112 protein-coding genes, 1 tRNA gene and 1 pseudogene (1 of these 114 running past the window's edge) are annotated in these 115,343 nt (G+C 42.6%); 67 read left to right on the top strand and 47 right to left on the bottom strand.

What is annotated here, in order from left to right:
• The 3 genes from V7K27_RS33335 to V7K27_RS33325 all read left to right on the top strand — a co-directional run.
• Positions 1 to 717, top strand: partial view of a M16 family metallopeptidase gene (locus tag V7K27_RS33335; RefSeq protein ID WP_334952970.1) — the 3' portion only. Its footprint begins 585 nt before the window's first position; only the last 717 of its 1,302 coding nucleotides appear in the window; the start codon falls outside the window, past its left edge; it ends in the stop codon at positions 715 to 717.
• A 104-nt stretch (positions 718 to 821) separates the two neighbouring features.
• The gene (locus tag V7K27_RS33330; protein WP_334952969.1) at positions 822 to 971 is read left to right on the top strand and encodes a hypothetical protein; all 150 of its coding nucleotides are present in this window, start codon (positions 822 to 824) and stop codon (positions 969 to 971) included.
• The gene (locus tag V7K27_RS33325) at positions 943 to 1,806 is read left to right on the top strand and encodes a fructosamine kinase family protein (RefSeq protein ID WP_334952967.1); all 864 of its coding nucleotides are present in this window, start codon (positions 943 to 945) and stop codon (positions 1,804 to 1,806) included. The genes V7K27_RS33330 and V7K27_RS33325 overlap by 29 nt, the downstream gene beginning before the upstream one ends.
• Before the next feature lie 118 nt (positions 1,807 to 1,924).
• On the opposite strand, the gene V7K27_RS33320 is transcribed toward V7K27_RS33325, so the two are convergent.
• Positions 1,925 to 2,242: a TMEM14 family protein gene (locus V7K27_RS33320; RefSeq protein WP_334952966.1), complete on the bottom strand. Its 318-nt coding sequence runs from the start codon at positions 2,240 to 2,242 to the stop codon at positions 1,925 to 1,927.
• Positions 2,243 to 2,328: 86 nt separating this feature from the next.
• Between V7K27_RS33320 and V7K27_RS33315 the strand changes: the two genes are divergently transcribed.
• The 3 genes from V7K27_RS33315 to V7K27_RS33305 all read left to right on the top strand — a co-directional run bounded on the left by V7K27_RS33315 (position 2,329) and on the right by V7K27_RS33305 (position 6,687).
• Entirely contained in the window at positions 2,329 to 3,708 is a 1,380-nt protein-coding gene (locus V7K27_RS33315) for an ATP-binding protein (protein ID WP_334952964.1), read from the top strand.
• A gap of 56 nt (positions 3,709 to 3,764) precedes the next feature.
• Positions 3,765 to 5,102: a tellurite resistance TerB C-terminal domain-containing protein gene (locus tag V7K27_RS33310; RefSeq protein WP_334952963.1), complete on the top strand. Its 1,338-nt coding sequence runs from the start codon at positions 3,765 to 3,767 to the stop codon at positions 5,100 to 5,102.
• Between the two features lie 256 nt (positions 5,103 to 5,358).
• Positions 5,359 to 6,687: an ATP-binding protein gene (locus V7K27_RS33305; RefSeq protein ID WP_334952962.1), complete on the top strand. Its 1,329-nt coding sequence runs from the start codon at positions 5,359 to 5,361 to the stop codon at positions 6,685 to 6,687.
• A 1-nt stretch (position 6,688) separates the two neighbouring features.
• Here the strand turns inward: V7K27_RS33305 and V7K27_RS33300 are convergent, their stop codons facing one another.
• A complete protein-coding gene (locus V7K27_RS33300; RefSeq protein ID WP_334952961.1) occupies positions 6,689 to 8,119 on the bottom strand; it encodes a serine/threonine protein kinase in 1,431 nt (476 codons plus the stop codon).
• 365 nt (positions 8,120 to 8,484) lie between these two features.
• Between V7K27_RS33300 and V7K27_RS33295 the strand changes: the two genes are divergently transcribed.
• Both V7K27_RS33295 and V7K27_RS33290 read left to right on the top strand, forming a co-directional pair.
• Complete coding sequence (locus V7K27_RS33295; protein ID WP_334952960.1) at positions 8,485 to 8,904, top strand: XisH family protein; 420 nt, start codon at positions 8,485 to 8,487, stop codon at positions 8,902 to 8,904.
• Positions 8,892 to 9,227 (top strand): XisI protein, encoded by a 336-nt coding sequence (locus V7K27_RS33290; protein ID WP_334952959.1) that lies wholly within the window; start codon positions 8,892 to 8,894, stop codon positions 9,225 to 9,227. The genes V7K27_RS33295 and V7K27_RS33290 overlap by 13 nt, the downstream gene beginning before the upstream one ends.
• A 166-nt stretch (positions 9,228 to 9,393) precedes the next feature.
• Here V7K27_RS33290 and cdiI read toward each other — a convergent pair whose 3' ends face one another.
• The gene (gene cdiI / locus V7K27_RS33285; protein WP_334952958.1) at positions 9,394 to 9,735 is read right to left on the bottom strand and encodes a ribonuclease toxin immunity protein CdiI; all 342 of its coding nucleotides are present in this window, start codon (positions 9,733 to 9,735) and stop codon (positions 9,394 to 9,396) included.
• An 897-nt stretch (positions 9,736 to 10,632) separates the two neighbouring features.
• Here cdiI and V7K27_RS33280 point away from each other — a divergent pair.
• The gene (locus V7K27_RS33280; protein WP_442947668.1) at positions 10,633 to 11,952 is read left to right on the top strand and encodes a sensor histidine kinase; all 1,320 of its coding nucleotides are present in this window, start codon (positions 10,633 to 10,635) and stop codon (positions 11,950 to 11,952) included.
• A gap of 307 nt (positions 11,953 to 12,259) precedes the next feature.
• On the opposite strand, the gene V7K27_RS33275 is transcribed toward V7K27_RS33280, so the two are convergent.
• The 6 genes from V7K27_RS33275 to V7K27_RS33250 all read right to left on the bottom strand — a co-directional run bounded on the left by V7K27_RS33275 (position 12,260) and on the right by V7K27_RS33250 (position 19,612).
• Entirely contained in the window at positions 12,260 to 13,864 is a 1,605-nt protein-coding gene (locus V7K27_RS33275; RefSeq protein WP_334952957.1) for an NAD(P)H-quinone oxidoreductase subunit N, read from the bottom strand.
• A 321-nt stretch (positions 13,865 to 14,185) separates the two neighbouring features.
• Positions 14,186 to 15,247 carry a WD40 repeat domain-containing protein gene (locus tag V7K27_RS33270; protein WP_334952956.1) on the bottom strand — a complete coding sequence of 354 codons (1,062 nt, stop codon included), beginning with the start codon at positions 15,245 to 15,247 and terminating at the stop codon, positions 14,186 to 14,188.
• Positions 15,248 to 15,346: 99 nt separating this feature from the next.
• The gene (locus V7K27_RS33265; RefSeq protein WP_334952954.1) at positions 15,347 to 16,318 is read right to left on the bottom strand and encodes a CobW family GTP-binding protein; all 972 of its coding nucleotides are present in this window, start codon (positions 16,316 to 16,318) and stop codon (positions 15,347 to 15,349) included.
• 390 nt (positions 16,319 to 16,708) lie between these two features.
• Positions 16,709 to 17,428, bottom strand: a complete 720-nt coding sequence (locus tag V7K27_RS33260) for a hypothetical protein (protein ID WP_334952953.1) — start codon at positions 17,426 to 17,428, stop codon at positions 16,709 to 16,711.
• Positions 17,429 to 17,888: 460 nt separating this feature from the next.
• Entirely contained in the window at positions 17,889 to 18,803 is a 915-nt protein-coding gene (locus tag V7K27_RS33255) for an alpha/beta fold hydrolase (RefSeq protein WP_334952951.1), read from the bottom strand.
• Positions 18,804 to 19,171: 368 nt separating this feature from the next.
• Positions 19,172 to 19,612 carry a SufE family protein gene (locus tag V7K27_RS33250; RefSeq protein WP_334952948.1) on the bottom strand — a complete coding sequence of 147 codons (441 nt, stop codon included), beginning with the start codon at positions 19,610 to 19,612 and terminating at the stop codon, positions 19,172 to 19,174.
• Positions 19,613 to 19,626: 14 nt separating this feature from the next.
• Here V7K27_RS33250 and V7K27_RS33245 point away from each other — a divergent pair, with 14 nt between their 5' ends.
• Entirely contained in the window at positions 19,627 to 19,782 is a 156-nt protein-coding gene (locus V7K27_RS33245; RefSeq protein ID WP_334952946.1) for a hypothetical protein, read from the top strand.
• 334 nt (positions 19,783 to 20,116) lie between these two features.
• Here the strand turns inward: V7K27_RS33245 and V7K27_RS33240 are convergent, their stop codons facing one another.
• The 3 genes from V7K27_RS33240 to prfC form a co-directional block, all read right to left on the bottom strand.
• Positions 20,117 to 20,626 carry an RNA recognition motif domain-containing protein gene (locus V7K27_RS33240; RefSeq protein ID WP_334952944.1) on the bottom strand — a complete coding sequence of 170 codons (510 nt, stop codon included), beginning with the start codon at positions 20,624 to 20,626 and terminating at the stop codon, positions 20,117 to 20,119.
• A gap of 732 nt (positions 20,627 to 21,358) precedes the next feature.
• On the bottom strand, positions 21,359 to 23,620 hold the full coding sequence (locus tag V7K27_RS33235) for a M48 family metalloprotease (protein WP_334952942.1): 2,262 nt from the start codon (positions 23,618 to 23,620) through the stop codon (positions 21,359 to 21,361).
• A gap of 252 nt (positions 23,621 to 23,872) precedes the next feature.
• Entirely contained in the window at positions 23,873 to 25,501 is a 1,629-nt protein-coding gene (prfC, locus tag V7K27_RS33230; protein ID WP_334952941.1) for a peptide chain release factor 3, read from the bottom strand.
• A gap of 123 nt (positions 25,502 to 25,624) precedes the next feature.
• On the opposite strand from prfC, the gene V7K27_RS33225 reads away from it, so the two are divergent.
• The 6 genes from V7K27_RS33225 (at position 25,625) to V7K27_RS33200 (ending at position 28,705) form a co-directional block, all read left to right on the top strand.
• Entirely contained in the window at positions 25,625 to 25,984 is a 360-nt protein-coding gene (locus tag V7K27_RS33225) for a DUF4870 domain-containing protein (RefSeq protein WP_334952940.1), read from the top strand.
• 517 nt (positions 25,985 to 26,501) lie between these two features.
• Complete coding sequence (gene hemB, locus V7K27_RS33220) at positions 26,502 to 27,482, top strand: porphobilinogen synthase (RefSeq protein WP_334952939.1); 981 nt, start codon at positions 26,502 to 26,504, stop codon at positions 27,480 to 27,482.
• 163 nt (positions 27,483 to 27,645) lie between these two features.
• Positions 27,646 to 27,900 (top strand): hypothetical protein, encoded by a 255-nt coding sequence (locus V7K27_RS33215; RefSeq protein ID WP_334952938.1) that lies wholly within the window; start codon positions 27,646 to 27,648, stop codon positions 27,898 to 27,900.
• On the top strand, positions 27,897 to 28,334 hold the full coding sequence (locus V7K27_RS33210) for a type II toxin-antitoxin system VapC family toxin (protein ID WP_334952937.1): 438 nt from the start codon (positions 27,897 to 27,899) through the stop codon (positions 28,332 to 28,334). Before V7K27_RS33215 ends, V7K27_RS33210 begins: the two co-directional genes overlap by 4 nt.
• A 111-nt stretch (positions 28,335 to 28,445) precedes the next feature.
• Positions 28,446 to 28,577, top strand: a complete 132-nt coding sequence (locus tag V7K27_RS33205) for a hypothetical protein (RefSeq protein ID WP_334952936.1) — start codon at positions 28,446 to 28,448, stop codon at positions 28,575 to 28,577.
• Positions 28,565 to 28,705, top strand: coding sequence for a hypothetical protein (locus V7K27_RS33200; RefSeq protein ID WP_334952935.1), 141 nt, complete (start codon positions 28,565 to 28,567; stop codon positions 28,703 to 28,705). The genes V7K27_RS33205 and V7K27_RS33200 overlap by 13 nt, the downstream gene beginning before the upstream one ends.
• Before the next feature lie 116 nt (positions 28,706 to 28,821).
• Here V7K27_RS33200 and V7K27_RS33195 read toward each other — a convergent pair whose 3' ends face one another.
• Positions 28,822 to 29,418, bottom strand: a complete 597-nt coding sequence (locus V7K27_RS33195; RefSeq protein WP_334953027.1) for a hypothetical protein — start codon at positions 29,416 to 29,418, stop codon at positions 28,822 to 28,824.
• A 627-nt stretch (positions 29,419 to 30,045) separates the two neighbouring features.
• Here V7K27_RS33195 and V7K27_RS33190 point away from each other — a divergent pair.
• Positions 30,046 to 30,285 (top strand): annotated as a pseudogene (locus tag V7K27_RS33190) (hypothetical protein); the annotation flags it as partial.
• 31 nt (positions 30,286 to 30,316) lie between these two features.
• Here V7K27_RS33190 and V7K27_RS36645 read toward each other — a convergent pair.
• Together V7K27_RS36645 and V7K27_RS33185 are read right to left on the bottom strand one after the other, a co-directional pair.
• The gene (locus V7K27_RS36645; protein ID WP_442947669.1) at positions 30,317 to 30,394 is read right to left on the bottom strand and encodes a DUF6887 family protein; all 78 of its coding nucleotides are present in this window, start codon (positions 30,392 to 30,394) and stop codon (positions 30,317 to 30,319) included.
• 60 nt (positions 30,395 to 30,454) lie between these two features.
• Positions 30,455 to 30,757: a DUF6888 family protein gene (locus V7K27_RS33185; RefSeq protein ID WP_334952933.1), complete on the bottom strand. Its 303-nt coding sequence runs from the start codon at positions 30,755 to 30,757 to the stop codon at positions 30,455 to 30,457.
• Positions 30,758 to 31,089: 332 nt separating this feature from the next.
• On the opposite strand from V7K27_RS33185, the gene V7K27_RS33180 reads away from it, so the two are divergent.
• The 5 genes from V7K27_RS33180 to V7K27_RS33160 all read left to right on the top strand — a co-directional run bounded on the left by V7K27_RS33180 (position 31,090) and on the right by V7K27_RS33160 (position 35,807).
• Positions 31,090 to 32,073, top strand: a complete 984-nt coding sequence (locus V7K27_RS33180) for an alpha-ketoacid dehydrogenase subunit beta (RefSeq protein WP_292762059.1) — start codon at positions 31,090 to 31,092, stop codon at positions 32,071 to 32,073.
• 179 nt (positions 32,074 to 32,252) lie between these two features.
• Entirely contained in the window at positions 32,253 to 33,671 is a 1,419-nt protein-coding gene (gene secD, locus V7K27_RS33175) for a protein translocase subunit SecD (protein ID WP_334953026.1), read from the top strand.
• The gene (gene secF / locus V7K27_RS33170) at positions 33,668 to 34,645 is read left to right on the top strand and encodes a protein translocase subunit SecF (RefSeq protein ID WP_334952932.1); all 978 of its coding nucleotides are present in this window, start codon (positions 33,668 to 33,670) and stop codon (positions 34,643 to 34,645) included. The genes secD and secF overlap by 4 nt, the downstream gene beginning before the upstream one ends.
• A 178-nt stretch (positions 34,646 to 34,823) precedes the next feature.
• Positions 34,824 to 35,237, top strand: a complete 414-nt coding sequence (locus V7K27_RS33165) for a hypothetical protein (protein ID WP_334952930.1) — start codon at positions 34,824 to 34,826, stop codon at positions 35,235 to 35,237.
• A 99-nt stretch (positions 35,238 to 35,336) separates the two neighbouring features.
• A complete protein-coding gene (locus tag V7K27_RS33160) occupies positions 35,337 to 35,807 on the top strand; it encodes a GNAT family N-acetyltransferase (RefSeq protein ID WP_334952929.1) in 471 nt (156 codons plus the stop codon).
• Here the strand turns inward: V7K27_RS33160 and V7K27_RS33155 are convergent.
• The 4 genes from V7K27_RS33155 to V7K27_RS33140 form a co-directional block, all read right to left on the bottom strand.
• Entirely contained in the window at positions 35,770 to 36,711 is a 942-nt protein-coding gene (locus V7K27_RS33155; protein WP_334952927.1) for a sensor histidine kinase, read from the bottom strand. The two genes, V7K27_RS33160 and V7K27_RS33155, sit on opposite strands and share 38 nt — an antisense overlap.
• Positions 36,712 to 36,839: 128 nt before the next feature.
• Positions 36,840 to 37,448, bottom strand: a complete 609-nt coding sequence (locus V7K27_RS33150) for an L-threonylcarbamoyladenylate synthase (protein WP_334952925.1) — start codon at positions 37,446 to 37,448, stop codon at positions 36,840 to 36,842.
• A 192-nt stretch (positions 37,449 to 37,640) separates the two neighbouring features.
• Entirely contained in the window at positions 37,641 to 38,528 is an 888-nt protein-coding gene (gene prmC, locus V7K27_RS33145; protein WP_334952924.1) for a peptide chain release factor N(5)-glutamine methyltransferase, read from the bottom strand.
• Positions 38,529 to 38,553: 25 nt separating this feature from the next.
• A complete protein-coding gene (locus V7K27_RS33140; protein WP_334952923.1) occupies positions 38,554 to 39,360 on the bottom strand; it encodes a Tic22 family protein in 807 nt (268 codons plus the stop codon).
• A 522-nt stretch (positions 39,361 to 39,882) separates the two neighbouring features.
• Here V7K27_RS33140 and V7K27_RS33135 point away from each other — a divergent pair.
• Positions 39,883 to 40,068 (top strand): hypothetical protein, encoded by a 186-nt coding sequence (locus V7K27_RS33135; RefSeq protein WP_334952922.1) that lies wholly within the window; start codon positions 39,883 to 39,885, stop codon positions 40,066 to 40,068.
• A gap of 445 nt (positions 40,069 to 40,513) precedes the next feature.
• Here V7K27_RS33135 and V7K27_RS33130 read toward each other — a convergent pair.
• Together V7K27_RS33130 and V7K27_RS33125 are read right to left on the bottom strand one after the other, a co-directional pair.
• Positions 40,514 to 40,587: transfer RNA gene (locus tag V7K27_RS33130), tRNA-Pro, on the bottom strand.
• A gap of 299 nt (positions 40,588 to 40,886) precedes the next feature.
• On the bottom strand, positions 40,887 to 41,438 hold the full coding sequence (locus V7K27_RS33125; protein WP_334952920.1) for a GNAT family N-acetyltransferase: 552 nt from the start codon (positions 41,436 to 41,438) through the stop codon (positions 40,887 to 40,889).
• 406 nt (positions 41,439 to 41,844) lie between these two features.
• On the opposite strand from V7K27_RS33125, the gene V7K27_RS33120 reads away from it, so the two are divergent.
• On the top strand, positions 41,845 to 42,567 hold the full coding sequence (locus tag V7K27_RS33120; protein ID WP_334953024.1) for a hypothetical protein: 723 nt from the start codon (positions 41,845 to 41,847) through the stop codon (positions 42,565 to 42,567).
• Between the two features lie 141 nt (positions 42,568 to 42,708).
• Positions 42,709 to 43,620 (top strand): alpha/beta fold hydrolase, encoded by a 912-nt coding sequence (locus tag V7K27_RS33115; protein WP_334952918.1) that lies wholly within the window; start codon positions 42,709 to 42,711, stop codon positions 43,618 to 43,620.
• A 68-nt stretch (positions 43,621 to 43,688) separates the two neighbouring features.
• Here the strand turns inward: V7K27_RS33115 and tsaD are convergent, their stop codons facing one another.
• Positions 43,689 to 44,738, bottom strand: a complete 1,050-nt coding sequence (gene tsaD, locus V7K27_RS33110; RefSeq protein WP_334952916.1) for a tRNA (adenosine(37)-N6)-threonylcarbamoyltransferase complex transferase subunit TsaD — start codon at positions 44,736 to 44,738, stop codon at positions 43,689 to 43,691.
• Between the two features lie 286 nt (positions 44,739 to 45,024).
• Between tsaD and V7K27_RS33105 the strand changes: the two genes are divergently transcribed.
• The 3 genes from V7K27_RS33105 (at position 45,025) to V7K27_RS33095 (ending at position 46,633) form a co-directional block, all read left to right on the top strand.
• Positions 45,025 to 45,519 carry a Photosystem I reaction center subunit III gene (locus V7K27_RS33105; RefSeq protein ID WP_334952914.1) on the top strand — a complete coding sequence of 165 codons (495 nt, stop codon included), beginning with the start codon at positions 45,025 to 45,027 and terminating at the stop codon, positions 45,517 to 45,519.
• A gap of 39 nt (positions 45,520 to 45,558) precedes the next feature.
• Entirely contained in the window at positions 45,559 to 45,708 is a 150-nt protein-coding gene (gene psaJ / locus V7K27_RS33100; protein WP_094339707.1) for a photosystem I reaction center subunit IX, read from the top strand.
• Between the two features lie 403 nt (positions 45,709 to 46,111).
• Positions 46,112 to 46,633, top strand: a complete 522-nt coding sequence (locus V7K27_RS33095) for a photosystem I reaction center protein subunit XI (protein ID WP_334952912.1) — start codon at positions 46,112 to 46,114, stop codon at positions 46,631 to 46,633.
• A 203-nt stretch (positions 46,634 to 46,836) separates the two neighbouring features.
• Here the strand turns inward: V7K27_RS33095 and gmk are convergent, their stop codons facing one another.
• The 6 genes from gmk to tyrS form a co-directional block, all read right to left on the bottom strand.
• Positions 46,837 to 47,436, bottom strand: coding sequence for a guanylate kinase (gene gmk / locus V7K27_RS33090; protein WP_334953022.1), 600 nt, complete (start codon positions 47,434 to 47,436; stop codon positions 46,837 to 46,839).
• Positions 47,437 to 47,783: 347 nt separating this feature from the next.
• Positions 47,784 to 48,050 (bottom strand): extracellular matrix/biofilm regulator RemA, encoded by a 267-nt coding sequence (gene remA, locus V7K27_RS33085; RefSeq protein ID WP_012410221.1) that lies wholly within the window; start codon positions 48,048 to 48,050, stop codon positions 47,784 to 47,786.
• A 401-nt stretch (positions 48,051 to 48,451) separates the two neighbouring features.
• Entirely contained in the window at positions 48,452 to 48,901 is a 450-nt protein-coding gene (locus V7K27_RS33080; protein WP_334952910.1) for a DUF29 domain-containing protein, read from the bottom strand.
• Between the two features lie 693 nt (positions 48,902 to 49,594).
• Positions 49,595 to 50,278 (bottom strand): hypothetical protein, encoded by a 684-nt coding sequence (locus V7K27_RS33075; protein ID WP_334952909.1) that lies wholly within the window; start codon positions 50,276 to 50,278, stop codon positions 49,595 to 49,597.
• Complete coding sequence (pyrF, locus tag V7K27_RS33070; RefSeq protein ID WP_334952907.1) at positions 50,275 to 50,994, bottom strand: orotidine-5'-phosphate decarboxylase; 720 nt, start codon at positions 50,992 to 50,994, stop codon at positions 50,275 to 50,277. The genes V7K27_RS33075 and pyrF overlap by 4 nt, the downstream gene beginning before the upstream one ends.
• 21 nt (positions 50,995 to 51,015) lie before the next feature.
• Positions 51,016 to 52,203 carry a tyrosine--tRNA ligase gene (gene tyrS, locus V7K27_RS33065; RefSeq protein WP_334953020.1) on the bottom strand — a complete coding sequence of 396 codons (1,188 nt, stop codon included), beginning with the start codon at positions 52,201 to 52,203 and terminating at the stop codon, positions 51,016 to 51,018.
• Between the two features lie 173 nt (positions 52,204 to 52,376).
• Between tyrS and V7K27_RS33060 the strand changes: the two genes are divergently transcribed.
• Complete coding sequence (locus V7K27_RS33060) at positions 52,377 to 54,302, top strand: transglycosylase domain-containing protein (protein ID WP_334952906.1); 1,926 nt, start codon at positions 52,377 to 52,379, stop codon at positions 54,300 to 54,302.
• Between the two features lie 64 nt (positions 54,303 to 54,366).
• Here V7K27_RS33060 and V7K27_RS33055 read toward each other — a convergent pair whose 3' ends face one another.
• Positions 54,367 to 54,690 (bottom strand): DUF1825 family protein, encoded by a 324-nt coding sequence (locus V7K27_RS33055; protein ID WP_292762021.1) that lies wholly within the window; start codon positions 54,688 to 54,690, stop codon positions 54,367 to 54,369.
• A 344-nt stretch (positions 54,691 to 55,034) separates the two neighbouring features.
• On the opposite strand from V7K27_RS33055, the gene V7K27_RS33050 reads away from it, so the two are divergent.
• Both V7K27_RS33050 and V7K27_RS33045 read left to right on the top strand, forming a co-directional pair.
• Positions 55,035 to 55,409: an NINE protein gene (locus V7K27_RS33050; protein WP_334952905.1), complete on the top strand. Its 375-nt coding sequence runs from the start codon at positions 55,035 to 55,037 to the stop codon at positions 55,407 to 55,409.
• Between the two features lie 14 nt (positions 55,410 to 55,423).
• A complete protein-coding gene (locus tag V7K27_RS33045; RefSeq protein ID WP_334952904.1) occupies positions 55,424 to 55,957 on the top strand; it encodes a ComEA family DNA-binding protein in 534 nt (177 codons plus the stop codon).
• A gap of 197 nt (positions 55,958 to 56,154) precedes the next feature.
• On the opposite strand, the gene lepB is transcribed toward V7K27_RS33045, so the two are convergent.
• Positions 56,155 to 56,727, bottom strand: a complete 573-nt coding sequence (lepB, locus tag V7K27_RS33040) for a signal peptidase I (protein ID WP_334952903.1) — start codon at positions 56,725 to 56,727, stop codon at positions 56,155 to 56,157.
• Between the two features lie 1,275 nt (positions 56,728 to 58,002).
• Between lepB and V7K27_RS33035 the strand changes: the two genes are divergently transcribed.
• Positions 58,003 to 58,911 (top strand): polysaccharide deacetylase family protein, encoded by a 909-nt coding sequence (locus tag V7K27_RS33035; RefSeq protein ID WP_334952901.1) that lies wholly within the window; start codon positions 58,003 to 58,005, stop codon positions 58,909 to 58,911.
• Positions 58,912 to 59,290: 379 nt separating this feature from the next.
• Here V7K27_RS33035 and V7K27_RS33030 read toward each other — a convergent pair whose 3' ends face one another.
• On the bottom strand, positions 59,291 to 63,988 hold the full coding sequence (locus tag V7K27_RS33030) for a glutamate synthase-related protein (RefSeq protein ID WP_334952899.1): 4,698 nt from the start codon (positions 63,986 to 63,988) through the stop codon (positions 59,291 to 59,293).
• 776 nt (positions 63,989 to 64,764) lie between these two features.
• On the opposite strand from V7K27_RS33030, the gene V7K27_RS33025 reads away from it, so the two are divergent.
• The 9 genes from V7K27_RS33025 to V7K27_RS32985 all read left to right on the top strand — a co-directional run bounded on the left by V7K27_RS33025 (position 64,765) and on the right by V7K27_RS32985 (position 74,662).
• On the top strand, positions 64,765 to 66,975 hold the full coding sequence (locus V7K27_RS33025; protein WP_442947667.1) for a phosphodiester glycosidase family protein: 2,211 nt from the start codon (positions 64,765 to 64,767) through the stop codon (positions 66,973 to 66,975).
• 342 nt (positions 66,976 to 67,317) lie between these two features.
• Positions 67,318 to 67,737, top strand: coding sequence for a cupin domain-containing protein (locus tag V7K27_RS33020; protein ID WP_334953018.1), 420 nt, complete (start codon positions 67,318 to 67,320; stop codon positions 67,735 to 67,737).
• Between the two features lie 255 nt (positions 67,738 to 67,992).
• Positions 67,993 to 68,319 carry a HesB/IscA family protein gene (locus V7K27_RS33015; protein WP_334952895.1) on the top strand — a complete coding sequence of 109 codons (327 nt, stop codon included), beginning with the start codon at positions 67,993 to 67,995 and terminating at the stop codon, positions 68,317 to 68,319.
• A gap of 108 nt (positions 68,320 to 68,427) precedes the next feature.
• Positions 68,428 to 68,811 carry a 30S ribosomal protein S12 gene (gene rpsL / locus V7K27_RS33010; protein ID WP_012410236.1) on the top strand — a complete coding sequence of 128 codons (384 nt, stop codon included), beginning with the start codon at positions 68,428 to 68,430 and terminating at the stop codon, positions 68,809 to 68,811.
• Between the two features lie 530 nt (positions 68,812 to 69,341).
• On the top strand, positions 69,342 to 69,812 hold the full coding sequence (gene rpsG, locus V7K27_RS33005) for a 30S ribosomal protein S7 (RefSeq protein WP_292831101.1): 471 nt from the start codon (positions 69,342 to 69,344) through the stop codon (positions 69,810 to 69,812).
• Between the two features lie 142 nt (positions 69,813 to 69,954).
• A complete protein-coding gene (fusA, locus tag V7K27_RS33000; protein ID WP_334952893.1) occupies positions 69,955 to 72,033 on the top strand; it encodes an elongation factor G in 2,079 nt (692 codons plus the stop codon).
• Between the two features lie 23 nt (positions 72,034 to 72,056).
• Positions 72,057 to 73,286 (top strand): elongation factor Tu, encoded by a 1,230-nt coding sequence (gene tuf / locus V7K27_RS32995; protein WP_300416821.1) that lies wholly within the window; start codon positions 72,057 to 72,059, stop codon positions 73,284 to 73,286.
• Positions 73,287 to 73,492: 206 nt separating this feature from the next.
• Positions 73,493 to 73,810, top strand: a complete 318-nt coding sequence (gene rpsJ / locus V7K27_RS32990; RefSeq protein WP_008232935.1) for a 30S ribosomal protein S10 — start codon at positions 73,493 to 73,495, stop codon at positions 73,808 to 73,810.
• 204 nt (positions 73,811 to 74,014) lie between these two features.
• Positions 74,015 to 74,662, top strand: coding sequence for an LON peptidase substrate-binding domain-containing protein (locus V7K27_RS32985; RefSeq protein WP_334952891.1), 648 nt, complete (start codon positions 74,015 to 74,017; stop codon positions 74,660 to 74,662).
• Between the two features lie 134 nt (positions 74,663 to 74,796).
• Here V7K27_RS32985 and pheA read toward each other — a convergent pair whose 3' ends face one another.
• Positions 74,797 to 75,672 carry a prephenate dehydratase gene (pheA, locus tag V7K27_RS32980; protein WP_334952890.1) on the bottom strand — a complete coding sequence of 292 codons (876 nt, stop codon included), beginning with the start codon at positions 75,670 to 75,672 and terminating at the stop codon, positions 74,797 to 74,799.
• 473 nt (positions 75,673 to 76,145) lie between these two features.
• On the opposite strand from pheA, the gene V7K27_RS32975 reads away from it, so the two are divergent.
• On the top strand, positions 76,146 to 76,733 hold the full coding sequence (locus V7K27_RS32975) for a DUF1997 domain-containing protein (protein WP_334952889.1): 588 nt from the start codon (positions 76,146 to 76,148) through the stop codon (positions 76,731 to 76,733).
• 496 nt (positions 76,734 to 77,229) lie between these two features.
• On the opposite strand, the gene V7K27_RS32970 is transcribed toward V7K27_RS32975, so the two are convergent.
• From V7K27_RS32970 to V7K27_RS32955, 4 genes are all read right to left on the bottom strand, one after another.
• Entirely contained in the window at positions 77,230 to 77,883 is a 654-nt protein-coding gene (locus V7K27_RS32970; protein ID WP_334952888.1) for a ribonuclease HII, read from the bottom strand.
• Between the two features lie 8 nt (positions 77,884 to 77,891).
• The gene (locus V7K27_RS32965) at positions 77,892 to 80,039 is read right to left on the bottom strand and encodes an Rne/Rng family ribonuclease (protein WP_334952887.1); all 2,148 of its coding nucleotides are present in this window, start codon (positions 80,037 to 80,039) and stop codon (positions 77,892 to 77,894) included.
• Positions 80,040 to 81,001: 962 nt separating this feature from the next.
• Positions 81,002 to 83,752, bottom strand: a complete 2,751-nt coding sequence (locus V7K27_RS32960) for a TIGR03960 family B12-binding radical SAM protein (protein ID WP_334952886.1) — start codon at positions 83,750 to 83,752, stop codon at positions 81,002 to 81,004.
• Positions 83,753 to 83,907: 155 nt separating this feature from the next.
• The gene (locus tag V7K27_RS32955) at positions 83,908 to 84,237 is read right to left on the bottom strand and encodes an STAS domain-containing protein (protein WP_334952885.1); all 330 of its coding nucleotides are present in this window, start codon (positions 84,235 to 84,237) and stop codon (positions 83,908 to 83,910) included.
• Positions 84,238 to 84,705: 468 nt separating this feature from the next.
• On the opposite strand from V7K27_RS32955, the gene V7K27_RS32950 reads away from it, so the two are divergent.
• Together V7K27_RS32950 and V7K27_RS32945 are read left to right on the top strand one after the other, a co-directional pair.
• Positions 84,706 to 84,909: a hypothetical protein gene (locus V7K27_RS32950; protein WP_292763530.1), complete on the top strand. Its 204-nt coding sequence runs from the start codon at positions 84,706 to 84,708 to the stop codon at positions 84,907 to 84,909.
• Between the two features lie 180 nt (positions 84,910 to 85,089).
• Positions 85,090 to 86,265 carry a pyridoxal phosphate-dependent aminotransferase gene (locus tag V7K27_RS32945; protein ID WP_334952884.1) on the top strand — a complete coding sequence of 392 codons (1,176 nt, stop codon included), beginning with the start codon at positions 85,090 to 85,092 and terminating at the stop codon, positions 86,263 to 86,265.
• Positions 86,266 to 86,333: 68 nt separating this feature from the next.
• Here V7K27_RS32945 and V7K27_RS32940 read toward each other — a convergent pair whose 3' ends face one another.
• The gene (locus V7K27_RS32940; RefSeq protein ID WP_334953017.1) at positions 86,334 to 86,678 is read right to left on the bottom strand and encodes a hypothetical protein; all 345 of its coding nucleotides are present in this window, start codon (positions 86,676 to 86,678) and stop codon (positions 86,334 to 86,336) included.
• Positions 86,679 to 86,978: 300 nt separating this feature from the next.
• On the opposite strand from V7K27_RS32940, the gene clpS reads away from it, so the two are divergent.
• The 5 genes from clpS (at position 86,979) to V7K27_RS32915 (ending at position 89,772) form a co-directional block, all read left to right on the top strand.
• Positions 86,979 to 87,260 (top strand): ATP-dependent Clp protease adapter ClpS, encoded by a 282-nt coding sequence (gene clpS / locus V7K27_RS32935; RefSeq protein WP_334952883.1) that lies wholly within the window; start codon positions 86,979 to 86,981, stop codon positions 87,258 to 87,260.
• Positions 87,261 to 87,338: 78 nt separating this feature from the next.
• Positions 87,339 to 88,163, top strand: coding sequence for a CPBP family intramembrane glutamic endopeptidase (locus V7K27_RS32930; protein WP_334953015.1), 825 nt, complete (start codon positions 87,339 to 87,341; stop codon positions 88,161 to 88,163).
• A gap of 74 nt (positions 88,164 to 88,237) precedes the next feature.
• A complete protein-coding gene (locus V7K27_RS32925) occupies positions 88,238 to 88,798 on the top strand; it encodes a hypothetical protein (protein ID WP_334952882.1) in 561 nt (186 codons plus the stop codon).
• Positions 88,799 to 88,801: 3 nt separating this feature from the next.
• Positions 88,802 to 89,023, top strand: a complete 222-nt coding sequence (locus V7K27_RS32920; protein WP_334952881.1) for a hypothetical protein — start codon at positions 88,802 to 88,804, stop codon at positions 89,021 to 89,023.
• Between the two features lie 80 nt (positions 89,024 to 89,103).
• Complete coding sequence (locus V7K27_RS32915) at positions 89,104 to 89,772, top strand: Uma2 family endonuclease (protein ID WP_334952880.1); 669 nt, start codon at positions 89,104 to 89,106, stop codon at positions 89,770 to 89,772.
• Positions 89,773 to 89,810: 38 nt separating this feature from the next.
• On the opposite strand, the gene V7K27_RS32910 is transcribed toward V7K27_RS32915, so the two are convergent.
• The gene (locus V7K27_RS32910) at positions 89,811 to 90,011 is read right to left on the bottom strand and encodes a hypothetical protein (RefSeq protein WP_334952879.1); all 201 of its coding nucleotides are present in this window, start codon (positions 90,009 to 90,011) and stop codon (positions 89,811 to 89,813) included.
• Between the two features lie 291 nt (positions 90,012 to 90,302).
• Between V7K27_RS32910 and mnmE the strand changes: the two genes are divergently transcribed.
• The 9 genes from mnmE to V7K27_RS32865 all read left to right on the top strand — a co-directional run bounded on the left by mnmE (position 90,303) and on the right by V7K27_RS32865 (position 97,871).
• On the top strand, positions 90,303 to 91,724 hold the full coding sequence (gene mnmE, locus V7K27_RS32905) for a tRNA uridine-5-carboxymethylaminomethyl(34) synthesis GTPase MnmE (protein ID WP_334952877.1): 1,422 nt from the start codon (positions 90,303 to 90,305) through the stop codon (positions 91,722 to 91,724).
• 394 nt (positions 91,725 to 92,118) lie between these two features.
• A complete protein-coding gene (locus tag V7K27_RS32900) occupies positions 92,119 to 92,622 on the top strand; it encodes a GNAT family N-acetyltransferase (RefSeq protein ID WP_334952876.1) in 504 nt (167 codons plus the stop codon).
• 6 nt (positions 92,623 to 92,628) lie between these two features.
• Positions 92,629 to 93,399 carry an SDR family NAD(P)-dependent oxidoreductase gene (locus V7K27_RS32895; protein WP_334952875.1) on the top strand — a complete coding sequence of 257 codons (771 nt, stop codon included), beginning with the start codon at positions 92,629 to 92,631 and terminating at the stop codon, positions 93,397 to 93,399.
• A gap of 50 nt (positions 93,400 to 93,449) precedes the next feature.
• Entirely contained in the window at positions 93,450 to 93,779 is a 330-nt protein-coding gene (locus V7K27_RS32890) for a hypothetical protein (RefSeq protein ID WP_334952874.1), read from the top strand.
• A 121-nt stretch (positions 93,780 to 93,900) separates the two neighbouring features.
• Positions 93,901 to 94,215: a ribbon-helix-helix domain-containing protein gene (locus V7K27_RS32885; RefSeq protein ID WP_334952873.1), complete on the top strand. Its 315-nt coding sequence runs from the start codon at positions 93,901 to 93,903 to the stop codon at positions 94,213 to 94,215.
• A gap of 96 nt (positions 94,216 to 94,311) precedes the next feature.
• Positions 94,312 to 95,601 (top strand): hypothetical protein, encoded by a 1,290-nt coding sequence (locus tag V7K27_RS32880; RefSeq protein WP_334952872.1) that lies wholly within the window; start codon positions 94,312 to 94,314, stop codon positions 95,599 to 95,601.
• Positions 95,602 to 95,616: 15 nt separating this feature from the next.
• Positions 95,617 to 97,008, top strand: coding sequence for a hypothetical protein (locus V7K27_RS32875; protein ID WP_334952870.1), 1,392 nt, complete (start codon positions 95,617 to 95,619; stop codon positions 97,006 to 97,008).
• Between the two features lie 115 nt (positions 97,009 to 97,123).
• The gene (locus V7K27_RS32870) at positions 97,124 to 97,399 is read left to right on the top strand and encodes a hypothetical protein (protein ID WP_334952869.1); all 276 of its coding nucleotides are present in this window, start codon (positions 97,124 to 97,126) and stop codon (positions 97,397 to 97,399) included.
• The gene (locus tag V7K27_RS32865) at positions 97,383 to 97,871 is read left to right on the top strand and encodes a hypothetical protein (RefSeq protein WP_334952867.1); all 489 of its coding nucleotides are present in this window, start codon (positions 97,383 to 97,385) and stop codon (positions 97,869 to 97,871) included. Before V7K27_RS32870 ends, V7K27_RS32865 begins: the two co-directional genes overlap by 17 nt.
• A 90-nt stretch (positions 97,872 to 97,961) precedes the next feature.
• On the opposite strand, the gene V7K27_RS32860 is transcribed toward V7K27_RS32865, so the two are convergent.
• Positions 97,962 to 98,882 carry an alpha/beta hydrolase gene (locus V7K27_RS32860; RefSeq protein WP_334952866.1) on the bottom strand — a complete coding sequence of 307 codons (921 nt, stop codon included), beginning with the start codon at positions 98,880 to 98,882 and terminating at the stop codon, positions 97,962 to 97,964.
• A 338-nt stretch (positions 98,883 to 99,220) separates the two neighbouring features.
• A complete protein-coding gene (locus V7K27_RS32855) occupies positions 99,221 to 100,993 on the bottom strand; it encodes a hypothetical protein (RefSeq protein ID WP_334952864.1) in 1,773 nt (590 codons plus the stop codon).
• A 234-nt stretch (positions 100,994 to 101,227) separates the two neighbouring features.
• Here V7K27_RS32855 and V7K27_RS32850 point away from each other — a divergent pair, with 234 nt between their 5' ends.
• The gene (locus tag V7K27_RS32850) at positions 101,228 to 104,710 is read left to right on the top strand and encodes an alpha-mannosidase (RefSeq protein ID WP_334952862.1); all 3,483 of its coding nucleotides are present in this window, start codon (positions 101,228 to 101,230) and stop codon (positions 104,708 to 104,710) included.
• Between the two features lie 83 nt (positions 104,711 to 104,793).
• Here the strand turns inward: V7K27_RS32850 and psbN are convergent, their stop codons facing one another.
• Entirely contained in the window at positions 104,794 to 104,925 is a 132-nt protein-coding gene (psbN, locus tag V7K27_RS32845; RefSeq protein ID WP_196525836.1) for a photosystem II reaction center protein PsbN, read from the bottom strand.
• Positions 104,926 to 105,010: 85 nt separating this feature from the next.
• Here psbN and psbH point away from each other — a divergent pair, with 85 nt between their 5' ends.
• From psbH to V7K27_RS32825, 4 genes are all read left to right on the top strand, one after another.
• Positions 105,011 to 105,214 (top strand): photosystem II reaction center phosphoprotein PsbH, encoded by a 204-nt coding sequence (gene psbH, locus V7K27_RS32840; RefSeq protein ID WP_292760391.1) that lies wholly within the window; start codon positions 105,011 to 105,013, stop codon positions 105,212 to 105,214.
• Positions 105,215 to 105,365: 151 nt separating this feature from the next.
• On the top strand, positions 105,366 to 105,638 hold the full coding sequence (locus tag V7K27_RS32835) for a TatA/E family twin arginine-targeting protein translocase (RefSeq protein ID WP_334952860.1): 273 nt from the start codon (positions 105,366 to 105,368) through the stop codon (positions 105,636 to 105,638).
• A 33-nt stretch (positions 105,639 to 105,671) separates the two neighbouring features.
• Positions 105,672 to 106,313 (top strand): aminoacyl-tRNA hydrolase, encoded by a 642-nt coding sequence (gene pth / locus V7K27_RS32830; protein ID WP_334952859.1) that lies wholly within the window; start codon positions 105,672 to 105,674, stop codon positions 106,311 to 106,313.
• A gap of 504 nt (positions 106,314 to 106,817) precedes the next feature.
• Positions 106,818 to 107,660 (top strand): SPFH domain-containing protein, encoded by an 843-nt coding sequence (locus V7K27_RS32825; RefSeq protein ID WP_334952857.1) that lies wholly within the window; start codon positions 106,818 to 106,820, stop codon positions 107,658 to 107,660.
• Between the two features lie 117 nt (positions 107,661 to 107,777).
• Here V7K27_RS32825 and folP read toward each other — a convergent pair whose 3' ends face one another.
• Positions 107,778 to 108,638 carry a dihydropteroate synthase gene (gene folP / locus V7K27_RS32820; RefSeq protein WP_334952856.1) on the bottom strand — a complete coding sequence of 287 codons (861 nt, stop codon included), beginning with the start codon at positions 108,636 to 108,638 and terminating at the stop codon, positions 107,778 to 107,780.
• A 52-nt stretch (positions 108,639 to 108,690) separates the two neighbouring features.
• Positions 108,691 to 109,422, bottom strand: coding sequence for a triose-phosphate isomerase (tpiA, locus tag V7K27_RS32815; RefSeq protein WP_334953013.1), 732 nt, complete (start codon positions 109,420 to 109,422; stop codon positions 108,691 to 108,693).
• 35 nt (positions 109,423 to 109,457) lie between these two features.
• Here tpiA and V7K27_RS32810 point away from each other — a divergent pair, with 35 nt between their 5' ends.
• Both V7K27_RS32810 and V7K27_RS32805 read left to right on the top strand, forming a co-directional pair.
• Complete coding sequence (locus V7K27_RS32810; protein WP_334952854.1) at positions 109,458 to 109,580, top strand: hypothetical protein; 123 nt, start codon at positions 109,458 to 109,460, stop codon at positions 109,578 to 109,580.
• Between the two features lie 65 nt (positions 109,581 to 109,645).
• Positions 109,646 to 111,127 carry a GTP-binding protein gene (locus V7K27_RS32805; RefSeq protein WP_334952853.1) on the top strand — a complete coding sequence of 494 codons (1,482 nt, stop codon included), beginning with the start codon at positions 109,646 to 109,648 and terminating at the stop codon, positions 111,125 to 111,127.
• Positions 111,128 to 111,297: 170 nt separating this feature from the next.
• Here the strand turns inward: V7K27_RS32805 and V7K27_RS32800 are convergent, their stop codons facing one another.
• Complete coding sequence (locus V7K27_RS32800) at positions 111,298 to 112,146, bottom strand: DUF4351 domain-containing protein (protein ID WP_334952852.1); 849 nt, start codon at positions 112,144 to 112,146, stop codon at positions 111,298 to 111,300.
• A 162-nt stretch (positions 112,147 to 112,308) separates the two neighbouring features.
• Entirely contained in the window at positions 112,309 to 113,340 is a 1,032-nt protein-coding gene (locus V7K27_RS32795) for an HNH endonuclease (protein ID WP_334952851.1), read from the bottom strand.
• Between the two features lie 221 nt (positions 113,341 to 113,561).
• On the opposite strand from V7K27_RS32795, the gene V7K27_RS32790 reads away from it, so the two are divergent.
• On the top strand, positions 113,562 to 113,699 hold the full coding sequence (locus V7K27_RS32790) for a hypothetical protein (protein ID WP_334952850.1): 138 nt from the start codon (positions 113,562 to 113,564) through the stop codon (positions 113,697 to 113,699).
• Between the two features lie 173 nt (positions 113,700 to 113,872).
• Complete coding sequence (locus V7K27_RS32785) at positions 113,873 to 114,031, top strand: hypothetical protein (protein ID WP_334952849.1); 159 nt, start codon at positions 113,873 to 113,875, stop codon at positions 114,029 to 114,031.
• Between the two features lie 63 nt (positions 114,032 to 114,094).
• On the opposite strand, the gene V7K27_RS32780 is transcribed toward V7K27_RS32785, so the two are convergent.
• The gene (locus tag V7K27_RS32780; RefSeq protein ID WP_334952848.1) at positions 114,095 to 114,637 is read right to left on the bottom strand and encodes a pentapeptide repeat-containing protein; all 543 of its coding nucleotides are present in this window, start codon (positions 114,635 to 114,637) and stop codon (positions 114,095 to 114,097) included.
• A 494-nt stretch (positions 114,638 to 115,131) separates the two neighbouring features.
• Positions 115,132 to 115,343 (bottom strand): hypothetical protein (locus V7K27_RS32775; protein ID WP_334952847.1); only part of this gene is annotated, 212 nt, incomplete at its 5' end.

Genomic DNA, 115,343 nt, shown 5'->3' with positions numbered 1-115,343 from the left:
ACTGCTGTAGCTGTGGGCAATTTGCCTGTAGAAGAATTAATTGCAACCGTTGCTGAAGGATTTACAAAACTCAGTACAGACGCGATTAATCGCGTCTCTGCCCACTCCCATTCGGCTACGCTCACGGCAAGCCCACTCCCCACTGAATCACCATTTACAGAAATTGTCCGTCGAGAATTTAGAGATGAAAGTCTCCAGCAAGCAAGGCTAGTGATGGTTTGGCGAGTTCCAGGAATGACGCAGTTAGATCGCACCTATGGACTGGATGTTTTAGCAGGAATTTTGGGACATGGACAGACATCAAGACTGGTGAGGGATTTACGAGAAGAACGGGGATTAGTTTCTTCAATTTCTGTGAGCAACATGAGCAATCAGTTGCAAGGGACATTTTATATTTCAGCTAAATGTGCAGTGGAAAATTTAGCACAAGTAGAGGATGCGATCGCACAACACATTCGCCAAGTTCAAACCGAGTTGGTAACAGAATCAGAAATTGCCCGTGTGGGGCGGCGAGTAGCGAACAGATTTATTTTTGGTAATGAAACACCAAGCGATCGCGCTAATTTGTATGGCTATTATCAGTCTTTAGTGGGAGATTTAGAACCCGCCTTTAACTACCCAGCAATCATTCAGAGCCAAGATGCAACTGACTTGATGCAAGCTGCCAAAGAGTATCTTTCCCCAGATGCTTACGGTGTAGTTGTCGTCAAGCCGTAAATTAAAAATGGGGAGTGGGGAGTGGGGAGTGGGGAGTGGGGAGTGAGGAGTGGGCATTGGGCATTGGGTATTGAGCATTGGGCATTGGGCATTGATTATTCTCCTTGTCTCCCTCATCTCCCTCATCTCCCTCATCCCCCTCATCTCCCTCATCCCCCTCATCCCCCTCATCTCCCTCATCCCCTACTCCCCACTCCCTACTCCCCACTCCCCAATTATTTAATCATGTGGACTCAAATCGACACCCATATTAGCCAGGTAACGGGCGAAAAATTTCAGAGTCAGCAACGGCGATCGGTTAGTGGCGGGTGCATCAACCAAGGTTATGCTGTTTCCAATGCTCAGATCACCTACTTTGTCAAGATTAACCAAGCATCCCAAATTGCGATGTTTGAGGCTGAGGCATTGGGTTTAAAGGAAATGCTAGCAACAGCTAGTATTCGCGTCCCAAAACCTCTAAGTTGGGGTGTAGCTGAGAATTCTAGCTACATCGTGCTGGAATGGTTAGAACTTGGTAGCGGTAACAGTAATTCGTGGGAAGAGATGGGGCGCAAATTGGCGGCGATGCATAAAGCTAGCAGTAGCGAAGGTTTTGGTTGGAAAATTAACAATACTATTGGTTCAACGCCCCAAATCAATACTTGGACAGCAAACTGGGCAGAATTTTATATTAAACATCGCCTGGGTTATCAATTTCAGTTGGCAAGGCGACGCGGAGGAAATTTCCCCCAGCAAGAAAAATTACTCGCAGCTATCCCGGAACTCTTGGCAAATCATCAGGTGCAACCTTCCTTAGTACATGGTGATTTATGGGGTGGAAATGCTGGGTGTACTGCGTCAGGAGAACCCGTAATTTTTGATCCAGCAACTTATTTTGGCGATCGCGAAGTCGATATTGCCATGACACAATTGTTTGGTGGGTTCCCCGCAGCGTTTTACAAAGGTTACAACGAAATCTTCCCTTTAGATCCAGGCTATGAGCAGAGAAAAACCCTCTATAACCTCTATCACATTTTGAATCACTTCAATTTATTTGGCGGTGGTTATAGTTCCCAGGCAAACCGAATGATTGGCCAGATTCTACACTAAATACAGCATTGGCGAATTCTCCGCGTCCCTTTGCGCTTCCCTCCGCGCGACGGCAGTCGCTACAACGGGGGGAACCCCCGCAACGCGCTGCCTCCCCTTTGCGTTAAAACTTAAACCCTCAATTCGCCACAATTTGATTCACCATCACCGCCAATGCCAGCACACCCAAAATCGTCATTAACCCCGCAGGCATAAACTTACGTGTTTTAGCCAGTCTAAATACAAAGAATACTACTAAAACACTAGTAACTAACACTGCTAAAATCGAACCCCAGGTTTGCCCTTGAAGTTGAAAGTAAGCCGCAAGCATTAGTAATAAACCGCTAATGCTACCACTTAAGAGTGAAACCCTACTTCTAGCCTGAATGTAGCCAATAATGCCACCAACAACCGCTAATATGCCGTAGGCAAAAGCAGCAACTATACCTAAATTCATTGTTAAAACCGATGTAGATTTTGACTTTACTGCCATGTCAGCAGACAATTTACCATAGCTATTTAGCTATACCACACAGTTGATTGATGGATAATCAAGCGATGCCAATGGCAAATACTTCCTCATATACAAAGGTTCAATATCTCCAGCGCCAAGCAGCCTCACTTTTACTGTACCAATCTGTTCTGCAAGGCGAAGCGGGGACGGCATTTTTGGAACTGTTGCAAGCTATACGTTACACTGATGCCGATGCACGGGGTTGTCTCCAAGCTTACGGCAGTTACTTTCACGCTTTGGCTGCTAGAAATCAAAACTGGGAAGACTATTTAATTACTCAACTTCTCTTCTCTGAGAATCCTTTTACAAGGGTAGCCCAAGTGCGAGAATTTGAAGATTTGCCCCCAGCTTTAGTAACAGCAGTTCAGCATGATTTACAAATATTGCAAAGTCTCTATGAATGTAGCAGCGCTTCTTTGAGCGAGTGGATACAAGGCATAGCTCAGATGCCGATTTCACCAGTAGTATGGTATAAAGAGCAAGAATTGGTAGGAGTAGAGACAAAGTTCGCTACATATCTACAAGAGTTAGATAATTGGGGTGATGCTGTAGAAGAGTTAGCAGCTTATTATCGGCAATATGGCTCTGGTTTATTTGCAGAATATCGCGCTTTACGCTGGCAAGCTGGACAGTTTATTGGTATTCGGTATTCTGACCCGATTAAGCTGAGTGCGCTTGTCGGTTATGAGTCTCAAAAAGATGCTTTGCTAAAAAATACAGAGTTTTTATTATCAGGAGAAATGGCACTCCATGTATTACTTTATGGTAGTCGCGGTTCTGGCAAATCTTCTTTAGTAAAATCTTTGTTGAATGAATTTAGCGATGCCTCCGGCGAGGGCAAAGCCCAACGCAGTCTCCGCCTGTTGGAAGTAGCAAAATCTGATTTAAAAGACTTACCAGAAATTGTGGAACATTTACGGGGTGTGTCACAAAAATTTATCATCTTTGTCGATGATCTTTCCTTTGAAGAAGATGATGATGCTTTTAAAGCCCTCAAGGTAGTTTTAGAAGGTAATTTAACCGCGCGGCCTCAAAACGTAGTTGTGTATGCTACTTCCAATCGCCGTCACTTGATTCGGGAGTTTTTTGTGGATAGACCTGCCCCCAAGGATAACGAAGAAATCCATGCTTGGGATACGATGCAGGAGAAGCTTTCGTTTAGCGATCGCTTTGGTTTAACCTTGACCTTTGAACCAGCCAATCAGAAAACTTATTTAAAGATTGTACAGCATCTAGCCGCCCAAGCTGAAATTAATATTACCCAAGAAGATTTGGAATTTCAAGCATTACAGTGGGCAACTCGCCATAATGGTCGTTCTGGACGCACAGCACGGCAGTTTATTGATTTCTTAAAAGCAGATTTAACACTTTCTCATGCAAATAAAAACACATCAAATACCGAGCATTAAGTATTTTACTATGTGCATTTTAATTACGAATTACGAATTACGAATTACGAATTACGATGAGAGCTACTGATTCTGATAATTTAACTCCGGTAAAAAGCAGCAATATGCAATCAGTAATGATCAGCAATCGATTGATATTAGGAATAGTTGCCTTTAGTGTGAGTTTTGGTCTTAGCCTTGTCCCAAACTGGGATTTTAATAAAGCCTTTCTCACAGGTATAATTACTGCCGTTACTATCTACGCCGCAGCATTATTCGTAGATAAGCGACGCCGAAATTATGAAATGTTTGTTTTAGGTTCTCTCCGCAAGCGAATTAAAGATATGGAGGGATTGAAGGCTCGTGTTGTCAGAGAAATCAATCAAATCGAAGAACATCATAATTTATTATATGCTGAGTCACAACAACTGCAAAATCAAGTAACAGAAAGCCGTAACCAAAGGGATAGTCTACATCGAGAATTAAGAACTTTTGCCGGACAAAAAAAGCAGTTAGAAACCGAAATCAGTAGCTTGCAAACTGAAATTAATAACTTGCAGAAAAACCAAGCAGAATTGAACAATGCTTTTTCTGTTCTCACAGCCGAAAAGCGCCGTCTAGAGTCGAATTGTAATGCATCTCGCAGTGAAATCACCCTATTGCAAAGTCAAATCTCCGAACTCCAGCAGGAGAAACAAGAAATTGAAAGCAATTTAACTCTTTTAGGCAGACTAAAACCCCAATTAGAAGAAAAACTATACGAACTGCGAATTGCAATTCAAGAGCTAGAAGTTGAGACAAACCAAAAAAATCAAATGCTTGTAGCGACAAAAACCGAAAGAGAAAATATCCAAACTATCCTGAATTCTTCACAAATCCAACTAGCAGAAAACAAAGCAGAATTACAGCAGTTACAAGGGCAAATTTCATTATTGCAAGAAGAACGAGACTCATTGCAAAATCAAGTGTGGGAATTACTTCAACAAATAGAAACGTTCAATACAGAGCCTTTGTCTGATAATTCCCAAGAAGATGATATGGAATTGTTTCCTTTTTCTGAAATGATTGAATCTTCAGCAATCATAGATACATCGGAAGTTGACATATCGGAGAATATACCCCACGAGTGGGCTAAGTTTCTAGAAAATCTCCCAGGATATGAGTTGCAAGTATTAAAAGCTATAGTCGAACAAGAGAATCCCAAGGCTGCTATTAAAAAAATTGCCGAAGCAAACATCACTATGCCAAATCTATTAATCGATTCTATAAATGAACGTGCAAATGATATTATTGGTGAATTAATAATTAATACAGATTCCGAAAGTCCAAAAGTTGATCAGGAGCATATAACGTATGTCAAAAAAATAATTGCAATCTATGAAGACCTCATGGCTAGACATGCTTCGTCAAATTAAATTATTATTGCCGTCGTCAGATTAGTAGTAATGTGAATATAGGAATCCTAATTGATTTTTGAAATGCACGTAGTGGAATGTCTAGGCTAAAATAGTGCATTAGACGTAAGTAGACGTAGGTTGGGTGGAGCGGAGCGCAACCCAACATATATCAGGATGTTGGGTTACGCAAAGCCTCCACCCAACCTACAATTTTTTTGCTAGGGCGTGTTTTTACTGTGTGCTTATGCGTTTAGAATAAAGTGAAGTGTAATACATGGCAAAGCTCAAAATCTCGAAAAAAATCTCCACTGCTTTAATCAATTCCCTTGGTGCGGGAGTAGTACCAAGAGTGGGAGTTGAATATATAGCAGTAGGTCGAGAAAAAGAACTCAAAAGCCTATTACAAAATCTCGATGATATTGCAGAAGGTGTAGCAGCATTTCGCTTCGTAATTGGTAACTACGGTTCCGGGAAAAGTTTTTTATTACAACTAATTCGCAACCGGGCGATGGAACAAGGTTTTGTAGTAGCTGATGCTGATTTATCCCCTGAACGCCGATTAGCTGGAAGCAATAATGAAGGTGTAGCCACTTATCGAGAATTAATGAGCCACCTAGCTACAAAAACTCGTCCTGATGGTGGTGCTTTAATCTCGATTTTAGAAGGATGGATTAATAAAATTCAACAAGAAGTGGTTAAAGAAACTGAAATGCGTCCGAATGACGATGGTTTTGATGACCAAGTTGAATCGAAAATTAGGGAAATAGTTCAGTATATTGAAGACTTAGTTCACGGTTTTGATTTTGGTAGCGTGATTATCGCTTATTGGCGTGGCTACCGATTGGATGATGATAATTTAAAAAATGCGGCGATGCGCTGGTTGCGTGGAGAGTTTATTACTAAAGTTGAGGCGAAAGCAGCTTTAGGAGTGCGCGTCATTATTGATGATGATAGTTGGTATGATTATATAAAACTATTTGCGAAATTTGTCGCTGAGATTGGCTATAAAGGGCTGTTAATTTTAGTTGATGAAGCTGTACATTTATATCAAATATCTACTACGGTAACGCGGGAAAAGAATTATAATCGACTCCTCGCAATGTTTAACGACACCATGCAATGCAAAGCTGAACATCTTGGGATTGTGGTTGGTGGAACAACTAAGTTTTTAGAAGACCCCAAACGGGGACTTTTTGCAGACCAAGCTTGGCAAAGACGTACAAAAGAAAGCCGTTTTGTTGCACAAGCTAATGTTCAGGAATATTTGGGGCCAGTGATTCGGCTAAATCCGTTGAGTGAAGCAGAAATTTTGACGCTTCTGCAACGTTTAGCTGAGATTCATGCACTCAATTTTGGCTATGAACAAACTTTGACAAATCGTGAGTTGAAGGAGTTTGTGCAAGAAGTTATTAATCGCTTGGGTGCAGAAGCATTACTTACACCAGGGGAAATTGTGCGAGATTTTATGAGTGTGCTGAATATTCTTTACCAAAATCCAGGAATTGCGTTTGGTGAATTAATTCATGGGTCTAAATTTAAACCTACTGCTATGGGTAAGGATGCAGATGTGGATGAGGATGGCGCAGCAGAATTTAGTTTGTAGTTTACTCTCTAGTAATTGGTAAGCCTAGCCAATCGCTAATTTCATGAGTTAGCCAGTCAAGTTCTAGGAGAGTCACAGGAAAACTATTAGCATCATTGGTAAAAATTTCATACTTTCTGCTTCCTGCCCAGATTATTAGGTAAGGTCTATTAGCCATATCTTTTGTGCGTTCCAATTGAGTAATATTTTGCGTTGGGCTGGGAAGTGGACTATGACGCTCAATCCCAAAAAGACTAAATATTCGTGAAATCTGTTGTCTAGTGATACGCAATCGCATTTCTCCAAAGAAAGCTGGCAAAATATGCAAAATATTGTTAGCTAAAAGGCAAACTAAAAATAACAACAGTATTATTAGGACAATTTTTGGAAAAATTACTATAGAATCATCTGAATCGGAACCCCTAATTATTATAAAAAACAATGAAAATGGCCCAGGTAGCATAAGAAGTGAAGCCCATAAATAAAATTTTGTTAATGTTGTCCATTCACCTATAGGCGGAATAATAATTTCTATAAAATTAACATTCTTATTCAAAACTACTTTACTACCAACAGGTTTTCCCACCGTTGAATTAGTCGCCCTTGTCTGAGTCTGAGTTGCATTTCCAGGTTGTTCTAAAGCTTGCAAAGCGCCTTCAGCAGAGGCTAAACGTTGACTAGCAATAGGTTCTGTCATCCGCCTTAACCAACTCTTGAAGCTAAAGCTAATATTAGCAATTTGTTCAAATTCAATTCGTAGGTCTGTTTGCGGTAAGTCTGCGGGATGCTGACCTGTCACCAAGTAAATTAAAGTTGCGCCCAAACTATAAAGGTCTGAAGCTGGAGTAGCTCTACCATTAAATTGTTCTGGTGGCATATAGCCGTAACTTCCCACAACTGTCATAGTGCTACTTCTTCTGGCGATGGTTTGCACTGAACCAAAATCTACTAAGTACACTTCACCCACACTATTACCAGAGCGATTTGTTAATAGAATATTGCTTGGCTTGATATCACGATGAATCACCGGCGGTTGACGGCCATGCAAATATTTGAGAATTTCTAGAATTGCTTTTGCTAGTTCCTTAACTTCTTCTTCACTGAAATTACGCCCAGCTTTGAGTTGTGCTTCTAGAGATTGGGCTGGGATATAACTTTGTACGAGTGCAAATCCTCTACTATTAGGTGAATCTAACTCAAAGTAGTCAAGGTAGCGGGGAATGGCTGGGTGAGAGAGTGCTTTGAGCGTTTCAGCTTCCCGCTCAAATAATTTGAGGTCGTTCCATTCAAACTCATTACCAAAGGAGAGTATTTTGACCACTACTAATTCTTGAGTTTGTAAGTCACGAGCTAGCACCGTCCGCCGTCCGGCTTTTTTGCCTAGTTCCTGTTGCACTTCATACCGTTCCAACAGTACCTCTTGGTTAGAATCTGCCGATTCTTGACTTGTCATTTGCTCGTGACTCTAAAGCTTTGTTGCTTTTATAGCTTTCCTGCTTGTTACTGCCCCACTGTAAAATTACTTAAGTTAGCAACAAGTATTAGGGAGAGTATTTTCAGGTTTAACAATACTGATCTGAGCGATCGCACAAGCATAGGTAGCTTAACTCACTTTAACAGACGAGCTGCTAGCGCAACTCAAGAGGCGGAGCCTCTCATAGGCATTCCCAGTCAGAGACTGGGAACGAGAGAACAAGCATTATTTTTCCGAAATTCGACCTACTATCTACTAGCACGCGTAGATTAAAATTCTGGGTAATTAGTTTAGACAAGCTACTACGCTGATTTAAAATAAGGTAAAAAAGTGTGTGAGTAGAAATGTCAGCCAAAGACTTATTCCATGAAGCAGTCAAGAAGGGTCTTCAGAAAGAGCAGTGGATAATTACACATGACCCATTAAGGATTGAGTTTGGCAAACACGATGAAGTTAGAATAGATTTAGGTGCAGAAAGACTCTTAGCGGCTGAAAAAGCAGGAGAAAAGATTGCAGTTGAAATTAAAAGTTTTTTGAGTGACTCAGCATTGTTTGATTTTCATCTCGCGCTGGGTCAATTTTTGAACTACCGTTTAGTTTTAGAAGGTAGTGAAAGAGAACGTGTATTATACTTAGCAGTGCCAATTGCCGCTTATGAATCGTTTTTTCAACGTGATTTACCCCAAGCATCAGTGCGGCAATACCGAATAAAGTTGATTGTATATGATCCAGTGGATGAGGTGATAGTGAAATGGATAAACTAGCATTTTATCGTCAGTGTATTCAAAAACTATTGACTGAATACGGCGATGTTAGACTGATAAACGGCCAAATTGAAACGCAAATAATTTTTGATACAGAACACGACCATTATCAAATTGTTGATTTGGGATGGGATAAACATCACCGCATTTATAATTGCGTGATGCATTTGGACATTAAGAACCATAAAATTTGGATTCAACGTAACCAGACTGATAAGTTGATTGCTGATGAATTGGTAACAATGGGTGTACTAAAAGAAGATATTGTATTGGGTTTGCAGCCTATCTATGCCAGAGAATACACAGGGTATGGTGTGGGGTAGGGCTAACCAAGTTCAATCGTATCCAAGCACGGGCCATACGGTTTGGTTAAGCCAAAAAAATAAAAATGTGTAGGTTGGGTTGAGGAACGAAACCCAAGTTTTACGAGGTTTGTTGGGTTTCGCAAAGCCTCAACCCAACCTACAAAGATTACTTAACTTGCCAGTACTATTCAGATAATTTTTTGAGTACATTTTGAACCTCACCTACCCTTTCTGGATTAAGTTCAATGTACCTTTCAGCCGCTATTTTGAGATATTTTTTGAATATTTCCTGAGAAACTATTATTTCATCTTTATCTAGAAAGCAAAAGCGAACTCTTTCAAACATATCATCCTCATCTTCGCAAGGAAATGCACACATATTATATTCATCACCATAACCAGTACCTTCAAGAAGATAATTTAATGCATCAGGGAAAGAGATACCCGCTATTGCATTAAAGTATGACTTGACTATCCAAAGTGGATCGGTTCTAGAGTCTACACCGTCAAATAATTCTTTGAGCATAAAAAATTAAGATGCATTTTCCCTGAAGATTAAACTGACTGCGTTGTTTACCGCACAACGGCCGCGCTCAGTGACCACCGCAGGTCTTACCCTGAGCCTGCTACGCGGAGCGTCTCCAAGAGTTGGGCATCGCAATAACTTACAGCAATTTTCGTCTTAAATAGACCACGCACTAGAGGCACAGCAATGCTCATTTGTGTCAATTTCAGAAGATAAAGCCCAAATTTAAGGGTGTAAGCGTCAATCTCTCGGTGACGCTTACGCGTGTATTTAACTAATCCGAAGAGTTTAGAGCATTTAATAAGATACCTAACAAAATCATCTGAGTCTTTAACAAAATTCTTTGGGAAATTCACAATAACACAACGTTTTCTAAAGTGTGTGTAAATCATATTTACACCACTATCAGTAGTATGTAAACGTATATGAATATTTCAAAAGTTATCTAGCTCTTGTTCAATATTTTTTATGAAAAAATAACCGTAATTATATGGGATTATATTTTTTGAATAAAAATAGCTACCTCTGTGTATGTTCATGATAAATGCTGTTGACGAACTGAAAAAATTAACCTATGGGATCAGCAATATTGTTCTCGGATAGCGTTCCTTTTATAAAAAGACAAGGGTAATAATAACTAATTTTAGGGCGATCGCCTTGTTGAAAGAGGATATTAAACTCTCGTGAAAGTGAAGATTGGTGGTAATTTCCATCCTGTAGCGATCGCCTTCGTGGTCGATTAGGTGTGAGAATGTTGCTGTTGTCAGAGTTTTTGGGAACTATAGGATTGTCAGACTAGAAACTTCTCAGTCAGTCTGCCAAAAAAATAGAGGTGACTTAGCTGCGATCGCACGGCAATAGTGAATAAGTAACAATGAGTAAAATTAATTTAAATACATGAATTACAAGCCAGATATAAAAATGCTTTATTTACCTGAAGATAGTTTAATTTTAGTAGTGGATGATACTAATACAAATTTAGAATTTGTATTTGAGGTATTAACTAATTTCGGCTTTGAAGTTATTACAGAAAATGATGGAGAAAGGGCAATTAAGCAGGCGGAATATAGACTACCTGATTTGATTTTGCTAGATGTAATGATGCCGGGAATAGATGGATTTGAAACCTGCAAAAGGCTGAAAGAAAATTTAGCTACTTGTGATATTCCCGTAATTTTTATGACGGCAAATTCTGATACGGATAGTAAGGTAAAGGGTCTAAGTATAGGTGCAGTTGATTACATCACTAAACCCTTTAATGAAGAAGAATTATTAGCTAGAATTAAAACCCATCTTCAATTACGAAATCTCACAAAAACTTTAGAAAAACGTGTTGCAGAAAGGACAGCAGCGTTGTCTAGGGCGTTAAAAGACCTACAAGAGTCTCAACTTCAGCTTGTACAGACAGAAAAAATGTCTGCCCTTGGTCAATTAGTAGCAGGAGTTGCTCATGAAATTAATAATCCAGTTGGTTTCATTCATGGCAATCTCGGACACGCTTCAGTATATTTCCAAGACATGATTAACCTCATTGATCTCTATCAGCAGCACTATCCTAATCCGGTTCCAGAAATTCAAGAGAAAATTTTAGCCATAGATTTGAAGTATATGCTTTCCGATCTACCTAATTTAATTTCCTCAATGCAAGAGGGTGTTCAGCGCATTCGCAACATTAGTACCAGTCTGAGAACCTTTTCTCGCTCAGATAGCGATCGCAAAGTTTATTGCAACATTCATGATGGCATTGACAGCACAATCATGATCCTTAAACACCGCTTAAAAGCATCCGAGCATCGACCCGATATTCAAGTAATTAGAGATTACGATAATTTGCCAGAAATAGAATGTTTTATTGGACAACTAAATCAGGTATTTATGAATTTGTTAGCTAATGCTATTGATGCTTTAGAGGAGTCTAATGCCGGACGCACCTATACTGAAATTGAAGCAAATCCCAATCAAATTTTGATTCAAACCACTCTGACTGAAGATAAAAATCATATCTTGATTCGGATTAAAGATAATGGCATGGGAATGTCGGCTGATATCCAGCAAAAAATCTTTGACTATTTATTCACCACCAAAGCTGTGGGTCAAGGCACAGGATTAGGATTATCAATTGCCCATCAAATTGTTGTCGAAAAACATGGAGGAACTCTGGAAGTAAATTCAGCACTAGGACAAGGTTCAGAGTTTATCATTAAGCTTCCTATTTAAATCCCAATACAGTTCAGTTAAGAGTCGATCCCCCCAACCCCCCTTAAAAAGGGGGGCTAAAAATGCCTTATTTTTCCCCCAATTTATCGGGGGACTAAGGGGGATCTCAAATGACTATGCACCAAAAACCGAGCAGTATTGGGGCTGTTATTCTCGGTTAAATTATGGGCTTAATGTGAATTTTAACAAAAAGAATATATTCCCAATTTAGGAATATTATCTAGGACTAAAGATATGACAAACGCCTGTCTACTTATTAGCAAACAGGCGTGTCTTTGAGTACAAACTTTGGTTGAGATTCGGGTTATTAAATCTTCGCAGTAGAATCAACTGAGGGTTGAGACTGACTAACCGAATCTAACTTTGGCAAAAGCAGTAGATTTTGTGGTTTTACACTACTGTTGATTGTTGCTTGCAAAATTGGGGTATGGGAGATGGAATTGTTAGCCAATGTAAACAATGGATTTGACAAAATCCCTGCTATAGAAGTGGCAATTAATGTTACCACCAACCCGACCTGCAAAGGTCTTAGCCCAGGCAAATCCCAACGCACTTGGGGATAATTCTTCACCGCGTCGGACATTTCATGGGGTTCTTTGACAACCATCATCTTAACTACGCGAATGTAGTAATAGATGGAGACGACGCTAGTAACTAAGCCCAGCAAAACTAACCAATAAAGTCCTGCTTGCCAACCAGCCCAGAATAAGTAAATCTTGCCGAAAAACCCCGCAAATGGTGGAATACCACCCAAGGAAAGTAGGGAAACACTCAATCCCAGTGTTAGGAGTGGGTCTTTTTGATATAAGCCAGAGTATTCGGAAATCTGGTCGGTTCCGGTTCGCAGTGAGAACAGAATGATGCAGGTAAAGCCGCACAGATTCATGAACAGGTAAACCAGTAGGTAAAATATCATACTGGCATACCCTGCCTGTGTACTAGCAATCAAGCCAATCATCACAAACCCAGCTTGGGCAATGGATGAATAAGCTAGCATCCGTTTCATGCTGGTTTGGGCTAGGGCGACTACGTTACCCAAAATCATGCTGAGAACGGCCAGAGCAGTGAAGACAAACCTCCACTCGTCAGCAACAAGGGGGAAGGCTGTTGTCAGCAAGCGGATGGCTAGGGCAAACCCAGCTGCTTTGGAACCGACAGATAAAAAGGCGATTACTGGGGTGGGAGCGCCTTCATAAACGTCTGGTGTCCACTGGTGGAAGGGTGCAGCAGAGATTTTGAAGCCAATACCGGCGATCGCAAAAACCAGGGCAATCACTAAACCTAAAGATTGTCCGACTTTAGCTGTGGCAATGCCATTAGCGATCGCACTTAATTCAGTTTGTCCTCCAGATAGTCCATACAGCAGTGATACACCGTACAAAAATATTGCCGTGCTGGAAGCTCCAATTAACAAGTATTTCAGCGCTGCTTCATTGGAGCGGGGGTCACGCTTGGTATAACCTGTCAACAAATAAGAGGAGATACTCAGGGTTTCTAGGGAGATGAAAATCATCACCAACTCACTAGCCCCGGATAAAAACATCCCTCCTAAAGTAGCACTCAGCAAAATAGCGATGAATTCGGCTAAAGGGGTGCCGCTCTGCTCAACGTAGCGAATTGACATCAGTATAGTAGCGATCGCAGACAAGGCAATAATCCCGCGAAAGACAATACTCAGGTCGTCACCGTTAAAGCTACCAGTAAAACCGATGGGATTAGGAGCGTCCCATTGAAAATATAGGGCGATAATCGAAGCAAATAAACCTGCGATCGCTAGATATCCAATCCAGCGTGCGGATGTACGCCCCAAAATCAAATCAACAATCAAAACCCCCAAGAGGGTGAGAATAACAATCCCCTCTGGTAAAATCGTTCCAGCGTTCAACTGGGATGCAATATTAGCAAAATCCATGAGATGTATAGGTTTTGGCGATTAGACGTTAAGGCTAACTCTGTTCACTCTAGCAAGTTTTCTAATTAAGAGACTAGCTCTTTTAACAAGAGCTTAACAGCTTGGGTAGAGATGGCGATCGCCAAGAAGGGAGGGCGAATGGAATAGAGCCTCCGGCACGCTGACGCGAACGCGGCTACACAAACAAAGTCTGCCTCCGCAGACTAAGAAAAAATTAAGGTTTTTTAACCCACGGAGGTGGGTTTTGCTTGTGTAGACGCGGTTTCTAACCGCCCTTTTAATTACGAATTACGAATTACGAATTACGAATTACGAATTATTTTAACTGCGCCCGAATCCTTGACCCCGCAAAACTTTTGACCATATAACTAATTCGCCCTGCTCACCGCCTGCGGACAGTAATTTGCCTTGGGGATGCCAAGCTAGACTAGAAAAACCTCCTGAGACACCTGTAATAATTTGGGATACTTCCTGGGCTTTGTTCCACAAACACAACCAACCATCAGCAGCAGCAGAAGCGAGAAGGAAGCTTTTAGGTGCAAAGGCGATCGCATTGATCACACCCACATGATTAGTTAATACTCGCGCTTCCCAACCCAAGGAATCATCCTCTAGCTTTTCCCACACCACAATACCTTCAACGCTAGAAGATGCCAGTATTGGCGCACCTACTTTCGTGGTAGCTTCTGACCATGCCAATTGGCGAATTTTACCAGGGAAGCCACGCATTACCCAAGGGTCGGGGTTGTTCCATTCCAAAACGGTGACACTCCGATCCATGTTGCCAGAAGCCAGGAATTTACCATCGGGCGACCAAGCCATAGCTAAACTGACAGTAGTCATATCTAAGCTGTATGGGTCTTCATCCCAGTTTTGACAATGCCAAATTTTGACTCCCTTATAACCACTAATGGCTAAATATTGTCCATCAATGCGCCAATCTATACCCAATACTGAAGAGTTGTCGAAATTCAGCGTCACGACAATTTCATGAGTATCTGCATCCCAGACTTGGACGTAACGCCCCAAACTAAAAGCCAGTTGGTTACTAGTATAATTCCAAGCTAGCTTGTCAACCCATGCGGGGGAATTTGACAACGTGGCGATTAATTCAGTGTCGCGCCAAATTTTCACCTGTCCATCTTGTCCGCCAACGGCTAAAAATTTTCCATCTGGCGAAAAGGCGAGACAGTCTACTGATTTACCGTTAGCAGTTTGTAAGGTTGTGAGTTCGCCATCATTCCACAAAACTACTTCCCCGGCGGCGGAAGTTGCTGCTAAAGTTTTACCTTGTGGCGACCAAGCGATCGCAGTTACATAATCTGAAAGTGTCCCCGAATAGTGTTGTTCAAATTCCTTAGATTTGCTGGTTGTGGAGTTCATATTTGTAAAGGGGGAGTGGGGAATGGGGAGTGGGGAGTGGGGGAGAAATGGGGAATGGAGATTGGTAAATTCCCTACTCCCTACTCCCCACTCCCTAAATTAAGCTAGACAAGCGAGAAAATCTTGTTTTAGTTGGGCTGCATCAAGGTTGCGACCGATGAAGACTAGTTCGTTTTTGGGAGTTTCGCTTGGTTTCCAGGGGCGATCGGGTTTGCCATCAAATATCATGTGTACTCCTTGAAACACAAATCGATTATCTTCTCCAGCAATATTTAAAATGCCTTTCATCCGAAAGATATCTGGCCCTTGGGTACGCAGTAATTCGGAAATCCAAGCGTTTAATTTTTCTCCATCGACTGCACCCGCTTCTACTAAAGCCACAGAAAAGACAGTTTCATCGTGTACGTGGGCATCTTCGCCTAAGAAATTTGGATCAATTTCTAATGCGCGGTCTAAATCAAAGGCTTTTACACCTAATAAAGCATCCATTCCTAGTTCAGAATTTTGGGTACGGTAGATTTTTGCAATCGCATTCATCGCCCGAATCCGTTTTTCTAATTCATCCAACTCTTCCGGCGCTACCAAATCTGTTTTATTAAGTAAAATCACATCGGCAAAAGCAATCTGTTCTTGGGCTTCGTCTGCATCCCAGTGCTGCCAAATATGCTTGGCATCTACGACTGTCACCACCGCATCTAGAGACAGTTGACTTTGCAAATCTTCATCTACAAAAAATGTTTGAATCACTGGTGCAGGATCGGCTAATCCAGTCGTTTCAATTACTAAATGGTCAAATTTATCGCGCCGCTTCATCAAATTGCCAATGATCCGAATTAAATCGCCGCGCACTGTACAACATATACAGCCATTGTTCATTTCAAATATTTCTTCATCTGCATCGATAATCAATTGATTATCAATACCCACTTCCCCAAATTCATTGACAATCACAGCAACTTTTTTGCCGTGTTCGTAGGTGAGGATGTGATTGAGTAGAGTCGTTTTACCTGCTCCCAAATAGCCTGTAAGAACAGTAACGGGAACTGAATTGTTGATTACGTCAGCCACCATACTCTAAATTCCCCTTGTCTCACCTTGTGGATAATCATTATCACATATCATAAATCTTTTTATATTTTTGTGCTAACTTGCTGTTATTTTGAGTTTCAGTAAAATAATTACATAATTTAATCACTAAACATTTTATTTTTGTGCATCTGTAATAAGTCATAAATATTCACAAATTGGGGTAGCCTAATAGGTATATTGCATACAACCACTAATCGGTTTTCAGTGATTAGTTTTTAGTTGTCAGTTAACGCCGATATAGTGGGGGACTCTGACTCCCAATTTACTTACAATTCTTAACTGATAACTTATAACTGTTGAAAAGCTTACTCCATCTTAGTTTCAGCCTTAGCGTACAATTTTCCGGTTTTGGCACAGTGATGCCACATTCAGCTATGCTGTTTGTTCTTTGCGATTTCTATAAAAGATAAAAGCGGCAAAACTGATAAAGGCAATAGCTATAAATACCGAAAAATCTTTCGCACTACTGCGGCTACTCAGATTAACTCTAGGGATGATAGTCCAATAACTGTCGTCAATAGCAACTCCTTGCTTTTCTAACCACGTTCTCACTTCTCCTTCTCCACCCTCAGTCACAAATCCACTCACCGTTACTGTTTCACTTTTTGGATCTTTGTGAACATACTCTTCAATATGACCCTTGTCTAATGAAATAATCAAATGAACCGGGGTGTTCGACTGAGAATTCTCTCTCAATGGAATATAGACTTGAGGTATACTAGTTCCCTTTTGTGTTACTAACACATTGGGATCTGGATAGCCTGAAATATTGGCATAAAAACTGTGTTCAGCAATTTTGCCGGAAGTTAGTTGAGCGATGTTAATCGTACCGATATCTTTGCCGAATGATTGCGCTAATGTAATATTCAATACAACAAACCCGATAATTAAAATAATTATCGGCATGATCGCATTTTTTAGAAGTCGGTTATTTGTCAAATCATCAATTATATTCCACTTAGCAGAAAATTCTTTATCTGGATTTGGACTTTGAACTCGATTGCGTAAATAAGTTATGAACAATAGAACTGGAAGATTAACGATCGTTACACTTACAGATGGCCACTGCTTACCAAACAGACTTATCTGCATTTCTCCCAAAAATTTCACTGGGCCAGTATAGTGAAAGTCCCAATATATTGTCAGTGCAAGATACGCACAATACGCTAGAGATAAATATTTTATTTTTTGATTGTTACTCATTTCTAAAATTTTGATTGCTGCTCACTTTTTAACCTCTTTGAGGTTAAACCGAGATCCGTATTCAAACGGAAATAGGGGCAGATATAGCAGTGCAATTTAGCGATCGCTAATTTCATACCATTTATCTTTAGAGATTACATCACCCTTAGCTTTAGTAGCGTCCTAACCACAATCTCAAGGATATGGAGAAGAATTAAATATCACTGATACCCGATAATATTCAAAGCCTCTCTCCTTTTAGGAGAGAGGTTTGGAGAGAGGTCAGAGTATATTGCATACAAACGAGAAGCGCTATCTGATAATAATTATCGCAAACAATAAAATTATACTTTGATGGATAAGTGAGGATTTAATTTTTAGAAGAGAACAAAAAATCTTGAACTGCTTCTAAAACAACTGCTGGGTATTCTTCATGTAGTCCCAGAGAACCAGGTATAACAACGCTTCTCACTCCTGGTAAGGCTACCAAAGCGTTCATTTCTTCTCGTGATTTCGGGGGGCTGGATTCCCCAATTACTACCATGAGCGGTACGGTTAAAGACTGCACAAGTTTCAGAAAATCAGATTGTTTGTGTACAGCATCGAGATTACCAGTTACAAAGGCAGCAGATGCAAATCGCGCTTCTGGTTTTTGAGTCGTATGCCACTTCTTCTGAATGAAACTGGGTGTAATTTTAGCCGCGTCAGTAAAGACATGACGGCGGTACATAAAACTTAAGAAAGATTGGGTAGTGTTGAGTTTGTAGAGAGCTTGACCAAGTATAGGCGATCGCACCAATTCTCTCACAATGCCAGCTATCTGTTGACTTGCCCCCATTGTCGGCAAAGGTCCACGCCAAGTAGGAGCTAACAACACAATTCGTGAGAAAGCAGCAGGTTGTTTCACAGCTAATTGTAAAACGTAACTAGCAGCATGACCAGCCGCGATCGCAGTAATAGGAGTATTAAAAATAGCTTTGACAAAATCTTCCAGAAATTGCTGATATATTTCCGGTCGATAATTCAAACTAGGGCGAGAAGATTGTCCAAATCCTGGCCAGTCTATGGCTACAACTTGAAAATTGGGAGCTAGTAACTTGGCAAGTTCGCCCATTTCCAAGCGCGTCGAAACAGTGCTGAAAGCTGGTAGTAGCAATAGCGGTGAACCTTTACCGAGGGTTTCATAAACAACGCGCAATTGCTTATTTTCCCAATTCCAGAGATATTCTTGAACTACTCCACCAAAGCCAATAGCAGCAGAGGTAGATAATAAATTTGTTGACATGAGACTAAATTTATTATTAAGAGTGAGAATTAAGAGTAAAGCAGAGCTATTTCATTTTCATCTAGTCCGCCTCAGAATGAATTCTGAGTCTAATAGCGAAAGTCGTCTTAAGACGACTGAGAAAAGATTATAGGGGAACATCCCAATTTTGCCAAAATAAAATTTGTAGTGGGAGCATCTTGCTCCCTAATGTCCAGGAAGCGGGCTTCTAGCCCGCACTACAAAAAATAAATTTACACATTTGGGATGCTCCCGATTATAGTCCGTTTTAACGGACTTGAGCTATTAGCCCGGAACTGAAGTTCCGGGCGGTTTCTGTCTCGAACGAAATAGCACTGAAGACACGATTAATCGCGTCTGTCATTTGTTTAGTTAGGCAAATCCAACTTACATTCCAATGCTTTTTTTTGCATGGTTTTAAAAATGTTGTAAAACCCATTAGCGCGGGAAGGTGTCAGGCTAACATTTAAACCTGTAGCTTGAATAAAATCGGGAGTAAGTTGGACAATTTCAGTTGGCGTTAGTCCATCCAATCCTTCAACCAGAAGCCCTACTAATCCTTTGGTTAACTGGGAATCGGAATCGCCTTCAAAAACAACCTTACCGTCATCCAAGGCTGCTGTGATATAAACTTGAGACACGCAACCAGGAACTTTATTTTCCGGTAATTTATCAGCTTCTGGGAACTCATTGAGCTTCTGAGCATACCACATTAGCTGTTCATAGCGTCGCTTCGGTTCGGAAGCGCGTTGAAAGCGCTGGACAATTTTAGCGAGCGCAGGTGGCAAAGAATCTAGAGTTGAGGACATAACAGAAGCTGCAAATGATCGGTATCACCTTGAGTGTAGATTATCTTTGGAGCGATGCATACGGCGGGCTGCGCCGACGCGCCGACGGTTCACCAAGGCATATCTTGACTATAACTTGTCAAATCCAAATAATTGCTGCGATCGCATTCACATCTATCAAGTTTTTTTAACAAAGTATGTTCAGTTTAATTCCCCAGCAAGACAGGCAGCACGAATTGAACGCCTAATTGAAATCCTCCGAAGTAATGCGAGTCGGAAACCGTCCCCACAAACTTCTCTTCGTCACAAAACTTAATTACGAATTACGAATTACGAATTATTTTAAACCCTCAATTAGCCACTATTTGGCGATGAGATGCTTAGGTTGGGCTGCCCCTACGCACTTACAAAATTAGCTGCAAGTATATTTTAACTAAGCAGCTAGATAATTATCAATAATTAATTAAAAATTAAAAATCAAAAAAAAATTCTGATTTTTAATTTTTAATTTCTCTCCCTTAAGGATTAATTCGTAGTTTGTGCAGCTAGCATCTGCTTCAGCTTTTCTAATTCCGAAGCCCAGCGAGGATCTGGACGAATAGTGTCTGAATCGGTAGTCGTGGTGCTGCTTTCACGAGAACCACCGCCACCGCCACCGCCACGACGAGGCTGCTTCTTAGAGCTTTTCTCACGACGGCTACCTTCTTTGTTAGGGCTAGGAATGGGGGTACTACTAGCAAGAGTAACTGGTTTCGGAGCTTGCTCTTCGCCCTCATCACCCTTTGTACGAGGTAATGCCTTCTCTAGCTTAATGGGAGTGTCTTTGAACATCTGACCATTATATTTTTCAATAATTTCGTCAGCTTGTTCGTCGTTGTTGACTGTCAGAAAACCAAAACCACGGCATTTGCCAGTTTTGCGGTCTTTAATTAATTTAGTAGTTACAGCCTCACCTTCTGCTGCAAAAACTGCTTGTAGATCTTGACGATCTATTTCATCTTTAGGCAAATTACCTATATATAGGCGAACGGACATGAACTATACCTCCAGAGTTGAATGAACATGGCAAGGCAAGAAAACAATCATTTAGCTTTGGCTTTTAAATAGATGCTATTGACCAAGACTGCCATTAACCAATTTTTTTGCTCGAAACTGTCAACCTATACAACAATACAGTTTTTCGTCGGGATCAAGCTTGTTTAATCCAAAGGCTCACACTATGGTGAGCTAATAACACCTTAATTCTAAGAATTGTAAATTTAATAGTCTAGTACCTGCTAGAGTACACGCTTTCTTCCATGCATGCCCTTTTTCGCAGAATCAAATACCATTCCTTACATTATCACGGTATTTTCTACGTAGCTAGTTTAGCGCATACATTTCCGACTTAGTATTACTGCATCGTAACATAAAACACATTTTTTTATTCCAGGGGGCATATTTTGAAACAAAAACCAGCCAGTGGCTGGTTAATTTGCTGCTGTGTTGGCAGGGTAAAAGGTATGGAGATAGGGAAAAAGCATCCGAATTCACAACTAAGCTGTGGTGCTGAGTTACGTCGCCTGCTCTGGTTTCTGTAAATAAATGTAACATTTGGAAACAAAACCTGCAACTTTTGTTTACATTCCGATTTGTCCTTTGTCCTTTGTCCTTTGTCCTTTGTCCTTTGTCCTTTGTCCTTTGTCCTTTGTCCTTTGTCCTTTGTCCTTTGTCCTTTGTCCTTTGCTAATGACCAATGACCAATGACTAATGACTAATGACTAATGACTAACCAGTGAGAAAAACGTATGCGCCCCAAGCCTGTGCTGCAACTGCCAAAAAAATAGACCAAATGGGATGAGCGCTATGAATGGTTTTACCACTTTGAGTTTGCAGGGTTTGGATATCGATCCAAGGTGTTGCTCCTCGCCGGAACCAACCTGTGACGATAATTTGCCGACCAATCAAATCTTGGTGATTAACTGACTGTCCGAACCAAGAAATGTGGTGTAATTTCACCAAGCCCGCGCTCGATTGGAGGATTAAATCTTGCGCTAGGGAGTTGCTAGTGCCTTGACGACCTAATAGTTTGCCCACAAGACGCACGCTAATGCTGTCAATGGGTAAGGCAGAAGGGTCAGATAACAGGTTGGGTAAGCTGTCGTCAGTTTGGACGGTGGCCGGTTTAATATCGGGGAAGAAAGGATTAATCCGCATCACTGTACCGATGCTAAAGCCAATCAGAAGGCAGCCTGTAATGAAAGACCAATCTTCATATATCCACTTTAGATTTAAAAACTTGAGTGCGAATGCTAGTTGCCAGGTTAGCCAGACGAAAACTGCAAACAGAACCCCTAGAGGAATTCCCAACCAGGGAGCGATTTGTAATAAGAAAGACTGACGCTTAACTTTTGATGGTTCGCTACTAAAATGTAGTTCGGTGTCTAGATGCCAGTGACGGGCTATTTGGCAAAGGCGATCGCATCGATCGCCCATTAAAGGATGACTATTATTAATCGTAAACCATCGGCGATAGGGATTGGCAGTATCCCACTTCAAAAAGGATTCAAAAGATAAATTACTGGCAATAGTGCCTAAAGAAAGGCTCTGTTGGTAGCTAACTGGTGTCAGAAGATTTAAGCTTTCTAGTTGCCAACTGGTGTGTTCTTCTCTTTGGATATCAGCTGCAATGCCAATGGCAATTTTGAGTAAGGCACGAATCAACGCATTGGGATTACCAGTAATTTCAGCAGCGACGCGATCGCTATAATAAAGCCGCAACCGCGACAACCACAATCCAGTCCCAGTCAGCAAACACCAAACTCCATAAATTAGACTAGCCAGAATTGTCACCGGCGATCGCCAAATTTTCCCTGATATTTTGTCTCCCAACTCCGACACTTGCTGATATAGCTGATAAATTGGTAGTGTCACCAGCAGCAACAAAGACATCACAGCAAAATCCCAGTGAGCAATATGCCCTAACTGCGTGGCGTAAATAATGGCGATTTCATCATCTGCTAGTTGTTCTAATAACCCCTGACTCACAACAATCCTGGCATTACGTGGTAAACTACCATAGGTCAGGATAATTGGTGCAGCCATTGGTAAAATCCGCAGTTTCGGTAACGGCCAGTGTCGTTGTTGGCAACAACGTTGTAGCACCCGAAGGGCTTCGCGGCTATGAGCATTCAATACATCTTTAGGAAATTCTCGCTGACCATACAACTTCGCCAGTAGCAGATCCAGCAACCAAGGTGATATTCCGATCAAAATCACCAATACTACTAGCAACAATTTAGTAGGGTCGCGGTAGAAAAGCTGCAACGGCTCCAGATAAGGTAGTTTGACTAAAGTCTGGTTAATAAATCCCATTGCTAACTTCAGGATTTCTCGCATCACCCAAAACAGGGCGATAAATGTTCCTGCTGACAGTAGCCGCAAAGGAATTAATTTCGGTTTACGTAGGGGTTGCCATGCTCTGGCGCGTTGTGCTTGTCGCCAATAAATAACGCCGAATAATTTAGCTTGAGTGCGGGTAACAGAACCCATGAAGCCATTTAGGGGCGCAGTAGCTGGTGGTAGTGCTACTGTAGCTTTGAGCCTCGTTAGTGGCACCATCGGCGGGGTGTCGTCGCTTTTGGTTTCTATTACTTGATCATTTGGCTTTTCCTCTAATGTCGGAGTTTCCGGGGTTGAATCTGGGGTTGAATCTGGGGTTGAATTATCAAAGGCAACAAATCCAGTTTCGACATTTTTTGATTCTTGATCAGGTTTTTTACGTTTTGTCAGGTGTTCGAGAGCGCGTGTTGCCCACTCTTGAACTTGGGGATTGTTACTCTCAATGAGATTCTGGGAAATAGCGATCGCTTTGGGAACTTCGCCACTACGAGCATAAGCCATCACTAAACCAACCTGGGCTTGTAAGCTAGCAGTCGCATTGCTTTGGCTGCTAGCAATCGGTTCTAGTTGAGCGATCGCTGTTTGGTAATTTCCCTGCTTGAGGGCAACTAAACCAGCCTCCAAAGACGGTTTGGCGTGTGAAGGCATACAAATTCTGGCACTCCAATCTCTTCTAAGTGATCCACGTTTGGGCAAAAGCGCGAACCTCGGATGCCGTGGAACTCAACCGCCCCCAGTTAAACTTGTCAAGTGAACGATCAAGATTGAATAAAGATGTCAGTCGTCAGAATTCAGTTGAGTCTTCTGTAAAACTAATTCTGAATTCTGGATTCTGGATTCTGAATTCTGAATTCTGAATTCTGAATTCTGAATTCTGAATTCTGAATTCTGTATTCACCTTCATTCCTCCACTGGTTGTTGACTAGAAAATACTGGAGCGATCGCGCTTAATTTTAACTCTGGATGGTCGCCCAATAACTGTTGACAATTCCATTCATTGCGGAATAGCAACACTGGGCGTCCCATGCTGTCTTTAACTGTAGTGGTATTGAATATTCGTCCCACTTTTTCTAATGCTTCCCAACCACCCTCAACCCAACGGGCGACAGTGTAGGGCAATACCTCTAGTAGGGTTTCTACACCATACTCATTTTGTAAGCGGAACTGCACCACCTCAAATTGCAACTGACCCACCGCCGCCAAAATTGGATCGCGCTTGGCTTCATCAGTTGAATACATAATTTGCACAGCACCTTCTTCGCGCAATTCCGCAACGCCTTTTTGGAATTGTTTAGACTTCGAGGGGTTGGGATTCCTCAGCGTCGCAAACAGTTCCGGCGAGAAATACGGAATGCCCTCATATTCGAGCTTTTGTCCCGTGTAAATTGTATCCCCGATCGCAAAAACACCGGGATTGTTCAAACCAATCACATCGCCAGGATAAGCCACATCAATCGATTCCCGCTCTTGGGCAAAGAGTTTTTGCGGGCGAGATAGACGGATGGATTTACCAATTCGGGCGTGATTCACCATCATATCTTTTTCAAACTTACCAGTGCAGACCCGGATAAATGCGACGCGATCGCGGTGTTTCGGGTCCATGTTCGCTTGCAGTTTGAAGACAAATCCCGAAAACTCCGGGTATGTAGGGGCAACTTCGCCAAGACTGCTGTAGTGAGAACCGGGTTTGAGGGCATAGTCAAGGAAATACTTGAGGAATAACTCTACCCCAAAGTTAGTCATGGCGCTACCAAAGAACACAGGCGTCATTTTGCCTTCGTGTACCAACTGCAAATCTAACTCTGGTCCAACTCCTTCTAACAGTTCCAGATCATTTTTTAGTTGGTAGTACAGGCTTTGTTCTAGCTGTTCTTCTATTCTTGGATCACCTAATTCCACTATCGTATCACGGGCTTCTCGGCTACCGTGGGCGCTGCGTTCAAACAGGTGAATTTGTTGCTTGTGTCGGTCAAAAACACCTTTAAAGCGATCGCCCATACCAATCGGCCAATTAACCGCATAGGTTTGCAATCCCAATTCTTGCTCAATTTCATCCAACAGTTCTAGAGGTTCCCTGCCTGGGCGATCGAGCTTGTTGATAAATGTAAAGATCGGGATACCCCGCAACTTACACACTTCAAACAATTTGCGGGTTTGGGGTTCCAAACCTTTTGCCGCATCAATCAGCATCACGGCATTATCGGCGGCGGCGAGAGTGCGATAAGTATCTTCACTGAAGTCTTGGTGTCCGGGGGTGTCTAATAAATTTATTTGACAGTTCCGGTATTCAAATTGCAACACTGTCGAGGTAATAGAAATACCCCGTTGTTGTTCCATCGCCATCCAGTCAGAGGTAGCCTTACGCTGCGCCCGTCGCGCTTTAACCGCCCCAGCTTCGTGAATTGCACCTCCGTACAGGAGTAGTTTTTCTGTTAGTGTCGTTTTACCCGCATCAGGGTGAGATATAATCGCAAAGTTGCGGCGAAGTTCAACCGCTTGAATAAGTTCAGACTCAAGTTCAGTAGACATAAGTGTATTTGTTTGTTAGCAAGCTTAATTTTTTTGACTCTGGCAAGTCTTTTAATCTTAAGACAACGATGCTCATGATAGGGTCGTAATATAACCAACAATCTAACTAAATAGGAGAAAACAATGTACGACACAGACAAGCGAAAGCTTCTATCTGCTCTGTCACATGGAGCGATTTTTTTCAGCACAACGGTGATATCTGTAGGTATACCTATTGCCATACTGCTCGTATCTGATGATCCTGTTGTTAAAGAAAACGCTAGAGAATCGATCAATTTCCACTTTAACGTCTGGCTTTATGGAGGAATTCTCGGAGCGCTGTTTTTTCTATTCGGTTGGTTAGTGTTACCTCTATTATTGTTGGGGCCACTAGCCGGTCTGGGATATTTATTGCACTGGGGATTAACAATTTGGGCGCTCATCGGAGTTTTCAACAATCCTGATGTACCCTTTCGTTATCCCTATATTTTCCGAGTTTTTTAACACTATGGGTATGGGCATTGGGCACTTGTACTGACTTGTACTGAGCGGCGTCGAAGTAGCGAAGCCGAAGAATTGGGCATTGGTAATTGTCAGTTATTTTTTATTAAGCTGTTGTGCCTTGAGTTTGCACACACCCAATTACCACAATTTTTGCCAACAGAGGGTCTTACCATTTTGAATTTTGAATTTTGAATTGCTTACTATAGGACTCGTATTTGATTTTTGAAAAAAATCAGTACACCCCAAAAAGGCTTCTTCCCCACTCCCCACTCCCCACTCCCTGTCTACACAAATAATTTCAGAAATCAAAGCAGACTGCTATATGTTATTTTTTTCCAGTCCGTCGGATAGGTGCAACCAAGCTGTAGAATACAAAATTGCCCCACAACTTGATTAAGAGTAGGGCAAGGGACAGTTAAGCACTGTTTGTAGTCTGTCCGACGGCAGGAAAATTTTAGCCTGCTTTTGTGACGCTTTGTTTTGTGTCCATTTGCGTTGTTTTTCTTCATAAAATTTTATGTTTCCTATACATCGCCCCCGCCGTCTGCGTACCCATCCCCAACTCCGCCGGATGGTTCGTGAAACTGTTTTGACAACAAGCGATTTAATCTATCCATTATTTGCCGTACCAGGTGAGGGAATCGCTAATGAGGTGAAATCAATGCCCGGAGTCTACCAACTTTCGGTAGATAAAATTGTCGAAGAAGCAAAAGAAGTTTATGACTTAGGAATTCCTGCGATTATTCTATTTGGGATTCCGGCTGATAAAGATGTCGATGCCACTGGTGCTTGGCATGATTGCGGTATCGTCCAAAAGGCAGCGACGGCGGTAAAAGCAGCAGTACCAGATTTGATTGTAATTGCTGATACTTGTTTGTGTGAATATACCAGTCACGGTCATTGTGGTTATCTGCAAGTTGGTGATTTAACAGGACGAGTTTTAAATGACCCAACGTTAGAATTGCTGAAAAAAACAGCAGTTTCTCAAGCAAACGCCGGTGCTGATATCATCGCGCCTTCGGGAATGATGGATGGCTTTGTCCAGGCAATTCGCGTGGGTTTGGATGAAGCAGGATTTCAAGATACGCCGATTTTGTCTTATGCTGCTAAGTATGCTTCGGGTTATTATGGCCCATTTCGGGATGCGGCAGACTCGACACCACAATTTGGAGACAGAAGAACTTATCAAATGGACCCAGGTAACGCCCGCGAAGCAATTAAAGAGATTGAATTGGATATTGCTGAAGGTGCTGATATGCTCATGGTTAAGCCAGCCTTGGCATACATGGACATTATCTGGCGGGTGAAAGAAGCGAGTAACTTACCAGTTGCGGCTTACAATGTTTCTGGTGAGTATGCGATGGTGAAAGCTGCGGCTCTCAATGGTTGGATTGATGAGGAGCGGGTAGTTTTGGAAACTTTAACTGGGTTTAAACGCGCTGGTGCAGATTTGATTTTGACTTACCATGCCAAAGATGCAGCACGATGGTTAAAGTAAGGTGTGTGATTGAGTAAGTATTTAAGAAATCTCACGCAGAGGCACAGAGTTGTGTTTTGGTGTTTGGGCGTGAGATTTTTTGTATTTTAGGTTTGGCTAGTGCGAAATTCAAATAAAATTTAACTAATCCGCGTTATACGTGTATTGCGAGTATGACAAAACTATGCTCAGTGTCAGGCTGGAGGAAGAAACAGAACGGCAGTTAGCCGATATCTTGGCTCAAGAGCAAACTGACAAGAGTGAATTGATCCGACGCTTGATTGCTGAACGGTGGCTAACCTTACAAGCGGGTAAAACTTTGGTTGAGAGGCGGGGTGGACATCCTGAACATCTGCTGCAAGATGCACCAACGGATTTATCGGAACGCTCAAATCGGAAGAAAGCGATCGCTCAATATCTCAATAAGCGCCACCCATGAGCTACTATCCGCTTATACTCGCAGATAGCGGCTTTTTGTTTGCGTACTACAGCGCCAGAGTTCAGCATCACCAAGAGGTGCGTCGCTTCTTTGAGAACTGTACTTCTAGGCTGGTAACTACGCCCATTTGTATTGCAGAAGTGGTGTGGTTGCTCAACTTTGATTGGCGTACACAAAACGAGTTTCTTCTAGATGTTGCTAAACAACTCTACGAGTGTGAGCAACTATTGCCGCAAGATTTTTCGCGTATTGCTGAGTTGAATACTCAGTACAGAGATTTACCAGGGGATTTTGCAGATTTATCCTTGATTGTCATTTCAGAGCGTTTGGATCTTACTGCGATGCCTGCGGCGGGCTACGCCTACGCTACTTTGGATAGTGATTTTAATATTTATCGGCGTTATCGGAAAAAGCCATTTGAGCGAGTATTTTAGGGATTGCGATGTCTACGACGGGCTACGCCTACGCAAGTTCAGTATAAAGCTAAAAAGGCTTTTTCGGTTTAAGTAGCTTCAAAAAAAACACGAGGTAATCCTGACTGACGAATGATAAATCGCAAAGTACCGATGCGATCGTCAAAAACCTTTCGAGCGGGTGTTTTAGGGATTGTGATCGCAAGCGAAACACAGTTAACATCAAAATATGAAAAAGAAGGTTGTCAATTATGGATTTTGTGATCAAAGTGATACCCGAAGGTGAACTAGAACTACCAGATGAAATAAAAGCACAACTTCGTCCTGGTGATGAATACGAGGTTTCTCTGATAGAAGACTCTATTGTTTTAAAAAAATACAGAAAGATTTAGACATAAAATAATGGTTTCGGCGAATTGAGGAATTAAGCCCTGACCCCAATCAGCCGACTCTTGAAGAAATTAGCAAGATGGTAAAGGAAGTGCGACGGGAGCAACTATAATTTTTTTCAGCGTACACCACTAGCTAAGATTCCTAAAATTTTATTGACATCTTTAAGATAATATTCACTTAAATCAATCTGGATAGATTGACCTTCTAATTTTAAAAATTGCCAAATACTTCCAGTTGTGACAGTTCCAGAAATTATCAAATTTTCATTACCTGCTCGTTCGTTAAATATTCTTGCTGCTAACATTTCGGCTACACATTGTCCTAAACCAGCAGGAATGTTTTCTTTTTTAGCTTCCACAATAATAATGACTGGTGCAGTGATAATTAGTCTTTCTGGAGAACGGGTAATTATAAAATCACAGATTCCATTTAAACCTTGTGCCGCATCAACATTGAATTCAACACCAGAGAATAAATTTATCTGATCATTTAATTGTCGTCTCAAATCTAGTAAAATTGGAGAAATAATCATCTCAGAGCGAGCTTTTTCACTATTACTAGCAATAGCTATAGGTAAATTATATTGAAGAATTTCTTTTAATAATTCACTGCATTCTATATCAGGTATCTTAGCAAAGATATCAGAACTTTCAATAGTATTTATTTGAAAGTTTTGTTTGACTTTCTCTAAAGTGAAATCACTATATGGCATATCAGTAAAGGTTTTCACGCAATAAAGTCTTACCAGGAAGACCACCCCATAATAACGCTGAAATCCAAACATTGACATCCAGAATAACTCTCAATACGGTTCGGTTAAGGCAAGAGACGGCGATTTATCGCGTCTTTGCAATCTAGGACGTGTCATTAAAAAACCTTATCCGAACCGTATTGGAATAACTCTCATGGATTAGACTATAACTCCCGTCAGGCATAATATCCATGTTCATCTTTTTCGATAACGATGCTAACTTTATAAGACATATCAAAGTTACCTTTACTTTCTCAATAACTATTATCACCTCTAATCCCTCTCATTTCCTCCGCCTCGCGTTCTACTGTGTACACACAAGTCGAAAATTCTTTATCCAAATTGACTCTACAACTCACAAATCAAAACCTCACCCAAGATTACCCAAGGGTAAATCTTTCCCTCTCCTTACCAAGGAGAGGGATGTCCGTTAGGACAGGGTGAGGTTTTTCAAGATTTTTGGGTAATTCGATGACTTGTGTGTACACCGTAGCCTCCCGTTAGGAAGTCACTCCTAATTCCATCAATAGCTACGAACTCCCTGGACGCGAAGCGATAGAAACATCAGCAGGAAAGTTCAAGGAACTATTGAGAAAATGTCAAAAACCAGGTATTGACTGCCAGAAGTTACTCCCAGAGCAAAAAGCCAAAGATTTTCAAGAAATTACCCAAGCTGCAACTGAACTTAGCCAGCTTATCCTTGCGCCCGTTTCAGGAAAGTTGGGGAAAAAGCGTTTGGTAATTGTCGCAGATGGTGTATTAGAAGAAATTCCCTTTACAGCATTATCAGAACCAAATCAAATCTCTCAGCTTGAAAAGTCGCAGCACGCGGGGAAATCTAATTATCAACCGCTTCTAGTTAACCACGAAATTGTAAATCTACCCGATCATCTTCTCTATGGTCAAGGATATATTGACGCAATTGGGCACGGGGCATTGTCATAAAATCTGGTTTAGTCATACATATCTCCACTTCCCGTTTAGGTAAATTATAATTTCATTGAAAGCAACGGGAAACTCCATCCCCAGGTGTCTGTAGAGGGATAGTCGCCCCGTCGCTTGGGGCATTGGCCAAACAGGGCATTGGCAACTTCTTCCCCATGCCCCATGCCCCATGCCCCATTCCCCATGCCCAAAAACTCCATCCCAAGAGTGGATGGAGTTTTTTATTTTCTTGACCAGCGAGAATGACAATATTTTTTGTTCGTTCATCGATTCGCACTAAAAACACAGGTAAATACATTTTAGTAGCCCTAAAACTTAAGATAAACAACGTTTTCAATTGTTCTACAGTAGGCATATTTAAATTATTGCTACAACAGATTTTTTACTTTGGCGTGACTTCAGTCAGGTTGGTATCTTTCAATCGTGAAGTTATCTAAACACATTTTATGGAGATTGTCTCCGTGATAGTACATAAATATAGGGTTGGCCTCCTTTGCCAGAGTGGGAGGCGATCGCTGATAAAACCTCTAAAATCTAAATTAAATAGCTTTGATATAGTTATGGGAATTACTCGCTCTGTGCTAGGGGCGGTTTATGCAAACAATCTCTAACTAGTGCGATCGCTCACCGTATTTGCGACAGCAGCACGATAAAATTCTAAAACCATAATCGTACTAAAAGGTCTAAATGGCAGAAACACTATTCTTCAACGCCTTGCGGGAAGCCATTGATGAAGAAATGGCGCGTGACTCCAGCGTATTTGTTCTCGGTGAAGACGTCGGACACTACGGCGGTTCCTATAAAGTTACCAAAGACCTGTACCAAAAATATGGTGAACTCCGCGTTCTAGACACCCCCATCGCGGAAAATAGCTTTACCGGTATGGCCGTGGGAGCTGCGATGACTGGGTTACGTCCCATCATCGAAGGTATGAATATGGGCTTTTTACTGCTCGCCTTCAACCAAATAGCCAACAACGCTGGGATGCTGCGCTACACTTCTGGCGGTAATTTTAAAATTCCAATGGTAATTCGCGGCCCTGGTGGTGTCGGACGACAACTAGGAGCAGAACATTCCCAGCGACTAGAAACCTATTTCCAAGCTGTGCCAGGGTTGAAGATTGTTGCCTGCTCTACACCAAGAAACGCCAAAGGACTACTAAAATCAGCTATCCGCGATGATAACCCCGTGTTGTTCTTTGAACATGTTCTGCTTTACAACTTGAAAGAAGATTTACCAGAAGAAGAATATTTACTCCCCCTAGATAAAGCAGAAGTTGTGCGTCAAGGAAAGGACGTCACAATTATCACTTATTCGCGGATGCGGCATCATGTGCTGCAAGCGGTGAAAACTTTGGAAAAACAAGGTTATGATCCAGAAGTTATTGATTTAATCTCGCTCAAGCCATTAGATTTTGATACCATTGGCGCATCAATACGTAAAACCCATAAAGTGATTGTGGTGGAAGAATCCATGCGAACTGCGGGCATCGGAGCAGAAGTCATCGCTTCAATTAACGATCGCTTATTTGATGAATTAGATGCGCCAGTACTGCGGCTTTCTTCCCAAGATATCCCCACGCCTTACAATGGCAATCTGGAGCGACTAACAATCGTCCAACCAGAGCAAATAGTAGAAGCTGTGGAAAAAATGGTAGCGTTGCGAGTGTAGGGAGTAGGGAGTAGGGAGTAGGGAGTAGGGAGTAGGGAGTAGGGAAAAAATTCAACTACTACTCCCCATTCCCCATTCCCCATTCCCCACTCCCCATTCCCCATTCCCCACTCCCCACTCCCCATTCATAACTGTACAAAAGAAAGCTATTATAGCCTTTGTCAGTTGCGAGTTATAGTATGCAAAGACAGCGATCGCTTTTAATTTTGATTGTAGTCCTGATAATCGCCGCCATTGTGGTGATTAACACAATTTCGATTCCGCTAGGACTGGACTTGCGCGGAGGCTCACAGCTCACAATTCAAGTGAAAACAACACCGGAGATTAAGCAAATCACCGACCGCGAATTGGAAGCCGTGAAAAAAATAGTTGAAGGTCGCATTAACGGTCTTGGCGTTTCGGAACCAGTGGTACAAACTGTAGGCAAAGATCAAATCCTCGTGCAGTTACCCGGAGTCAGCGATCCACAGCAAGCTGAACGGGTTCTAGGGGGTACGGCGCAGTTAGAATTTCGCACGCAAAAGCCTGGTACGGAAACCCAACTGTTTGCTTTCCAATCATCACGAGCTGAATTGAAAGCCAAGCAGCAAGATTTGATCAAGAGTAACGATCAAGCAGCAATTCTCAAAAATCAGCAAGATTTGCAGAAAAATAATCAAGCGATCGCTGAATTGTTTGAAAGCACGAATCCCCCACTGGCAGGGAAATTCCTCAAAGATGCAGCCGGTGAACCCACTCAAAACAACAATTGGAATGTTGCCATTCGCTTCGACCAAAAGGGTGGTGAACTGTTTGCCGAACTGACGAAAAAACTTGCCGGTACAGGACGCAGCATTGGCATTTTTCTAGACAATGAACTGATCAGCGCTCCGAGTGTCGGGCCAGAATTTGCTGCTAGTGGTATTAGTGGTGGTGCTGCTGTAATTACAGGTAGGTTTACCGCCCAAGAAGCCAACAACTTAGGTGTGCAGCTACGGGGTGGTGCTTTACCCTTACCAGTGCAAATCGTCGAAAACCGCACTGTTGGGGCAACTTTAGGTAAAGATAGTATTCAACGCAGTATTTACGCTGGTAGTGGCGGATTGCTGTTAGTATTAGTTTTCATGTTAGTTTACTACCGACTACCAGGGTTAATTGCTGACTTTGCTTTGATTATCTATGCGCTATTGACCTATGCCACCTTCGCTTTGTTAGGCGTGACATTAACTCTCCCCGGTATTGCTGGGTTTATCCTCAGTATCGGCATGGCAGTTGATGCTAATGTATTGATTTTTGAGCGCACCCGTGAAGAACTACGCGCTGGTAAAACTTTATATCGTTCTGTAGAATCAGGATTCTACCGAGCTTGGTCTAGCATTTTAGATAGTCATGTCACATCATTAATTTCTTGTGCAGCCCTGTTTTTCTTAGGAGCAGGTTTAGTTAAAGGCTTTGCTTTGACATTAGCGTTAGGGTTGGGGGTGAATTTGTTTACTGCCATTACTTGTAGTCGCACACTGCTGTTCGTATCATTGCAATTTCCCAACTTGCGTAAGCCAGAATTGTTTTGTCCCAATCTCTCAACTTCAATTAAGTCTGGTGCAGAGGTGCAGTCATGAAACTTAGTGTCGTCAAACAGCGAGGATTATGGTGGACAATTTCTGCCACCCTAATGATTATTGGCATCGTGGCGATGGTGATTTCTTGGCAACAACTAGGCGCACCGCTACGTCCCAGTTTAGATTTTGTTGGTGGTACGCGACTACAATTTGAACGCGATTGTACACAACCAAACAACTGCACTCAAGCGATTGATATCTCTGATGTCAGGGAAGTAGTTGACGCTCAGAAGCTAAATAATAGTAGCATCCAAGTTGTTGGTCAAAAGCAACAGGGAATATCCATTCGCACAAAGACATTAGATGTCGAGCAACGCACCCAGTTGCAAACAGCTTTGACTGAAAAAATTGGAGCCTTTGACCCGAAAGCCACCCAAATTGACACCGTTGGACCAACACTTGGTCGTCAACTATTTTCCCAAGGGTTATTAGCTCTGCTTGTCTCCTTCGCGGCGATCGTTGTTTATTTAAGTGTGCGGTTCCAGGTGGACTATGCCGTAATCGCAATTATTGCCTTGTTCCATGATGTTTTGATTACACTGGGTGTTTTTTCCATCTTGGGATTAGTCGCAGGTATTGAAGTTGATAGCCTTTTCGTCGTTGCTATTTTGACTATTACTGGTTTCTCGGTGACAGATACCGTGGTCATCTACGATCGCATTCGGGAAATACTGCATCTACATCCTAACGATCACATTGACAAAGTTGTTGATGATGCAATCAATCAAACTTTAACGCGATCAATTAATACCACGTTTACCGTTTTACTAACATTATTTTCCCTATTCCTATTTGGTGGCGAAACCCTAAGAAACTTTTCTCTAGCTTTGATTATTGGCTTCACGATGGGCGCTTATTCAAGTATTTTCATCGCCGGTTCTCTTTTAGCTTGGTGGCGAGAGCGCAAGGGTGAAACAAGCGTGGGAAATAGCCCTGAATCGATTGATACATCTGCCAGTTCCCAGGATAGTTAAAATAATTCGTAATTCGTAATTAAGTTTTGTAACTGGGATTTTAATTAGGCATCAAAACGTGTTGCCGTCGTTAGGCAGGGGAATTAAACCCCTAAACTTTGTTAAACTTGTGTGTGTTTCACAATTGGGTTAAAGCATTTTGAATTTTGAATTTTGAATTTTGAATTGTTAATCCCCTATGGATCAACCGGAAGAACCATTAAACACTGTCCCAGACTTTGAGAAATCTGACCCATCGTTTGCTCAACAAGTCCAAAGGCTACATCGGCTGACAGTATATGGGAGGTGGCTATTTGTCGGCTGTTTATGGCTGACCATTGGGCCTGTTTCCTTGTGGGGTCTACGTGCAGAAATTTCTCTGTGGGAACAATATTTTACCTGGGTAGCAGTGAGATATGGACTTTTCTACCATCCACTGTCTACCTTCGGTTTAGCCTTTTGTATTGGGATGACTGCTGCTGTTTTAGTTTGGCAAAGTCGGAATATTTTACTCGGACTACCACAGCAGGAAAAACAACGTTTAGAAAAACAAGTTTATCGGATACGTCAACAGGGAGCAACTCATCCTCTGTGGAAGTGGGTTTGTCAATAATTTTTCTTTCTCGTTGCATATACATATACACGTACAGCAATTTCTGGCAAAATAGGACTTAACTATACTTAAAGATACTGCCAAAAGTGGATGCCATAGATGAACGAGTCTCAGATTCAATTTAATGACCGCAAGTCCGAAATTAACCTTTACCAACTCCAAGAACTGTTAAACGTTTCAGCTTTCTGGGCAAAAGGCCGCAGTATTGAAGATTTAGGTATAGCCATTGCCAATAGTGAGCCAGTAATTTCCATCTGCCTTCGCGATCGACTCATTGGCTTTGCTAGAGCAACATCTGATGGCATATATCGCGCCACGATTTGGGATGTTGTGATTCATCCAGAATATCAAAATAGTGGGCTGGGAAGCAATTTAGTGGAAACCGTTTTGAGTCATCCCCGCATGAGGCGAGTTGAGCGCGTTTACCTGATGACTACTCACCAGCAGGGTTTCTACGAAAAGATTGGTTTCCAGCCCAACACGACCACTACGATGGTGCTATATAACCAAGCTAACCTTGCTTTCGTTCCAGCTACAGAAGATCAGCTTCAGGAATCACTAGGGGGATAGAGATTTGGAGTCTGGTAAGTTGCTGAAGTGGTTCCTTCGCAATGGTCGAGGGCAGGATTTCTAATTTTCCTCCCATAACTTCCACCAGAGTCTGATTGATTAATAGCCTCATTCCTGGGGAAAGAGCAGCGTTTTCTTGGTAAATCTGGGTCGGCTGGTCTTCAGATTTGATCAAATCAATCGGCTCGCTCCAGAGTATGGCATGGGTTGGTACATCCAGCCAAATGTTGACAAAATTACCTGTAGGGACAGTGCTGGTAGAAATACAAATGCTGCCTTCCTCCATTTGAATAATAGCAGTGTCTATTAAACTTATTAATATTTGGCGGAGCCAGAGGTAATCTGCCAAAACATAAATTTCTGGGTCGGTGGGTAACAATTGCAAGGGAAAATTGCGATTTGCCGCCAGCATATAAGTTAAGTTATGAACCTCCTCCAAAATTTCGGCTAAGGGTCTGGGCTGAATATCTAATTTATTGGTACCGTGTTCAACTCTAGCAACGCTGAGAATTTCATCGATCAGTTTGAGCAACTTTAGCGTTCGCTCATGAGCTTGGGCAATAAATTCTCGCTCTTCAGCTGGATCTTCACACAAATCGGACAAAATTAACTGATGCAAGCCAATCAGACCATTTAGGGGCGATCGCAATTCATGGGTAGTCCGCGCCAAAAAACCAGCTTTAAACTGGCTCATTTCCCTTGCCATTTGGTATGCCAGCTGCGTTTGTTGTAGCTGTTGCGATATTGGTGGCATATCCTCTTGAGCTAATAGCGCTACTGGGGATGAGCTAGATGAAAAGTTTGACGATGCCTGCTTTGGGCGTAGCCATCGCACAAATAACCTACCAAAAACCATACCTAGTGCTATTCCTGCTCCTAGATATATCCAGTTGCTCGAATTCATAGGAATATATGGGATGCGGGAAACTCAGTCCCTGTTAGGGCTGAGAGGAAAGGGTTCTCGTAAATTAAAGGGTTTAAGTCCCCTCTTTTACAAAGTTGTTCAAATCAGGAAAACAATATTATAGCTACCTATATCTGCTTATCACTCGATAAATCTAACTTGATCGCACCTTGCCGCAAAATTTGCCAATTTATCCCTGTCCATTTAGCAACGGTAGAAGGTATACCCATCCCTGGCATTTCACCCTGGTATTCTGTCGTTGTTAGAGTTAGAACCTGGGGAAACTGAGTCTCAATTTCTGCGATCGTTTGCAAAGGTGGCTGACCAGAAAAATTGGCGCTAGTAGTAGCAAGAGGGCCTGTTTGCGCCAAAATAGTTTGAGCGATCGCACTCTTCGGTACTCGGATACCGATTGTTGTTGGGTCGATGGGGTTCATAACTTTTGGCAGGCGATCGCTCGCTGGTAAAACTAGCGTCAGCCCTCCTGGCCAATATTTATCTGCTAGTTCTTGCCAAACTTTATACTCACTATCACTACCTTTGACATACAGCCACAAATCTTCAGCAGTAGCCGCCATCAAAATCAAAGGTTTATCCTGACTGCGTTGCTTCGCCGCAAAAATTAATGCTGCTTTTTCTGGTATCGTCGCCAGTGCAGGAACAGTATCGGTGGGAAAGCTCACCAACAGCCCAGCGCGTGCGCCAACTATTAGGTCTGCGAGGGAAACTTGCGTCATCTTACTAACTAAGTCGGCGAGAACAATTCAATATATATAAAGAAATATAACTTTTAAGTTGGGTGTAATGGCACTTACAGCACTTTAGTAACTTCCAAAAAAATTATCCATCTTGTGGGGTGGGCATCCTGCCCGCCCTTGTGTACCTCATTCAGATGAAATGTGCTGTAGGCAAATTGAGTAAGAGAAACCCTAACTTCTATAAGCTAGGGCGAAGCGTTCAATTCCAGCTAAGTCCGCGTGAATTTGAATATTGCAATAATTACCTTGATTTTGCAAAAGTTCTCGCACTGCATCGGCCTGTCCAGCCATCATCTCAATCAGCCACACGCCACCAGGTTGCAAATAGCTGGGAGAAATTTCTATCAAATGGCGAATGCAATCTAAGCCATCAGCGCCACCATCCAAAGCTAGATGTGGTTCATGGTTAACTACTTCTGGTTGCAGGCTAGGTAAGGTGCTGGTGGGTATGTAAGGGGGGTTCGACACCATACCACTGAACTGACCTTTTAACAATGCCAGTGGCTCCCACCAGGAACCTTGATAAAATGTAATCCGGTCAGCAAAACCCAAATTATCGGCGTTGGCTTGAGCGATCGCCAGAGCTTCTAAACTATAATCTACAGCATGAATTGTCGCTTTTGGCAAGACATCTGCTAATCCCAGTGCGATCACTCCACTCCCAGTCCCCAAATCCGCCCAGTGTCCTGAAGTATTACTAGCATCTGCCGCTAAATCAATTAAGCTCTCTGTTTCTGGTCTGGGAATCAAAACCGCACTCGACACCACGATTTGAAAGTGACGCCAAGGTGTAACTCCGGCAATATACTGCACTGGTAAGCGGTCATTTAATCGCCTCTGCCATAACTGGTCTAACTCTTCTAGAGGCAATTGCAACTGAATTTGCGGCCAGTTTTTAAAAGACTCCAAACGGAGTGCCAAGCGGTCTAACCCAGCAACTTCTAGGAGTAGCCAATCTACCTCCGTTGGTGGGACATCAGAGGCGATCGCTCCTTTAATAGCTGCATTCCGCCACTGCCAAAGTTGTAAACCAGAAACTATCAGATGTTTCTCCCCCATGCCTCAACCTTGGAGTGCATATCCGTTATTTTTTCGGAGCGGGCGCAGCAGCTGGTGATTGATTCGGCGCAAGCGAGCGAATAAAATTGATCGACTCCCGCGATGGATACAGAACAATTTTATTTATACCAGGATCGTTGCTACTATTGAGAGCCTCCAGAACACCGTACAAATCCACGACCTGAATCTCAGTGTTGTCTGCTTCCTTGGGCACGGCTTTTTTGAATTGGTCTAACAGAGCCACTGCTTGTTCTTTTTCAAAAAAGAATGGAATTAATCGCTCGTTGCCTTTTGGAACCGGAATGGTCAAATAACTATTATCTTTCTTAAATTTGGGTACAAATAAGGGAATACCATTGAATTGCTTTCCTTTTTGACCATTCTGATTCAGCATACTTGTTGCCGAAGCTACCTGTTGTTGTGTCGGCACTAAAGTATAAATTACAGAGTCTGATTTCTTTTTGCTTTCTTGGACTATTTTATAGTAGTCTGCCAAAGATAAAGGTCTTACCTGTAGCGTGCTTGCCAACTGTGGATTTTCTTTTTTGAGCCGATTATCAAGGAATTTTTGAGCATCTTGCTTGCTAATAAAAAATCCCACTTGCGAGATCGTCTTGGATTCGTTTTTCCTCGAAAGAACTACGAATTCGCCTTTAGGATTGGTCAGCGTAAATACGGGTACTTCTTGGAGCTTTTTCACTACCTGATCTTGTGGCAAGGCGATCGCCTCTAGATTGCCTATTCCTGGTAGATTGCCTATTCCTGAAAGTCCCGCTAAAAATACACTGCCAGCTATACCCAATGTTGCGCCCAATCGAATAAATGATTTCATGACTGCTCCTCGCATCAATAGTCCAATTAAATTAAACAAATAGTTGGATTTGCACAGCACCAACTAGCTTCAGTTATATAGCAATATATTTCAGTTGTGAAAAATTCATTGTGCGCGTTGAGGTTGAGTGTTAACCGTGAGGCAGCCCGGTCTTGTTGTTCCAACAAAGAGGGACTGCCGTTCGCCCTTGGCGTGCCGGAGGCATACCCGGAGGGTCAACGGTCAAAATCCAATATTCCGCAACTATTTTGGGTTGCTATAGTCTCGTTTTCACAAATTGACTGTGCTAACGTTGTGTTTTTCTCCCTTTCACTTCCCTATTCACCGCCAAATACCGTAGATGCCTATTATATGTCTTATCAAACACTGAAAAATCTCTCCATCTCTGGAACCTTGGAGATGATAAACGCCATTTTATCGGCTTTTTCTAATATCAGGTGACGCTATTAGTTAATCAATCGTTCCATCTGCGCTGGCTTTAATATCTTTTTAAATCTATAGGACTAGTATAAGATTAGTGAAATGCACGTAGTAGACCCTCATGGCTTTAATAGTGCATTAGACGTAGGTTGGGTGGAGCGGAGCGCAACCCAACTGATTATCAGGATGTTGGGTTACGCTTTGCCTCCAACGCCACTTGCTACAACGCTCTTAACCCGCGCAACGCAGTGGCTCCCCAACAAAGCAATTTTTTTGCAATCATTTTAGCCATGACAGGCTACTACAAGACTACCGAGATTTTTTCAGAAATCAAATATGATTCCTATATATAAAGCTCAGTGTCACTTACGTACGAAATTTGCCTGTTAGCCTCCAACAGGAGAACAGCCTAATTGTTCTTCTCAGTAAAAATATGCAATCAAATTTAGCAAAACAACTCTAGTCAATGCGCTCTAACTGTTAAGTCTATTAAGTGAACTACCCCGCCGTAAGACGGACGTAGCTCTCCCAATTCACCGGGAACAGCCTCTAGGACTTCGTAGTACTAGAAGGTCTGACATTCCCTCCTCTTGTCAGCAGTCCTGGTTCCCAAGACCCAAATCTTTCTCTTGCGACATATACCTAAAAGCTAATGGTTTTCGCTTATGGCATTCATGGTCAAGACATTATGCCTCTTACCAGACAATCGTGGGGACTTCCGCGACACGTTAAATCGGGATGACAGGATTTGAACCTGCGGCATCCTGCTCCCAAAGCAGGCGCGCTACCAAGCTGCGCTACATCCCGGTGAGATTTATCTACTTTTTTGGTTTGGTTTTAACTTACCATCAAAGCGATCGGGCTTTCGCAAAAGCATTAATTCCATTATATCAGATAACACGGCTTATGCCTAATATTTTTCATCTTTTGCAAAAACAAGATAGATTACATTCTTACACTGACAAAGGTTTTTTGCCGACTTAGTTTTACAAGAGATATACTTGTTCGTTCGTCGGCAGAAAAAAAGCAAAACCACATCAAAATAATAGATTTTCACTATTATACCTGATTTTATTGGGCGAATCGGGTTTTATTTTGATTGAGGGCTAGTGAGGATACCAGAACATACCTTTGATGCCTTCTGGATCAGCCATAAACCCCATAGTTCGGTAGAAATCTACAACATGGGGGTCGGCGAAGAGAGTGACATTACTAATTTCTTCACTCCTAAGTTTTTTGAGAACATATTTCATCAGTGCTTTGCCCAGTCCTTGACTTTGAAAGTCTGGGTGAACCACCACATCCCAAATAGTGGCATTAAACGCGTGATCTGAGGTAGCGCGGGCAAAACCAATGAGCCGCTTTTGGTTTCCTCTCACCTGCCACATTGAGGCGACAAGAAAACTATGCTCAATAGCTTTTTTCACTTTTCTTAGAGGACGACGCGACCAACCAACTGCATCACAGAGTTCTTCTAGCTCATATAGGTCAATGTCTCGCTCCGTGCTGAAGACGATGCGAGCCTCCTTTGAAGAAGCTTCGCTAATGCTGCTGGAGTTCGAGTTGCCCGCAGTTTGCGCTGTATGCTCTTCAAAGGGGTTTGTCCTAGTTGTCGCTACAGATTCAGGAGTACTAAACCAAGTTTTCCAAAAACCCATGCCAACGTGGTTCGGGTAGTATAACTTAATTGGTTTCCACTCTCAGGAGCGTTGATTCACGTTTAACATAGCTACCTCCATTTACTACCCCTGACACTCAAAATTTTTCGGTTGCTTTCGGGATTTGCAATGGCAACAGCCAGTTAGAGCGTGTTTCACACCAATCATTTTCAACTTTAGCATTTTGTGTAAAGACTAGGATAAATTCACCAAAAGGTTAAGGATATAGGCAATTCAAAATTCACGCATTCAAAATCGAAAAACCTAATCCTGGCAATTGCTCATATAGAATTTAAATGCACGTTAGCTTAGGAGTGAATTGTATACAAGGGATTGGAAAAATTTTTCCCCAATCCTCAGTCCACAGTCCCCAGGTGACGAAAGCAAGCGAGTCTTACCTTTAACAATGGCTTCTGGTTTAAAATCTTCAACACTGGAACTCCTAAAGCGCTTTAACCGAGCGTTTCCCCAGTTTTATGAGCAATTCGTCAGCAGTGAGATTCAGCTGCAAAATTTACGGCTAGCCTACCGTCTGTATAAAACTAGACGCGCTGTTATTGAACTGAAACCGGAAGGTAGCAAAAGCGCCTTGCATTTTGCTTATCGCAACCAGTCTTTTCTCCTCAGCGATATTTTTGGTGTACTAGCAGCTTATGGGTTGACTGTCCACGGTCTGAGTCTATACGGTCAAATCCGTCCGCCAATGTTAGTTTTTATCAAGCTGTTGGTGTCTCGTGGTAGTAAAGCCTTGACCGAGAAAACCGCAGAAAATGTCTGTCGCGCCATTCGTGAGGCTTTAGGAGGTCGGTTTGAGGTAGAAGAGATGCTGGCAGTAGAATTCAATCTTGACACTGGCTTAGAGCAGGTACAAACAGAGTTCTATGTCGATCCGGTCTTTCATCTCCCTGCCCTAGTGATTGAAGCCGATAATCAACCAGGATTATTTTACAAAGTGATGTACGCCATCTGGCAGGAAGACCTGCTGGTAGTCAATGCCAATTTACTGGTTTGGCGGGGACGTACACGGCTAATTCTTTACTTATTGGGGCCAAATGAAAGCCTCATTCCTGAATATCTCGGTCACAAAATTGCTGAAGGAGTGGGACAGAGGTTGCTGGGAAAATTATAAAAGTTATGAGTTATGAGTTATGAGTTATGAGTTATGAGTTAAAAATTAACAATTCCTCACTCCTAACTTCTAACTTCTAACTTCTAACTCTCTTCCTATTCCGTATTTAGTCGCACCCACTCTTAGGGGTACGATATAAGTATGGCAACTATTGAAATCTTAGGCGTTCCACACGCATACGAGCTAACGGCTCCCACTTCCTGCCCCCATGCTTTAGTATTTATCCACGGTTGGCTAAATAGCCGTGGATATTGGCAACCTCTGATTTCCCGCCTATCAGATGATTTACAGTGCCTTTCCTATGATTTGCGGGGTTTTGGTGAATCCCAGTCCCAGGTAAAAACCGATTTTAGTCGGGCACAAACGTCTCTGAGTCTTACGCCCATCTCTAGTAGTACGGTTGGTTCGCCTTTCGATTCTCTTTATACTCCTGCTGCCTATGCTCACGATTTAGCAATTCTCCTGAAACAGCTGAATATTACCAGTGCTTGGCTAATTGGTCACTCTTTGGGAGGTACGATCGCTCTTTGGGGAGCAGATCAAATACCTGAGTGTGTTAAAGGAGTTATCTGTATCAACGCTGGCGGTGGTATTTACCTCAAAGAAGCCTTTGAGCAGTTTCGCTCGGCGGGTCAGAAATTCTTGCAAGTGCGTCCGCGTTGGCTGTCCCAAGTGCCTTTGATTGATTTGCTGTTTACTAGAGCCAGTGTGGTACGTCCTTTGGATCGCTATTGGGCACGTCAGAGGCTGATTGATTTCGTTGTGGCTGACCCGGAAGCAGCTCTGGGAAGTCTGTTAGACTCCACAACTGAGGAAGAAATCAATCGTTTACCTGAGCTAGTATCGCAATTGAAGCAGCCAGTTTATTTTTTGGCTGGTGCCGAAGATAAGGTTATGGAACCCAAGTATGTACGCCATTTAGCTAGCTTTCACAGACTGTTTCAATATTGTGGTGACAATGTTTTGGAAATTCCTGATTGCGGACACCTAGCGATGTTGGAACAGCCGGATGTAGTGGCTGATCACATCCGGTCGATAGTCAAAAGTCTATAGCAAGAGTCATTAGTCATTAGTCATTGGTCATTAGTAGTTACAAATGACAAATGACTAATGACAAATGACTACTCAACAGGTTGATACAACTTCATCACCTGGGTAAGCGCTAACCTAGACTCAACGCCCAGTGTGATGGAGGATGTATGACCACATGATAGATGATCTGAGGCGGCACAGCCGATCATGGCGGCGTTATCGGTACAGAATTTCAGAGGGGGGAATAGGACGCGTAGGTTATGTTCAATGGCGGCGGCTTGGAGGTTTTTTCTCAACCCGCTATTAGCTGCTACACCACCACCAACAGCAATTGTGTCTAAACCATAGTCTAGGGCACAGGCGATCGCTCTTTTGGTCAGCGATCGCGCTACGGTTTCCTGAAAGCTAGCTGCTACATCTGCCACTGGCACTTGTCTACCATCTTTCTCTAACTGCTGCACTAAACGCAATACAGCCGTTTTTAACCCACTAAAACTCGTATCATAACGATGAAACCCCCCGCCCGGTAGAGAAACTTTTCCTTCTGGTAGGGCAAAGGCTTGGGGATTGCCCTGTTGTGCCAACTTGTCAATCATTGGCCCACCGGGATAACCCAGCTTTAACAATCGCGCCACTTTATCAAAGGCTTCACCCGCAGCATCATCACGAGTTTGTCCCAATGTTTCGTAATTACCACAATCTTTGACATAAATCAAGCTTGTATGTCCGCCTGAAACCAGTAAGCTAAGGAAGGGGGGATTTAAAGTTGATTCGCTCAAATAAGTTGCGTAAATGTGACCTTCGAGGTGATGAACTCCCAAAAATGGCTTGTTGTGTACCATCGCCAGGGTTTTGGCAGCAGTTAACCCCACCAATAGCGCTCCTACAAGTCCAGGGGCACAAGTGGCGGCAATTGCGTCAATTTTTCCCCAGTCTAGTTGGGCTTGCTCTAAGGCTTGTGCGATCGCAACATTGATCATTTCCAAGTGCTGGCGAGACGCTACTTCTGGCACTACCCCACCATACTGCTGATGGACTGGAATTTGCGAGGCGACGATACTGCTGTAAACTTGACGATTGTTAACAATTGCGACGGCAGTTTCATCACAGCTTGTTTCTATTGCTAAAACGGTTGCCATTTCTTGAGTGCTGAGTCCTGAGTCCTGAGTAATAGAGAGAAAATCTTGCTTCTTTACTACCCTACAACAACAATTCTTATACTCGGCACGGGCTAAACCCTAGCTATCCGCTAACAGGACTCAGCACTTTATTTTGGTTGAGAAACTTTAACTTTTATTTACTTAAACTTTACTCGGTTCCCACCCAAGAGTATGATGACTACCTAGTTATGCAAATAAACAACTGTACAAGCCGCTTCGTTTTGTACAAAGAACTTTTTGTTTTGTAATAAAAGGAAACATCTCTATGCGACGATTGTTTGCTTTGATGTTAGCGATTTGTCTTTGGTTCAATTTTGCCCCCCCAGCACAAGCTTTAGGGGCTAATTTGACACCGTGCAAGGACAATCCCGCTTTCCAAGAGCTAGCAGCTAATGCCCGTAATACCACTGCTGACCCCGAATCAGGGAAAAAGCGGTTTGAGCGTTATTCTCAGGCGCTGTGCGGTCCTGAGGGATACCCTCACTTGATTGTTGATAGTCGTCTAGATCATGCTGGTGACTTCCTAATCCCTAGCATTCTGTTTTTATATATTGCTGGTTGGATTGGTTGGGTAGGTCGTGCCTATCTGCAAGCGATCAAAAAGGAATCTGACACTGAACTAAAAGAAGTCCAAATCGATCTTGGTTTGGCACTACCCATCATCGCCACAGGCTTTGCTTGGCCAGCAGCAGCAGTCCAAGAACTTCTCTCTGGCAAATTAGCAGCCAAGGATTCAGAAATCCCCATTTCCCCACGCTAAATCAGCTTAACTAATTCATTTGTTTTGGAGGCTAAATTCATGGCAGACAAAGGCGACCAATCAGCTTATTTGATTAAATTCATTTCCACAGCGCCCGTGGCAGCTACCATCTGGCTGACCATCACAGCAGGTATCTTGATTGAATTCAACCGCTTTTTCCCTGACCTGCTTTTCCACCCACTGCCATAAGTGTCAAACAATTTTGGATTTTGGATTTGCGATTTTGGATTGGCACTACCACAAGGTATGGGCATGAAGCAAAAAATTCTTTGAATCCAAAATCCAAGTTGCGCTGGAAGCGCACCAAAATCTAAAATTGCTGGTCAAATGGGATTTAGGACAGTTGAATGTCTTGCTTTTTGCCTAATATTGTGTAGTTGATCTATTCAGCTTAGTTAGGCAGAATTATCACCAAAATAGGCAGCAAAAATAGTTTTTTGAAACTCGTGATTCTGTTTACAGATCGCGAGTTTCACAGTCTGAAAAGTAGCTAAATTAATTTTTCTAAACTTCCTAGCCAAAAGACATATTTAGCCGCAATTATTATTAATATAAAAATGCCACCATTTTAATTTAGAGGCGAACGTAAAATATGGCACAAGCAGTAGATGCATCAAAGAATCTTGCCAGCGATCCTAGAAATCGGGAAGTTGTTTTTCCCGCATTCCGCGATCCGCAGATTGGCAATCTAGAAACCCCGGTTAATGCTTCTCCCTTGAGCAAGTGGTTCATTAATAACTTACCTGCCTATCGTCCAGATCTTAGCGCTGGCAGACGCGGTTTAGAAGTTGGACAGGCTCACGGTTACTGGCTATTTGGACCCTTTGCCAAATTGGGACCACTGCGGGATACAGATAATGCTAACTTAGCTGGCTTACTAGGGGCTATTGGCTTGGTTGTTCTTCTTACCGGCGTCCTATCTCTGTATGCCAATAGCAATCCACCCAAAGCACTTGCTAGCGTTACCGTACCCAAGCCTCCCGTAGATGCTTTTAACTCTAAAGAAAGCTGGAACAACTTCGCCAGTTCTTTCTTGATTGGTGGTATTGGTGGTGCAGTAGTTGCTTACTTTTTGACTAGTAATTTGGCACTAATTCAAGGTCTATTTGGTTAATTTCTAGGAGTTAGGAGTTAGGAGTTTAAATTCATATAGCGCTTTTCGTTTATATGCAACACACTCTGACCTCACTTCCATTCCTCTCTCCTAAAAGGAGAGAGGCTTTGAATCTTACTCCCCTTCCCTACAAGGGAAGGGGCTGTTCTTGTTAGGTCTGTATTAGACTCAACTGAAAAGCGCTATAACTTCTAACTCTTAACTTATTTAAACAAAACCGCTTCAATATCATTTAAAGCAATTTCAAAATCGTCATTAACGATTTGAATATCAAATTCATCTGCGGCTTGAATTTCTTCTTTGGCGCGGAGTAGACGACGGGCGATCGCTTCTTCAGAGTCTTGGGCACGAGAGCGTATCCGTTTCTCTAATTCATCAAAGGAAGGCGGTAAAATAAAAATTCTCAGGGCACTGGGGAAGGAAGCACGAATTTGTCTTGCCCCTTCTAGTTCAATTTCCAGCACTACTAACTTACCGGAATTAATTTGGTTAAGCACAGCTTCACGCGGAGTGCCGTAATAGTTACCAGCAAATTCTGCCCATTCCAAAAATTCACCTTCAGCAACTAATTGTTCAAACTTACTGCGGCTAATAAAGTAATAATTTTTGCCCTCGATTTCCCCTGGACGGGGAGAACGAGTCGTCACGGATACGGAATAATATAGTTCCGAATGACGTTGTAGGAGCGATCGCATTAAAGTGCCTTTACCGACCCCACTGGGGCCAGTTAAAACAATTAACCTGCCTAAATGTAAGCATTCTTCGGTAGTAGCACTATTCTGGATGGGTAAAACTGGCATCATCCCTTCAACCTGTGAATCAATCAATAGTTATTATTCATTAATCTTGTACTCCTGGACAAGTCCACTAGTGACTAAAGAATTTGTAGCAAGTGTGACAGAAAATTTGTCTAATTCACATAGTACTGTCGATATGATGTAAATAGAAGTGGGATTGTTAATCCACTCCTATAGCAGTCCTAAATGATTTATGAACTTTTCTGTTTCTTCTCTTGGCGTTCTTCTCTAGGAGACGCTTCTCTACGAGAGGCTTCTCTTTCTGAGACGCTAACGCCAACGCCAACGCAATAGCGGCGTCTCTAGGAGATGCCAGTTCGATAATTTTCATAACTCAAATAGGATTGCTATAGTCAATTATCTACAGTTTGATGATCGCGGGAAATAACAAAGCGATTCGCTACTGTTTCCGGCTGAATCGCTGACAGAATTACGTGGCTGGAATCTGTAATAATTACAGCTCTAGTCCGACGACCGTAAGTTGCATCAATCAGTTGACCTCTGTCCCGTGCATCGGTAATAATCCGCTTAATCGGGGCAGACTCTGGACTGACAATAGCAACTACTCGGTTGGCAGACACGATGTTACCAAAACCGATGTTGATTAACTGAATCTCCATAAAAAAAAACTGATGCCAAACGCGGTTTGAAAAGCTTAAAATAAACTTATCCTCATGTTATCGCCAAAAAACGGGAGTTACAACGCTTAAATTCAAGCCAGCATTCGTTTTAAAATAATGTCTGCTTTTTTTTAGCTGTTTATCAGCTATATTTGCTGAAAATCTTCCCAAAGACATAGGCTAAATCATACTGATACAGGCTAGTACCGCTTTGCGTAATTCAAAATTCAAAATTCAAAATTCAAAATGAATGCAGCGTAAGCATTTCATTGATTAAGTAGGAAGGCACAATTAAATATAAGATAAAACCTCACCCTCAATCCCTCTCCTTGGTAAGGAGAGGGAAGCCGGAGGCAGAGTGAGGTTTTATATTTAATTTGACCCACTTACTTAAACTCTTATCAAGAAATAAATGGTGGTAAATAATCCACATCTAAAATTTGCTCAATGCTATAAGGACAAGTTTGCGGAAAACAATTCAATCCACTTTTCTTTTTTGTTTGTCGTAGCGCATCAATGTAGACTTCTTCAAGCATTGTGAGCAGATAGTTGTAGAGGTTTTTAGATTTGGTTAATTTCCTGAGTTCCACCCGAAAATTATCAATTTCCACTTCCCAATGATTTTTATATTCAGGAAGACTCCAATGTTGATATAAAAGCAGATGTTTGAGAAGTTGCAGTAGATAACTTTCGAGCTTATGTTTCTGTTCATTACCCAATCTTTCAATCTCTTCAATCAAATGCTCCCAATCAAGATGCTCTAAATCTCCTTCTTGCAGTTGTTTCAACGTACTTTCTAACCACAAGTGATAATCCTGTTCATAGAGAATTTGAGTGAGTATATTAGACATTATTTAATATTCTCCTAATTTACAATCCTCTTCGGGGCGGGAGTAGGGAGTAGGGAGTAGGGAGTGGGGAGTGGGGAGTCATTGGTGTCAACTTAAGCCTTGGCGAATGGAATAGAGCCTCCGGCACGCTGACGCGAACGCGGCTACACAAAACTTAGTCCACCTCCGTGGACTAATACAAAATCAAGGATTCTTAACCCACGGAGGTGGGTAAAGCCTCGTGTAGACGCGGTTTCTAACCGCCCTTTTGACGTTAAGTTGACACCAATGGTGGGGAGTAGGGAGTGGGGAACAGAAGAGAAAACTAGAGATAGAAAACTTGGTTTTAAGCCTCGCCTCACATCTTGCACCTAGCCCTAGCGATTAGAAATCGCGGCTATACAAACAAAGTCCACCTCCGTGGACTAAGAGGAAATCAAGGGTTTTTAACAAGTTCGGTGGGTTTAAGTCCCCCGGTTCAAAAAATAAGCAAGTTTTGGGTCGGGGTCTGTCTTGCAAAGTTGCTCCTTTAGTGCGCTTCTGGTGCGTCCGCAAAGCGATCGCGCATCCTGCGGCGGGGGAGACCCCAAGACCGCAATGCAGCGCTGTCTTGAGAAATCGCTCCACTTGGGGCTTTGCCCAAGACCGCGTTTCTCGCTAAATCCCCGCTCCCTTAACTTAATTACGAATTACGAATTACGAATTAGGAATTATTTAACGCACACTTCCCGCTTGACAATCGCGTAACCAAGCTTTAACTCCTTGGGCAACGGTGCCGTTACTACTATCGCGTGGCGGGGATAGTGGCTGCTGTGCTAAATGGGAACCCACTTGAGAAAACATCATCACTAGTCGCCAACCACTTTTAGTTTTAGTCAACAACAGCCAGTGGAATTCCTGCAATTCTATCGCTTTCTTTCCGATGTACTGCCGCGTTAAGGTAGTAAAGAAAACTTGCTCAACTCCTGATGCAGCACTTTTAGACGCATCTGCACTATATTCTTCAAGGTTAAGGGGCAGAGGAGTAAACTCAGGTCTTCCTGCTACTAGCATATAACTGTAAACATCACCGCTTCTACTGAGGCGGCGGGCGCGTTGACTAGCGCGATTGGTATAACTAGGTAAATCTTGAAGTAGCTGTATAGTTAATATTTCTAAATTTTGCTCAGAACACAAAGACCTCGCCCCACTGTTGACATTTTCCCTTTGTGCGATCGCAGAGGGTTTAGTGGTGAGATTTGTCGAGAACGCTGGGTAAGCAAGGCTATTTGATACTAAAACCCAGAAGCCACAAGCTAAAAGCCAACTATAATTTTTCTGACTGAGCGAAGAGTCCAGATTTTTCTCCCCGACACCCTGCACTCTATCTCCCAGTTTCTCACTGACTCCTAGCTTCATGCCACCGTGCTTAACTCCTCAGAAATCCGCTTCCAGGCTAACTCCGGCTCAGTAGCAGTAGTGATCGGACGCCCAATCACTAGATAATCTGCACCAGCAATGATTGCTTGCGCTGGGGTGAGGGATCGCTTTTGATCGCCTTTTTCTGCCCAAGTTGGTCTAACCCCCGGACAAACAAGCAAAAAGTCATCTCCACAAGTTTGCCGTAGTTGTGCTACTTCTTGGGGCGAACAAACTGCCCCATCTAATCCCGCATCTTGAGCCAGCAGTGCCATTTCTAGGGCGTATTCTGGTAATTCTAGGGGAATTTTTAAATCAAACGCCAACTGCCTAGCAGAAATGCTCGTTAACAAAGTAATAGCTATTAACTTCGGCGGTTTTACACCCGCTTGGGCAGCCCCTTCCTGTGCCGCCTCTGTTGCAGCTTTGAGAGCATCAATACCAGATGTAGCATGAATTGTCAACAAATCCACCCCATGACTAGCTGCACTACGACAAGCACCAGCGACTGTGTTCGGGATGTCGTGAAACTTTAAATCTAGAAAAATGCGCTTTTGTCGGGACTTTAACACTTCCAGAATTTTCGGGCCAGTGCTGGTAAACAACTCTAAGCCGACTTTCCAGAAACCGATTTGCGGAAGTTGATCTACAAGAGCGATCGCACTTTCCACATCCGACACATCCAAAGGCACTATAATTCGTTGTTCTGCGTTCATTTGCAGTTCCCCACTCCCCATTTAAACTAAACGCACAAACTTATTTTTCCCAACTTGTAAAACCTTACCTTGTAACTCGGCGGGATCAGCAAAAGTAATATCAACATCGGTAATGCGATCGCCATCTAAGCGCACTCCACCTTCTTGAATTTTCCGTTTTCCTTCCCCAGTACTTTTGCACAAACCAGTGGCATTGAGAATATAGGCTAACTTAGTCGGAAACTGTGGCACGCCAGCGAGAGCAAATTCAGGAACAGCACCTTCCTTGCCGCCACTTTGGGCTGCTTCTTTGGCTTCTTGGGCTGCGGTTTCGCCGTGGTACTGTTTGACAATTTCCGATGCTAGGAGTGTTTGGCGATCGCGGGGATTTTCAGGTAGTTTATCCAAAGGTAAATCCGTCAACAGTTCAAAATACTGTGACAGCAGATGATCGGGAACTCCTTGTAACTTTTGGTACTTTTGTCCTGGATGTTCCGACAACCCAATATAATTACCTAAAGACTTGGACATTTTTTGTACTCCATCCGTGCCAATCAAAATTGGCAGCAGCATTCCAAACTGGGGCTTTTGACCAAAATGGCGCTGCAAATCTCTGCCCACAGCAATGTTAAATTTCTGATCAGTCCCTCCCAACTCCACATCTGCCTCAACTGCAACCGAATCAAAACCTTGCATCAACGGGTAGAGGAACTCATGGATAAAAATCGGGTTCTCTTTTTTATAGCGATCGGCAAATCCTTCCTTCGCCAACATCTGCCCCACCGTCATCGTCGAGAGTAACTCCAAAATTTTCTCTAAGTTTAGTCCAGACAGCCATTCGGAGTTATAACGCACCTCTAACCTTCCTGGTGTGTCAAAATCCAAGATAGGACGTACTTGATCGAGATAAGTCTGAGCATTTTGAGCGACATCTGCTTCTGTAAGCTGACGACGCACCTCAGATTTACCAGTCGGATCGCCAATGCGTGCGGTAAAATCGCCAATAATTAGAACTGCTATATGACCTGCATCTTGAAACGCTCGCAGTTTTCGTACTGGTATGCTATGACCGAGATGAATATCAGTACCTGTAGGGTCAATCCCCAATTTGATCCTCAAAGGTTGGTTTGTAGTTACCAAGCGCTTTTCTAGACTTTCATTGTTAATATCAACTGGTTGTGGGAAAACTTCTACTACACCACGACGCAGCCAAGCAAAATCTGGCGTCATACTAGAAAATCCACTGTTAGCTATGTTTTGCACACTAGAAGTTAAGTTGGTTATAAACACTTGCAATTTATCCGCTTTCTCATCTGCCAAACTACTATAATTGCAAAAAACTAACCGCCTTGCTTCGCCCAATCAATTACAGTTAAATTTACAAGTGAGGAAGTGTAATAGCCGTGTCGTCGTCTAGGACTTTTGAAGATAAGCAGCCACAACGTCGGGCTTCATCAGGTTTTGAGTTTATGAAAGGAGTCGGTCAGGTAACTGGCGGTACTCTGCTTTCAATCACCATGCTGGCAAGTTCCATTGTAGCCGGAGGACTGGTTGGTTTAGCGATTAGTTTCCGTAATTTGCCAGATGTGAGACAGCTACGTAACTTCTTTCCCTCAGAAACAACTTATATCTATGACGTTAAGGGTAAACTTTTAACGAGTATCCACGGGGAAGCCAATCGGGAAGTCGTACCCCTAGATAGAATTTCCCCGAATCTGAAACGGGCGGTATTGGCAAGTGAAGATAGCCACTTTTACGATCACCACGGTATTAACCCCGTAGGCGTTGGGCGGGCTGTGGTAGTTAATGCGACAGCAGGTGGAGTCCGAGAGGGTGGCTCTACTGTTACTATGCAACTGGTAAAAAACCTGTTTTTGTCTCGCAAGCGTGCCTTTACCCGCAAGTTAGCAGAGGCCGTACTGGCAATCCGGTTAGAGCAAATTCTCAATAAAGACCAAATTTTAGAAATGTACCTCAATCAAGTTTATTGGGGTCATAACAATTATGGTGTACAAACGGCGGCACGCAGTTACTTTAATAAGTCAGCAGAATATTTAAGCTTGGGTGAGTCGGCCATGATGGCGGGTTTAATCCAAGCACCTGAAGAATTCAGCCCGTTTGTGAGCATGAAGCTGGCAAAACAGAAGGAAAAAGAAGTGCTGGGACGGATGCTGGAATTGAATTGGATCAGCCAGTCAGAGTACGACGACGCCCTCAAGCAAGAAATCAAACTTGGTAGAATCAAATCCTTTCAAGGTAGTGCCTTACCCTATGTAACCAATACCGTAGCGCAGGAGTTAGCTAAGAAGTTTGGGCGTGAAACACTACTCAAAGGTGGGATGCGAGTTCAAACTACAGTTGATGCCGACTTCCAAATGATGGCAGAAGAAACTGTCAGTAAGTGGCATAAATCACTACTAGATCAGGGATTATCTAGGAATCAAATGGCTTTGGTAGCAATTGATCCGCGCACACATTTTATCAAAGCACTGGTGGGTGGTATAGATCCTAAGACCAGTGAATTCAATCGTGCAACTCAATCTCAACGCCAGCCCGGATCTTCATTTAAACCGTTTGTATATTATACTGCTTTTGCTAGTGGTAAATATACGGCGGACTCAACGGTAGTAGATGCCCCAGTTAGCTATCGAGATGGTAACGGTTGGTACTCTCCCAGAAATTATGATGCGACTTTTAAGGGAGAGATGTCGATCCGCACAGCTATATCCCAATCGCGCAACATTCCCGTGATTAAGGTTGGTAAGGCTGTGGGGATGAATAGAGTCATAGAAACCTGCCGTACTTTGGGGATTATGAGTCCAATGGAGCCTGTGTCTTCCTTGCCACTTGGGGCAATTGGCGTGACTCCTCTGGAAATGGCTAGTGCCTATGCTACCTTTGCTAATTATGGCTGGCAATCTCCACCAACTGTAATTGCCCGTGTCACCGATAGTAGTGGTAACGTGTTGCTAGACAATACCCCGAAACCTCAGCTAGTTCTCGATCCTTGGGCATCAGCAGCAATTATCGATGTGATGCGATCGGTAATCTCTGATGGTACAGGTAAAGGTGCTGCGATCGGTCGTCCAGCCGCAGGGAAGACGGGAACAACATCATCAGAAAAAGATATTTGGTTTGTTGGTACTGTGCCACAGTTAACAACTGCTGTCTGGGTAGGTAGAGACGACAACAGACAATTAGCTGACCATGCCACAGGTGGTGTTCTGGTTGCTCCCATTTGGAAAGATTTTATGCAGAAGGCACTTAAGAACGTACCAGTAGAAAACTTTAAGCCACCTTCCCAGTTTTCTCGTCCCAAGTCACAATAATTTTAGATTTTAGATTTTGGATTAATTGCCAATCCAAAATCCAAAATTCAAAATCTAAAATTGACTAGGGTTGTTTTTCTAGCTCGGCTTTCATCCGTTCTAAAGTGAGGTGCATTTGATCAAACATTTGTTGCGGGGTGACACCGAACTGCCCTAATTGCGTTTTTAGTTGTTCTACTGTCATTTGTGCCATGAAATCTTCTGATAGCTCGAAGCGCTTCATAAAGATGCGATACCGATCCATCATGGTTTCCATTTGCTCAATAAACAGCTTTTTGCCATCGCGGTCAAATTTGCCGTAGCCGTTGCCAAGCTTGATCAGCGCTTGATAATCCTCAAACAGCTGTTTTGCTTCTTGCTGAACTATCTCAGAATCGAAGAATCCCATATTGCTTATATTAAACTGAGTGCCCAGACTCAGTAGCTTAATAGTTTTACTTCTATTTTTATTTTAGTCTAGGGGAGTAATCTAGTCACGAAGCTTCGGTTTTAGTACGGTTTGTTACCGAAATTTCAACACTTGACTTGAGAAGGTTCCCCCTTTGTAAACTGACTTAATAAAGCCGCAATACTTACAGCTTTAGCCATTGATTTAAGATTGGTGTTTTCATCCGGTTGAATTTTCAGTCCAGGAGTGTATTTCAAAGCTAGTGAATCTTCGGGATTAAGTTTTAATATGCCTTTTGGCTGTCTTATGGTAGGAACTGTGGTATTGGTATATTTGTTAGGAATATGTTGACTAAGCGCAAAAGCCGAAGTGTTGCCGCTGTTTTAGCTTTTTCTGGCACACTGACAATTTCAGGATTACATAAATTCTATCTGGGACAGCCTCTGTGGGGTGTTTTGTATGTGTTGCTTTCCTGGACACCTATCCCCAAGGTAGCTAGTGCGATTGAGGGAGTTTGGTATTTAGCTCAAGACGAAGAAGCTTTCGATCGCAATTTTAATCTAGGCAAGTCAGGGACAAGAAACTCACAACGGGTAAATAATCAGGTAGGAGCGATCGCTGATGCCTTGCGGGAATTAGATGCTCTGCGCCAAGATGGACTAATCTCAGAGTATGAATTTGAGCAAAAGCGCCGCCAATTGCTAGACCAGATTTCTTGAGGGAAGCAACAATCATGAATAACTGGCTACCTTTGAACCCCAGGTTGCAAAAACTCCGTGCCAAGCTCCTCAACGATCCCTACTATCGCCTACAATCTGGGGAAGAAATTCAGATAGCGGCAAAATTAGGTATTCGGATTGATGCTAATCAAGCGACTGTAGATGATTGGTTACGCCTACCGGGTTTATCAATTCATCAAGCGCGATCGCTTGTGGAACTTTCGCGATCGGGTGTTAAATTTTACTGTATTGAAGATATTGCTGCGGCTTTGGCTATGCCAGCGCCGCGACTAGAGCCATTAAAGCCTCTACTGAATTTTATTTACTATGACCACGAATCTTTAGAAAATCCGACCCATTTAGTTAATCCGAACACAGCAACAGTTGAAAAGTTAGCACAGATTCCATTTATAGATTTGTCTCTGGCGCAAGCAGTGGTGCAAAATCGGCAATCAGCCGGATATTACCGTAATCTGGCTGATTTCCAACGACGGTTGGAGTTAACTGGTGATGCGATCGCTCAGATGATGTATTATTTAAGGTTTTAAGTTAAAAGTTAGAAGTTTGAAAATATAGGGCTTCTCGTTTGTATGCAATACATTTTGACCTCTCTCCAAACCTCTCTCCTAAAAGGAGAGAGGCTTTGAATCTTACTCCCCAACGCTAGTAGGCAAGGGGTTGGGGGTTAGGTTTCTATAACTCCAAACTCCAAACTCCAAACTCCAAACTCCAAACTCCAAACTCTTTAAATCAACCCAATGCGATTGAGAGGCCAAAAGCGAAACGTTGCCCGACCGATGATATTTTTTCTGGGTAAAAAGCCCCAATAGCGAGAGTCATTACTATCGTTGCGGTTATCACCCATGACAAAAAATTCGTCTTCTGGAACTTTCACAGGTGGATATGGCTGATTTGGGGGTTCAGCGATGTAGTCTTCTGCCAAGGGTTGACCGTTAAGGTAGACTTTGCCATTAGCAACACTAATTACCTCACCAGGCTTGCCAATAACCCGCTTGATGAAGGCTTGGTCTTTGGGATATCCTCGACGTTGTAGTTCTGGGGATGGCTGAAAAACAATAATATCCCCAGTTATGGGAGGGTGAAAATGGTAAGAGATTTTTTCAATTACCAAGCGATCGCCTGTATGTAAAGTGGGTAACATCGAGTCAGAAGGTATATAGCGGGGTTCGGCGATAAAAGTCCGAATCAGGAATGCCAAACATAAGGCGATCGCAATTAAAATCAGATTTTCTTGCGAACTACGCCATACTTTTAACGACGCACGCTCTTCTTTTGCATCACTTTCGTGAGGAATCATAAAAGTTTCTAGCCAGTTTCAGAAGTGGGATAAATATCTTGATTATTTTGACTCAAAAGGTATACTGATAGGCAACCTGGGTTCTGTACGAATCCATACAGATATTAAATAATACATTTATTGCTGCATCTACCGAAAATAAGCAAAAGTACTGTAAATCAACTGTGATCTGTCTAAGACAATATAAGCTAATGATTAAGATTCCTAAATAGATAATTAAAAATCCTAATTTTAATTGCTGTAATTATAAGGCAAGTTATGAGACAATTTTCAGTTTTGCTTACTCCTGCTAAAAAAGCAGTTACCGACTGGTAGAGCGATACAGCCAGTCGGTTTTTTCTTTGAGCAGAAAATTAGTCGTTGAATAGCAAAACAGTTGATCGAATGTCTAATAATATCTGCTTCACTTTACCGAAAAAAGGCAGAGAGCAGTCTTGCTGGAAGCTCAGTTGGAAGAAAATATATTTTGGTATATATTATTAAGTGATGTTACATAATAATTTGAAATTAAGGTATTTTTAGATACATGAATCTAGCTTATTGAGTGTTTCTAGTAAAAAATATTACATTTAAATGTAGATTTTAATGGTTCAATAGATAGATGCCATACTATTGTGTGTGATTTTAACAACTTGCCTATATATATGCGATTATTTTCCGTAATTACACGGTGACACTGCATATTAAACTGTACTATTAATAAGATATAAATCTCCTTAATTATTGAGAAAAACATTAACAGACAGAAAGCTCCTAGCAATTTAGGCTCAAGTATCAGCATCAAAAATAGAACTAAACTGGGGAGAAAATTATTTTTGCTAAATGCCTCAAAAGTATCTACATTAACGAATAAGTGCCCCTTGGCAATGAGAAACTATATTGAATCAATTTTCGTCTCTCTATCTCAGAGAAAGTACAAGGCAACATTCTGTCAGTTGAAAATTTAACTTTTTCTTAAAAAGGAAGCAATGGCAGTAGGCAGTAAAATATATCTTACCAACAATAGAACTAATAGTTTATTAGATTCTTTTTTGAAAGATACTCCCCCCTTGTAAGTAGTTTTGTATGTTAATCAAATAATTCACTAAGCTGTGAATTATACAACTTTACTGTCAGAAAGTCTTGCTATAAAAGCTTCATCTGTGAATTTCTGTTAGTCTCAATTCCAATTTTCGGGATTATCAGAAAGCAACTGTATCTAAATATCTAAAAAAATGTGCTATAACGTACCGTCATAACCGTGGTTGATGGTTCGATTTTTAAAGGAGCTATCAGGTGGAAAACAATAAGTCGTTTCTGTGGCCAGAAGGAATATTAATTGCATTGCTTGCCTTATGTGGTGTTTTTAGCCTTGCTTTCATGATGCTTCTAAGGCCAAATGCTTCGGAAGCTCAGAATAGACAAAGTATAAATGTCAAGGATGTAGCTGCAAACATAGGAACTCAGCAGCGCATTGAGAAATTAAAGGCGGCGATGCTTACAAGTTGGCAGCAAGAAGCACAAACAAAGGGACTATCCTACCTAGTGCCACCACGTTTTCAAGGGGCAATAATTGAGAGTGCAAAACTCATTCAGGGTGAGAAAGTGATTGCTCTCACCTTTGATGATGGCCCTTGGCCTGAAACCACAGAGCAAGTGCTAGATATTCTGAAATCAAATAATATCAAAGGGACGTTTTTTGTCGTCGGACAGAACCTGAAAAATTATCCAGAGATAGGAAAGCAGATTGTTGCTCAAGGTCACGTTATTGGCAATCATACTTGGCATCACTGGTATCACTTCTTTAATCCACAAGCAGCTGCTTTTGAAATTGATCGCACAGAAGACCTAATTTATCAGGTTACAGGTGCTAAAACAAATCTGTTCCGACCGCCTGGGGGCATCCTGCACAATGGGTTAGCTGCTTATGCTAAAGGAGAGAAATATACTGTGGTGATGTGGTCGGCTGACTCCACAGACTACAAGTTGCCAGCTGTACCAAAGTTGATCAATAACGTGATTAAAGATTCAAAACCTGGTGGGATTGTGCTAATGCATGATGGTGGTGGGAACCGTTCTAGAACTATACAAGCTTTACCAGAAATTATTAGCAATTTTAGAAAGCAAGGCTATCGCTTTGTTACTATTCCAGAACTTTTAGAAATTCAAGATACAGACCAAAAGCTGCTCACTCACAAAAAGTAATAATTATTAATTATGGGTAATTGGTCAATAGTAATTGGCTAAAAACTAAAATTATATTTTTTGGTTAGAATACGTTATTTCTGAATTAGTTAGTGAAGATCCCTGCTTTAAAAGGTGTATACATAAGTCAAATTACCCCCCTTAATCCCCCCTTATAAAGGGGGGAAACAGGAATCTAGTTCCCTCCCCAATCCATCGGGGAGGGTTAGGGTGGGGTAAAACTGACGCGAAAAACTAGGTGAGTAAGCTATTTCAGACTTGTGTATACACCGTAGCTTTAAAGGGGGGATATTTTTCTCTTTACCCCTTTTTGAACGATAAATTTAGGCTAGGGTATTCTGAATTGTGAATTCTGTCTTCTGACTCCTTCTTATAGTTATTAATGACTAGTCACTAAACTGAACTCAGTTGTTTTTTCGGGATCAGCTTCTGGACTATCAGCTTCAGAAGGGGGAACCAACTGCCAGAATTTCGGCAAAAATTCTGGCCAGTTTTGCAGAATCTTTTTCGCCTTTGGTGAACCTGTGCGTTCTGCATGAGTTTGGATTAACTCTTGCAGCTGCTTTGCACCTACTTCTGTAATCACCCTCTGGATTTTGACAATTTCCGGGTTGACTAACTCACGAAATGAGTCGTCTTCATCCAAGAAGTATGCCAGTCCACCAGTCATTCCAGCTGCTACGTTACGTCCTACCTTGCCGAGGACGACAATTACACCACCAGTCATATATTCGCAGCAGTGATCCCCAGCACCTTCAATCACTGCTATGCCTTTGGAGTTTCTCACAGCAAAGCGTTCTCCTGCCAAGCCATTGGCAAATAACACGCCACCAGTAGCACCATAAAGGCAGGTATTGCCAACTATCACGTTTTGTGCTGCTTTATAGGTAGCATCAGTTGGAGGTTTGATGATGATTTCACCACCATGCATCCCTTTACCTACGTAGTCGTTTGCCTCTCCTTCCAAGCTCAGAATTATGCCGGGGAGGTTGAAAGCACCAAAGCTTTGCCCAACACTGCCTGTGAAGTTGAGATTAATTTGTCCTTCAAAGCCACTGTCACCGTATTGAGAAGCGATCGCTCCTGCTAATCTTGTACCCACTGTTCTGTCAGTATTGACAATCGGGTAAGTCTTGGTGACAGTAGATTGGTTGCGAATGGCAGCTTGAATATCGGGATCGGCAAGGAATTTGTCATCCAAAACCACGCCGTTGGTGTGGACTTCTTCATGCAGCAACCAACTGCGATTGTCTCTGCTATCTGGTAGTTGAAGTAAACAGTCTAGATTCAGCGATCGCGTTTTGGTGAGTTTTACCTCTGGGCGCAGTTTCAACAAATCTGCACGTCCAATGATTTCTGATAAAGAACGGTAGCCAAGTCGGGCTAACAAACTACGCACTTCTTCGGCGATGAAGTAGAAGAAGTTGACAACCTGTTCCGGTATTCCTGTAAACCGCTTACGGAGTTCTTCTTTCTGAGTAGCAACACCTACAGGGCAGGTATTCATGTGACAAACTCGCGCCATAATACAGCCTTCGGCAATCATGGCAATGGAGCCGAAACCGAATTCTTCACCGCCCATCAATGCACCTATTACCACATCCCAACCACTCTTGAGTCCGCCATCTACGCGTAAAATCACGCGATCGCGCAGGCTATTTTCCATCAAGACGCGATGCACTTCACTTAAACCCAGTTCCCACGGTGAGCCAGCGTGTTTAATCGAACTTAGTGGCGATGCACCTGTACCACCATCATGTCCAGAAATCTGGATGATATCAGCGTTTGCCTTAGCTACACCAGCCGCGATCGTGCCAATGCCAACTTCTGCAACTAGCTTCACCGATACCTTTGCTTTGGGGTTAATTTGGTGCAGATCAAAAATCAGTTGCGCTAGGTCTTCAATAGAATAAATATCGTGGTGAGGTGGTGGCGAAATCAGCGTTACACCTGGCTTCGAGCGCCTTAACATCGCAATATATTGGCTCACCTTCGGTCCTGGCAGTTGTCCACCTTCCCCAGGCTTGGCACCTTGGGCAATTTTGATTTCAATTTGTTTGGCGTTGACTAGGTACTCTGGTGTTACCCCAAAGCGTCCCGATGCAACTTGCTTAATGGCACTATAAGCTTTATCACCATTCCGTAATCCTTTTAAATGAGGTAGGGTTGGCGAGTGACCAAACTCGTCTACATCATCTAGAACGACATAGCGCACTGGGTCTTCGCCGCCTTCCCCAGAGTTAGATTTACCGCCAATGCGGTTCATAGCGATCGCTAAAGTTTCATGGGCTTCTCTTGACAAAGCACCTAAAGACATCCCACCGGTGCAGAAGCGTTTGACAATTTCAGTTACAGACTCTACTTCTTCTAGAGCAATTGGGGTGGAATCGCCTTGGAAGTCCAGCAAGTCCCGCAACGCCGTTACTGGTCTGCCTTGGAGATGCTTTTTATAAACTTCGTAGTGGTCGTAGTTTTTGCCATCTAGAGCCTTATGCAGCGCCTTGACCAGTTCGGGGCTATTCATGTGGTACTCGCCGCCAGGACGGTATTGCACAAAGCCCAAGTTTTCTAACTTCTTGTTAGTCAGTTCTGGGAAAGCCTTGCTGTGGAAGGAAAGCACTTCATCAGCGAGTTCGCTAATACTCAAACCACCGATGCGGGAAGTCGTACCACGGAATCCCAGTTCTAGTAAATCCCCACCGATGCCAATAGCTTCAAAGATTTGGGCTGCTTGATAGCTGGAGAGCAGAGAAATTCCCATCTTGGAGAGAATTTTTAGCAAACCTGACTCTACTGCTTGGCGATAGTTTCCTAAAGCTTCCTCTAGGGTAAGGGTTGCAATTTTCTCAACAGCCATTAACTTTTGAGTTTTGGGATCAGACCACCAATCACGCACCGTATCCAAAGCCATATACGGGCAAACTGCGCCAGCACCATAGCCAATCAGACAAGCAAAGTGATGGGTACTCCAGCATTGAGCAGTATTGACAATCAGGGATGTTTTCATTCGCAACCCTTCACGAATGAGGTGGTGATGCACGGCACCCACTGCTAACAGAGGAGGAATGTAGGTGGATTCTGTGCTGATCCCGTCATTGACCCGACGATCGCTTAATATTAAAATCTTTGCACCTCCCCGGACTGACTCAGCTGCTTGTGCTTGTAAAGATTGAACTGCGGCTTTTAATCCTTCTGGGCCAGTCGCGATCGCAAATAGGGTTGACAACTCAGCTGTGGCAAATCCTGACAGCTTAATTGCCTCTAACTCTACCTCTGTTAACAGTGGCGACTCAAGTTTTAATCTCCGAGCATATTCTGGCTTGGGTTCTAATAAGTTACCCCGTTCACCCAGTTCGACTTTCAGAGACATGACTAGCTTTTCCCGCAGGGGATCGATCGCTGGGTTTGTAACTTGAGCAAAACGCTGTTTGAAATAGTCATAAAGCAGGTGGGGCTTTTGTGACAGCACCGCTAAAGGAATATCATCCCCCATGCAGAAAGTCGGCTCTGAACCGGCGATCGCCATTGGATGAATCACCATTTCTACATCTTCTGTGGTGTAACCAAAGGCAGTTTGAAACTGAAGCAAGCTTTGTTTGTCTACTTTCTCAGTTGTACTATGCCCGTTACCATTTTCAGCAGCCAGATATCCATTCCCATTAACATCTGACGACTGACTACTGACAATTTCTTTAAGTTCTTGACGGTACTGTTGGAGCCATTCACCATAAGGGTGCTGCTTGGCGATGCGCTGCTTAATCTCCCAATTCTTCAGCACTTCATGGTTTACTAAATCCACGGCAATCATTTGCCCTGGTCCGAGTCTACCTTTCTCGACAATATCGGCTTCTGGGAAGTCCACTACACCAGCTTCCGAAGCTACAACAATGTAGTCATCCTTGGTAATCAGATAACGAGCTGGTCTTAAACCATTACGATCTAGTGTTGCACCAACTTTTTTGCCATCGCTGAATACTAAAAGTGCTGGACCGTCCCAGGCTTCTTGCAGACCACTGTAATATTCGTAGAAATCAACAATTTCTGGAGAGTCACGTAAAGAAGGCTGATTTTGGTAAGCCTCTGGAACCATAATCATTAAAGCTTCCAAGGGGCTGCGTCCAGAACACACCAGCAATTCTAGTACGTTGTCTAGGGTAGCTGAGTCGCTGTTATCAATGTGAACTAATGGCTTGAGTTCTTGGATGCGATCGCCCCATACAGAATGATTTAAGCTAGCATCTCGTGCCATCATCCAATTGATGTTACCCAACAAGGTATTAATTTCGCCGTTGTGACCCAAAAGCCGCATTGGTTGAGCTAGAGGCCACTTGGGCATCGTGTTGGTACTAAAGCGGCGGTGATAGACAGCAAAGGCGCTTTTATAAGCTGGATTTTTTAAATCGTCATAAAAGCTGCCCAATACAGCAGAACGCACCATGCCTTTGTAAACAATTGTGCGACTTGACAAGGAGCAGATATAAAATTCTTCTGAGATATTGGTCGCAACTTTACTAATGCGGCGGCGGGTAATATACAACTGTCGTTCTAATTCATCGCCGCTTTTGTCAACAGAAGCTAACAAAACTTGTTCAATTTGGGGTTGATTTTCTCTTGCTTGTACCCCCAGTAAATCAGTTTGCACTGGCACTACTCGCCAACCCAGCACAATCAATTTTTCTTCAGCAGCTACTTGCTCAACTGTCGTCCTAGTTTTTTGTGCTGCTTCCTGGTCTTGTGGTAGAAATATCATCCCCACAGCTATATTATTGGTGGATGGAAATTCCTTCCCCCTTTGGGCAAAATCTTGTTGGAACAACTCCCAAGGGATAGCTGTCAATACTCCAGCACCATCACCAGAGTCTTGATCAGCGCTACAACCTCCTCGGTGTTCTAAGCAGGTTAAAGCAGCTAAGGCTTTTTCGACAATTTCGTGGCTGGTATGATTCTGGCGATGAGCAATAAAACCGACACCACAGGCATCTCGTTCTTCTACTAACCACTTTTGCCCCTGATAGGTATCTCTTGAGTTGATCTTTGCGGTGATTTTCTGGTCTTGATTCATCGGTTTATTATTCATACCCTGTTCCTGAAGTATTGAGTTACCAATTTTGCCACTACATTGTGGGAAAAAATTTCTAAATTTAGCGACGGAGAAATATATAATAAGCACCGAAATTTAGGGAAAAAAATTTTAACTTCGGTTCTACTTTACTAGTTCACCCATGTTTAAATACTTACGTATTTTTTATGTATTTATGCGGTGTTAGACAACTTAAATTAGCCAAGACATTATTTTTGCCCTGACAGTTTCTTTTTTATATTGTGAAGCTAAGTATTTTCTCAATCCCCTTTTTCCAGATGCACGCTAGCTACTCCTAGAGCCTATTTCGGCTCACCTGAAACAAAATTAAAACTGAAAGCTGTACTATGTTTTAAAACCAAATTCATCCTGATCCAGCAATAAGATCAGCGTATTACAATATATACCCATTTGACAATTCCTAAATATTGTTGTTGTCTAAAGTTTTGCTGCTTACCAGTTGCCACACATCTGACTATTTAACTACACCTGACTGAACTAGCAACAATTGCAACCTTCAGTCAGGATTGAATATCTTAATCCAGTTTTGATAACCAAGACTACCGTGTATAGGGTGGTTGGAATTAGTGCCAGTTAAAACACTTGCTTGCAGTGGCTTTAACGTCTAAATGGTTATTTATATTTAAAATAGATAAGAAGCCAATATATATAATACCATGTTTTTCAAAAAGAAAGCCATGTTTTTTTTATATTTCCAAATAATTAGTTAGTTTATACCTTGGGTGATACTTTTCAAAAGTACCTAGTAAATTATGGTAAAAATGCCGAATTGTTGGCAATTGGGGAATAGCGCGGTGTGCAACTTTCTCTCAAACCTAACCCCCAGCCCCTTCCCTACTAGCGTTGGGGAGCAAGACTTAAAGCCTCTCTCCGCTTCGGGGAGAGGTTTGGAGAGGGGTTTCAAGAATAAGTTGCACATCGCGTGGAATAGCGATCGCTCCGCCCGCCGCAGGCATCGCAGGTTTTTCCTCTCTTCTGTGTCACCAATACTTTTGACAGCAGTGTGTTTAACTACTACCTGTGCTACCAACGCCCAGGAGTCGCCGAAAACCATCAAATCAATACCCAGGTTAACCTCACACTCAGCTGCATCTCCTTTAACAACTGTGGCATCCTCTGGTAATCAAATTTCCCTGAATGGGCGTATCTTATCAGGAACTTGGTTGCAGCAACCTGGAAAATCTGGTCAAATAACAACTCATCTCAGTGACGGGGTATTCAGGCAATTAATTGGAGTAAATTTCTTAAACAGTAGTAATTGGGCGAAGCAACCAATACAGTGGTTTTCGTCGGTGATCAAGCCAGTGGTTTTAGCCACCAGGCTACTAGGAGCATATCGCTATCTGGATATTACTAACTTTGCTCAAACATCTGGATGGCAAATTCAAAGCAATGGTAACACCTTGGTGATTGCGACCCCAAAGGCGCAAGTGACAAATATTATTCAGAGCCAGCAACCTTCAGACGCGAGTGTTACTCCTTTACAACAGGCTCGGATTCTTGTCAATTTAGATCGTCCAACTCCCTGGCAAGTTATAGAAGGATTAGCGATCGCAAAACCCCAAACTCCATCCTCTGATCCAGACACGCTAACTCCCAAATCCACTGTACCGCCAAATCGAGAGTGGACAGTTACCCTGGATGGAATAGCCGATCCTGTTTTGATAGAACGCTATACCCCCCAGCCACCAGCAGCACCACCAACACCACCAACATTGCTGCAAAACCTGCTCAAACAATTATCACCAGTTACACCAACACAACCAATACCAGCAGCACCAGCCCCGGAACCACTGATTCAACAAGTGCAGGTGGTGAAAAACCAAACGATTATTAGTCTGAGCGTTCCCTTTGGTCTATCGCCTCAAGTTAGTACAGTCCCTAACCCCAATCGCCTGATTATCGATATTCGACCCGATCCTTTAGAAGAACGAGATATTACTTGGGCCCCAGGATTGCGCTGGCGACAGCATTATGTCAACTTAGGCACAAACCGCTTTCCTGTGGTTTGGTTAGAAGTTAATCCCCGTAAATTTGGGCTAACGTTGAAACCTATATGGGCTAGTCCTGATGGGCTTGCGGGTACTGCTCCCTTAATTCAAACAGCACAACGTTACTTAGCGGTAGCTGGAATTAACGGTGGTTATTTTAACCGCAATAACAGATTGCCATTGGGTGCGATTCGTCGAGATAGTCAGTGGTTATCAGGCCCCATTCTCAACCGGGGTGCGATCGCTTGGAATGACTCAGGCCAATTTTACTTCGGTCGTCTCACCTTAGAAGAAACTTTAATCACAGCAAATAACCAGCGCCTACCAATTCTGTTCCTCAACAGTGGCTACATTCAGAGTGGGATTGCTCGTTACACTCCAGGTTGGGGATCAACTTACACGCCCCTGACAGACAATGAAATCATTCTTGTGGTAGAGAAAGACCAAATTACTGAACAGTTACCAGGGGGCAAAGTTGGTGGGATAGCGGTTCCCATTCCCCAGAATGGCTACCTACTAACCTTACGCGCCAACGCTGCTAGTGCTGCCTCACAGTTACCTATTGGAAGCGCAGTACGTATTTCTAGCGCCACTGCTCCGGCTGATTTTAGTCGTTATCCCTACATTATCGGAGCTGGTCCGCTATTAGTCCAAAATCGTCAAATTGTCCTTGATGCCAAAGCCGAAAAATTCAGCAATGCCTTTATTGCCGAAAAAGCTATTCGTAGCGGTATTTGTACAACGGCAACAGGCACACTGATGATTACTGCCATACATAATCGTGCTGGCGGTTATGGCCCTACCTTAGCGGAACATGCCCAATTGATGCAACTGATGGGCTGTGTGGATGCCCTAAATTTGGACGGTGGTAGTTCTACCAGCCTTTACTTAGGAGGGCAATTACTCAATCGATCGCCTAGTACCGCCGCTCGTGTTCATAATGGCATTGGTATTTTCCTGCAACCACGATAACAATTCAAAATTCAAAATTCAAAATTCAAAAATAATTAGCGAATAGGGAAGTCTCTTAATTGCCAATGCCCAATGCCCAATGCCCCATGCCCCATGCCCCATGCCCAATGCCCAATGCCCCATCTTTCTTAAAGTTTAGAACAAGCTGTCATTTTGCTTGATGAAGACTTAGTGTAGACATCATAATTTTAGTAGTGATGATTTACACCATAACGTCTGATTTTGCTATGTTTATCAAGGTGCGACAAAATTGCTAATTTCTAACGTTGCAAGATAGCGCCAGAATTTTTATCAATAATTTAAGAGTACCAACGGTTTGTTATGTCTCAAAATGAGGTAACTATGGCTCGATATCAAGAAACTACACAGACTGAAACTCTACACCTACCTCCAGCCATCACTTCCAGAGGCGTTGCTGCAACAGAGTTACGTCCTTGGGGTGCTTTTACAGTTTTGGAAGAAGGGCGCGGATACAAAATCAAGCGCATCGAAGTTAAGCCCGGACACCGCCTCAGTCTACAAATGCACCACCACCGCAGCGAACATTGGATCGTTGTCTCTGGTACAGCTAGGGTAACTTGTGGCGATAAAGAACTACTACTAAGCAATAATGAGTCAAGCTATGTACCTCAATGTACATCTCATCGTTTAGAGAATCCTGGCGTGATCCCCTTGGTGTTGATTGAAGTGCAAAATGGCGAATACTTGGGAGAAGATGATATTATTCGCTACCAAGATGACTATGCGCGTACTAAGGATTAAAACTAAAAGAACGCTATTAAAGCTCTAAAGGCTTTAATCCAAAAACTGAATAAATTTTTGTGCAAACCCTCTTTGGTAAACACTGCACCCCAGAAGTCCCTACCTAGTTAAGGTGGGGACTGAAGCATATTAGTGCTATAAATGTAGTAATAGCGATCGCGCTCATGGGTTCAGTGATTTGGCACAGCGAGATAGCGCGGGTCAACCCATCTGTAAAATGAAGATGGGGTATTCAATTGCAAAAAAACGAGTTCCATGATTCATCTGAGTCAAGCAGCCGCGAGTGAAATTGGGCGAATAAAATCCAAGCAGCAACCAAATGTCTTGTTTAGATTGGCAGTAAAACCAGGTGGTTGTTCCGGGTTCTTTTATGATATGTCCTTCGATAAAGCAATAAAAGTTGGCGATCAGGTTTTCGACTTGGATGAGATTCAAGTAGTCATAGATGCCGCAAGCTTAAATTACCTCAACGGTTTGAGGGTTGATTATTCAGAAGACTTAATGGGTGGTGGTTTTCGCTTCCACAACCCCCAGGCGATCGCTACCTGTGGCTGTGGCAATTCCTTCTCCTTGAGTCATTAGTCATTGGTCAAACAAATGAAAAATAACAATTGACATAAAGCAGTAAAAAACGATATAATCAGGATTTGTTAAAACTTAGACCATAAGCAGCTTTACGCGCTGTAACTCATGCCAACAATACAGCAGCTAATACGTAATGAGCGCGAACAAGCGCGTCAGAAAACCAAGTCCCCGGCTCTGAAACAATGTCCCCAACGTCGGGGAGTTTGTACCAGAGTATACACGACCACACCAAAAAAGCCTAACTCCGCTCTACGCAAAGTAGCAAGAGTCAGACTTACCTCTGGATTTGAAGTCACAGCTTACATTCCAGGGATTGGTCACAACTTACAAGAACACTCAGTTGTGATGATTCGTGGCGGTCGGGTTAAGGATCTACCAGGCGTGAGATACCACATTATCCGTGGCACCTTAGATACAGCCGGAGTCAAAGACCGCAAGCAAGGCCGTTCCAAGTATGGAACCAAGCGGCCTAAAGAAGCGAAAAAATAGGATTAGGCGATTAATCGCACCCAACACGATTAATCGTCTGCCTTAAAAGCGCTCAAGGACAAAAAACGATCGCCGCCTGTGTTCAAACAGCAGTTATAAAGGCTACTAAAGTCTGTTTCAACCTACACTAAGCGAGCAAGTGTAGAAGTTCTGAGGAGAACGCTGTAACCCACAGCAAAATTCTCATCTGGACATTAAAGTTTATAATCTTGTCGCCTTAAGTATTTAGTTGCAGGTAGCAAGTCAAACAATTTTAGATTTGCGATTTGCGATTTTGGATTTACCCGACCCAAAAGGGAATAGGGCTTGAAGATTCTCGATTTTTGATTTGTTCCAACCGCAAGGGTAGGGACATATAACGAAAACTCTTAATCCAAAATTCAAAAATCAAAAATTGGCAGTCAATAGATCAGCCTCGCTGCAACAGTCGAAGAAAATTGAGGAAGTCTGAGGGTTGGGTTGCACCGTTTTTAGTTTCCGGTGTCTGATAGCATATAATTTCGTTGCCAATTCCGAATTAAAGGTGAAGTATGTCTCGTCGTGGTGTTATTCAAAGGCGCCCAGTTCCGTCTGATTCCGTATATAACAGTCGCCTTGTGAGCATGATTATCAGGCGGATCATGCGTCATGGCAAGAAATCGCTTGCCGCACGGATTGTTTATGATGCATTGAAAACTATTGAGGAACGCACTGGTAGCGCTGCCTTAGAAACCTTTGAAAGAGCGGTGCGAAATGCCACGCCTTTAGTAGAAGTAAAAGCTCGGCGAGTTGGCGGAGCAACCTACCAAGTACCAATGGAAGTGCGTACAGAACGTGGCACTACCCTAGCACTGCGTTGGTTAGTGCAATATTCCCGGTCTAGACCAGGCCGGACAATGGCAAGCAAATTGGCAAATGAGTTAATGGATGCTGCCAACGAAACTGGAAATGCCATTCGCAAACGGGAAGAAACGCACCGGATGGCCGAAGCTAACAAAGCATTCGCACACTATCGTTATTAAGTAGAAAAACGATATATCGCCCTCCCGAAGCGATATATCGTAGATTTACAAAAAAAAGGCGGTTTTCCGCAAAAGTATAGAATCTTAACAAAGAGTAATATACAAGATAGATATCATGGGGCAAAAACTATAGGAGGTAATTGTGGCACGCACGATCCCGCTAGAAAAAGTACGCAACATCGGTATTGCGGCGCATATAGATGCGGGCAAAACAACAACAACAGAGAGAATATTGTTTTACTCTGGAATAATTCATAAAATTGGCGAAGTTCACGAAGGAACTGCCGTCACAGACTGGATGGAGCAGGAGCGGGAGCGGGGAATTACCATTACTGCGGCTGCGATCAGTACCAGTTGGAAAGATCATCAAATTAACATTATCGATACTCCGGGTCACGTAGACTTCACAATTGAAGTTGAGCGTTCCATGCGCGTGTTGGATGGTGTAATCGCAGTATTTTGTTCTGTGGGCGGCGTGCAACCGCAGTCTGAGACAGTGTGGCGGCAAGCGGACCGCTACAAAGTTCCTCGGATCGCCTTCATCAACAAGATGGATCGCACTGGAGCGAACTTCTATAAAGTTCATGAGCAGATGCGCGATCGCTTGCGGGCGAATGCGATCGCTATTCAACTACCAATTGGTAGTGAAACCGAATTCCAAGGGATTATCGACTTGGTACGACTGCGTGCGTATATTTACGCAAACGACCAAGGAACCGATATTCAGGAAACGGATATCCCCGCCGAATTGCAAGCGCAGGTAGATGAATACCGCCTCAAGCTAGTCGAAGCAGTGGCAGAAACTGATGACACTCTAATGGCTAAGTACTTCGAGGGCGAAGAACTGACAGCAGAGGAAATCGCTCTTGCCCTGCGTAAAGGCACAGTTGCTGGCACAATCGTACCAGTACTTTGTGGCTCGGCATTCAAAAACAAAGGCGTGCAATTAATGCTGGATGCCGTTGTCGATTACCTGCCAGCGCCAAGTGAAGTGCCGCCAATTCAAGGCTTATTGCCAAATGGCGATACTGTTGAGCGACGGGCTGATGACAACGAACCCCTAGCGGCTCTGGCATTCAAGATTATGGCTGACCCTTATGGTCGCCTGACATTTGTTCGCGTTTATTCTGGTGTGTTGAAAAAGGGTAGTTACGTCCTCAACGCTAGTAAGAATAAAAAAGAACGGATTTCCCGCTTAGTGCTGATGAAGGCAGATGACCGACAAGATGTCGATGAACTGCGAGCGGGTGATTTGGGAGCAGCCCTGGGATTGAAAGATACCTTGACAGGTGACACAATCTGTGATGAAGGATCGCCAGTAATTCTGGAATCCCTATTCATTCCTGAGCCTGTAATCTCGGTGGCGGTTGAACCCAAAACCAAGAACGACATGGATAAATTATCCAAGGCTCTGCAATCTCTCTCAGAAGAAGACCCCACGTTCCGTGTCCACGTCGATCCGGAAACCAACCAAACCGTAATCGCAGGGATGGGAGAACTCCACCTAGAAATTCTAGTAGACCGGATGTTACGAGAATTTAAGGTAGAAGCGAATGTTGGTGCGCCGCAAGTAGCTTACCGAGAAACAATTCGGAAAGCTGTGAACAAAGTTGAGGGCAAATTCATCCGCCAAAGTGGTGGTAAAGGTCAATACGGTCACGTTGTGATCAATTTGGAGCCTGGAGAACCCGGTACTGGTTTTGAATTCGTCTCCAAAATTGTTGGCGGTACAGTACCTAAAGAGTACATCAGCCCAGCAGAACAAGGAATGAAAGAAAGCTGTGAATCCGGTGTTCTCGCTGGATATCCGTTGATTGACGTCAAAGCGACCCTAATTGATGGGTCATATCACGATGTAGACTCTTCGGAAATGGCTTTCAAAATCGCTGGCTCAATGGCGATGAAAGAGGCTGTGCTGAAAGCTTCACCCGTCCTCTTAGAGCCTATGATGAAAGTTGAGGTTGAAGTTCCCGAAGACTATATCGGGAATGTCATTGGCGACCTGATTGCCCGACGGGGGCACATTGAAAGCCAAAGTACTGAACAGGGACTCGCTAAGGTGACATCCAAAGTCCCACTGGCGACCATGTTTGGCTACGCTACTGATATCCGGTCGAAGACCCAAGGTAGGGGCATCTTCTCAATGGAGTTTAGTCGCTACGAAGAAGTACCTCGCAACGTGGCTGAGGCAATCATTGCTAAAGGCAAAGGGAACGCTTAGTTAAAATAAGGAAATGAGCATTCATGGCACGCGCAAAGTTTGAAAGGAATAAACCCCACATAAATATCGGTACTATTGGCCACGTTGACCACGGTAAAACTACGTTGACAGCAGCCATCACTATGACCTTGGCAGCTATGGGTCAAGCTATAGCTAAAGGTTACGACCAAATCGATAATGCGCCAGAAGAAAAGGCGCGGGGTATTACCATTAATACCGCTCACGTTGAGTATGAAACTGCTAGTCGGCACTATGCTCACGTAGACTGTCCAGGTCACGCTGACTATGTGAAGAACATGATCACCGGGGCTGCTCAGATGGATGGTGGCATCCTCGTAGTAGCTGCTACCGATGGACCGATGCCCCAAACCCGCGAACACATCCTGTTGGCAAAACAGGTCGGCGTTCCCAGTCTGGTTGTCTTCTTAAATAAGGAAGACTTGATGGATGACCCTGAACTCCTAGAACTAGTAGAACTAGAACTTCGAGAATTGCTTACCAGCTACGATTTCCCTGGCGACGATATCCCCATTATCAAAGGATCTGGTCTGCAAGCTCTGGAAGTAATGGCTAAGAATCCTAAGACCCAACGGGGCGAAAATCCTTGGGTAGACAAAATCTACGAATTGATGGACGCTGTAGATTCTTTCATCCCCACCCCTGAGCGGGATGTTGATAAGCCCTTCCTGATGGCTGTAGAAGACGTGTTCTCAATCACAGGTCGTGGTACTGTCGCCACCGGTCGGATTGAGCGAGGTATAGTCAAAGTCGGCGATAACGTTGAACTAGTGGGTATCAGAGATACTCGCGCCACTACCGTAACTGGTATTGAAATGTTCAAGAAGAGTCTTGACCAAGGTATGGCTGGAGACAACGCTGGCGTACTCCTCCGGGGTATTCAGAAGGCTGATATTGAACGGGGGATGGTAATCGCCAAACCAGGTTCAATTAAACCTCACATTCAATTTGAAGGTGAAGTATACGTTTTAACAGAAAAAGAAGGTGGTCGTAAGACTCCATTTTTCTCCGGCTACCGTCCTCAGTTCTACGTGCGGACAACCGACGTAACTGGTACGATCAAAGCCTTCACCTCTGATGATGGTAGTGAAGCCGAAATGGTCATGCCAGGCGATCGCATCAAAATGACAGTAGAATTGATCAACGCGATCGCTATTGAACAAGGAATGCGCTTTGCTATCCGCGAAGGTGGCCGCACCATCGGTGCTGGTGTTGTCTCCAAAATTTTGAAGTAGCACCTTTTTGCTCATAACGAAGGAGCAGAGATGGTATTTGTTATGCCTCTCTGCTCCTTTCTCTTCCTTTTTAATTAAAGGGAGTAGGGAATAGGGAGTAGGGAATAGGGAATAGGAAGAAGCCAAGCAATTTTGTCTCCCCCACTCCCCACTCCCCACTCCCCACTCCCCACTAACCCAATTACGCAGAACCTGGAAAATTAAAGATGGCAACTCTACAGCAGCAGAAGATTAGAATTCGTTTACAAGCCTTTGACAGGCGCTTATTAGATACATCTTGCGAGAAGATTGTAGACACAGCTAACCGCACCAACGCTACAGCTATAGGCCCAATTCCTTTACCAACAAAACGCCGGATCTATTGTGTGCTGCGATCGCCTCACGTCGATAAAGATTCACGGGAACACTTTGAAACCCGTACTCATCGCCGGATTATTGACATTTATCAGCCCTCTTCTAAGACTATCGATGCCCTGATGAAATTGGATCTACCATCGGGTGTAGATATTGAAGTCAAACTTTAATTAGTCATTTGTCATTTGTCATTGGTCATTTGTGATTAGCAAAGGATAAATGACAAATGTCATTAGTATGAATATTTACATAGCCCTGAAGAAATATATCTCAGGGCTTTTATTTAGCTAGGAAACAAATGATAGAATGTAGAGAAAGTACGGGAAAAGCAGAGAAAAATTATTTTTTAAGATTAAGTTTATACCAAAGTAACAATGACATCATCTTCTAAAATTGCAGTTCGTGAACTACCTCTGTTCCCGTTACCCGAAGTAGTTCTGTTTCCTACCAGACCATTACCCCTACACATCTTTGAATTTCGCTACCGAATCATGATGAACACGATTTTGGAGAGCGATCGCAGGTTCGGTGTTTTGATGTTCGATCCAGTCAAAGGTACAATTGCAAACACTGGTTGCTGTGCCGAAATCGTTCATCACCAGCGACTGCCAGATGATCGGATCAAGATGTTGACTTTAGGGCAGCAAAGATTTCGTGTATTAGAGTATGTTCGTGAAAAGCCATACCGCGTTGGCTTAGTGGAGTGGATTGAAGACCAACCACCGACTAAAGATTTGCGACCTTTGTCAACTGAAGTAGAACAACTTCTTCGAGATGTTGTGCGTCTGTCAGCCAAATTAACGGAACAAAATATCGAGTTGCCAGAAGATTTGCCTGACTTACCAACAGAATTATCTTATTGGGTAGCCAGTAATCTTTATGGTGTTGCCGCAGAGCAGCAGTTATTGCTAGAAATGCAAGATACTTCAACTCGTCTAGAGCGAGAAGCAGAAATTTTAACTTCGACTCGTAATCACTTGGCAGCTCGCGCTGTTCTCAAAGATACGTTTAATGAAAAGTGAGGGGTTAAGGGCTAAGAGTGAGGAGTTAGGAGTGAGGAGTTAGGAATAAATAACAAAAAATAAAAGATTGACAACTTATAATTTATATTCCCTAGCTGATAATTCTTAACTCCTAACTGATAACTCCTGAGTTTTCAAGTAACAGCACTGATCGGCAAAACATTGTAAACGCCAAGAATTTTTAAAATTTCTGTGTGGATAGTTAATTCTGCTAAAGCAGATTGCATTTGTGCTTCCTTGGCATCCGCTTCTAAATCCATGAAAAACAAGTATTCGCCTAGCGATCGCTTCGTCGGACGAGATTCAATCCGGCTAAGGTTAATCCCTAACTGAGCAAATATTTGCAAAGATTTGACCAATGCTCCGGGTGTGTTGGCAGGCATACTAAAAGCTAGCGATGTATGGCTGGCAGGTAGTTTTGATGTCTGGTATCCGGCGTCCGCTTCACCTTGACTAACTACCCAAAAACGAGTAAAGTTTTCTGGATAGTCGTTAATACCACTAGCAAGTATGGGCAGGTTGTAGAGTTGAGCAGCTCTACTAGAGGCGATCGCTGCTGTTGTTGTCTCTTGTTCCAATCGCTGTAGTGCTTCGGTTGTAGAATTGCTGGGAATAATCTCTACATTCGGGAGAAACCGCTCTAACCATCCCTGACATTGTGCCAAAGCTTGCGGATGAGAGTAAACAGTTTTAATCCTATCTAAGCTAGACGCGCAGGAAATTAACATATGAGCAATGGGTAATACCAAAGCCAACTGAATTCGCAAACTGTCTAACTGCCAGAGTGTATCCAGTGTTGTGGTAACACTCCCTTCAATAGAATTTTCCACTGGCACAACAGCCAACTGGGTTTGACCATCAGCAACGGCGTGCAGTGATTGGGAAATACTGGGATAGGCGCATAATATAGCTTCAATTCCCGTACTTTTGCTCAACCAGTTGACATAAAGAATAGTTGCTTGTTCTGCGTAAGTGCCGGGAGGCCCTAAATGTGCGATCAATAAAGTCATGCCTTTAGCCTTAAGTTACGAGTTTAATGGGTAAATATAGGTATGATATTTTGGTCTTAGCAAATATATCAAATATCTACTCTTACTAGACTTGTTATCTCTAAAATTTACGCATTAAATGAATAAATGAATAGACCAAAATATGTATCCAAGAAAATAAGTTATAGAAATCAGCCTCCTATCAGATCGATCTCCTGGCGGTTTTTTTGCTAAGTTCCTCTGAAGATTTAAGAGCCATTATATTAGTTTCTCCCTAAATAACTAAGCATATTCTTGAATTTGTGTCAACACTTAAATCTTAATGTATATTTCTTGAACTAAAGATAGTAATCAGCGTATCAACTTTTTGCTAATGATGTATAGCTGATCAGCAATAATCGTTTTTATGGTCAATAAATTTTATACTTTTCTAATAATCAGAACTAAGTTGTTAAAAAATATTAAAATTAAAAAACAGATATTTTTATCCGCTCATGGCTACCCGGTTTACTGCCTCTCAATCGGTTGAAATCGCTGTTCCAGAGCAGCCTATTCCCATTCAGCACTACTTGCGTCAGCCTCAACGTCTGGTTAGGGCTTTAGCTGACAATAGCCGGATTCAGCAGGTTTCTGAGGAGGTATTTCGCTTAAAAATGCGTCCGCTAACTTTTATGTCACTAAGTATTCAACCTACTGTAGATATGAGAGTCTGGGCAGAATCAAATGGAGTTATTTATTTGCGATCGCTAGGCTGTGAAATCCTGGGTTTCGAGTATATTAACCAGCGCTTTGCTCTCAATTTAAAAGGGTATTTGTCTCCTAAAGAGTTTAGCACTGGCACGCGCCTGCAAGGAAAAGCTGATTTAGAAGTGCTGGTGGATTTCCCACCGCCATTTTCCTTCACTCCTAAGCCGATTTTAGAAGCTACTGGCAATGGGTTGCTCAAAAGCGTGCTGTTGTCAGTCAAGCAACGGTTATTAAATCAACTTTTAGCCGATTATCGCTACTGGGTGGTGTCACAAACCAAAGATAGAGGACTTGACGGTGAGAGTAGTGAATTACCAATCCTGAATGCTGAGTAATTATTTAACAAACAGAATTCAGAAGTCAGGAGTCAGGAGTCAGAATTCAGAATTCAGAAGTCAGGAGCCAGAATTCAGAATTCAGAATTCAGGAGTCAGAATTGAATTCTGTGTTACTGGTGTAAGGGTTGCGGTAGCGAGTCAGATGCTCCTACGTCGCTAATACCATTTCAGACAAAGCCTGATACATATATATTTCTCGTAGGGGCACAGAAAAAGCTCATTGGTGTCAACTTAAGCCTTGGCGAATGGAATTCGCGGCTACACAAACAAAGTCCACCTCCGTGGACTAAGAGAAAATTAAGCTTTTATAACCCACGGAGGTGGGTTTTGTCTGTGTAGACGCGGTTTCTAACCGCCCTTTTATCTTAAGTTGACAGGCATGAGCATTGCTGTGCCCCTACCAACGTATTTGTATCATTATTAAAGTGAAACGGTATAACATCACGCCGAAATCTTGATTCTGAATTCTGAATTCTGAATTCTGTATTCTTCTTCAATCACTCAGACGTTTGATTTGGCAAGGACGAAAAGACTGACGATGCAGCGGCGAAGGCCCGTATTGTTGCAAAGCCAGCAAATGCTGCTGGCTACCATAACCCTTGTTACACTCCAGGTTGTACATAGGGTATTTTAATGCTAGACGCATTACCAGATCGTCACGCCAAACCTTAGCGACAATACTAGCAGAGGCAATAACGAGCGATCGCTCGTCCCCTTTGACTATTGTTTGTTGCGGTATTAGCAAGTCTTTGATTGACTGATTACCGTCAACCAAGCAAAGTGCAGGCTGTACCTTTAATTTCAACACAGCCCGCTTCATTGCTAACAGCGTCCCTTGCAAAATATTTATCTTGTCAATTTCGGCAGTAGAAGCAAACCCAATTTTCCAATCTATAGCCAGCCCACAAATTTGTTGCGCTAGCTGAGTTCTACGAGAACTAGACAACTTTTTACTGTCTTTAATTTTAGCTGCCATCAGTATTGGCAAAGCATGATCTGGTAGGATCACTGCTGCCGCCACTACAGGGCCAAATAAAGCACCTCGCCCGACTTCATCCACACCTGCAACCAATCCTGGAATCCCTGACAAGGTAGAAAACTCCAGCCAACTGGATTTTTCCAAGGGTGCTGGCGATGTTTCTACCATAAAGCAAATTAATTATCCTCGATCGCGGAGGAACGACGGCGGCGGCGACGGCTGGCAGTGGCGCTGCTATTGGCTTCAGCTTCAGTTTCATCGGCAATTGCGATCGCGGCGGAGGCAATCGCCGACAAGCTTGCCGAAGGATTCGCAGTCAACTCCGATACTGGGGTTGTCTCTTCGATCAAAGATTTTTGTTCTGGTTCAATAACTTTTGGTGCTGGTATCTTATTTGTGGTTATTTCAGGTGTTGCTTTTTGGACAATAGCGGTTATTTCAGGTGTTGCTTTTTGAGCAATAGTTGATTCTGAGATTGATTCAGTTGGGGTTGTTGGCAGTTGACCGGGCTGAATCACATTAATAATCACAGACTTGGTATTTTTAACCTCTTGCTCTAACTTCACCAAGGGAGATATTCCCATCAAAGCAAACATATCCTGTTCCTGGAGGCTCATTTCTACAGTCCTAATCTCCGGTGGTTCTACCACAGGTTTGATTGGCTCTGCTTTGATAACTTTAATGCGCTCTACTCTTTCACTCCAACCTGGTTTACCAAGGGTGGGTGAGGGAATTTCTGGTACAACTCCTAGTTCTGGTTCCACATCAAGGTCTAAGTCTGGCTCGTTGACAAAAGCCAGAGGATTGGGAATAACCCGAGCTTCATCTTTCCCGTTTAACCCATTGACACCAATTCGACTGCGGCGAGTGCGGGTACGACGCTTATCATTAAGTTCTTGATAACTAGGATGATTGATCAGATTTAAGTTGCCCAATTCCGAGTCGCCGTCAAATGTTTCCCCAAATCCATCATAGGTTTCTCGTGGTTCCGGGGTGCGGGCAGATGGCTGACGTGGTTCTCGGTGAGGTAGGGATACAAAACGCTCACGCTCTGGTGTATCTGATAGTATTGGTAATCGGTTTTCGATTTCTCCAGGGAGACGCACGGTATGTCCTAAACCGCCACAGGTGGGACAAGTTTCACCAAATAATTCGTAAATGTTTTGACCCTGACGCTTGCGGGTCAGTTCTACTAAACCTAGTTCGGTGAGTTGGGCAATCTGGGGACGAGCTTTGTCTGCTTTGAGTGCTTTATTAAAGTGTTCGAGAACTTGCAGTTGGTCACGTCGCAATTCCATATCAATAAAATCAACGACGATCACCCCGGCGATATTCCGCAGACGCAACTGGCGAGCAATTTCTGTTGCAGCTTCGCAGTTTGTCCACAAAACTGTTTCTCTAGCTGTTGCCGATCGCGTGAAGGAACCTGAGTTAACATCGATTACGGTTAAAGCCTCAGTCGGCTCAATAATCACGTAGCCTCCAGAAGGTAAGTCTACTCTCGGTTTGAGGGCTTCTCGAATCGCGGCAGTAATGCGGAAGTATTCTAAAATTGGGGAGCGATCGCGGTGATGGTCAATCAACAATCCCTGCGGTGTTTGACCTCCACTCCAATTCTGCAAGTACTGCTTCACGCGCTTCAAACCAGTACTGGAATCCACGACAATCCGATTCACATCCGCGCCGTACATATCCCGTAATACGCGCTGAATGAAGTCATCATCCCGGTTGAGCAGTGCTGGGGCGCGGGTGGACTGCGCTTCAAGCTGAATCGCCTCCCATTGCTTTTGCAGCAACTCCAAATCTTCCATAATCGCTTCTTCGGGCTTGCCTTCGGCTTCTGTACGCACAAGCAAACCCATTCCCGCCGGTTTGACCAAAATCGCCAGCGCCCGCAAGCGGTTGCGCTCACTTTCACTTTTAATCCGTCGGGATAAATTTACGCCCCTACCATAGGGCATCAGTACTACGTAGCGTCCGGGTAAGGTGATATTACCCGTGAGCCTGGGGCCTTTTGTCCCCGTTGGCTCTTTCATTACTTGCACCAAAACTTTCTGCTGTGGTGCTAGTAGTTCTGTAATTGCTGCTGCGGTACGCTTTAGCTTCAATGGCCCTAAGTCAGTGACGTGAATAAAACCGTTACGCTCGGGGTCGCCAATATTCACAAAAGCCGCATCTATCCCAGGCAATACGTTTTCTACTACTCCTAAGTAGATATCACCTATTTGGTGATGACCCGTAGCAACAACGAGTTCCTGTATTTGATCTTCAGAAAAAACCGCAGCAATTTGGTGCTGCTCCGCGATGATAATTTGTTTTGGCATTCAATTTCCTCAAAAACTGCCAGCACCAATAGGTTTGAAGGTTTGTTATACCTTTGTTTGTCTCTACAACCCTTAAAGGCGCTACTGGTAATAAAAATCGCAAATCTGAGCTTCTAAGTTAAATAGCTATTGGCGCTCTTAAGAGCGTTTACACGGCTGTATATTGTTTCAGCAATTAAATCAACCGTCCGTGGTTGATTCGTGATGCATACCCTCAAATCTTGAGAGTTCTGAGTTGAAAGTTCTAAATCCTGAGTGATATCATGTCCGGGTAATTAAGCATAATACCCGGAACCCCACCCCGCCAAAGCTGCGCTTTAGCTCCCCTCCCCGCCTGCGGGGAGGGGTTGGGGGTGGGGTTCTTTTATTATGGGTATGCTACCGGACATGATATGAGCTTTTAACCCAGGACACTTGATTTGAGAGTAACCTACTGAAGTCGTTAAGAAAAAGAAACTATTTCTATTTTCCATTCCCCGGATTTATCCTTAGGGTTATACTCAGCAACGCCAGATGCTACCCTGCCTTCAGCTGCCCTAGCCTATGGCAAGCCGCCCTTTGCGCGTCTGTGAACGTCTACAAGTCGGCATAACCGACGGCAGTTGCTTCAACTCTTGAAAAGTAATGCACTAGCTCTTGAGTACTACTGTAGATTAGACATTCAGCAGTTGTTTAAAAAGCATGGATTTAGAGAAGCTAACCGAGCCTGCTGTTAGTTACTGATTCACAAGGTAGCTATAGAGAGTGTTCTTTAATCTGCCTTTTGTTTTTCTGGGATAAAATCCTAGATGTTGCACTCTAATATGTATGCTTTCGCCCCCTGAATACCAGGGTAGTGAACCAGCTAATTCAATGCAGCGCCAGAAAATTTCTCTTCACACCATTCTAACGCAACCTTGCTAAAAATCAATTCCGACGATGTGCCATGTTAGGACAACTACTAGCAAGCTGCCCTACAGGGATTATACCCCTAAAATTAGCCGATTGCGGTGGATGTGCAGGAGTTGAAATTCTACACTAGCCACTGACTCTAGCATAAACAGGATTTGTTCGGGACGCAACAGCAAACCATCTTGGCGATAGCTACCTAGATAACGGATCACAGATGATATAGATTCTGCTTTGCTATTGTAGGTTTCTACTAATTCCAGTTCAAATAAGCGATCGCGCAGATTTATTAACTGGCTCTTGCCTGACTTTGTTATTTGCTCGTACCAAAGCTCCTCTTTCGCTTTGATTATATCAATCCAGTTTTGCCATTGTATAGGTGTTGTTTCTGCAAGTGTTGCTACAGTAATCAAATACTCTGCGGACTCTAACAGTTGGGTAGCGGCACTAGCTTTTAAATCTATCTGCTCCACATTATATATAGGTATGTCTGTGGGCATTTCACGAGCCAACTGTTCTCGGAAAGTATCAACTTCTACTGGCACAGTTAACTCAAAATCGACTATTTCACCGCTACTAGTAGCCCCTAAAGCCAAAGCAGTTGCTACAGAAATTCGCGGCATGGGATGAAACCCACCAGTGAAAGCGATTGGTAAGCCGGCTCGTCGCACAACTCGGTCAAACAGACGGATTAAATCTAGGTGGCTGATCAAAGCCATATTACCCTGTTTCCCAAACCAAACTCGCAGTCGTTGCGCCTTAGTTGGATTGGGGACAAACTCGCCAGCGAATTTTGGGATAGCGGGTGATTCAATCACGACGTTATGGCCAAAGTCGGTGCCACAGACGCCACAGTGAGAACAACCTTCAAAAGAGCAGTCGGGTACAATTGCAGCTTCTAAGGCGCGTTGTAAGTCTTCTTGGAGCCATTTTTTGTCAATCCCGGTATCAATATGATCCCAAGGGAGGGGAATATTGAGGGAGTGGGGAGTGGGGAGTGGGGAGTGGGGAGTTGGGAGAGACGCGATTAGGGGAGTGGGGAGAGACGCGATTAATCGCGTCTGTACAGGAGTGGGGAGTTGGGGATTTTGCGTATCTGCCGATCTCTTCTGCTCTTGGGCGTGAAATAAATTCCATTCGCCATTTTCTACTTGGCGGTATTTCCAATCTAAACCGGCTTGAGCGATCGCAGACGCCCAAGCACTAAAAGCCTGATCTAAATTTTCATACCAGGAATCCATCCCTGCGCCCAATTCCCAGGCACGGCGGACTACTTTGCCCAAATTGCGATCGCCTCTGCCCACAAAATCTTCCATTGCCGAAATGCGGACATCGGTAAAATTTACCTTCACTCCCTTTATCCGGCGGAATTCTTGCCGCAACAGGTTTTGTTTGCGCTTAAATTCAGTGGTAGAGACTGAGTGCCACTGGAATGGTGTATGGGGCTTGGGTGTAAAGTTAGAAATTGTCAGGTTAAAGTTTAGGGGTTTTCTACCTTTGCCCCGACATTCTCGCTGTAGCCAGTTGACTGTTTCCGCAATGCCCAAAACATCAACATCTGTCTCACCCGGCAAGCCAATCATAAAATACAACTTTATTTTATCCCAGCCTTGCTCCCAAGCGGTTTTCACCCCCCGCAACAATTCTTCATTCGTCAAACCCTTATTCACGATGTCTCGCATCCTCTGAGTTCCAGCTTCGGGAGCAAAAGTCAGTCCCCCTTGGCGCGTACCTCCAAGGATGTTGGCAATATTCTCATCAAATCTGTCTACCCGTTGGCTTGGTAGAGTCAGAGAAATGTTTTCATTTTTTAGCCGATTTTTGATTTCCATCCCTACTGCTGGTAGGGACAAATAATCAGAACAACTCAGAGATAGGAGGGAAAACTCATTGTAACCAGTTGCCCGCATACCCTGTTCAATTGCTTCTATCACCTGATCCGGTTCTACATCCCGTGCTGGTCGAGTCAGCATTCCTGGTTGACAGAAGCGACAGCCACGAGTGCAACCACGCCGAATCTCAATGGTCAAGCGGTCGTGTACCGTTTCTACATAGGGAACTAACCCAATGGAATATGCTGGTATGGGAGTTGCAACCCGTCGCAAAATTCGTTTTGGCACGTCTGGCCGACGCGGATGAACTGAGCCATCCTCTGCCATCTCGTAAAACTGGGGCACATATACGCCTGGTATCTGTGCCAAATCCAGTAACAGATTTTCCCGACTCAATCGGGCTTGTTTGCCTTCTTCCAACACCAAACCAATTTCTGGCAGCAGTTCTTCTCCATCTCCAAGGGCGAAAAATTCGAAGAAGTCGGCATAAGGCTCAGGATTCGATGTCGCTGTTTGCCCACCAGCAAAAATCAACGGAAACTGAGACTGGAGATTAGGAGATTCTCCCCTTGCTTCCTCTGCTTTTTGGCGTTCTCGCCACGTCAACGGAATTCCACCCAAATCCAACATTTCCAGGATATTAGTTGCACCCAGTTCGTAACTGAGGCTAAAGCCTAAAATGTCGAATTCTGTGAGCGATCGCTTTGACTCTACCGCAAACAATGGCGTATTAGTTTCGCGTAGTTTGGCTGCTAGGTCTTTTCCTGGGAGGTAGGCGCGATCGCATAATTGACGCGGTTGGGCATTCAAGATGTTATAGAGGATGATATGCCCTAAATTGGATGCACCGACTTCATATACTTCTGGGTACGTTAAGACCCAGCGTATTGCTGTCGTATCCCAAGGTTTGTGTACAGCTAAACGCTCATTACCCAGGTAACGCCCTGGTTTTAAAATATCCGATGTTATTAATCTTTCAACTGCAACAGCCACTATGCTATGTTCTAGCTACCTTAATTACAGCTACTCAAACCCAACTTTAGCATTGAATTAGGTCTTTTAACATAGTTTATCGTTGCAACTTACAACTCCTTTACATAAAGTCTACTTATTATCCGAACCTTTGTGCTTTTACTCAAGTAATCAAGTTATGTTGCACTCAACTCAACTTCATCATCCAATATTTCAAATACCCTGTCGAGTTGCGTTAGTTCAAAAATAATTCTAATTGACGGAGTAACAGCGCAAAGTCGGAAACCCCGTCCTAAACCGAGAGCTAGCTTGTGTGTAGATAACAATGCCATCAAACCTGCGCTGTCTAAGGATTCTACTGCTACTAGGTCTACTACCAAGATAGAAATACCATTTTGTGCCAACGCCGTAGTCATATCTCGTTCAAACTCCAAGGCGTTTGCAGCATTCAAACACCCTTGGGGGCGAATAACTGCAATCTTGGGATAGTTAAGCACTGCTTGCATAATTACATCCTATTAAGAATTGTTGAAGCGTCAAGCTAAGGATTATTGGAACATAAACTCTATTTTGTTGCATCGGCCATATGTCTTAGCTCTCTTTGCTGAATCTTTATTACTTTACTATCTCTGTTTAAAGATTGTTATAATTCCAGGTTAAAATGTGTTTATATATACTTTTTTTTTATCTCAGTTCAAAAACAATCAACATAGACAGCCATAGAGCAGACAACTCATCAGTAACTATGCTGAGAAAACTTGCTTAGTCTATAACTAAAGCTAATTTAGCTAAGTCTTAACGGTAGGTTAAATCTCCCACTTTAGAGTTACTGATGGCATACCACAGAGTCATAGCGCATTATCTATTAACTAATTAAGATGTGATCTAAATCACCAAAAATTAGTATTTAGATCACTGTTTATACTTAGATAAATCTGGGATAGTTAGTATTATATACAATTAGGCTATTACTTATGAGAACTCAGTACGCTATTCGTAAATTGGTAGAAAAAGCTCTTGACATTAAAAAACTAACTCCTGAGATAGAAAATGAAATAAATTCAGAACTGACGGAACTGGGTTACATTTCTGATGTTGATTACGAAGCTCTAGAATTATTAATGGCAGAGATGGATGCTGGTCGAATTCAGTTAGTTTCTAGTTGGGGATATTCGTAATTGCTTAGGCATAGAGGCTTTTTGGCTATATCCGTTAAACGAAGTCGGAAGTAAGTTTTGCGCTAAATCCCCGTTGCAAAACTTAATTACGAATTACGAATTACGAATTATTTAAATCCCTAATTGGCGTAAACTGTGCTAATAACCCTCTACATTATTGTGCATTCGTAGTAAATCGCCATGCAGTTCGCTAAACGCCTAGAAAAAATTCCTCCCTATCTGTTTGCTGAAATTCTCCAGAAGCGGAATGAACTCGTTGCTAAGGGAGTTGATATCATCAATATGGCTATTGGCGATCCAGATAAACCTACTCCTAGTCATATCCTCCAGGTAATGCATGAGGCGATTGACGATGCTGCCAATCACAATTATCCACCTTATCAAGGTACGAAAGAATTCCGAGAAACTGCGGCGAAGTGGATGGAACGTCGGTTTGGGGTGACAGGGTTGAATCCAAATACAGAGGTTATTTCTTCAATTGGTTCCAAGGAAGCAATTCATAATACTTTCTTAGCGTTTGTAGAAGCAGGAGACTATACACTAATACCAGATCCGGGTTATACCGTGTACCGGACTTCGACAATTTTCGCTGGTGGTGAGTCTTTTCCTATGCCCCTGAAGGCAGAAAACGGTTTTTTGCCTGATTTGAGTGCGATACCTGAAGAAGTCGCCCAAAAAGCAAAGCTGTTATGGATTAATTATCCCAATAATCCGACTGGGGCATTGGCAACATTAGAGTTTTTTGAAGAATTGGTGGCTTTCTGCAAGCAGTATGATATTTTGTTGTGTCATGACAACGCCTACTCAGAAATGGCATACGATGGCTATAAACCGCCTAGTGTGCTGCAAATTCCCGGCGCGAAAGATGTAGCGCTCGAATTTCACAGTTTGTCTAAGTCGTACAATATGACAGGCTGGCGGGTTGGTTTTGTTGTTGGTAATGCTGTGGGTATTAAAGGTTTGACACAGGTAAAAACTAACGTTGACTCTGGGGTGTTTAAGGCAATTCAAGTATCTGCGATCGCAGCTTATTCTACTACCACGGAAGCAGAACTCCAAGCCATCATGTCAGTTTACCAAAATCGCCGCGACATTATCGTGAATGGATTGCAATCTCTAGGTTGGCCGATTCAGCCTCCGAAAGCTACCCTTTACGTCTGGACACCTGTACCTCCAGGATATTCCTCAGCAGAATTTGTGACGTTACTACTTGACAAATGTGGCATTCTTGTGCCACCGGGTAGTGGTTATGGTGCATCTGGAGAAGGCTTTTTCCGCATTGCTTTAACTATCCCTGATGAACGGTTGCAAGAAGGAATTCAACGCATGAAAGATGCCGGTATTCGCTACGGTTGATAAGGGGACAACAAGAATAACCATACCAAATGACAAATGACAAATGACAAATGACAAATGACTAATGACTAATGACATGCTTGCCAAAGTTGGTGAATAAACTGATTGAGTTGCTGTTTGGCGGCTGAGTCAGGTTCAGTTTTTGGTTCTTTTGCTAAAACTTGGCTCAAGAAGGTAATTACTTCTGTGTCTAAAGCTGGCCGAAATAAATTGGCAGGCCAAAGTAAGTCAGACGCATCTCGCAAATCGGTAATTAGCGGTGATTCTTCAATCAAAGTAACCATAAATAAAGGACGCACCCAGCACAACTGGCGGGAAACTACAAATTGAATGACTTCTGCATACAGATTCCTGTCGCCATGCTCTAAAGACACAATTTGTCCTGGTTGAAGAAAATCTCGGCTAGTGTCCATCATTATGCAGTTTGGGCAGGGGCAAGGATTATTTTCTAACTTCCTTAATCTTCAAAGTGAAAATGCGCTAGGTTTAAGGAAAGCTTCTGTAAGATTAGGGTAGCACTCTTACGGCAGCCATGTCTTAGACATCGGCTTCAGAAGTGGCTACATAAAACTAATACGACCAATCCTTGGCAACAAAGAGTTTTCGTAGCATAGTATCTGGACAGAAATATTATAGAATAGGTAAATAACTGTTAAGCGATCGCTAGACAGAAACTTTGTTGTAGTGAATTAACGAGAAAAGAGCAAAGAGCCGTGTCAGTTGAAACCATTGAAAAGCCTTCCACAACCCGCAAGCTCGCGCCTCGGTATCGCGTTTTGCTCCATAACGACGACTACAACTCTATGGAGCATGTTGTGCAGTCACTAATAGCCACTGTACCAAGTCTTACGCAACCGCAGGCTGTTAGTATCATGATGGAAGCCCATACTAACGGGCTAGCTTTAGTCATTACTTGCGCTCTGGAACACGCTGAGTTCTATTGCGAAACATTGATAGGTCACGGTTTAAGTAGCACAATTGAACCTGATGAATAGTCATTAGTCATTGGTCATTAGTCATTGGTCATTGGTCGAAATTTAGAGTGTTGGCTGGTGATTGGTGACTTACTTGGTATGAAACAAAATCTTGTCCGTTTAGCTGAACGCCCTGCCCCTATCAGGCTGGGTGCTTTTATTTTGACGTTATTGCTGCTATGGGTGCCATTGGCTGCACCAATATACTTACTAGTGCATGATTCAAACTTAGAAAGTATATTGACATTGGTATTGTTATATGCAGTATTTATTTTTCTCCTGAGACTATGGGGTAAATATGTCTACCAGCAGCCCCAAATTCTGCGGCATTATGGCTTAGAATTCACACGACAAAATGGTGTGGATTTAATGCGTGGCTTGGCTATCGGCATAATTAATATTTTGATACTTTTTGGAGTAGAAAGTTTATTGGGTTGGTTGGTGTGGCAACAACCGAAAGTTTTTTTGCTGAAAGTTATTTTAGAGGGTTTACTTGTTGGCTTAGGTATTGGATTTGCTGAGGAATTGTTATTCCGAGGCTGGTTGCTAGATGAATTACAACGAGATTACAGTCCGCGTGTAGCACTGTGGACAGATGCAACTGCGTTTGCTACATTGCACTTTATTAAACCCTTGGAGGCAATTATTCATACACTGCCGCAATTTCCAGCTTTAGTATTGCTGGGGTTAACGCAAGTATGGGGAAAGCGTTGGCGGAGGGGACGCTTGGGTTTACCAATTGGTCTGCATGGTGGTTTAGTTTGGGGCTACTACATTATTAATGTTGGGGAATTAGTGAAATATTCTGGTCAAGTTCCTGATTGGGTAACTGGTGTGAATAATAATCCCCTGCAAGGAATGATGGGGGTGTTGTTAATGAGTGTACTAGCTTTGTGGATACGGGGGCGAACAGTGAAAAGTTAAAAATGGGTAATGAACTTGTAGAAAAATAAAATATCGGCTAAAAAGGAACTACATTAATATTTCATTTAGGCAAAGTGTCAGACTTTAGCCAAAAGTTTTTTAGAGATTCAACATCAAATAAATATTTAGGGTTAAAAATAATGGATTGTAGTCGTCTGGAATATATCAAAAATGTCAATGATGATGATTGTGATGTTTGGGCTTACGAAGTCCATCCTATTGGAGCTTACTTTCGGTTGAACTTTAAAGAGAGTAAAGAGAGTAAAGAAAGTAAGGATATAGGTGTACATACTCACGCCTTTAATAAATTACCAAAAGGATCTCTTATTATCCTTTCTCAAAAACGACGTGGGTACGAGCGATCTTTGACACACGTAGTTGAACTGGTTAATCAGGGAAGTGAAGATGAACCTCAAAGGGAAGCAGGTGCATGGGGTATTTTCCGATGGGTTAAGGTTCATTGGATTGCTGATTTCAACAATCCCAGCCGTATTCCTCTTGATCAGAAGGAAATGAGAGCCAACTGGGGTTGGTATGACACTAAAGCTAAATTGTTGTCTAGTCCAAAGTTAATGGAGCAGTGGGATAATAGTATCGATAAATTAAGAGCGCACTTAGGAGAAGTCTTTAATTAAACGATGACGCAATCTAACACGATTAAACAGCAGCGATCGCAAAGAATATTAGAACTATTTGCGATCGCACGTCAGCGATATTTAGATGCAGAGGGAAATCCTCGACGCACCCCAACGGGACTTAAGGGGGATGATTATATGACAGATGAGGAAAGCCAAGAAGCGTTGGTATTAGGAAGGCAAATTTTCCCACAAGAATATTATGACAGATTTCTCGCCGTGTAGACTTTTTCAGCAAGCCCTATTTACCTGAAAATAGCTCCTCACTGCTACGCTAAACTTATAGCACTGAGACACTTGCCGCTATGTCTGTCACCAAAGATTTTCAAGTCCCAAAAGATGTTATATTTCCGCCAGGAGATTTATATAGTGACGAACCGCCTTTGGAAACTGACTTGCATCGGCTACAAATGACGCTGCTGATTCAATGCTTAGAGTGGTTGTGGCAAAATCGCAAGGACTTCTATGCATCGGGTAATCTCACCATCTACTACAGTCCACGCCAGCGCAAATCAGAAAACTTCCGGGGGCCAGATTTTTTTGTTGTACTGGGGACTGAACGCAAACACCGTAAAAGCTGGGTTGTTTGGGAAGAAGATGGCAAATATCCCAATCTAATTATAGAAATCCTATCGCCTAGCACAGACGACACTGATAAAGGCTTAAAAAAACAAATTTACCAAGATATCTTTCGCACACCAGATTACTTCTGGTTTGACCCGGAAACGTTAGAATTTTCAGGGTTACATTTGCTTGATGGTGAATATCAACCACTAGAACCAAATCCCCAAGGCTGGTTGTGGAGTCAACAGTTAGGTTTATATTTAGGGGTTTATCAAGAAAATTTACGGTTTTACACTCCTGAAGGAGAACTGGTTCCCACACCCGAAGAAGTGGCACAACAAGAGAAGCAACGCAGCGATCGCTTGGCGGCAAAACTGCGAGAATTAAATATAGATCCAGATACTATTTAACTTCTACGCTGTCTTGCTTGAGCCTGTTAACACTAATGCTATGGATCTTCAGGAAAAACCCATTTTGGCGGTTCCGTCATTTTTTTTCGCAGACGTTCTTGTGCCAACTCCAACATTTGGTCTAAGGGAGTCTCTTGAATAAATTTTGCAGCGGCCTCTCTAAACTCGATATTGGGGCATTTATTCCCTAAAACACAACCGTTAACGCAGGCTTGAGCGCAGTTAATTTTTTGCTCCACAGTAAATTCCTCTCTTTAAAATTTATGAGTTATAAGTTATACAGCAGAATTCAGAATTCAGAATTCAGAATTCAGAATCCAGAAGTAAAACAGGGGTTTATACCTCGCTTTGGGACGAATCGTTGTGTACTTCACTTTCCTTAAAATTTGTTATAAGTTGCGAGTTATGATTTTCACCCTCCAGGTAAATTTTACCTTGTCAGTTGCCATCTCATTAGTTTAAATATCTACCATTTAGAAAGTTATCAGATGAGTTATGATTTTGACTTCTCACTCTTATGAAGGGCGCTGATGTCAGAAGTTTTTGCCACTACTGGAACCATAGCTGCGATCGCTACTGCTGTTGTCCCCCAACAGGGTAGCGTTGGTATTGTGAGGGTGTCGGGTTCCGAAGCAATGGCTTTAGCTCAAACTCTCTTTCACGCACCAGGGCGACAAGTTTGGGAAAGTCACCGGATTCTCTACGGTTACATTCGCCATCCCCAAACGCAACAACTGGTGGATGAAGCGCTGTTGCTAATTATGAAAGCACCCCGTTCTTACACCCGTGAAGATGTAGTGGAATTCCATTGCCACGGGGGAATTATGGCAGTGCAGCAGGTGTTACAACTGTGTTTGGAAAATGGGGCAAGACTAGCGCAACCGGGAGAATTTACTCTCCGCGCCTTTTTGAATGGACGATTGGATTTAACTCAAGCTGAAGGTATTGCGGATTTAGTGGGAGCTAAATCGCCCCAAGCTGCCCAAACTGCTTTAGCTGGTTTACAAGGAAAATTAGCTCATCCGATCCGGCAGTTACGCGCTAACTGTTTAGATATCTTGGCAGAAATCGAAGCTCGAATCGATTTTGAGGAAGACCTACCTCCGTTGGATCATAAAGCAATAATATCAGAAATCGAGAAAATTGCCGCAGAAATCACTAAGTTAATAGAAACCAAAGACAAAGGTGAGTTGTTACGCACTGGTTTAAAAGTGGCAATTGTTGGGCGTCCGAATGTGGGTAAGTCCAGCTTATTGAATGCTTGGAGCCGGAGCGATCGCGCGATCGTGACTGACTTACCCGGTACAACCCGCGATGTGGTGGAATCGCAGTTAGTTGTCGGGGGAATTCCTATACAAGTGCTAGATACTGCGGGGATTCGGGAAACAACAGACCAAGTGGAAAAAATTGGCGTCGAGCGATCGCGTCGTGCCGCCAATGCAGCTGATTTAGTCTTGCTTACCATCGACGCTTCAGCTGGGTGGACAGAAGGCGATCGAGAAATTTACGAACAAGTACAACATCGTCCGTTAATTCTAGTGATTAACAAAATCGATTTAGTAGAAGAAAGCGAAAGAAAAACTCTTCAATCCAAAATCCAAGTTGCGCTGGAAGCGCACCAAAGGTGCGACCTAAAATCTAAAATTGTCACAGCAGCAGCCCAAAATCAAGGTATTGATGCTTTAGAAACAGCAATTTTAGAGATAGTTCAAGCAGGAAAAGTGCAAGCGGCTGATATGGATTTAGCCATTAATCAAAGGCAAGCAGCAGCCTTAACTCAAGCTAAAATTTCTTTAGAACAGGTACAAGCAACAATTGCCCAGCAGTTACCTCTTGATTTCTGGACAATTGACTTACGCGGTGCGGTTCAAGCACTAGGAGAAATTACTGGTGAAGAAGTAACTGAATCAGTTTTGGATAGAATTTTTAGTAAGTTTTGTATTGGTAAATAAAGGGTAGATTACGCGATGTGCAACTTATTCTTGGAACCCCGCTTCCATTCCTCTCCCCCACAGTCCAACTGACTTTTCACGGTATCTGGAAAACCTCACTTCTATTTCTCTCTCCTAAAAGGAGAGAGACTTTGAATTTTCCCCCCTTACCTCGTAGGGAAGGGGGTTAGGGGGTTAGGTTTTTCGTGGCTTTTCCATATAACGTGAAAAGTCAGCACAGTCCAAGAGGCTTTGATTCTTACTCCCCTTCCCTTGCAGGGAAGGGGTTGGGGGTTAGGTTTGAGAGAAAATTGTACACGGCATTACATTGGCAAAAGCAAAATGCAACCCAACATTTATACTAATATTTATGAATTTTCAGTATTGCTCAACTCAACCTACAATTAATAACTAAATGTACATTTCAATTCGCCAAGCAACCATACAAGATACGGTGATAGTTTCGGATGTGTTGTTAGAAGCAGCTTTGTGGCTTCAGCAACGTGGTATGACTCTGTGGCATGATAGCGAGATTTCGCCAGAAAGTATCTCAGAAGATGTTGCTAACGGCTTGTTTTTCATTGCTGAATGGGCAGGTGAACCAGCTGGTACAATCAAGTTTCAGCTAGAGGATTTACTTTTCTGGCCCGACATTTCTCAGGAGGACTCAGCATTTGTACATCGCTTTGCAGTTCGACGAGATTACTCTGGTGGTAAAGTCTCTTCAGCACTGCTTACTTGGGCAGTCGAACATGCACAAACACTTGGTAAACATTATTTACGTCTAGATTGTAAGGCTTCGCGATCGCGCCTAAAAGCGATATATGAAAACTTTGGTTTCCGTCATCACAGCGACAGACAAGTTGGTGCTTGTTTTGTCTCTCGTTATGAATATGAAATACCTGCACAAGTCAGCTAAATTTATATGTCTTTTATCGATGAAATTAATCCTGTCAACGCATTGATTTTGGGAGCCAGCCAAGGTATTGGTTTGGGTTTTGTGAAAAAATTGCTGCAAGATGACAGAATAGCCAAAGTTTATGCAACTTCTCGTCAACCGGAATCAGCCTCGGATTTAATGGCTCTTGCAGGCGAACATTCTGAGCGATTAATTTATCTAAAGATGGATATTACTGACGAGTTGCAGATTGTTGAAGCTGTTCAAAAAATATCTGCCCAAGTTGATAAACTGCATTTGGTAGTCAACTGTGTAGGACTGCTACATGAGGATAATTTGCAACCTGAAAAAAGCTTAAGACAGATAAATTCCGAAAATTTGCTGCGTTACTTTCAGATCAATAGTATTGGTGCTGTCTTGTTGGCTAAACATCTATTGCCTCTGTTTCGTCATGGAGAACGCAGCGTGTTTACGACTATTTCTGCTAAATTGGGTAGTATTGGCGATAACCAACTTGGTGGATGGTATGGCTATCGCGCTTCTAAAGCAGCACTCAATATGTTGATGCGAACTGCGGCAATTGAGTATAAAAGAACTTGTCCGAAAGCATTAATAGTGACATTGCATCCTGGGACAACTGATACCCGCCTTTCCCGTCCTTTCCAGGGAAATGTACCTGCGGAACAATTATTTTCAGTGGAACGTACCGTTACCCAATTATTGGCTGTGATTGAACAGCTTCAAGAAGGCGATAGTGGACAGTTTTTCTCATGGAATGGAAACAGATTGCCTTGGTAACTGCGTTACGCTGGTGCTAGTGAAACTCACGTTACTTGTAACCAAAGCCTATGAAGTTTTTTGTGCCAGCAGCTAAGGATGATATTAAAGCGGAGCAGGTATATAGCGCTCTTGGTCAGTCTCTCAAAGCACCAATAACCGAAAAGCGCATTTGGAAGTTACAATGGCGTGACAACGAAATTGATTTAGAATCGGAGGTCGGTAAACCTTTACCACCTTCTTACCAAACAGGGAAAGAGCTAGTTCTGGCAATCTTTGAGTGTGAAAACCTTTATAAGATTTGTACTCTTAGCCGTGGAGGAGTAAAGGGAGAACCTATTTTGGTTGGCAAGAATTCTCAATCCTCAGCAACATATTTTTCACATATTGTAAATAATTGACTCTACATTTGAAGGTGCGATCGCCTGTTTGATAGAAGTGGATGCGATCGCCGAATAGCCCGTCGTAGACATCGCGCTGGTAGCATAGTAAATAAAATCAGCCCTCCTGAACTCTCAAGGTATGACTAACATTCAGATTTCCTTACCTGAGTCGATGAAAGTCTTTGTCGAAGAACAAGTTGCTAAAGGCGGTTATGGTTCAGCCAGTGAATATTTTCAAGAGCTAATCTTTCAAGACCAACAGCGCAAAGGTCAAGAACGAAAACGCGCTCAGTTGATGGCGAAGTTTCAGACACAAGGTCAACTCAACGATGAAGAGTTTGAATTAGTTGCAGATAAGTTAGCTGACGAGTTTGCTGCAAACGTTGGGTCAAAGTTACCTGTGCTATCAGATTATGCTGTGACTCGTGAGAGTATTTATGAGGATCATCCATAATAGTAATATCGCGCTGAAGGGATTGTAACAGTTGATTCAACAACGGTGTAGGAGATCAAAATAAAATAGTTTGACATACTCATACATGATAAGTATATGGTTAATAACCTCAATGCTACATCGAAGTCACAATCTGTACCACAAGCACCAAGAAAATTCTATTTTCTGGAATATTTTTATATTCTTCTAAAAAGTGTCAGTGTATCCCCTCAAACAGAGAAAATCTTTGACCAATTTCTTAGTGTGAAGCATCAATATCGCTTAGGTGAATCAAAATATAAAAAATTAACAGAGGACTCTAATAGATCAATTAGTCAAATGTCCCGTTATCGGTATACTTTTGAACAAGTTTTGAGTGAAACAACAGATTATAAGCTCATTATTGATATTAATGGAGAAATTATACTTACTGAGGAAGGAGAAAATTCCATACGAAAATATGAAGAACAAGGATCTGTAGTCTTCAATCAGTATCTCTTCCAGCTTATGGAAGAAAAACATCAAGAACCATTTCGCTATTTGATTGAAACATGCTACAGAGCAAATCCTACCAAATCTGGTTTGCTTATATTTCCAATCTACTCAGCACATCGCTTAGGAATTGAGCGGGATTCAATAAAAACCTCAAAGGATATGAAGGGATATTTTTATACCCTTAAAACTAGACTTGAGGAAGATATACAAAAGCATCTAGGAAATAAAATAAGTCTCAAGGAAAAAAGCGATGATCTAATTCGGAAGCTAACAGAGGATGGGTTATTGCCCAGAGAAGATTCACAACTCTTTGACTCAGCAAAATACAATGTCATTCTGGGAAGAGGTAGAGATTTCTGGCTAAAATACTTTTTACAAGAACTGTATAGGTATCAAATCTCGCTAGATTCATTTCAAATATGGGCTTATAGAGGTAAACAAATGGGACTACTTCATATAACTGAATTTTATCCAGATCCATATTTTAATGGTAGAGTAGCCTATCCTATATCTGTTATTAAAGGTGTTAGCAATTCAGAAAGCTTTCAAAGGTTCTACGAATATTCTGATCACATGAAACTGTATCTTCATCAACCATCATTGGAGGATGAAAGTAATCAAGAGCAATTTGTTCAATCTCTTCATCATGCTTATCTTGATGTGCGTCAGCTAGCTAAAACGTATTTTGTCAGTTTGCCAAACGTTAGAGAAAGGGTATGTTATAGTATGAAAATTCCAGAGTACTTATTTGATAAATTTTTAGCACATGCATATCACAATAGACATTTAAGGATTCGCATATCTTTAGAAGTGGATAAACTACCAGATGAGACTAAGGTCATGTATTTACGCCGAGAACCAGTTATGGTTGATGGCAAGTATCGTAACATTATCGCAATTGATCTCGTGTAACCAGGAGAGGCAATTATGGATCTTAGTAAATATTCAAAGCGTCCCAAGGCAGAGCTAGTTATTAATAAAGGACGATATGAGGCATACAACCTCAAAGAAAACCCCTTTCCTTCCTCTCCCTTTGTAAATCCTAACTCTAACGATGCTCGAAATAATGGTGAAATTTATGAGCCGTCTATTCGTGATCAGGAGAACAAAGCTATTGAGGAAAATTTTTTTAAGGTGCCTCAAAGTGATCCTAATCACCTACGTTTAGGGTATATAATGGATACTTCATATATTGGTCGTGGAAACGGCAAATCTGCTTTCCTAGTGAACCTTCAAAAAAAGATTAATCAAGATTTTGGGCTATCTATTTCTAATGAACTAAATAAGTGCTTTGCAATAATTCTCGTACCTGAAACAGGAGGAAAGACGAAAACTTTTGAAAGCTTCATTGATCTTTTTGTTGGACGTATATTGGAGTCTAATATGATTGATGATAGCCTTTTATCTTTACGGTTAGAGGCAATTACTACTTTGCATCAAGACTTTAATATTGAAAAGCATTTCTCTGATGAGAGTGATTTAAGAAAGAAGCTTCAATCCCGTGATTGGTATTCCGAAAATAATATTGATTTTCGAGAAGTTTGGCAGAAAATTCTCCATAATACTTATTTAAATAACTTACCTGAAGATTTTCCTATTTTCTCCTCAACCCCTCTGCTCTTTCAGCCAGTCAATCAGAGTAATTTTAAAGAGTACTATCAATCTCTGAAACGTGGTAAGCCAAGACTTGAATTTGTTTTTTCACATCTTGTAAACCTGTTTTTAGCAGCAGGATTTAATGGTGCATACATATTCGTTGATGATTTTGAACGTGTCCCTGATTTTCAAAGTGAAAGGCAGAAGAGAGATTTTGCTTTAGAATTGAGGACTTGCCTTTTCGATGGACTTTATATAAATGCTAAAGTGGGTTTTTACAACTTAATACTTGTATTACATGCTGGTGTATCACGGTTAATTCAATCTGCCTGGGAGCAGAGTGGTCTAGAACAGCGTTCACCAATCTTATTTAAAGGAACATCGAAGAATGTAATCCGTTTTGAAAAGATAACTGTTAAAGATGCATACTCACTCATACAGAAATACCTGCAAGCATACCGGGTAAATCAAGTGGATGCTGATACATTTTCACCATTTACTCAAAATGCTGTAGCTAAGATAGCTGAGTTGAGTGAGTTTAACGCCTCTAAAATTCTAAAAATGGCATATGAAGTTCTTGAACGTGCAGTCGATCAGAATGTTCTTGAAATAGATATTGATTTTGTGTTAGCCAATGATGAGGAAAACCAGCTTACTGAGCAACGTCAAGTTAGTGGAATTTCTGAAGCAAAAACAAAGGATTTAATGAAGGAATCTGAGTAAATTAAATATTCACATGAGACAGTACTGCCTTAACAAGGAAGAGTTATCTAGATTTTTTGAAATCCAGTTTGGAACGGCTAATCTCCAGACAGAAGAAAACCAAATGAGACTCTTAGTGGAAGAATGGGAAAATTGGGGACTAGAGTTTGTTTGTTTGGCAACTCTTTTGTCACAACTTCTTGATAATAAGCAGAAGAAGTCAGTAGATATAGATGTTTATACTATATTGAAAAATATTTATACTTTATCTGAAGAAAAGGGATTATTTTCTGTTGAAGAGATTGATGAAAGATTTATAGAATATATGCTGAAATATGTTCGTAAGAATGATTTAAGTATTGAAGAGCATTTAGTTGAGATACGGAGAAGCTTGGGTGAGCAGAAATATTGAAAGTATATTAGATAAGCGACGATTTGTTATTGACACAGTAGCACTAATTTCATATTTTGCTCACATCTTTAATGAACCATCAAAAATATCTCCAAAAGGATTATTATATATTGATACAGCTTTCAAACATTATGATAGTAACTATCTTATAACTATACCAAGTATTATTTTCATAGAAATATTTGACAAGTGGTTTCGTGGTAATACTACAGCAAATGAAGAATTTAGAGCTAAGTTTATCGCGGAAGTTTTTAATCCTATAAAAGCTTCCCCAAATATTGAGATTAGAGAGCTAGATTTTGAAGTTTTAGAGAGTTTTTTAGATTTAAAAGATCAAAATATCAATCTAGAAAATCGTGATAAGATTATTCTAGCTTCAGCAGTGGTTCTGAAATCACCTTTGATAACATCAGATACCAAAATAAAGAACTACTTAGCGAAATACAATATAATTCCAGGTATTATCTCTTAGAACTATTAGTTGTTTTATGGTAAGGTAATTTATAAAAAGATTATGGCACTACGCTTGACGATAAAGTAATCAAGCCTCATGTACTGAAAGCTAAGAATTAGGAAACTCTAACTCAGCGCTTCCCCATCCTAACTGCACCACCTGAGATGGTAAGTGTCGCTCCAACCAATCTTCCAAATCAGCCATTACCTCTAGATAATTGAGGTCATTCTGAATATCGTGATAGGCTCCTGGATACTCAATTCTCAGCTTATCTGTGCAATTTACCCGTTGATAAAAGATGTCGCTTCCCGCAGGTAAAGCCACTCGGTCTGCACCACCGTGGAGAATCAACAATGGTAATTGCCAATCAGTAGCGTGAGCATTAATCCAATCAACTGTTGCAAAAAATTCTGTAGCTAGACGGGCAGTAGCACGGGTATGTCGCAGTGTATCTTGGGCATAGGTGGCTACAATCTGCTGATCTCGTGAACCAGCGCTGATGTCAATACCTGTATTTAGGGAGAAACGCGGCCACACCCGTGAGAGCATTTTTCCTAAAAGCAGCCGAACAGTTGAAATCCCAACTTTCCCCAAGGTTGGCGCTAGAGCGATCGCACCCTGCAATAATGATGCTTGTTGGGGATAGCGCAGAATGTAATCTAGGACAATCACCGCACCTAAACTATGACCCAAGATAAAAATTGGGCATCCAGGATTCTGAGTCTGAATTAACTCTAAAAAGGCTCCCAGGTCTTCACGAAACTCACTCCAAGCCTTGATGTAGCCTCGCTGCCCTGGTGAGCGTCCATGACCACGCAACTCTAAGCCGTAGACAGCATATTGTTTGGGTATTAAATGTTGAACCACATTACTGTAGCGATCGCTGTGTCCTCCGAGTCCATGCACAATGGCTAATATTGCCCGTACTTTACCCTCTGGATACCAGCTTTGATAATACAGGTCAAGTCCTCCAACACCTTGGAATGTGCCTTCTTTACGAGACACTATGCGATCGCTATGCTCAATCATAGGGTTAATGTTTTACGTATTTTCCCAGCAAGCTACTAAAATGTCAACATCTATTGTAATAAAAATAGCTTCGAGCTATGGAATAATTACAGGGAATTGAGTTACCCGCACGTACTTAAAAGCTTCTAACCGGGGAACATCTCAGTGAAAGCAAATACACTACACCATAGGAGAAAGAAGATTCCTGCTCCCTCTCCTTAATAAGGAGAGGGCTGGGGTGAGGTTTAGGCTTTCTACGAAAGTGAGATGCTCCCTCAAACCGTGGGTTAGTTAATAATATGACCTCAACAATTATGATTAGTTCATGAATTCAAACGCTTCTTAATTACGAATTAGTATTATTTCCCCAACCATAGTTGCTGCAACGACTGAAAAATCTTTACAAATCTTTCTTCTAGCCAGAGCATAATATAATCAAGCCATTCCAGAAGTTGCTCTAAGGGGTGCTTCTCATAGCCTGTTGAAGTTGCTTTGGTTTCTATCCAATCTGGTTGTGCCTCAACTTGACTGCTTTGGTGAAATTGCTCTTGCAAAATTTCCCCTTTACCACTCTCGCTTTTAGTTTGGGAAATGCGGGCTTGAGTTTGTTTTGTAGAGGCGACTTTTCCAGATGTTTTTTGACTTGAGGTGAGATTACTAGTTGGTTGTTTCCTTCCTACCAAACCAGAACCCACTTTAGGTTGTTTAACACTCAAATTCTTTTGTGGAAAATACCCTACTGATAAACTTGGGGTTAAAGCCGGATTTTTATTTTGAGAAAATGTAACTGGCTTATCAACAACTGTTTCGGTGTCACCAAATAAATCACCCCACGTTAGCCAAGGATCATCTTTTAAATCCTGGTTTTCCAACTGAGGGCTTTTAGATAAAGCTTTTCTAAGACGTGATGATAATAGTTTACCTGGCGATCGCTCATGACTGGTTGTTGGCTCAAGTGTTTTTCTACTACCAACACCAAAAAAGTAATTAAGTGCCGCTTCAATCAAAGCCTGAAGATTCAGTTTATGAGTTTCCAAAGAATCAGCAGTGGTTGCAATTTCTCCCCCAGTAGCTAATTGCTCTTTGCCATAAAGAAATATATTTAACTGAGTTTGGGCAACTTGGACAATTTCCTGGCTACGTTCTTGCACAGGCACTAAAGCATTTAATTCCAACTTAGCAACGGCTGTATCTAAAAATACTAATAATCTATCTGTATTAAACGCGATGTGCGATTTATTCTCCAAACCTCTCCCCCATAGTGAGAGAGGCTTTGATTCTTGCTCCCCAACCCTTGTAGGTAAGGGGTCGGGGGTTACATTTGAGATAAAGTTGCACCCGGCATTATTAAGTAAATCTTTTGGTATCCCCTCGGCTAAAACTGGAATTTGGGCTGTATTTCCGTCAGTGAGTTTTGCTAATAAACGGTCAATTTGTGGTAATAAATCTGTTTCTTTTTTAGCTATAATCAACCGCCAAGACTGCCAGTACTTAGCAACTTCGTTAATAATCCGGTCTTCTAATTTTGCCTGTTGCTGAGGTGTCAAAATATCTAGAATTTCATTATCGGTAGTAACAAGTACTAAATTCCGATTCATTAAATTTGTAGCAATTCCCCGCACTATTGGAAGATGCTGCTTGAGAGCATTCTCTAACTGTGAAGGTTTGAGACTTCCGGCTTTTAAATTCTCTGTAATATTTGATGATTGAGTAAGATTAGCATTATTATCAACGAATTTCAACCGAAAAACTCCCACCAAAGCCAAGGGATTGAAAAGTTCAGATGTTTTTGCAGGAGTAGAGGCGAGTTCATCAGATGATAGATAATGGACTGCCTCTAGTGCTTGTTGAATCGGACTATCAACATTTGGGAGAGTTTCAGGCTGAAAATCGGTATCATTTGGTTGTAACTTTAGTCTAGTTTGTGGTTCTTTAGTCTGTAGCGTTTTCCCAGACGATTCCGATGACTGAAACAGTAGATACACTGGGTAAAGTAGTACCTCCACACCCCACTTAGTGGCAACTTGCAAATGCCGGAAGGTGTGTTCCCACTGTTCTGTCACCCGCCGAGATTGCTGATGGACAAAGTTAAATAGTCTACTTTGATAACGACCAGAGGAACCAGAAGACATAGTAGTAATTTTTTAGTTCAAGTCTTGTTGAGTTGTGAGACTACAGCCAAACAATAAAAACCACTAAGTAAATTGGCGCAAAAAAAACCAAGTATGTTACGAAACGTAAATAGGCTTAAAGCCCTTACTAATGACCAATGACAAAGGACAAATGACAGCCTTCACCAGTTAGATTTAATTGCGCCGACCTACTTAACTGTTAATTATCGTAAGTGACCTTATCTTAGCGAAAATATGACCCCGACTGTCTCTCAATCCCAGACTAAATTCATCTCACAAGTTATTGAGCAACTGCGCTCATTTTGTCAAGTTAATCTTCAGTCTACTTGGCTATACCAGGAATCTGACCTGATTATTACAGATGTTGTAGCTGCTGATTTGTCTGATTGGCAACCTGTCCAGTTGAATGCTAAAGAACATATTGCTTGGATGGGCGGGAAAAAAGTGCTATGGCTAGTACAAAGGTTGGTGGTTCCCCAAGATTTACAAGGTTATCCCTTAGCTGGGTTATCTTTGCGGCTGGCGCTGGTTTGGTGGGCAGATTCTGCTGAGATTTATGTAAATGGGGAGTTAGTGCTGGAGGGGGATTTATTTGATTGTTCGCCGAGAGTGCTTCTCAGTCGAGGGGTGACGCCAGGGGAAGAGTTGACTGTGGCTTTGCGGTTAGTCAGTCCGGGACATTGTGACGGTGCCTTAGTGCGATCGCTCCTAGTTTATGAGTCTACTATTGATAATAATCCCGATCCGGGCTTTGTGGCTGATGAGTTAGCTGTGGTGCAGCTTTATTTGGAAAAATTTACACCGGAGAAGTTGGATGTTTTGGCGGCGATGGTGAGGGAGATGACGAACCGCAGAGGCGCAGAGGACGCAAAGGAAGAGAAGGGAGAGTTGGTAAAGTCGTTTTTGTCTCTACGCCAAAACCTAATTCAATCCGACATCTTAGCCCCCCTTTTGAAGGGGGGTTGGGGGGATCTAAAATCCAAAATTTTCTTGTTGGGTCATGCTCACTTAGATTTAGCATGGCTATGGCCTGTGAGTGAAACTTGGAATGCGGCACAAAATACTTTTGAGTCGGTTCTGAAGTTGCAAGAAGATTTTCCTGAGTTAATTTTCTGTCATTCAACTCCCGCACTTTATGCTTGGATTGAAGAACATCGCCCGGATTTGTTTGGGGCGATTCAAGCACAGGTAGCCAGTGGACGTTGGGAAGTTGTCGGCGGAATGTGGGTAGAACCGGAACTCAACTTGATTGCTGGTGAATCCATAGTCCGTCAGCTATTGTATGGTCAACGCTACATCCAGGAGAAATTTGGCAAGCTTTCAACCGTGGTGTGGGTTCCAGATTCTTTTGGTTTCTGTGCAACCTTACCGCAGTTTTTCGCTAATGCCGGAATTGAGTATTTTGTCACCCAGAAGTTACGGTGGAATGATACTACTAAATTTGATTATGGGGCTTTTTGGTGGCGATCGCCTGACGGCAGTCAAGTCTTTAGTTTGATGTCTGCACCCATCGGTGAAAGCATCGACCCAGTTAAAATGGCATCCTACGCTCTGGAATGGCAAACCCAAACTGGTTTATCAGAATCCCTCTGGCTTCCCGGTGTCGGCGACCACGGCGGCGGACCCACCCGTGATATGTTAGAAACCGCCCAACGCTGGCAAAAGTCACCTTTCTTCCCAGACTTAGAATTTACGACGGCTGAAAAGTATTTACAGCAAATTCAATCAGGAGTCAGAAGTCAGAAGTCAGAAGTCAGAAGTCAGAAGTCAGGAGTCAGAAGTCAGAAGTCAGGAGTCAGAAGTCAGAAGTCAGAAGTCAGAAGTTATTATTCTCCCTCATCTCCCTCATCTCCCTCATCCCCCTCATCTCCCTCATCCCCCTCATCTCCCTCATCCCCCTCATCCCCCTCATTCCCCATCTGGAATGACGAACTATACTTAGAATTCCATCGCGGTTGCTACACTACCCACGCAGATCAAAAACGCTGGAATCGTCGTTGTGAAAATTTATTATATCAAGCTGAACTATTTGCTACCTTGGCAACCATAAGCTGTGGTGTAACATATCCCAAAGCAGAAATTGAAGCAGCTTGGAAACTGGTGTTATTTCAACAGTTTCACGATATTTTACCTGGTACTTCAATTACCCAAGTTTATCTGGATGCGTTGCCCCAGTGGCAGCAAGTGGAACAAGTAGGAACAAAGATATTACAGTCATCACTTTTAGCGATCGCATCTCACACTACTCTATCAGAACCACCAAAATCCGATAGTTTGCCTATTTTCGTTTTCAATTCTCTCAATTGGCAACGTTCAGAGGTAGTCTCTGTAGCCTTACCCACGCCAGAGGAATGGCAGATTTACGATACTTCTGGAAAGCAGCTTATCTCCCAACTATCTCAACCATCAACGCTACTATTTCTCGCCACCGAAATTCCACCCGTAGGCTACCGCATATTTTGGCTTTCCCCCTCATCCCCCTCATCTCCCTCATCTCCCCCATCTCCCCCACCCCTCCCAGACTGGATTTTAGAAAATGAATTCCTGCGAGTTGTTATAGATCCTGATACTGGAGATTTATCAAGTGTTTTTGACAAAACTTATCAACGAGAAGTTTTAAGTGGGGCGGGGAATCAACTACAAGCTTTTAAAGATAGTGGTCAATATTGGGATGCTTGGAATATAGACCCCAATTACGCTCAACATCCCTTACCCGCAACAAATCTTCAATCTATTCAGTGGCTAGAACAAGGTTTAGTACAAAGTCGTGTGCGCGTGGTGCGTCAGTTGGGTGAATCGGAATTTTCGCAAGACTATATTTTGCAAGCTGGTTCACCTCTGCTGAACATAGCTACTACCGTTAATTGGCAAGAAAATCATGTATTGGTGAAAGCTGCTTTTCCTCTGAATGTCGAAGCAGACTTTGCTACCTATGAAATTCCCTGTGGCGCGATTCGCCGCCCAACTAAATCACAAACCCCCGCAGAACAAGCAAAATGGGAAGTTCCCGCTTTGCGTTGGGCTGATTTGACAGCAGAAGACACAATCCAAAATCCAAAATCTAAAATCGTTCGACTGAGCGTTCGCGTAGCGTCTCGGAGAGAAGTCGAAGTCCAAAATTATTATGGTGTCAGTTTACTGAATGATTGTAAATACGGTTACGACAGCAAACCAAATCAACTCCGCTTGACACTGTTACGAAGTCCTAATTGGCCAGACTCAGAGGCTGACAGAGGTTTTCACGAGTTTACATATACCTTATATCCTCATGCTGGTAGCTGGGAATCAGCCCATACAGTACGGCGTGGCTATGAATTGAATATACCGTTACAAGTGATATTGAATCCACTCAGCACTGACAACGGGCTAAACCTTAGCTATCCGCTAACACAACGGGCTAAACAACAGCTATCCGCTAACAGCACTATTGAAGGGGTGAGGTTTCTAGATTTATCAGCTGAAAATTTAATTTTGATGGCCTTGAAGCCATCTGAGGATGACCCACAGCAGTTAATTCTGCGGTGTTATGAATGTCACGGAGAAACAGCCGAGTTATCTTTGCAAAGTGATTTAGGGTTGAATCTAGGAGATACAGTAGATTTGTTAGAGCGTTCCTCTACCACTGAATTCTCATCTGGGCAACAAATCTTGACAATACAGCCTTGGAAAATCGCCAGTTTCAACGTGATACCAGGGATTAATCCCAGGCTGAAATGAGTCACTATTGCTCTGTCAGTGGTCAGTTGTGGTTTTCCACAGACCACTGACAAATGACAAATGACAAATGACAAATGACCCGTTTAATCTTCGTGGTCATCAAACGGATCGTTCAATTGCTTGCTAGGAGGGCCAAAAGAGGTATAAATCGACAGTCCAGTGATGGCAACCACCACGACAGCCACAGAAATGCTAAGAACTATTGCGGGTTCCATAATTGAGAGATAGATGATGAGTGCTATTCTTATAGAATATTACAGAAGATTAAAAAAAGCTTTGGTAAGTAATATTGGGTGAACTATGGCACAAAGAACTTGGTTGGGAGATATCCTGAAACCACTGAACTCTGAGTATGGGAAAGTGGCTCCAGGTTGGGGCACTACCCCTGTGATGGCTGTTTTTATTTTGCTATTTTTCGTGTTTCTGCTGATTATTCTGCAACTTTACAATAAATCACTGTTGATTCAGGATGTATTTGTCGATTGGCGGAGTTTAGGACGCTAACGGATAGACAGCTATCAAGTTTGGATCACAAGTTAAGTTACACCCGGTTTCTCCGGGTTTTTTTGTTAATGGTCAGTGCAGACTAACTATTGAGTAGACTACATAATATGTGAGTTTCTGTAGTGGTTCTATAGTTTAGAGGAGACAAAAAATGAATATATTTGGTATCGGTCTGCCGGAAATGGCTGTAATTATGGTAGTGGCGCTGTTAGTCTTTGGCCCAAAGAAGCTGCCAGAAATTGGTCGGAGTGTGGGCAAAACAATTCGTAGTTTCCAAGAAGCTTCCAAGGAGTTTCAAAACGAGTTTCAAAAAGAAGCAGAACAGTTAGAAGAAGTTGTAAAGACTACTGCGGAATTGGAACCTAAGCAAATCCACCCTGCTAAATCTGAGCAGGATACCGCTAGTTCTTCCCAACCTAGTTAGGAAAGTGTTGCATATCAATTGACTGTAGGCAAAATGACAGAAGCTGTTACGCAACCAGCTTTGGTAATTCCCCAACTAATTGTCGGATTGGGGAATCCAGAAGCTAAGTACGACCAAACACGCCATAATATCGGCTTTGCTGCTGTAGAAACTCTCTCCCGTTCTTGGCGCATTCCCTTAGCAGAAAATCGCAAGTTTCAGGGTGAGTATGGTGAGGGTATGGTCCCAGGTGGAGGTAAGATTCGCTTGTTGAAGCCGTTGACTTATATGAATCGCTCAGGACAGTCAATACAAGCGGTGACAAGTTGGTATAAATTGCCGCCTGAATCAGTGTTAGTAATTTATGACGATATGGATTTACCCTTGGGAAAAACTCGTCTGCGCTTATCTGGTTCGGCTGGGGGACATAACGGGATGAAAAGTGCGATCGCACATCTTAGTACCCAAAACTTTCCCCGTTTGCGAATCGGTATTGGTAAACCCAAAGGTGCAGCTAATAACGATGATTCCGATGCTATCTCCCATGTGCTGGGGCGATTTTCTGCTGCCGAAAATCAGCTGATGTCTCTTGTACTTCAGTTCGTGGTTGAGTGTGTTGAACTAAGCCTTAAGCAGGGAGTAGAAAAGGCGATGAATGTTTGTAATAGCCGCACCATTAATAATTCTGAGTCTTAGGGTTGGATGAATACTGCCCTATCAGGTAGAAGAAAGGAAGCTAACCGATGTTTAAAAGCGCTTATTTTGGTTGATGGGTAGCAATTTTAGCTTGCTCTATCCAACCAAGATAAAGCCCTTTTGGTGGCTGAAACCAATTTTAATTCGATTATAGTGGAGTTTTTTAAAGCGTTATAAATTTTACAGAAAATAAAATAAATCTAAGTGAAGATACTGAATACAAATCCCGGCTGTCGGAAGATGTCAGTACAAGTAACCTTGATTACATAAAGTAGTCCTTGCCAGCCTTTTATCAAGGTGCTTTAATAGCGATGTCTGACGACAAGAAGCAGAGCTTCTACGCATTCCACAAAACAGTCCTACTTATAGAATATGTACAATACGGGCAGCGACTCGACATCAGACATCGCTGCTGGTGTTCATAAAATTACAGACTCAAAGATATGACAAGCTAGTAGCATATCCTTGACACTAAATTCTCCCCAAAGCTGAATAGGAGTATACATGGAGCCAATCATTTTTATAGTTTTAGTGCTTATAGGTTATGCCTTAGGTTCTGCAAAACTGATTAATCAAGGTAATGAAGCCCTAGTCGAACGCTTGGGGCGGTATCATCGGAAGCTTAAGCCAGGGCTGAACTTTATTGTTCCCTTGGTAGATCAGGTTGTGATGGAAGATACTACACGAGAGCAAATTTTAGACATCAAACCTCAGGATGTGATCACCCAAGATAATATTTCCGTGGAAGTTGACGCTGTTATGTACTGGCGCATCAAAGATATTGAGAAAAGCTTTTATGCTATTGAGGATCTGCAAGGGGCACTGACACAGGTGACTACAACGACGCTCCGGGAAATCATTGCCCAGAACACCCTAGAGCAGACCAATGTCTCTAGAATGGAGATGCACTCAGCTCTGTTATTCGAGTTGAATAGTATAACCACAGATTGGGGAGTTGATATTCTCCGGTTAGACCTTCAGAGAATTACTCTACCTGAGAGTGTACGAAAGTCGAGGGAAGAGGAGCAAGCCGCTGTAATCAAAAAACGGGCGCTGATTACCGAAGCAGAAGGGGAAAAGGAAGCTGCCATTAAAAAAGCAGAAGGAACTATGGCTTCAGTGCAAATCATTTCTCAAGCTCTACGTTCCAATCCTGACAGTAGGGACATTCTGCGGTATCTTGTAGCTCAAGATTACGTAGATGCCAGCCAAAAACTTGGTGAGAGCAATAACGCCAAAATTGTCTTTGTAGACCCAGCCAACTCAACTGAAATGTTTCAGGAATTGATAGCCGAGTCGATAATTACAGAAGGTCACGGCAAAAAATCCGAAAACGGCAATACTTAAGAATCAAACAATTTTGGATTTTGGATTTTGGATTTTAGATTTTGGATGGTCACTGAGCCATGCCGAAGTGTTGACCCCATTAAATCTTGAATCTGCTTGCTCTGTAAAATCAAGGAATTATTCGTTATGCTGCGCTGCTTGTCTCAATATTGCATCAGCTACTAATGACACATCGCGCATTTCTTGAACATCGTGAACTCGGAGGATATCAGCGCCATTAAAAATAGCAGCACAACAAGCTGCTGCCGTTCCCCAAACTCGTGCTTTGGGATCTGGTTGATTTAAAATGCGACCAATGAAACTTTTACGAGATGCTCCTACCAAGATAGGACAGTTGAGTGTTGTGAGCGATCGCAAGCCGCGAAAAATTTCTAAATTTTGCTCATAGTTCTTAGCAAAGCCAATACCAGGATCAATAATAATTTTATCCAGGTCAATGCCCGCAGTAGTTGCTAGCTCAATTTGCCCAGCCAAAAAACGATAAATCTCTTTGAGCAAATCTTGATAATCAGTCTGTTGCTGCATTGTCTGTGGGGTTCCCCGGATGTGCATTAAAATCATCGGTACATTTAACTCTGCCACTGTTGGCAACATTTCTGAGTCAAAAGTGCCGCCAGAAATATCATTAATAATATCCGCTCCAGCTTCTACAGATGCCATTGCTACAGCAGCACGGGTAGTATCTACAGAAATCGGGACTGAAATTTCTGGTCTTATTACTTGTAACACCGATACTACTCGATTGAGTTCCTCTGCCAGAGTTATTTGCTTTGCCCCTGGTCGAGTTGATTGACCGCCCACATCGATCATGTCAGCACCAGCAGCGACCAGTGCTTGCGCCTGTACTAAAGCGGCAGAGGTAGTGTTAAACTCACCCCCATCACTAAAGCTATCAGGCGTCACATTCAAAATACCCATTAAATAAGTTCGCTGTCCCCACTGAAAACAGCGTCCTCGAATTATCAAATTCCTTGGCATAAATCTAGATTAGGCATTCCCATGCAGAGCATGGGAACGAGAACAAGGCACATTACACTGACTGAAAATTCACAATCCGAGCGAAACTCTCAGCTTCTAAACTTGCTCCTCCCACTAAAACACCATCAATTTCTGGTTGAGCCATGATCTCATCGATATTATTCGGCTTAACTGAGCCGCCATATTGAATTGATACATTTGGATTAGTCAACTGGCTACGAATTAAGCCAATTATTCGATTTGCTTCCGTCACTTCACAAGTATCACCGGTGCCAATTGCCCAAATTGGTTCATAGGCAATCACCAAATTATTCTGATCAATATCTACCAAGCCTTTATCGAGTTGGAGACTAATCTGTGATTCAGTTTCTCCCGCATTTCGTTGTTGTTTAGTTTCGCCAACACAGAGAATTGGGGTCAAACCAAACCTTTGAGCAGTTCGGAGGCGCAGATTAACAGTGGCGTCCGTTTCACCAAAGTATTGCCGTCGTTCGCTATGACCGACAATCACAAAGCGCACACCACTTTCTGTCAGCATTGGGGCAGAAATCTCACCCGTGTAGGCTCCAAATTCTTCCCAGTGGACATTTTGCGCCCCCAGTTGGATGAGGCTACCGTGCAAACTCTTGGACAAAAGGCTTAAATCAGTGAACGGAGGGCACAATATCACTTCTCGCCCTTCGGGGGTTTCCTCTAACTGGGGCAGAAATCCTTGTAAAAACTCCTGGGTCTCTGCCTGGGTTTTGTACATTTTCCAGTTGCCGGCAATAACGATTTTCCGCACAGGTAATTTAGTCAAGATCCTAACGCGTTATTTAGATGCATTTTTCAGTTTATGACTTTTTGTTAGCCATTAGTCTACTAATTGGGCATTGGGAATACTTATCCCCCTTGTCTGGTTTGTCTGCCTCATCTCGCCAAACCACTCCTAAAAATAACTAGGATAGTGAATGGGGCGTATTTCAAATTTAAAATCTAAAATTTAAAATCTAAAATCTAAAATTAATATGACTTCGACATTGCCCGTGCCTGAACCCGATCAAAGCGATTCCGCTAACACTGATGCAAATTCTCTCACATGGGAGGAAGAACTGGATAGTGCCATTTTCAGTTTTGAAGACATTCAAACAGAACTGAACTATAAACAAGCGCAAACGGCGCTGCGAAACTTGGTAGCCAATCTCGACCTCACCCCCCAAGAAAAAACCGGATTGGAGGCGGAAATTGCTGACTTGGAAACCATGCTGGGGAAGTTAGACCGCATGGTGGTACAGATTGCAGCTTTTGGCATGGTGGGACGTGGGAAATCTTCTCTACTCAATGCTTTGGTTGGGCAAACAGTATTTGAAACAGGACCCCTACATGGTGTCACTCGTGCTGCACAAACAGTTAATTGGAGTATTAGTGAGGAAGCGATTGGGGAAACTGAACGGGCTTTGCGAGTCACTCTCCCTGGTGTAGGTCAATCGCAGGTGGAATTAATTGATACTCCTGGGTTGGACGAAGTAGATGGTGCAACCCGTGCCGTATTAGCTGAACAGATTGCAAAACAAGCCGATTTGATTCTATTTGTGATATCTGGCGACATGACAAAGCTAGAATACATGGCTCTTTCTCAGCTGCGGGAAGCAGGTAAACCGATCATTCTGGTGTTTAACAAAGTAGACCAGTATCCAGAAGCAGACCAGATGGCAATTTATCACAAAATCCGGGATGAAAGGGTGCGGGAATTACTCACACCTCTAGAAATTGTCATGACTGCGGCATCACCATTGGTGAAGACGGCGGTTCGTCGCCCTGATGGTACTAGGGGCATACAGTTGCGTACAGGGAATGCGAAAGTCGAAGAACTGAAGCTGAAAATTTTGGAGATTCTACACCGTGAGGGTAAAGCTTTGGTTGCTCTTAATACTATGCTTTATGCCGATATTGTAAATGAGCAATTGGTTGAGCGAAAAGTGATGATTCGGGAACAGAATGCCAATCAGTTGATTTGGAAGGCTGTGATGACTAAGGCATTAGCGATCGCACTCAATCCCCTAACTGTGGTAGATATTCTCAGTAGTGTGGTGATTGATATTGCTCTGATTTTGGGTTTATCTAAACTCTATGGCTTCTCCATGACCGAAGCCGGGGCTGTACAATTGCTACAAAAAATCGCCCTGAGTATGGGCGGCATCGGTGCGAGTGAACTATTGGCAAATTTGGGCTTGAGTGGATTAAAAACTTTACTTGGGATCTCTGCAACAGCTACGGGTGGCATTGCGCTAGGCCCTTACATATCGGTGGCAATCACGCAAGCGGGAGTAGCTGGTGTTTCTTCTTACGGGATTGGACAAGTTACCAAAGTTTATTTAGCCAATGGCGCGACTTGGGGACCTGATGGGCCGAAAGCAGTGATTAATCGGATTTTGGCAAACCTGGATGAGGCTTCAATTCTCAACCGGATTAAAGATGAATTACTCCACAAAGTAAAACTCAAAAAGTGATGCATAGTGCAATTAATACGTTTCGGTTAGCCATGTTCATAGAAGACCCCCAAGCCCCACGCCACTTGCTTCTCGTGTTGAGATAGGCTGCGTGCAAGCTTGCTTTAACTAATTCTTAATTACGAATTACGTTCGCGTAGCGTGCCGGAGGCTCTATTACGAATTATGAATTATTTTGTATTTTGCTCAAGCCAAGCAACTAAATCAGATACATTTGAAAAATCTAAAAATTCTTCTCCTAATTGTTCCAATTGTTCAGTCGATAAGACTCGAATTCTGTCAACTATTGATGAATCGATTTCTGCAAATCGCCGATTTAACTGACGATTTAAGAAGCGAAAAGCTTCTTTTTGTTCTCCCCTTTGTTCTCCCCTTTGTTCTCCCTTCAGTAAAATATCCTGATAAATCACTGATTCTTGCATAATCTCTTCCCGCAATAATTGATGAATAAAATCTTTCTCGAACTTTAACCCGGCTAAAATCTCGGTGTAAGCAGCAGTATTTTGTCTTGTCTCAATATCTGGAATTTTAGCAATTTCCTCGGCAACCTGCGATAATAACGCCTGGGCTGAATCTGTTCGAGTTAGCGGCGCTAAAGGTAATAACGCCAGATTGCCAAGAAATAATGCCGAATCTTGTTCCCACATTCGTATAACTCGATAACGGTGGGTTGTGACTTCGCTGACATATTCTTCGGTAAAAGCAATTTCGTTACTTGTCTCTTGCAAAAAAATCACTACCTGGGTAACAGGAACTTGATATTTCCGTGTCAGTCGGACGTAGTAATCTAGCATCCGCAGAGAAATTGGTTGTTGGGATTGAATTGTGGTTTGAAATTCCAGGTGTAAAATCCGATTTTCTGTTTGCAGAAATATCACGGAATCAGCACGTATCGGTTCGATGCTTAATTCGGTTCTTAAGATTTTAATTGTTTGCGGTTCTTGATTTAATAACCAACGAATAAAATCACGGGGATATTTTTCTGCGAGTATTTTACAAAGGTTATCATATTCTGCCATCTATAAAGATTGCACCTGATTTTATTGATTATTTTAGAGGCGAGAAGAGAAGTTCTGATGGTCACAAGCTAACCTTCAGACTTCTCTGGAGCGTTAAAAAATACTACGATTCTACACAAAACTATACTCAGTGCGATCGCTCCCATTGATCAAAATAGGATTTCAGAGCGCAGAACCATCAAACGCACTCTTGTAAGCATCAGCAGTTTCTATCCCAAAACCTCCAGCTTGGATATGACGAACTAGCGATTGAATGATCGGTATAGCAATACCAATACCAAATAAAGAATTGAAGCCTGCAACAACCACTGGTGCCGACAAAATCACTGCAAATTCTGGAAATAAAGCTAACACAGCCACCAATACTAAAAAAACAATTGGTGTAGCAATACCTGCTGTCTTTGCTGCTTCAAAAATTAGATTTTTAAACTCTTCAACAGTAATGTCGCCCCGATAAAGATCCAAAGAGTAGGAAATCGCTGTTACTATAACCTGGGTGAGAATAGCTGTTCCCGTTGCACTAATGCCAAGTTTAGCGATTGTTCCAGAATTGCTGACAATAGAATCTACCGCATTATAAACCCGAATATAGAACTGCTCGCCAACGGTCATTACTTTGGCACCTCGACGGAGATTGTCAACCCCTACTTCCCAAAGGATATTATCAGCAGCATTCGATCCACCTTTGGAACGTGGATTGATGTGGCTACCGTGCTTATCCCGAAGAAATTGACGAATTGTATATTCTTTGGCTTCAAGCTTTGATGTGCCAGGAATTTTCTCAAAAAGCTTCATGACATCCGCATCAGAACGATGTAAGTCTCCCACCCGAACACCAGCACGATATCTCAGCCTATTTGCAATCTTTGGCATCTCTAGGGCTAATTCGGCAGCTGTCTTTGGTAAATTTTGCAAAGCATCAGCCATAACCATACTGGATGTAGCAACTCCAACAGCAGTTTCTTCAAATGTTTTACTAACATTTTGAATAGTTTGAAAACCTGACTGTACTGCTATGGTTGACAAACTTTGTAAATTATTAACTGCATGGAAACTTGAATTAGTCATCTCGGTAGTAGTGTTCTTTATTCCATCAACTACCTCATCCATACCATTTACTACATTGTTGGCTACTTCTTGAGCTTTATCTTTAACCGTATCTGCAAAATTCTGTGCTTGGTTGATAAAATCCATGTTTTAGTAACCTTTTATTTCTGCTGTGGAGTGTATGCTCCAGTTTCTCTTTTTAAAACTGATAACCACCTCAGCATTAATAAGGAATTTACTGGCAAAATTGTTAAAGAGATAGTAATTAATTTATATCGTTTGTGTATGTTACTTTCAAAAACTGAACTATCCGACTAGTTTGACCAGTAATTTTGGATTAAAAGAATTATTACCAAAGTTAAAAATTTATGAGGGTTGCTCCTTTCTATGATCCTACTCTGCTACCAGATAGAACTTTCCTTGATGCGATGTCTACGATGGTCACTGAGCTTGCCGTTGGCGCAGCCTCTCGTAGAGAAGTGCGGGCTACGCCTACGCAGTTATAGCGGTTCTCCGACTTTGTGAGGTACAAGAACCCCACCCCCAACCCCCTCCCCGCTCTTCGAGAGGGGGCTATGATGTACGTTATGTGATTAGGAAACGCTATAACGGCACTAAAAATACCCTGTAAGATCCAATACCTTTGCCAAAATAAGAGCCTACAAAAATTTTGGCAAAAATGGCAAAAAGACTGATACATGGGCGTTTAGCTGACAAAGTAGGTTGGAGGCTCAAACCCTTTACCATTCAGGTGATACGTAAAAAAAGCTTGCGGGAAACCTTGAAGGAATTTTTAGGACTTATTGTTTTTGCCGAATCCAAGAGACAAGAGAGTTAATATATCAACTCACCCTCGTAAATTGGCGAAGGTATTGTTAATCCAAATAGTAATTATTCTTCATTACGACCCACAGTTATCATTTCTAACACTCCCATCTGGCATGATAGTGTTGCAGAAGATAACGCCTTTCATGCTTCGTTCACTAAGGCACTCGGCTCCCATAAAGTTGACATTAGTGAGGTTGACATTATAGAAGTAGGTTTCACCAAGAAAAGCGCCACTGAGGTTAGTTCCAGTCAGGTCAGCATCCTTGAATCCAGCTTGCAACAAATCAGCACCACTCAAATTAGCGCCAATCATGATAACTTTATGCAGGGCAACTTGACCCATGCGGACACCACTCAAATCAGTCCCACTGAGATTGGCTCCACTAAGGTCAACATCATCCAAAACAGAATTTCTGAATTTAGCTCCAGTAAGATTGGCTTCGCACAGTTCAGCCCCTTGCAAATCACACCCTTCCAAGTTGGCATTACTCAGATCAGCTCCGGTAAAATCGAACCCCATCAAACCAATATCTCTCAGGTAAACTCCTCTCAAATCAACCCCAGAAAAGTCAGTTTCCCCATCCTCAAATTGACGGAAAAATTCTTCTATACCCATAACTTAGCTTCCACATCAATCAACAACATATATGAACCTATCCCACTATTGTAAAAATCCCTACTTCTTTTCGTAAAATGTGCTTGAAAACCTTAATTTTTCGTTTTCCGTTCTCAATAAGCTTAAGCTTTGTAGCACAAATATTATTAGTGGGATAGGTTCTATATAAAGATAACCCACTCAACCTGTGGCAATCGCTCTTCGACCCCAGCTTTAACATCGCCCTACAAATCGCCGACCTCCCCACCGGACAACTAGCCGAAGCCCAAATCACCTCTTTCGACTCCTTCGGTCGCCCCAACGGTGGCACCATCCTCATCGACGACGCCAACGGCGTAGGCTGGTTCATGGACCCCACCCCCCTTGACAACAGCGAATTTGTCCAAACCCTCACCGACACAGCATTCCGCGCCACCACAGGCGACGCATTCGGCAAATACGACCTCCTCACCACCATCCTCCACGAAACCGTTTATTAATTTAATTTTTTCAAGTTATAAAAATATTCTGGATACTGGATTGCGGGACTCTGAACTCGGAACTTCAACCTCAGAACTCGGAACTTCGACCTCTGAACTCGGAACTTCAAGCTCTGAACTCGGAACTTCAAGCTCTGAACTCGGAACTTCGACCTCTGAACTCGGAACTTCGACCTCTGAACTCGGAACTTCGACCTCTGAACTCGGAACTTCGACCTCTGAACTCG

The organism is Nostoc sp. (assembly GCF_036919575.1).
Classification (GTDB): domain Bacteria; phylum Cyanobacteriota; class Cyanobacteriia; order Cyanobacteriales; family Nostocaceae; genus Nostoc.
This window is presented reverse-complemented; position numbering and strand designations above follow the sequence as displayed.

Excerpts from the sequence above, each read along its gene's own strand:
- V7K27_RS33325 (WP_334952967.1), top strand. The coding sequence starts at position 943 with ATGTGGACTCAAATCGACACCCATATTAGCCAGGTAACGGGCGAAAAA.
- V7K27_RS33320 (WP_334952966.1), bottom strand. The coding sequence starts at position 2,242 with ATGAATTTAGGTATAGTTGCTGCTTTTGCCTACGGCATATTAGCGGTT.
- V7K27_RS33315 (WP_334952964.1), top strand. The coding sequence starts at position 2,329 with ATGGATAATCAAGCGATGCCAATGGCAAATACTTCCTCATATACAAAG.
- V7K27_RS33310 (WP_334952963.1), top strand. The coding sequence starts at position 3,765 with ATGAGAGCTACTGATTCTGATAATTTAACTCCGGTAAAAAGCAGCAAT.
- V7K27_RS33305 (WP_334952962.1), top strand. The coding sequence starts at position 5,359 with ATGGCAAAGCTCAAAATCTCGAAAAAAATCTCCACTGCTTTAATCAAT.
- V7K27_RS33300 (WP_334952961.1), bottom strand. The coding sequence starts at position 8,119 with ATGACAAGTCAAGAATCGGCAGATTCTAACCAAGAGGTACTGTTGGAA.
- V7K27_RS33295 (WP_334952960.1), top strand. The coding sequence starts at position 8,485 with ATGTCAGCCAAAGACTTATTCCATGAAGCAGTCAAGAAGGGTCTTCAG.
- V7K27_RS33290 (WP_334952959.1), top strand. The coding sequence starts at position 8,892 with ATGGATAAACTAGCATTTTATCGTCAGTGTATTCAAAAACTATTGACT.
- cdiI (WP_334952958.1), bottom strand. The coding sequence starts at position 9,735 with ATGCTCAAAGAATTATTTGACGGTGTAGACTCTAGAACCGATCCACTT.
- V7K27_RS33280 (WP_442947668.1), top strand. The coding sequence starts at position 10,633 with ATGAATTACAAGCCAGATATAAAAATGCTTTATTTACCTGAAGATAGT.
- V7K27_RS33275 (WP_334952957.1), bottom strand. The coding sequence starts at position 13,864 with ATGGATTTTGCTAATATTGCATCCCAGTTGAACGCTGGAACGATTTTA.
- V7K27_RS33270 (WP_334952956.1), bottom strand. The coding sequence starts at position 15,247 with ATGAACTCCACAACCAGCAAATCTAAGGAATTTGAACAACACTATTCG.
- V7K27_RS33265 (WP_334952954.1), bottom strand. The coding sequence starts at position 16,318 with ATGGTGGCTGACGTAATCAACAATTCAGTTCCCGTTACTGTTCTTACA.
- V7K27_RS33260 (WP_334952953.1), bottom strand. The coding sequence starts at position 17,428 with ATGCAGATAAGTCTGTTTGGTAAGCAGTGGCCATCTGTAAGTGTAACG.
- V7K27_RS33255 (WP_334952951.1), bottom strand. The coding sequence starts at position 18,803 with ATGTCAACAAATTTATTATCTACCTCTGCTGCTATTGGCTTTGGTGGA.
- V7K27_RS33250 (WP_334952948.1), bottom strand. The coding sequence starts at position 19,612 with ATGTCCTCAACTCTAGATTCTTTGCCACCTGCGCTCGCTAAAATTGTC.
- V7K27_RS33245 (WP_334952946.1), top strand. The coding sequence starts at position 19,627 with ATGATCGGTATCACCTTGAGTGTAGATTATCTTTGGAGCGATGCATAC.
- V7K27_RS33240 (WP_334952944.1), bottom strand. The coding sequence starts at position 20,626 with ATGTCCGTTCGCCTATATATAGGTAATTTGCCTAAAGATGAAATAGAT.
- V7K27_RS33235 (WP_334952942.1), bottom strand. The coding sequence starts at position 23,620 with ATGCCTTCACACGCCAAACCGTCTTTGGAGGCTGGTTTAGTTGCCCTC.
- prfC (WP_334952941.1), bottom strand. The coding sequence starts at position 25,501 with ATGTCTACTGAACTTGAGTCTGAACTTATTCAAGCGGTTGAACTTCGC.
- V7K27_RS33225 (WP_334952940.1), top strand. The coding sequence starts at position 25,625 with ATGTACGACACAGACAAGCGAAAGCTTCTATCTGCTCTGTCACATGGA.
- hemB (WP_334952939.1), top strand. The coding sequence starts at position 26,502 with ATGTTTCCTATACATCGCCCCCGCCGTCTGCGTACCCATCCCCAACTC.
- V7K27_RS33215 (WP_334952938.1), top strand. The coding sequence starts at position 27,646 with ATGCTCAGTGTCAGGCTGGAGGAAGAAACAGAACGGCAGTTAGCCGAT.
- V7K27_RS33210 (WP_334952937.1), top strand. The coding sequence starts at position 27,897 with ATGAGCTACTATCCGCTTATACTCGCAGATAGCGGCTTTTTGTTTGCG.
- V7K27_RS33205 (WP_334952936.1), top strand. The coding sequence starts at position 28,446 with ATGATAAATCGCAAAGTACCGATGCGATCGTCAAAAACCTTTCGAGCG.
- V7K27_RS33200 (WP_334952935.1), top strand. The coding sequence starts at position 28,565 with ATGGATTTTGTGATCAAAGTGATACCCGAAGGTGAACTAGAACTACCA.
- V7K27_RS33195 (WP_334953027.1), bottom strand. The coding sequence starts at position 29,418 with ATGCCATATAGTGATTTCACTTTAGAGAAAGTCAAACAAAACTTTCAA.
- V7K27_RS36645 (WP_442947669.1), bottom strand. The coding sequence starts at position 30,394 with ATGCCCCGTGCCCAATTGCGTCAATATATCCTTGACCATAGAGAAGAT.
- V7K27_RS33185 (WP_334952933.1), bottom strand. The coding sequence starts at position 30,757 with ATGCCTACTGTAGAACAATTGAAAACGTTGTTTATCTTAAGTTTTAGG.
- V7K27_RS33180 (WP_292762059.1), top strand. The coding sequence starts at position 31,090 with ATGGCAGAAACACTATTCTTCAACGCCTTGCGGGAAGCCATTGATGAA.
- secD (WP_334953026.1), top strand. The coding sequence starts at position 32,253 with ATGCAAAGACAGCGATCGCTTTTAATTTTGATTGTAGTCCTGATAATC.
- secF (WP_334952932.1), top strand. The coding sequence starts at position 33,668 with ATGAAACTTAGTGTCGTCAAACAGCGAGGATTATGGTGGACAATTTCT.
- V7K27_RS33165 (WP_334952930.1), top strand. The coding sequence starts at position 34,824 with ATGGATCAACCGGAAGAACCATTAAACACTGTCCCAGACTTTGAGAAA.
- V7K27_RS33160 (WP_334952929.1), top strand. The coding sequence starts at position 35,337 with ATGAACGAGTCTCAGATTCAATTTAATGACCGCAAGTCCGAAATTAAC.
- V7K27_RS33155 (WP_334952927.1), bottom strand. The coding sequence starts at position 36,711 with ATGAATTCGAGCAACTGGATATATCTAGGAGCAGGAATAGCACTAGGT.
- V7K27_RS33150 (WP_334952925.1), bottom strand. The coding sequence starts at position 37,448 with ATGACGCAAGTTTCCCTCGCAGACCTAATAGTTGGCGCACGCGCTGGG.
- prmC (WP_334952924.1), bottom strand. The coding sequence starts at position 38,528 with ATGGGGGAGAAACATCTGATAGTTTCTGGTTTACAACTTTGGCAGTGG.
- V7K27_RS33140 (WP_334952923.1), bottom strand. The coding sequence starts at position 39,360 with ATGAAATCATTTATTCGATTGGGCGCAACATTGGGTATAGCTGGCAGT.
- V7K27_RS33135 (WP_334952922.1), top strand. The coding sequence starts at position 39,883 with ATGCACGTAGTAGACCCTCATGGCTTTAATAGTGCATTAGACGTAGGT.
- V7K27_RS33125 (WP_334952920.1), bottom strand. The coding sequence starts at position 41,438 with ATGGGTTTTTGGAAAACTTGGTTTAGTACTCCTGAATCTGTAGCGACA.
- V7K27_RS33120 (WP_334953024.1), top strand. The coding sequence starts at position 41,845 with ATGGCTTCTGGTTTAAAATCTTCAACACTGGAACTCCTAAAGCGCTTT.
- V7K27_RS33115 (WP_334952918.1), top strand. The coding sequence starts at position 42,709 with ATGGCAACTATTGAAATCTTAGGCGTTCCACACGCATACGAGCTAACG.
- tsaD (WP_334952916.1), bottom strand. The coding sequence starts at position 44,738 with ATGGCAACCGTTTTAGCAATAGAAACAAGCTGTGATGAAACTGCCGTC.
- V7K27_RS33105 (WP_334952914.1), top strand. The coding sequence starts at position 45,025 with ATGCGACGATTGTTTGCTTTGATGTTAGCGATTTGTCTTTGGTTCAAT.
- psaJ (WP_094339707.1), top strand. The coding sequence starts at position 45,559 with ATGGCAGACAAAGGCGACCAATCAGCTTATTTGATTAAATTCATTTCC.
- V7K27_RS33095 (WP_334952912.1), top strand. The coding sequence starts at position 46,112 with ATGGCACAAGCAGTAGATGCATCAAAGAATCTTGCCAGCGATCCTAGA.
- gmk (WP_334953022.1), bottom strand. The coding sequence starts at position 47,436 with ATGATGCCAGTTTTACCCATCCAGAATAGTGCTACTACCGAAGAATGC.
- remA (WP_012410221.1), bottom strand. The coding sequence starts at position 48,050 with ATGGAGATTCAGTTAATCAACATCGGTTTTGGTAACATCGTGTCTGCC.
- V7K27_RS33080 (WP_334952910.1), bottom strand. The coding sequence starts at position 48,901 with ATGTCTAATATACTCACTCAAATTCTCTATGAACAGGATTATCACTTG.
- V7K27_RS33075 (WP_334952909.1), bottom strand. The coding sequence starts at position 50,278 with ATGAAGCTAGGAGTCAGTGAGAAACTGGGAGATAGAGTGCAGGGTGTC.
- pyrF (WP_334952907.1), bottom strand. The coding sequence starts at position 50,994 with ATGAACGCAGAACAACGAATTATAGTGCCTTTGGATGTGTCGGATGTG.
- tyrS (WP_334953020.1), bottom strand. The coding sequence starts at position 52,203 with ATGACGCCAGATTTTGCTTGGCTGCGTCGTGGTGTAGTAGAAGTTTTC.
- V7K27_RS33055 (WP_292762021.1), bottom strand. The coding sequence starts at position 54,690 with ATGGGATTCTTCGATTCTGAGATAGTTCAGCAAGAAGCAAAACAGCTG.
- V7K27_RS33050 (WP_334952905.1), top strand. The coding sequence starts at position 55,035 with ATGTTGACTAAGCGCAAAAGCCGAAGTGTTGCCGCTGTTTTAGCTTTT.
- V7K27_RS33045 (WP_334952904.1), top strand. The coding sequence starts at position 55,424 with ATGAATAACTGGCTACCTTTGAACCCCAGGTTGCAAAAACTCCGTGCC.
- lepB (WP_334952903.1), bottom strand. The coding sequence starts at position 56,727 with ATGATTCCTCACGAAAGTGATGCAAAAGAAGAGCGTGCGTCGTTAAAA.
- V7K27_RS33030 (WP_334952899.1), bottom strand. The coding sequence starts at position 63,988 with ATGAATAATAAACCGATGAATCAAGACCAGAAAATCACCGCAAAGATC.
- V7K27_RS33025 (WP_442947667.1), top strand. The coding sequence starts at position 64,765 with ATGGTAAAAATGCCGAATTGTTGGCAATTGGGGAATAGCGCGGTGTGC.
- V7K27_RS33020 (WP_334953018.1), top strand. The coding sequence starts at position 67,318 with ATGGCTCGATATCAAGAAACTACACAGACTGAAACTCTACACCTACCT.
- V7K27_RS33015 (WP_334952895.1), top strand. The coding sequence starts at position 67,993 with ATGATTCATCTGAGTCAAGCAGCCGCGAGTGAAATTGGGCGAATAAAA.
- rpsL (WP_012410236.1), top strand. The coding sequence starts at position 68,428 with ATGCCAACAATACAGCAGCTAATACGTAATGAGCGCGAACAAGCGCGT.
- rpsG (WP_292831101.1), top strand. The coding sequence starts at position 69,342 with ATGTCTCGTCGTGGTGTTATTCAAAGGCGCCCAGTTCCGTCTGATTCC.
- tuf (WP_300416821.1), top strand. The coding sequence starts at position 72,057 with ATGGCACGCGCAAAGTTTGAAAGGAATAAACCCCACATAAATATCGGT.
- rpsJ (WP_008232935.1), top strand. The coding sequence starts at position 73,493 with ATGGCAACTCTACAGCAGCAGAAGATTAGAATTCGTTTACAAGCCTTT.
- V7K27_RS32985 (WP_334952891.1), top strand. The coding sequence starts at position 74,015 with ATGACATCATCTTCTAAAATTGCAGTTCGTGAACTACCTCTGTTCCCG.
- pheA (WP_334952890.1), bottom strand. The coding sequence starts at position 75,672 with ATGACTTTATTGATCGCACATTTAGGGCCTCCCGGCACTTACGCAGAA.
- V7K27_RS32975 (WP_334952889.1), top strand. The coding sequence starts at position 76,146 with ATGGCTACCCGGTTTACTGCCTCTCAATCGGTTGAAATCGCTGTTCCA.
- V7K27_RS32970 (WP_334952888.1), bottom strand. The coding sequence starts at position 77,883 with ATGGTAGAAACATCGCCAGCACCCTTGGAAAAATCCAGTTGGCTGGAG.
- V7K27_RS32965 (WP_334952887.1), bottom strand. The coding sequence starts at position 80,039 with ATGCCAAAACAAATTATCATCGCGGAGCAGCACCAAATTGCTGCGGTT.
- V7K27_RS32955 (WP_334952885.1), bottom strand. The coding sequence starts at position 84,237 with ATGCAAGCAGTGCTTAACTATCCCAAGATTGCAGTTATTCGCCCCCAA.
- V7K27_RS32950 (WP_292763530.1), top strand. The coding sequence starts at position 84,706 with ATGAGAACTCAGTACGCTATTCGTAAATTGGTAGAAAAAGCTCTTGAC.
- V7K27_RS32945 (WP_334952884.1), top strand. The coding sequence starts at position 85,090 with ATGCAGTTCGCTAAACGCCTAGAAAAAATTCCTCCCTATCTGTTTGCT.
- V7K27_RS32940 (WP_334953017.1), bottom strand. The coding sequence starts at position 86,678 with ATGGACACTAGCCGAGATTTTCTTCAACCAGGACAAATTGTGTCTTTA.
- V7K27_RS32930 (WP_334953015.1), top strand. The coding sequence starts at position 87,339 with ATGAAACAAAATCTTGTCCGTTTAGCTGAACGCCCTGCCCCTATCAGG.
- V7K27_RS32920 (WP_334952881.1), top strand. The coding sequence starts at position 88,802 with ATGACGCAATCTAACACGATTAAACAGCAGCGATCGCAAAGAATATTA.
- V7K27_RS32915 (WP_334952880.1), top strand. The coding sequence starts at position 89,104 with ATGTCTGTCACCAAAGATTTTCAAGTCCCAAAAGATGTTATATTTCCG.
- mnmE (WP_334952877.1), top strand. The coding sequence starts at position 90,303 with ATGTCAGAAGTTTTTGCCACTACTGGAACCATAGCTGCGATCGCTACT.
- V7K27_RS32900 (WP_334952876.1), top strand. The coding sequence starts at position 92,119 with ATGTACATTTCAATTCGCCAAGCAACCATACAAGATACGGTGATAGTT.
- V7K27_RS32895 (WP_334952875.1), top strand. The coding sequence starts at position 92,629 with ATGTCTTTTATCGATGAAATTAATCCTGTCAACGCATTGATTTTGGGA.
- V7K27_RS32890 (WP_334952874.1), top strand. The coding sequence starts at position 93,450 with ATGAAGTTTTTTGTGCCAGCAGCTAAGGATGATATTAAAGCGGAGCAG.
- V7K27_RS32885 (WP_334952873.1), top strand. The coding sequence starts at position 93,901 with ATGACTAACATTCAGATTTCCTTACCTGAGTCGATGAAAGTCTTTGTC.
- V7K27_RS32880 (WP_334952872.1), top strand. The coding sequence starts at position 94,312 with ATGGTTAATAACCTCAATGCTACATCGAAGTCACAATCTGTACCACAA.
- V7K27_RS32875 (WP_334952870.1), top strand. The coding sequence starts at position 95,617 with ATGGATCTTAGTAAATATTCAAAGCGTCCCAAGGCAGAGCTAGTTATT.
- V7K27_RS32860 (WP_334952866.1), bottom strand. The coding sequence starts at position 98,882 with ATGATTGAGCATAGCGATCGCATAGTGTCTCGTAAAGAAGGCACATTC.
- V7K27_RS32855 (WP_334952864.1), bottom strand. The coding sequence starts at position 100,993 with ATGTCTTCTGGTTCCTCTGGTCGTTATCAAAGTAGACTATTTAACTTT.
- V7K27_RS32850 (WP_334952862.1), top strand. The coding sequence starts at position 101,228 with ATGACCCCGACTGTCTCTCAATCCCAGACTAAATTCATCTCACAAGTT.
- psbN (WP_196525836.1), bottom strand. The coding sequence starts at position 104,925 with ATGGAACCCGCAATAGTTCTTAGCATTTCTGTGGCTGTCGTGGTGGTT.
- psbH (WP_292760391.1), top strand. The coding sequence starts at position 105,011 with ATGGCACAAAGAACTTGGTTGGGAGATATCCTGAAACCACTGAACTCT.
- V7K27_RS32835 (WP_334952860.1), top strand. The coding sequence starts at position 105,366 with ATGAATATATTTGGTATCGGTCTGCCGGAAATGGCTGTAATTATGGTA.
- pth (WP_334952859.1), top strand. The coding sequence starts at position 105,672 with ATGACAGAAGCTGTTACGCAACCAGCTTTGGTAATTCCCCAACTAATT.
- V7K27_RS32825 (WP_334952857.1), top strand. The coding sequence starts at position 106,818 with ATGGAGCCAATCATTTTTATAGTTTTAGTGCTTATAGGTTATGCCTTA.
- folP (WP_334952856.1), bottom strand. The coding sequence starts at position 108,638 with ATGCCAAGGAATTTGATAATTCGAGGACGCTGTTTTCAGTGGGGACAG.
- V7K27_RS32810 (WP_334952854.1), top strand. The coding sequence starts at position 109,458 with ATGCATTTTTCAGTTTATGACTTTTTGTTAGCCATTAGTCTACTAATT.
- V7K27_RS32805 (WP_334952853.1), top strand. The coding sequence starts at position 109,646 with ATGACTTCGACATTGCCCGTGCCTGAACCCGATCAAAGCGATTCCGCT.
- V7K27_RS32800 (WP_334952852.1), bottom strand. The coding sequence starts at position 112,146 with ATGGCAGAATATGATAACCTTTGTAAAATACTCGCAGAAAAATATCCC.
- V7K27_RS32795 (WP_334952851.1), bottom strand. The coding sequence starts at position 113,340 with ATGGATTTTATCAACCAAGCACAGAATTTTGCAGATACGGTTAAAGAT.
- V7K27_RS32790 (WP_334952850.1), top strand. The coding sequence starts at position 113,562 with ATGAGGGTTGCTCCTTTCTATGATCCTACTCTGCTACCAGATAGAACT.
- V7K27_RS32785 (WP_334952849.1), top strand. The coding sequence starts at position 113,873 with ATGGCAAAAAGACTGATACATGGGCGTTTAGCTGACAAAGTAGGTTGG.
- V7K27_RS32780 (WP_334952848.1), bottom strand. The coding sequence starts at position 114,637 with ATGGGTATAGAAGAATTTTTCCGTCAATTTGAGGATGGGGAAACTGAC.